General features: G+C 51.8%; 100 protein-coding genes and 1 pseudogene (2 of these 101 cut by a window edge). 79 read left to right on the forward strand and 22 right to left on the reverse strand.

Features of this window, described 5'->3' with window-relative positions; all coding sequences use genetic code 11:
• The 4 genes from ACFQ2I_RS17495 to ACFQ2I_RS17510 all read left to right on the forward strand — a co-directional run.
• A protein-coding gene (locus ACFQ2I_RS17495) for a PspC domain-containing protein (RefSeq protein ID WP_377566436.1) crosses the window boundary here: on the forward strand, positions 1-301 show its 3' portion. The gene continues 191 nt to the left of window position 1, outside the view; the window shows 301 of its 492 coding nt (coding positions 192-492); the start codon falls outside the window, past its left edge; the stop codon is at positions 299-301.
• Between the two features lies 1 nt (position 302).
• Positions 303-995, forward strand: coding sequence for a PspA/IM30 family protein (locus ACFQ2I_RS17500; RefSeq protein WP_377566438.1), 693 nt, complete (start codon positions 303-305; stop codon positions 993-995).
• A gap of 97 nt (positions 996-1,092) precedes the next feature.
• On the forward strand, positions 1,093-2,097 hold the full coding sequence (locus ACFQ2I_RS17505) for a sensor histidine kinase (protein WP_377566440.1): 1,005 nt from the start codon (positions 1,093-1,095) through the stop codon (positions 2,095-2,097).
• Positions 2,098-2,128: 31 nt separating this feature from the next.
• Positions 2,129-2,779 (forward strand): response regulator, encoded by a 651-nt coding sequence (locus tag ACFQ2I_RS17510; protein ID WP_377566442.1) that lies wholly within the window; start codon positions 2,129-2,131, stop codon positions 2,777-2,779.
• Between the two features lie 5 nt (positions 2,780-2,784).
• On the opposite strand, the gene ACFQ2I_RS17515 is transcribed toward ACFQ2I_RS17510, so the two are convergent.
• Entirely contained in the window at positions 2,785-3,429 is a 645-nt protein-coding gene (locus tag ACFQ2I_RS17515) for a hypothetical protein (protein ID WP_377566444.1), read from the reverse strand.
• Positions 3,430-3,695: 266 nt separating this feature from the next.
• On the opposite strand from ACFQ2I_RS17515, the gene ACFQ2I_RS17520 reads away from it, so the two are divergent.
• From ACFQ2I_RS17520 to ACFQ2I_RS17565, 10 genes are all read left to right on the forward strand, one after another.
• A complete protein-coding gene (locus ACFQ2I_RS17520) occupies positions 3,696-4,523 on the forward strand; it encodes a YwmB family TATA-box binding protein (RefSeq protein WP_377566446.1) in 828 nt (275 codons plus the stop codon).
• 133 nt (positions 4,524-4,656) lie between these two features.
• Positions 4,657-6,213 carry a glucose-6-phosphate dehydrogenase gene (zwf, locus tag ACFQ2I_RS17525; protein WP_377566448.1) on the forward strand — a complete coding sequence of 519 codons (1,557 nt, stop codon included), beginning with the start codon at positions 4,657-4,659 and terminating at the stop codon, positions 6,211-6,213.
• A gap of 42 nt (positions 6,214-6,255) precedes the next feature.
• The gene (locus ACFQ2I_RS17530) at positions 6,256-7,842 is read left to right on the forward strand and encodes a peptide chain release factor 3 (protein WP_377566450.1); all 1,587 of its coding nucleotides are present in this window, start codon (positions 6,256-6,258) and stop codon (positions 7,840-7,842) included.
• Between the two features lie 219 nt (positions 7,843-8,061).
• Complete coding sequence (locus tag ACFQ2I_RS17535) at positions 8,062-9,999, forward strand: FAD-dependent oxidoreductase (RefSeq protein ID WP_377566452.1); 1,938 nt, start codon at positions 8,062-8,064, stop codon at positions 9,997-9,999.
• Positions 10,000-10,195: 196 nt separating this feature from the next.
• Complete coding sequence (locus tag ACFQ2I_RS17540) at positions 10,196-12,409, forward strand: serine hydrolase (RefSeq protein WP_377566453.1); 2,214 nt, start codon at positions 10,196-10,198, stop codon at positions 12,407-12,409.
• Positions 12,410-12,539: 130 nt separating this feature from the next.
• A complete protein-coding gene (locus ACFQ2I_RS17545; protein WP_377566455.1) occupies positions 12,540-13,613 on the forward strand; it encodes an undecaprenyldiphospho-muramoylpentapeptide beta-N-acetylglucosaminyltransferase in 1,074 nt (357 codons plus the stop codon).
• A gap of 190 nt (positions 13,614-13,803) precedes the next feature.
• On the forward strand, positions 13,804-14,850 hold the full coding sequence (locus ACFQ2I_RS17550; protein ID WP_377566714.1) for a LacI family DNA-binding transcriptional regulator: 1,047 nt from the start codon (positions 13,804-13,806) through the stop codon (positions 14,848-14,850).
• Between the two features lie 20 nt (positions 14,851-14,870).
• Entirely contained in the window at positions 14,871-16,043 is a 1,173-nt protein-coding gene (locus ACFQ2I_RS17555; protein WP_377566457.1) for a Gfo/Idh/MocA family protein, read from the forward strand.
• Between the two features lie 101 nt (positions 16,044-16,144).
• Positions 16,145-16,891: a ThuA domain-containing protein gene (locus ACFQ2I_RS17560; RefSeq protein WP_377566459.1), complete on the forward strand. Its 747-nt coding sequence runs from the start codon at positions 16,145-16,147 to the stop codon at positions 16,889-16,891.
• Positions 16,892-16,937: 46 nt separating this feature from the next.
• Positions 16,938-18,038, forward strand: a complete 1,101-nt coding sequence (locus ACFQ2I_RS17565; RefSeq protein ID WP_377566461.1) for a Gfo/Idh/MocA family protein — start codon at positions 16,938-16,940, stop codon at positions 18,036-18,038.
• Positions 18,039-18,126: 88 nt separating this feature from the next.
• Here ACFQ2I_RS17565 and ACFQ2I_RS17570 read toward each other — a convergent pair whose 3' ends face one another.
• From ACFQ2I_RS17570 to ACFQ2I_RS17580, 3 genes are all read right to left on the reverse strand, one after another.
• Positions 18,127-19,032 carry a glycine betaine ABC transporter substrate-binding protein gene (locus ACFQ2I_RS17570; protein WP_377566463.1) on the reverse strand — a complete coding sequence of 302 codons (906 nt, stop codon included), beginning with the start codon at positions 19,030-19,032 and terminating at the stop codon, positions 18,127-18,129.
• A gap of 73 nt (positions 19,033-19,105) precedes the next feature.
• Positions 19,106-19,942 (reverse strand): ABC transporter permease, encoded by an 837-nt coding sequence (locus tag ACFQ2I_RS17575; protein ID WP_377566465.1) that lies wholly within the window; start codon positions 19,940-19,942, stop codon positions 19,106-19,108.
• Positions 19,929-21,137 (reverse strand): quaternary amine ABC transporter ATP-binding protein, encoded by a 1,209-nt coding sequence (locus ACFQ2I_RS17580; protein WP_377566467.1) that lies wholly within the window; start codon positions 21,135-21,137, stop codon positions 19,929-19,931. Before ACFQ2I_RS17580 ends, ACFQ2I_RS17575 begins: the two co-directional genes overlap by 14 nt.
• 253 nt (positions 21,138-21,390) lie before the next feature.
• Here ACFQ2I_RS17580 and ACFQ2I_RS17585 point away from each other — a divergent pair, with 253 nt between their 5' ends.
• Both ACFQ2I_RS17585 and ACFQ2I_RS17590 read left to right on the forward strand, forming a co-directional pair.
• Positions 21,391-21,948, forward strand: a complete 558-nt coding sequence (locus ACFQ2I_RS17585; protein ID WP_377566469.1) for a GbsR/MarR family transcriptional regulator — start codon at positions 21,391-21,393, stop codon at positions 21,946-21,948.
• A gap of 102 nt (positions 21,949-22,050) precedes the next feature.
• Positions 22,051-23,274, forward strand: coding sequence for an alpha-D-ribose 1-methylphosphonate 5-triphosphate diphosphatase (locus tag ACFQ2I_RS17590; protein WP_377566471.1), 1,224 nt, complete (start codon positions 22,051-22,053; stop codon positions 23,272-23,274).
• Between the two features lie 5 nt (positions 23,275-23,279).
• Here the strand turns inward: ACFQ2I_RS17590 and sspI are convergent, their stop codons facing one another.
• Positions 23,280-23,525, reverse strand: coding sequence for a small acid-soluble spore protein SspI (sspI, locus tag ACFQ2I_RS17595; RefSeq protein ID WP_377566473.1), 246 nt, complete (start codon positions 23,523-23,525; stop codon positions 23,280-23,282).
• Positions 23,526-23,624: 99 nt separating this feature from the next.
• Positions 23,625-24,023 carry a hypothetical protein gene (locus ACFQ2I_RS17600; RefSeq protein WP_377566475.1) on the reverse strand — a complete coding sequence of 133 codons (399 nt, stop codon included), beginning with the start codon at positions 24,021-24,023 and terminating at the stop codon, positions 23,625-23,627.
• A gap of 160 nt (positions 24,024-24,183) precedes the next feature.
• On the opposite strand from ACFQ2I_RS17600, the gene ACFQ2I_RS17605 reads away from it, so the two are divergent.
• The 4 genes from ACFQ2I_RS17605 to bshB2 all read left to right on the forward strand — a co-directional run bounded on the left by ACFQ2I_RS17605 (position 24,184) and on the right by bshB2 (position 26,913).
• Positions 24,184-24,420 (forward strand): hypothetical protein, encoded by a 237-nt coding sequence (locus ACFQ2I_RS17605; protein WP_377566477.1) that lies wholly within the window; start codon positions 24,184-24,186, stop codon positions 24,418-24,420.
• Positions 24,421-24,508: 88 nt separating this feature from the next.
• A complete protein-coding gene (locus ACFQ2I_RS17610; RefSeq protein WP_377566479.1) occupies positions 24,509-25,330 on the forward strand; it encodes a TrmH family RNA methyltransferase in 822 nt (273 codons plus the stop codon).
• Positions 25,331-25,888: 558 nt separating this feature from the next.
• Entirely contained in the window at positions 25,889-26,233 is a 345-nt protein-coding gene (locus ACFQ2I_RS17615) for a YojF family protein (RefSeq protein ID WP_377566481.1), read from the forward strand.
• Between the two features lie 20 nt (positions 26,234-26,253).
• Complete coding sequence (bshB2, locus tag ACFQ2I_RS17620) at positions 26,254-26,913, forward strand: bacillithiol biosynthesis deacetylase BshB2 (RefSeq protein WP_377566483.1); 660 nt, start codon at positions 26,254-26,256, stop codon at positions 26,911-26,913.
• A 92-nt stretch (positions 26,914-27,005) separates the two neighbouring features.
• Here the strand turns inward: bshB2 and ACFQ2I_RS17625 are convergent, their stop codons facing one another.
• Both ACFQ2I_RS17625 and ACFQ2I_RS17630 read right to left on the reverse strand, forming a co-directional pair.
• Positions 27,006-27,572 (reverse strand): cupin domain-containing protein, encoded by a 567-nt coding sequence (locus ACFQ2I_RS17625; RefSeq protein ID WP_377566485.1) that lies wholly within the window; start codon positions 27,570-27,572, stop codon positions 27,006-27,008.
• 94 nt (positions 27,573-27,666) lie between these two features.
• On the reverse strand, positions 27,667-30,045 hold the full coding sequence (locus ACFQ2I_RS17630) for a hypothetical protein (protein WP_377566487.1): 2,379 nt from the start codon (positions 30,043-30,045) through the stop codon (positions 27,667-27,669).
• Between the two features lie 196 nt (positions 30,046-30,241).
• Between ACFQ2I_RS17630 and ACFQ2I_RS17635 the strand changes: the two genes are divergently transcribed.
• The 3 genes from ACFQ2I_RS17635 (at position 30,242) to ACFQ2I_RS17645 (ending at position 37,602) form a co-directional block, all read left to right on the forward strand.
• Positions 30,242-31,234: a LacI family DNA-binding transcriptional regulator gene (locus ACFQ2I_RS17635; RefSeq protein WP_377566489.1), complete on the forward strand. Its 993-nt coding sequence runs from the start codon at positions 30,242-30,244 to the stop codon at positions 31,232-31,234.
• 66 nt (positions 31,235-31,300) lie between these two features.
• Positions 31,301-32,416, forward strand: coding sequence for a response regulator (locus tag ACFQ2I_RS17640; RefSeq protein ID WP_377566491.1), 1,116 nt, complete (start codon positions 31,301-31,303; stop codon positions 32,414-32,416).
• A gap of 152 nt (positions 32,417-32,568) precedes the next feature.
• Positions 32,569-37,602: an S-layer homology domain-containing protein gene (locus tag ACFQ2I_RS17645; protein ID WP_377566493.1), complete on the forward strand. Its 5,034-nt coding sequence runs from the start codon at positions 32,569-32,571 to the stop codon at positions 37,600-37,602.
• Between the two features lie 124 nt (positions 37,603-37,726).
• On the opposite strand, the gene ACFQ2I_RS17650 is transcribed toward ACFQ2I_RS17645, so the two are convergent.
• Positions 37,727-37,945: a hypothetical protein gene (locus ACFQ2I_RS17650; RefSeq protein ID WP_377566495.1), complete on the reverse strand. Its 219-nt coding sequence runs from the start codon at positions 37,943-37,945 to the stop codon at positions 37,727-37,729.
• Positions 37,946-38,429: 484 nt separating this feature from the next.
• Here ACFQ2I_RS17650 and yunB point away from each other — a divergent pair, with 484 nt between their 5' ends.
• Complete coding sequence (yunB, locus tag ACFQ2I_RS17655; protein WP_377566497.1) at positions 38,430-39,218, forward strand: sporulation protein YunB; 789 nt, start codon at positions 38,430-38,432, stop codon at positions 39,216-39,218.
• 148 nt (positions 39,219-39,366) lie between these two features.
• Here the strand turns inward: yunB and ACFQ2I_RS17660 are convergent, their stop codons facing one another.
• Positions 39,367-40,365, reverse strand: coding sequence for a M23 family metallopeptidase (locus ACFQ2I_RS17660; protein ID WP_377566716.1), 999 nt, complete (start codon positions 40,363-40,365; stop codon positions 39,367-39,369).
• A gap of 356 nt (positions 40,366-40,721) precedes the next feature.
• Between ACFQ2I_RS17660 and lipA the strand changes: the two genes are divergently transcribed.
• Both lipA and ACFQ2I_RS17670 read left to right on the forward strand, forming a co-directional pair.
• A complete protein-coding gene (gene lipA / locus ACFQ2I_RS17665; protein ID WP_377566499.1) occupies positions 40,722-41,681 on the forward strand; it encodes a lipoyl synthase in 960 nt (319 codons plus the stop codon).
• A gap of 20 nt (positions 41,682-41,701) precedes the next feature.
• Entirely contained in the window at positions 41,702-42,394 is a 693-nt protein-coding gene (locus tag ACFQ2I_RS17670) for a YutD family protein (protein ID WP_377566501.1), read from the forward strand.
• 59 nt (positions 42,395-42,453) lie between these two features.
• On the opposite strand, the gene ACFQ2I_RS17675 is transcribed toward ACFQ2I_RS17670, so the two are convergent.
• Positions 42,454-43,251 (reverse strand): NAD kinase, encoded by a 798-nt coding sequence (locus ACFQ2I_RS17675; RefSeq protein ID WP_377566503.1) that lies wholly within the window; start codon positions 43,249-43,251, stop codon positions 42,454-42,456.
• A gap of 106 nt (positions 43,252-43,357) precedes the next feature.
• Positions 43,358-44,431, reverse strand: a complete 1,074-nt coding sequence (gene ylbJ, locus ACFQ2I_RS17680) for a sporulation integral membrane protein YlbJ (RefSeq protein WP_377566505.1) — start codon at positions 44,429-44,431, stop codon at positions 43,358-43,360.
• A 409-nt stretch (positions 44,432-44,840) separates the two neighbouring features.
• Between ylbJ and ACFQ2I_RS17685 the strand changes: the two genes are divergently transcribed.
• Entirely contained in the window at positions 44,841-45,230 is a 390-nt protein-coding gene (locus tag ACFQ2I_RS17685) for a globin domain-containing protein (protein WP_377566507.1), read from the forward strand.
• Positions 45,231-45,235: 5 nt separating this feature from the next.
• Positions 45,236-45,958 (forward strand): DUF2225 domain-containing protein, encoded by a 723-nt coding sequence (locus ACFQ2I_RS17690; RefSeq protein WP_377566509.1) that lies wholly within the window; start codon positions 45,236-45,238, stop codon positions 45,956-45,958.
• Positions 45,959-46,104: 146 nt separating this feature from the next.
• On the opposite strand, the gene ACFQ2I_RS17695 is transcribed toward ACFQ2I_RS17690, so the two are convergent.
• Complete coding sequence (locus tag ACFQ2I_RS17695) at positions 46,105-46,341, reverse strand: hypothetical protein (protein WP_377566511.1); 237 nt, start codon at positions 46,339-46,341, stop codon at positions 46,105-46,107.
• Positions 46,338-46,502, reverse strand: coding sequence for a YycC family protein (locus tag ACFQ2I_RS17700; RefSeq protein ID WP_377566513.1), 165 nt, complete (start codon positions 46,500-46,502; stop codon positions 46,338-46,340). The genes ACFQ2I_RS17695 and ACFQ2I_RS17700 overlap by 4 nt, the downstream gene beginning before the upstream one ends.
• A gap of 382 nt (positions 46,503-46,884) precedes the next feature.
• On the opposite strand from ACFQ2I_RS17700, the gene ACFQ2I_RS17705 reads away from it, so the two are divergent.
• The 13 genes from ACFQ2I_RS17705 to ACFQ2I_RS17765 all read left to right on the forward strand — a co-directional run bounded on the left by ACFQ2I_RS17705 (position 46,885) and on the right by ACFQ2I_RS17765 (position 59,247).
• Entirely contained in the window at positions 46,885-47,502 is a 618-nt protein-coding gene (locus tag ACFQ2I_RS17705; protein ID WP_377566515.1) for a helix-turn-helix transcriptional regulator, read from the forward strand.
• A 14-nt stretch (positions 47,503-47,516) separates the two neighbouring features.
• A complete protein-coding gene (locus ACFQ2I_RS17710; RefSeq protein ID WP_377566517.1) occupies positions 47,517-48,317 on the forward strand; it encodes a pyruvate, water dikinase regulatory protein in 801 nt (266 codons plus the stop codon).
• Between the two features lie 30 nt (positions 48,318-48,347).
• Positions 48,348-48,755, forward strand: a complete 408-nt coding sequence (gene ndk / locus ACFQ2I_RS17715) for a nucleoside-diphosphate kinase (RefSeq protein ID WP_377566519.1) — start codon at positions 48,348-48,350, stop codon at positions 48,753-48,755.
• Between the two features lie 132 nt (positions 48,756-48,887).
• On the forward strand, positions 48,888-49,991 hold the full coding sequence (locus tag ACFQ2I_RS17720; protein ID WP_377566521.1) for a hypothetical protein: 1,104 nt from the start codon (positions 48,888-48,890) through the stop codon (positions 49,989-49,991).
• Entirely contained in the window at positions 49,981-51,216 is a 1,236-nt protein-coding gene (locus ACFQ2I_RS17725) for a CpaF family protein (protein ID WP_377566523.1), read from the forward strand. The genes ACFQ2I_RS17720 and ACFQ2I_RS17725 overlap by 11 nt, the downstream gene beginning before the upstream one ends.
• Positions 51,203-52,048 carry a type II secretion system F family protein gene (locus ACFQ2I_RS17730; RefSeq protein ID WP_377566718.1) on the forward strand — a complete coding sequence of 282 codons (846 nt, stop codon included), beginning with the start codon at positions 51,203-51,205 and terminating at the stop codon, positions 52,046-52,048. The genes ACFQ2I_RS17725 and ACFQ2I_RS17730 overlap by 14 nt, the downstream gene beginning before the upstream one ends.
• A 13-nt stretch (positions 52,049-52,061) precedes the next feature.
• Positions 52,062-52,937 carry a type II secretion system F family protein gene (locus ACFQ2I_RS17735; RefSeq protein ID WP_377566525.1) on the forward strand — a complete coding sequence of 292 codons (876 nt, stop codon included), beginning with the start codon at positions 52,062-52,064 and terminating at the stop codon, positions 52,935-52,937.
• Between the two features lie 22 nt (positions 52,938-52,959).
• A complete protein-coding gene (locus ACFQ2I_RS17740) occupies positions 52,960-53,163 on the forward strand; it encodes a Flp1 family type IVb pilin (RefSeq protein WP_377566527.1) in 204 nt (67 codons plus the stop codon).
• A 19-nt stretch (positions 53,164-53,182) separates the two neighbouring features.
• Complete coding sequence (locus tag ACFQ2I_RS17745; RefSeq protein WP_377566529.1) at positions 53,183-53,878, forward strand: TadE/TadG family type IV pilus assembly protein; 696 nt, start codon at positions 53,183-53,185, stop codon at positions 53,876-53,878.
• Positions 53,875-56,097: a TadE/TadG family type IV pilus assembly protein gene (locus ACFQ2I_RS17750; protein WP_377566531.1), complete on the forward strand. Its 2,223-nt coding sequence runs from the start codon at positions 53,875-53,877 to the stop codon at positions 56,095-56,097. Before ACFQ2I_RS17745 ends, ACFQ2I_RS17750 begins: the two co-directional genes overlap by 4 nt.
• Positions 56,063-57,079, forward strand: a complete 1,017-nt coding sequence (locus ACFQ2I_RS17755; RefSeq protein ID WP_377566533.1) for a TadE family protein — start codon at positions 56,063-56,065, stop codon at positions 57,077-57,079. The genes ACFQ2I_RS17750 and ACFQ2I_RS17755 overlap by 35 nt, the downstream gene beginning before the upstream one ends.
• Positions 57,080-57,096: 17 nt before the next feature.
• Positions 57,097-57,534, forward strand: coding sequence for an A24 family peptidase (locus ACFQ2I_RS17760; protein ID WP_377566535.1), 438 nt, complete (start codon positions 57,097-57,099; stop codon positions 57,532-57,534).
• 27 nt (positions 57,535-57,561) lie between these two features.
• Complete coding sequence (locus ACFQ2I_RS17765; RefSeq protein ID WP_377566537.1) at positions 57,562-59,247, forward strand: DUF6382 domain-containing protein; 1,686 nt, start codon at positions 57,562-57,564, stop codon at positions 59,245-59,247.
• On the opposite strand, the gene ACFQ2I_RS17770 is transcribed toward ACFQ2I_RS17765, so the two are convergent.
• The 3 genes from ACFQ2I_RS17770 to ACFQ2I_RS17780 form a co-directional block, all read right to left on the reverse strand.
• On the reverse strand, positions 59,244-60,173 hold the full coding sequence (locus ACFQ2I_RS17770; RefSeq protein WP_377566539.1) for a TIGR01777 family oxidoreductase: 930 nt from the start codon (positions 60,171-60,173) through the stop codon (positions 59,244-59,246). The two genes, ACFQ2I_RS17765 and ACFQ2I_RS17770, sit on opposite strands and share 4 nt — an antisense overlap.
• 209 nt (positions 60,174-60,382) lie before the next feature.
• Complete coding sequence (locus tag ACFQ2I_RS17775) at positions 60,383-60,904, reverse strand: hypothetical protein (protein ID WP_377566541.1); 522 nt, start codon at positions 60,902-60,904, stop codon at positions 60,383-60,385.
• A 58-nt stretch (positions 60,905-60,962) separates the two neighbouring features.
• Positions 60,963-61,394: a DUF2621 domain-containing protein gene (locus ACFQ2I_RS17780; RefSeq protein WP_377566543.1), complete on the reverse strand. Its 432-nt coding sequence runs from the start codon at positions 61,392-61,394 to the stop codon at positions 60,963-60,965.
• 102 nt (positions 61,395-61,496) lie between these two features.
• On the opposite strand from ACFQ2I_RS17780, the gene ACFQ2I_RS17785 reads away from it, so the two are divergent.
• From ACFQ2I_RS17785 to ACFQ2I_RS17865, 17 genes are all read left to right on the forward strand, one after another.
• Positions 61,497-62,627, forward strand: a complete 1,131-nt coding sequence (locus ACFQ2I_RS17785; RefSeq protein WP_377566545.1) for a deoxyribonuclease IV — start codon at positions 61,497-61,499, stop codon at positions 62,625-62,627.
• A gap of 47 nt (positions 62,628-62,674) precedes the next feature.
• Positions 62,675-63,565 (forward strand): formyltetrahydrofolate deformylase, encoded by an 891-nt coding sequence (purU, locus tag ACFQ2I_RS17790; RefSeq protein WP_377566720.1) that lies wholly within the window; start codon positions 62,675-62,677, stop codon positions 63,563-63,565.
• Positions 63,566-63,651: 86 nt separating this feature from the next.
• Positions 63,652-65,670 (forward strand): transketolase, encoded by a 2,019-nt coding sequence (gene tkt, locus ACFQ2I_RS17795; RefSeq protein ID WP_377566547.1) that lies wholly within the window; start codon positions 63,652-63,654, stop codon positions 65,668-65,670.
• Positions 65,671-65,741: 71 nt separating this feature from the next.
• On the forward strand, positions 65,742-66,059 hold the full coding sequence (ppnP, locus tag ACFQ2I_RS17800; protein ID WP_377566549.1) for a pyrimidine/purine nucleoside phosphorylase: 318 nt from the start codon (positions 65,742-65,744) through the stop codon (positions 66,057-66,059).
• Between the two features lie 178 nt (positions 66,060-66,237).
• Positions 66,238-66,759, forward strand: a complete 522-nt coding sequence (locus tag ACFQ2I_RS17805) for a DUF420 domain-containing protein (protein ID WP_377566551.1) — start codon at positions 66,238-66,240, stop codon at positions 66,757-66,759.
• Between the two features lie 117 nt (positions 66,760-66,876).
• Positions 66,877-68,226 carry a glucose-6-phosphate isomerase gene (locus ACFQ2I_RS17810; RefSeq protein ID WP_377566553.1) on the forward strand — a complete coding sequence of 450 codons (1,350 nt, stop codon included), beginning with the start codon at positions 66,877-66,879 and terminating at the stop codon, positions 68,224-68,226.
• A gap of 27 nt (positions 68,227-68,253) precedes the next feature.
• On the forward strand, positions 68,254-68,886 hold the full coding sequence (locus ACFQ2I_RS17815) for a YigZ family protein (protein WP_377566555.1): 633 nt from the start codon (positions 68,254-68,256) through the stop codon (positions 68,884-68,886).
• A gap of 251 nt (positions 68,887-69,137) precedes the next feature.
• On the forward strand, positions 69,138-69,953 hold the full coding sequence (cysT, locus tag ACFQ2I_RS17820; RefSeq protein ID WP_377566557.1) for a sulfate ABC transporter permease subunit CysT: 816 nt from the start codon (positions 69,138-69,140) through the stop codon (positions 69,951-69,953).
• Positions 69,950-70,747 (forward strand): sulfate ABC transporter permease subunit, encoded by a 798-nt coding sequence (locus ACFQ2I_RS17825; RefSeq protein ID WP_377566559.1) that lies wholly within the window; start codon positions 69,950-69,952, stop codon positions 70,745-70,747. Before cysT ends, ACFQ2I_RS17825 begins: the two co-directional genes overlap by 4 nt.
• 3 nt (positions 70,748-70,750) lie before the next feature.
• Positions 70,751-71,818 (forward strand): sulfate/molybdate ABC transporter ATP-binding protein, encoded by a 1,068-nt coding sequence (locus ACFQ2I_RS17830; RefSeq protein WP_377566561.1) that lies wholly within the window; start codon positions 70,751-70,753, stop codon positions 71,816-71,818.
• 53 nt (positions 71,819-71,871) lie between these two features.
• Positions 71,872-72,924, forward strand: coding sequence for a sulfate ABC transporter substrate-binding protein (locus tag ACFQ2I_RS17835; RefSeq protein WP_377566722.1), 1,053 nt, complete (start codon positions 71,872-71,874; stop codon positions 72,922-72,924).
• A 247-nt stretch (positions 72,925-73,171) separates the two neighbouring features.
• Positions 73,172-73,654: a ferric iron uptake transcriptional regulator gene (gene fur, locus ACFQ2I_RS17840; RefSeq protein WP_377566562.1), complete on the forward strand. Its 483-nt coding sequence runs from the start codon at positions 73,172-73,174 to the stop codon at positions 73,652-73,654.
• A gap of 284 nt (positions 73,655-73,938) precedes the next feature.
• Complete coding sequence (locus tag ACFQ2I_RS17845) at positions 73,939-74,616, forward strand: response regulator transcription factor (protein WP_377566564.1); 678 nt, start codon at positions 73,939-73,941, stop codon at positions 74,614-74,616.
• Positions 74,613-76,046, forward strand: coding sequence for a HAMP domain-containing sensor histidine kinase (locus ACFQ2I_RS17850; RefSeq protein WP_377566566.1), 1,434 nt, complete (start codon positions 74,613-74,615; stop codon positions 76,044-76,046). The genes ACFQ2I_RS17845 and ACFQ2I_RS17850 overlap by 4 nt, the downstream gene beginning before the upstream one ends.
• Before the next feature lie 122 nt (positions 76,047-76,168).
• Positions 76,169-77,275 (forward strand): Fe(3+) ABC transporter substrate-binding protein, encoded by a 1,107-nt coding sequence (locus ACFQ2I_RS17855; RefSeq protein WP_377566568.1) that lies wholly within the window; start codon positions 76,169-76,171, stop codon positions 77,273-77,275.
• Positions 77,275-78,930: an ABC transporter permease gene (locus tag ACFQ2I_RS17860; RefSeq protein WP_377566570.1), complete on the forward strand. Its 1,656-nt coding sequence runs from the start codon at positions 77,275-77,277 to the stop codon at positions 78,928-78,930. The genes ACFQ2I_RS17855 and ACFQ2I_RS17860 overlap by 1 nt, the downstream gene beginning before the upstream one ends.
• Positions 78,927-79,586, forward strand: coding sequence for an ABC transporter ATP-binding protein (locus tag ACFQ2I_RS17865; protein ID WP_377566572.1), 660 nt, complete (start codon positions 78,927-78,929; stop codon positions 79,584-79,586). Before ACFQ2I_RS17860 ends, ACFQ2I_RS17865 begins: the two co-directional genes overlap by 4 nt.
• Before the next feature lie 114 nt (positions 79,587-79,700).
• Here the strand turns inward: ACFQ2I_RS17865 and ACFQ2I_RS17870 are convergent, their stop codons facing one another.
• Complete coding sequence (locus ACFQ2I_RS17870; protein WP_377566724.1) at positions 79,701-80,501, reverse strand: Cof-type HAD-IIB family hydrolase; 801 nt, start codon at positions 80,499-80,501, stop codon at positions 79,701-79,703.
• Positions 80,502-80,596: 95 nt separating this feature from the next.
• Between ACFQ2I_RS17870 and ACFQ2I_RS17875 the strand changes: the two genes are divergently transcribed.
• Positions 80,597-82,057, forward strand: coding sequence for a S41 family peptidase (locus ACFQ2I_RS17875; protein WP_377566574.1), 1,461 nt, complete (start codon positions 80,597-80,599; stop codon positions 82,055-82,057).
• 628 nt (positions 82,058-82,685) lie between these two features.
• Here the strand turns inward: ACFQ2I_RS17875 and ACFQ2I_RS17880 are convergent.
• Complete coding sequence (locus ACFQ2I_RS17880; protein WP_377566576.1) at positions 82,686-83,264, reverse strand: FAD-dependent monooxygenase; 579 nt, start codon at positions 83,262-83,264, stop codon at positions 82,686-82,688.
• Positions 83,265-83,896: 632 nt separating this feature from the next.
• On the opposite strand from ACFQ2I_RS17880, the pseudogene ACFQ2I_RS17885 reads away from it, so the two are divergent.
• Positions 83,897-84,301 (forward strand): annotated as a pseudogene (locus ACFQ2I_RS17885) (PGAP1-like alpha/beta domain-containing protein); the annotation flags it as partial.
• Positions 84,302-84,329: 28 nt separating this feature from the next.
• A complete protein-coding gene (locus tag ACFQ2I_RS17890; protein WP_377566578.1) occupies positions 84,330-84,959 on the forward strand; it encodes a hypothetical protein in 630 nt (209 codons plus the stop codon).
• Between the two features lie 95 nt (positions 84,960-85,054).
• Here ACFQ2I_RS17890 and ACFQ2I_RS17895 read toward each other — a convergent pair whose 3' ends face one another.
• The 3 genes from ACFQ2I_RS17895 to ACFQ2I_RS17905 all read right to left on the reverse strand — a co-directional run bounded on the left by ACFQ2I_RS17895 (position 85,055) and on the right by ACFQ2I_RS17905 (position 87,653).
• Positions 85,055-85,120, reverse strand: a complete 66-nt coding sequence (locus ACFQ2I_RS17895) for a hypothetical protein (RefSeq protein ID WP_377566726.1) — start codon at positions 85,118-85,120, stop codon at positions 85,055-85,057.
• Positions 85,121-85,363: 243 nt separating this feature from the next.
• Complete coding sequence (locus ACFQ2I_RS17900; RefSeq protein ID WP_377566580.1) at positions 85,364-86,086, reverse strand: response regulator; 723 nt, start codon at positions 86,084-86,086, stop codon at positions 85,364-85,366.
• 64 nt (positions 86,087-86,150) lie between these two features.
• Positions 86,151-87,653 carry a sensor histidine kinase gene (locus ACFQ2I_RS17905; protein WP_377566582.1) on the reverse strand — a complete coding sequence of 501 codons (1,503 nt, stop codon included), beginning with the start codon at positions 87,651-87,653 and terminating at the stop codon, positions 86,151-86,153.
• Positions 87,654-87,781: 128 nt separating this feature from the next.
• Here ACFQ2I_RS17905 and ACFQ2I_RS17910 point away from each other — a divergent pair, with 128 nt between their 5' ends.
• The 18 genes from ACFQ2I_RS17910 to ACFQ2I_RS17995 all read left to right on the forward strand — a co-directional run.
• Entirely contained in the window at positions 87,782-89,122 is a 1,341-nt protein-coding gene (locus ACFQ2I_RS17910; protein ID WP_377566584.1) for an ABC transporter substrate-binding protein, read from the forward strand.
• Between the two features lie 100 nt (positions 89,123-89,222).
• Positions 89,223-90,110 carry a carbohydrate ABC transporter permease gene (locus tag ACFQ2I_RS17915; RefSeq protein ID WP_377566586.1) on the forward strand — a complete coding sequence of 296 codons (888 nt, stop codon included), beginning with the start codon at positions 89,223-89,225 and terminating at the stop codon, positions 90,108-90,110.
• Positions 90,111-90,130: 20 nt separating this feature from the next.
• Positions 90,131-91,003 carry a carbohydrate ABC transporter permease gene (locus tag ACFQ2I_RS17920; protein WP_377566588.1) on the forward strand — a complete coding sequence of 291 codons (873 nt, stop codon included), beginning with the start codon at positions 90,131-90,133 and terminating at the stop codon, positions 91,001-91,003.
• Positions 91,004-91,087: 84 nt separating this feature from the next.
• Positions 91,088-91,801 carry a DUF1961 family protein gene (locus ACFQ2I_RS17925; protein WP_377566590.1) on the forward strand — a complete coding sequence of 238 codons (714 nt, stop codon included), beginning with the start codon at positions 91,088-91,090 and terminating at the stop codon, positions 91,799-91,801.
• A gap of 4 nt (positions 91,802-91,805) precedes the next feature.
• The gene (locus ACFQ2I_RS17930; RefSeq protein ID WP_377566592.1) at positions 91,806-94,859 is read left to right on the forward strand and encodes a chondroitinase family polysaccharide lyase; all 3,054 of its coding nucleotides are present in this window, start codon (positions 91,806-91,808) and stop codon (positions 94,857-94,859) included.
• A gap of 360 nt (positions 94,860-95,219) precedes the next feature.
• Entirely contained in the window at positions 95,220-97,499 is a 2,280-nt protein-coding gene (locus ACFQ2I_RS17935; RefSeq protein ID WP_377566594.1) for a helix-turn-helix domain-containing protein, read from the forward strand.
• Between the two features lie 298 nt (positions 97,500-97,797).
• Complete coding sequence (locus tag ACFQ2I_RS17940; protein WP_377566728.1) at positions 97,798-98,679, forward strand: ABC transporter permease; 882 nt, start codon at positions 97,798-97,800, stop codon at positions 98,677-98,679.
• 90 nt (positions 98,680-98,769) lie between these two features.
• Positions 98,770-99,612, forward strand: a complete 843-nt coding sequence (locus ACFQ2I_RS17945) for a carbohydrate ABC transporter permease (RefSeq protein WP_377566730.1) — start codon at positions 98,770-98,772, stop codon at positions 99,610-99,612.
• Positions 99,613-99,693: 81 nt separating this feature from the next.
• Positions 99,694-101,334, forward strand: a complete 1,641-nt coding sequence (locus ACFQ2I_RS17950) for an ABC transporter substrate-binding protein (protein WP_377566596.1) — start codon at positions 99,694-99,696, stop codon at positions 101,332-101,334.
• A 35-nt stretch (positions 101,335-101,369) separates the two neighbouring features.
• Positions 101,370-104,489, forward strand: coding sequence for a chondroitinase family polysaccharide lyase (locus ACFQ2I_RS17955; protein ID WP_377566599.1), 3,120 nt, complete (start codon positions 101,370-101,372; stop codon positions 104,487-104,489).
• A gap of 196 nt (positions 104,490-104,685) precedes the next feature.
• Positions 104,686-106,128 (forward strand): sulfatase family protein, encoded by a 1,443-nt coding sequence (locus ACFQ2I_RS17960; protein ID WP_377566601.1) that lies wholly within the window; start codon positions 104,686-104,688, stop codon positions 106,126-106,128.
• Positions 106,129-106,155: 27 nt separating this feature from the next.
• The gene (locus ACFQ2I_RS17965; protein WP_377566603.1) at positions 106,156-107,283 is read left to right on the forward strand and encodes a glycoside hydrolase family 88 protein; all 1,128 of its coding nucleotides are present in this window, start codon (positions 106,156-106,158) and stop codon (positions 107,281-107,283) included.
• 315 nt (positions 107,284-107,598) lie between these two features.
• Entirely contained in the window at positions 107,599-108,513 is a 915-nt protein-coding gene (locus ACFQ2I_RS17970; RefSeq protein ID WP_377566732.1) for an ABC transporter permease, read from the forward strand.
• 28 nt (positions 108,514-108,541) lie between these two features.
• Positions 108,542-109,423: a carbohydrate ABC transporter permease gene (locus ACFQ2I_RS17975; RefSeq protein ID WP_377566605.1), complete on the forward strand. Its 882-nt coding sequence runs from the start codon at positions 108,542-108,544 to the stop codon at positions 109,421-109,423.
• 60 nt (positions 109,424-109,483) lie between these two features.
• On the forward strand, positions 109,484-111,028 hold the full coding sequence (locus ACFQ2I_RS17980) for an extracellular solute-binding protein (RefSeq protein WP_377566607.1): 1,545 nt from the start codon (positions 109,484-109,486) through the stop codon (positions 111,026-111,028).
• Between the two features lie 59 nt (positions 111,029-111,087).
• Positions 111,088-113,355, forward strand: coding sequence for a helix-turn-helix domain-containing protein (locus ACFQ2I_RS17985; RefSeq protein ID WP_377566608.1), 2,268 nt, complete (start codon positions 111,088-111,090; stop codon positions 113,353-113,355).
• Positions 113,348-114,802 (forward strand): sulfatase family protein, encoded by a 1,455-nt coding sequence (locus tag ACFQ2I_RS17990; RefSeq protein ID WP_377566610.1) that lies wholly within the window; start codon positions 113,348-113,350, stop codon positions 114,800-114,802. Before ACFQ2I_RS17985 ends, ACFQ2I_RS17990 begins: the two co-directional genes overlap by 8 nt.
• A 17-nt stretch (positions 114,803-114,819) precedes the next feature.
• Positions 114,820-115,343: the 5' portion of an enolase C-terminal domain-like protein gene (locus ACFQ2I_RS17995; RefSeq protein WP_377566612.1), read on the forward strand. The gene runs 628 nt beyond the window's last position; only the first 524 of its 1,152 coding nucleotides appear in the window; the start codon lies at positions 114,820-114,822; its stop codon lies off the right edge, out of view.

Below are 115,343 nucleotides of genomic sequence, written 5' to 3' on the forward strand. Positions count from 1 at the left end.
GCCGGTCTATAATGGCTATGGTTCAGGCGGTTACGGCTCACCGGGCGGAGGTTATGGACATTATACGGGTCAAGGCCCGAGTCCAGGCCCAGGTCCAGGACCGCAATATGGTAATGGCGGAGGCTTTCAATACAATGCCCAGCAGGGCGGATGGAAGCAGGGCATGAACAATGCTTATGAAGAACCGGCGGTCAATTCGCAATTCGACAGCATGATGGACGACTTGGAGAAGAAGGCGCTGCGTCGTGAAATTGAAGAACTGAAATCAAAACTGGCTAAATACGAGAAGGGAGAATCATAATATGGGTATTTTCAAAAGAATGAAGGATATGACGAAGGCTTCGATGAACGAAATGCTGGACAAAATGGAGGACCCGATCGTCATGCTGAATCAATACTTGCGTGACATGGAAACGGAAATACATCAAGCGGAAGTGACTGTAGCAAAACAAATGGCGAATGAGCGCCGCATGCAGCAGCGCCTCGACGATGCGATCCGCAATGCAGCCGAGCGTGAATCCAAGGCGGAAGCCGCACTGAGAGCAGGGCAGGAAGAACTGACGCGCAAGCTGCTGGAGGAGAAGCTGTACTTCGATCAGAAGGTTACGGAATATAGCAACCTGCATGCCAGCACGAAGGCGCAAGCCGAGGAATTGATGCAGCAGCTGCATGGTATGAAGGAAGAGTTCTATCAGCTGCGCAACAAGCGCAACGAGCTCGTATCCCGTGCGCAAGTGGCGAAGGCACAGAAGCAGATGGCTCAACTTACGACGAACCATACGATCGACAGCGGCTCGGCATCGCGTGGCTTCCATCGGATGGAAGAGAAGATCATGCAGTTGGAAGCGGAAGCCGACGTTATGCGCGCTCCTTACGCTGTAGGCTCCTCAACTCCGGTCAGCTCCGCAGATATTGAGCGCCGCATGCAGGTGGATGAGCAACTGGAAGCAATGAAGAACAAAATGAACGCTTCCAAAGCTTCCGAATCGAATTAAATTATCTCTATAATGAAAGCAGCGGACCGATCACGGTCTGCTCTTTCATGCGTAAAGCTGTACAGCTACAATAGGCTGCAAGGAGCGGTGAAGAGGAATGCACGAAGGGCAGAATAAAGACGGGCAAGCGCCGGAGAAGGCAGCACGTAAGCGAAATGCGATTGAGATGGTTTTATGGCTGCTCATCATTATCAGCTTCGTCATCATCGTTCTGCAAGGCATCGGCGCAATCGAGCTGTTGACTTTGCAGGGAAAGTGGGCCATTATCGGCTTGAGCGGAGTCGGTATCGCCCTGGCCGCCGCGACGTTGAACGGCTATCTTCAGAACTCCAAGCTTAAAGCGACATTGAAGCGTCTGACAGAGCAACAGGTGAGGCGCAAGTTCGCCGTTACATTGCCTAGCGATGAAGGAGAGGGCGGAGCGGAAGCCACGCAAGCGGACGAGAACCAGGAATGGACAGCGAAGGTCAGATTCACGGCTGTAATAGAAGAGAGACAACGGCTAGCCAGAGAGCTTCACGATGCGGTAAGCCAGCAGTTGTTCGCGATATCCATGACGGCGACTGCTGTTAGCCGAACGATCGAGAAGGACTGGGAGCGCGCTAGACGGCAAGTTCAGTTAATCGAGGAGATGGCTGCCGTCGCCCAATCCGAGATGCGGGCACTGCTGCTCCATCTGCGTCCCGTTCATCTGGATGGGAAGAATCTGGGGCAAGCCTTGACGGTGCTGGTGGACGAGCTCCAGCAAAAAATTCCAATGAACATAACATTGGAAGTGGATAAAACGATCTCGCTCCTGCCGCAAGCGGAGGATCATCTGTTCCGAATTGCGCAGGAAGCGCTGTCCAACACGCTGCGGCATGCGAAGGCGGACAGTATGCATATACGTCTGCTTCGTCTGGACGACAAGGTACATATGACCTTGCAGGATAGCGGAATCGGGTTCGATCTGGAGGAGAAGAAGCAAACCTCTTACGGACTGCTGACGATGGAGGAACGAGTCAATGAACTGGGAGGGGCACTGCAGATGATCTCCCAGCCGGGCGAAGGCACGACCATTCACTTGTGGATACCGATGAACGCCGGTGCGGCCATCGGTTAGCGCAGTGAATCATGGAAGGGGTATGGAGAAGATGGAGGAGGCAATCAAGGTATTGCTGGTAGACGATCATGAGATGGTGCGGATTGGTCTGGCAGCCGTTCTGGATACGGAAGATGGTATTGAGGTCGTCGGCGAAGCAAGCAATGGAGTGGACGGCATTCGAATGGCTCAGCTCTATAAGCCCGATGTGGTGCTGATGGATCTCGTCATGGAAGGCATGGACGGTGTCGAGACGACGGAGAAGCTGCTTGCGCAGCATCCCGACTGCAAGGTAATTGTTCTGACCAGCTTTATCGACGACAGCAAGCTATATCCCGTTATCGAAGCGGGAGCGTTCAGCTACTTGCTGAAGACATCCAGAGCGCATGAAATTGCGGAAGCGATTCGGGCTGCTTCCAGAGGGCAGTCCGTTCTGGAATCGCAGGTAGCCGTGAAGATGATGAATCGCTTCAGGCAGCCGAAGCAGCAAGAGCAGGCTGCATTGCATGAGGATCTGACGGAGCGCGAGATGGAGGTGCTCATGCGAGTAGCGCAAGGCTTGTCCAATCAAGAGATTGCCGATCAGCTCTACATCGGCGTGAAGACAGTGAAATTTCATATTACCAATATATTCAATAAGCTGCATGTGGAAGACCGGACCCAGGCGGCCATATACGCGCATAAGCACGGGATTGCGGAATAATGGAATTAACCGTATTTATTGACCAGCAATCCCCTTACCGGCAGCGGCCAGTACGTGTACATCGCTCCATAATACATGGCGTACGGATAAGCAGAGGGGAATGGAAGCTTGAGCAGATCGATTCCCCTGCGCTGCTCGGCATAGCCCAGCGCGCGGTTCAATTCCGTCAGTAGTCCGTCAGTTCCCCCCAGCAGCCGTTTGACATGAGAGGCATCAAGCGGTTTTTCCAACTGTTCGCTGCCTTCAGGTCCCATATCCAGCGCCTCGATTGCCGGATGCCTTAGGGCGATTGCAATGACGCTCCAAACTTCCTCACGAAGATAATCCCCATGCCGCTTGTAGCTGTAGCGCAGTGAAGCGATCAACCGCGACACACAATTCCGTATGTCCAGACAATTCTCCTCCCACCCGGATATCCCCAATTGCCGATGAAGCCGGTCAAGCTCCGCCTGGGCATCTCTTGCCAGCTTCAACCACTCTGCTGCGCTGTCAGCAGCTTGAAAGTACTGCTTGCTCCATTCACTTTGGGATTCCCTCGTTATACTCTCTGCGAATCGCTGGGGTATAATCGCGTAGCGATGTAAGGAGCGGATAGGCGTATAATCAGAAGTGTGTTCAATTCTTCTAATACTGGACATGTCATTTGCCATGCTGAACCCTCCTATTCTGTCTCTTATTTGCTTCGTTATTCTCGGATATGGCAAGTGTACAAGAGATGAAGCGAGAAGACTGGCGAACGGTGAAGTCGAATATTGCGGTTAGGTGAAAGGGATAACTTAACGGCCGCCAGGCAGGAATATCTTGTGTCAAGGTCAAAATAATAGGAAGGTCCGGCAATCTATGTATACAGGCATCTTATTCATGCCAAGGCGTAAGTGTGCGAACACGGGCCCTTGGGCGCAGGGGGATGTTGCATATGTATATACCGAAGGATAAGGCTCTTCCGCTCGGTTATGATGAACAAGCTCAGAGGCATGGAAGACGGGGAACGAGCAAGCGCAAGGTTATGTCTTCATGGCTGCTGCCGATGTTGCTGCTTGTAATGCTGTGTATCGCGGCATTCGTGCAATCCATGATGGGAAGCAGTCAGGAGCAAACGCAGGATATGACTCTTCATGATCTGGAACAACTATGGAATTGGAGCGATGAACTCTACCTAGGCGGTGCCCGTACCGCACAATGGACGCTGCGATGGGATGTCACCCTTGCTGCAGAAGAAGCGGAGCGACTGGCGTCAGCCATATTCCGTCACGAAGATGGCACTCCGCTGGACAAGATCGTCACGGGGGACGGTGAAGTCATTTCCGCTCGCATGCCGGCAGGAGGGGAAACGGTCCGTTGGTACAGGGTAGAGCGGCATGACGACTACGATCGCTATATGCTGCTGTTGGAGGCGAATGGAGAGGTATCCTTAACCTTGCAGAGACTGCTGGGAGCGGTGAACCGCTTGTCGACGCTGATGGGGGAGCAATCGGCGTCTTATGCGGTCAGCATGAAGGCAAGTGGTTATACGAGGCATGGGAATGCTGCGGATACACTGCAACGGCTTGCTCTGGCCGAGGAGAGGGAGAAGTATGAAGATGCGGGAACCGTCAGCCGCACCTTATATTCCGCACAGCTTCGGAGCGGAATTACGATTGCGCAGGGACGAATGGCCAATCTTCAGCTTTCGCTGCATGAAGATACGGAATCGGATGGCAGTAAGCTAACGATTGGCGTTCCGCTTATTTCCGGAGAGTTCTAGCGAATTGATGATTAGAACAATTTAAGATGCTTATCAGTATTTTTTATGACCAATACAATGGCGTACAAGTGTTGAATATGTTACACTACATAACATGCGAAATGTCTAAAAAATAACAGAAAGAATGAGGCAAATGACCCATAACACATCATTTGAAGCTGTCACCTCGACAGGTGCGGTTTATTATTTGTTCGGAGCTACGGGCGATTTGGCGCGCCGCAAGTTGTTTCCTGCACTATACAGTTTATATAAAGAAGGCAAGCTTTCGAACAATTTTGCTGTTGTAGGACTGGCGCGTCGACCGCGTTCCAATGAACAGTTTCGCTCCGACTTGTACGAATCCATAAATGAATTTTGTCGCTACAAAGCGGATGACGAAGAGCTATGGAATGCGTTCGCACAGCATTTTGTGTATATGTCGCTTGACATCAACAATGTTGACGGCTTCCGGGAGTTGAACACGCTGTCTTGCGAACTGGAGGAGCGCTTCGATATTCCGGGCAACCGCTTGTTCTATCTGGCTCTTGCTCCGTCGTTATTCGGCCCTGTATCGTTCAATCTGAGAGATGGCGGAATGTTGGAGACGAAGGGGTGGCACCGGCTTGTCATCGAGAAGCCGTTCGGCTACGATCTACCTTCCGCTCAACAGTTGAACGAACAGTTGAATCAGGTGTTCAAGGAAGAAGAAATATTCCGAATTGATCATTACTTGGGCAAGGAAATGGTACAAAATATCGAAGTCATCCGGTTCGCCAACGGATTCTTCGAGCCATTGTGGAATAATAATCATATCGCTAACGTCCAGATCACCTTGTCCGAGACGGTAGGGGTAGAAGAGCGAGGCGGCTACTACGACAAATCCGGCGCGCTGCGCGATATGGGACAGAACCATATGCTGCAAATGCTTACGATGATTGCAATGGAGCCGCCTAGCCGTCTGCACGGCGAGGATATTCGCGACGAGAAGGTGAAGGTGCTTCGATCACTACGCGGATATTCTTCTAGTGAGGAAGTTCGCAGCAATGTTGTACGCGGTCAATATACGTCAGGTCAAGTAGGAGAGAAGGAGCTGCCCGGTTACCGCCAGGAGGATTCCGTCGATGAGCAATCGACGACGGAGACGTACTTCGCTGCGAAAGTATTCGTGGACAACTTCCGCTGGGCTGGCGTGCCGTTCTATATTCGTACGGGCAAGCGGCTTCCGGTGAAGACGACAGAGGTTGTGGTGGAATTCAAGTCCGAAGCGCAGAACGTCTTGTTCGCGCAACGTCAGAAGCTCGCACCCAACTTGCTTGTCATTCGCGTCAATCCGATGGAAGGCATCTACATTAAGATTAATGCCAAGAAGCCGGGTTCTGACAACGAGGTTCAGCCGGTGTCGATGGAGTTCTGCCAGAGCTGCCAGATCGGCATTAACACGCCGGAAGCTTATGAGCGGCTCATTCACGATGCAGCGCGCGGCGACTCCACCTACTTCACACGCTGGGACGAAGTGTCCCATGCCTGGGCATTCGTAGACGGGATCGCGAAGGCTTGGCAGGAAGACAGCAGTGATCTGGAATTCTACTCTGCAGGTTCGTGGGGGCCGGAAGCGGCTGTGAAGCTGCTGGACAACGACGGATTCCACTGGTGGCCGGTCAACGGCCAAGATGAAGATAATGTCATATGGATAACGAATAGCGGTATATAATCGCAGTTATCCGATACGGAGATTGGTGAAGGGAAGGCAAGCATGAGCGATACATTAAGTAATGAAATAAAAAAGGAAGTCGATAAACGGCGCACGTTCGCCATTATCTCCCATCCCGACGCAGGGAAGACGACCCTGACCGAGAAGCTCCTCCTGTTCGGAGGAGCCATTCGGCTTGCAGGGTCGGTCAAGGCCAGGAAGGCGAGTAAGCATGCGACGTCTGACTGGATGGAAATCGAGAAGCAGCGGGGGATCTCCGTTACTTCGTCCGTGATGCAATTCGATTATTTGGGCCACCGCGTGAACATATTGGATACGCCGGGTCACCAGGACTTCAGTGAGGATACGTATCGCACGCTGACGGCGGCGGACAGCGCGGTCATGCTGATCGACGTCGCGAAGGGCGTGGAAGTACAGACGATCAAGCTGTTCCAAGTGTGCCGTAAGAGAGGCATTCCGATCTTCACCTTTATCAACAAGCTGGACCGTGAAGGGAAGAGCCCGTTCGAGCTGATGGAGGAGCTGGAGCAGGTGCTGGGTATCCGCTCGGTGCCAATGAATTGGCCGATCGGCATGGGCCGCGAGCTGTCCGGCGTCTATGACCGTATGAAAAATCAAGTCGAGCTGTTCAATGGCGACGATCATTCCAAAATCGAAGTGCGTCCCGTCAGCGACTATCGCGATTCCGTCATTCGCGAGATGGCAGGCGACTTCATGGCGGATCAGTTAATTGAGGAGTTGGAGCTGTTGGACGTCGCGGGCGATCCCTTCGACATCGATAAGGTGCAGGCAGGCGAGCTGACACCGATCTTCTTCGGCAGCGCCGTGAACAACTTCGGCGTTCAGACTTTCCTGGAGAACTTCCTGCAGCTTGCGCCGAAGCCGACGCCTCGCGTCAGCACGGAGGGTGAGATCGCGCCGACGGACGAGAACTTCAGCGGCTACGTATTCAAGATTCAAGCCAATATGAATCCTGCGCATCGCGATCGCATCGCGTTCCTGCGTATATGCTCCGGCCGATTCGAGCGGGGAATGGCCGTGCGTCATGTCCGCAACGGGAAGCAGATTAAGCTGTCCCAACCGCAGCAGTTCCTTGCGCAGGATCGGGATATCGTCGACGTTGCTTATCCTGGCGATATTATCGGTCTGTTCGATCCTGGTATCTTCCGGATCGGCGATTCGCTGTCGCAGAAGTCGGATATTATCTTCGATGAGTTGCCAACGTTCTCTCCCGAGATATTCGCGAAGGTGACTGTGAAGAACGCGCTGAAGCACAAGCAGTATCAGAAGGGTCTAGATCAGCTGACAGAGGAAGGCACGATTCAAGTTTTCTATTCTACCGGCAATTTCGACGAGACGATACTTGGCGTCGTCGGTCAGCTACAGTTCGAAGTGTTCGAGCATCGAATGCGGATGGAGTACGGCGTAGAGGTGCAACTGCACCGCATGAGCTTCCAATTCGCCAGATGGATCGTTGATGAGCGGATCGACCCGTCCAAGTTCCGAATTAACTCAACGCTTGTGAAGGATAAGAAGGGCAACTTTGTCGCTCTGTTCGAGAACGAGTATGCCATGCGCACGGCGATGGACAAAAATCCGAATTCCAAGTTTTTGGAGACGGCTCCTTAATAATGAGCAACCCCTCAAGACAGCACTTAACCTGCTGTGAGGGGTTGTTTTTTAATTTGCTGTTGTGCAACTTTTTGCCGCATTGCGTCGTTTGATAGAGGAGTATTAAGGCGTCAACTTGTGGTTAATAGTGGAGGAGGCAACTCTTTCATTGTCTCGGCTAGCATACTAGACTATAATGATTGGATGGACTTCAGAAAAGGGGTTTGAGAGAATCAGATGAATAACAAGAAGCTGCTAGTCTTCGCATTGGTGGGCACAATTATTGTCATTATGGCCTCATTATTCTATGTTGTGTTATCACAAAGCAAGGGCTCTGGCCAGGTGAATCCGGTCGATCAAGGGAAGGTTGAACCTGTCGCTGCAGAGCTGCAGGAGGTCAAGCAAACTGACGTACTGGAGGAACAATATGATGTCGTCGTCGTCGGAACGGATCCCGAAGGGGTGATGGCTGCAATATCCGCTTCCAGAAATGGACTGAAAACGCTGCTGGTAGACGGCAAAGACAGAGAAGTGCTGGGCGGCCTATTCACAGTGGGCTGGCTGAACAGCCTGGATATGAACTATACACCTGATAACAAAGGCTATTATAATGAAGGATTGTTCAAGGAATGGTACGAGAAGGTCGAAGGGGATTCATTCGACATTACAACCGCCGCCAATGCGTTCCAAGAGATGGTCGAAGCGGAAGAGAATTTAGATGTACGCTTGGGCGTGGAATCCATTGAGCCGGTGACCGAGCAAGCTAGCGATGCGAAGAAGGTGAAAGGCGTAAAGCTGGTCACAGGTGCTGGGGATGAATTGATTATTGCCGCGAGTGTTGTCATCGATGCGACGCAGGATGCCGATATTGCCGCTGCCGCCGGCGCTAAGTTCACTTTCGGTCGCGAGGATATCGGGGACAGCGAATCTCTTATGGCTGTGACGCCGGTCTATACGCTGACCAATGTGACGCCGGAGGTATGGAAAGCGATCAATGATAGCCTGAACGGCGATGACGATCCCAATACTGGCGCCAACAAGTATAGCGCTTGGGGATACGTCGGCATGTGGAAATATGAATCGACCAATCCGGAGCGAATACGCACTCGCGGTCCCAATCTCGGTCGACTTAATAACGAGACGATGCTTGTCAATGCGGTGCAAATCTTCGGCGTGGACCCATTCGATCCGAAGTCCGTGGAAGAAGCGTATGAAATTGCGCGCAAAGAGCTGCCGCTCATGCTGGATTATATGAAGAAGCTGTATCCAGAAGTTGAACCGGTAGAAGTAGGAGAGATGGCTCAGGAGCTGTACGTCCGCGAGACGCGCCATCTGGTCGGCGAATATCGCTTGACCACAGTTGATCTGCTGGAACAGCGCAGACATTGGGATGAGATTGCATTCGGCTCATACCCCGTAGATATTCAGAGCACGTCCCCGCACAATTCAGGGGCTGTGCTGATGAAGCCGGAGCAATACGGCGTTCCGTTCCGAACGCTTGTACCGAAGGGACTGGACGGCTTGCTCGTCGTTGGCCGTTCCGCCAGCTTCGACAGCTTGCCGCACGGCAGCGCGCGCGTCGTGCCATTAGGCATGGCAACGGCGCAAGCAGCGGGAGCAGCCGCCAAGCTGGCCATTGACAATGATGTCTCGCTCCGCGAGCTGTCAGCCTCGAAGTCGCTTATTAGCGAGCTGCAGAAGCTGCTGACGGATCAGGGGATGAAGTTGAATCCCGCCAAGGTAGAGCCTTTCCCGTATATGAGCCACCCCGCTTATGAAGGGCTAAAAGCTGCAGCGAGCATGGGCATTGCTAACGGCGGGTACGATAATGATTTTAAATTGGATGAGCTATCCAATCCCAAGCGTCTCGTGAACAATCTGCTTAATGCGGCGAAGCCGTACCCGGACATCTTCAAGGGGCCGTTCGGGGATGCGATTAAGGATATGGATAGCCCTGATAAATCGCCGTTGACGTTGGAGCAAGCCGCGTATACATTTGCGCTGGCTATCTTCGGCGAGAGCGAGCGGGCGGCAGGCCTGAATCAGTTGAAGTCCAAAGAGTTGATCTCCGTGGCAACATTGGATACTATCAAGGATCATGAAAATCTGACCAACGGTGATGTCTATATGCTGTTGAAGGATGTTATCGCAGTGAAAGCAGGCGTAACTTACTAAACAATCATAAAGCCGACTGCAAGGTATTGGAGCTGAACCTACAGTATCCGATCTGTTGCAGTCGGCTTTTTTTATATAGAATCAGAGCCCTACTTGGAGACGTAATAGGCGGAAAGAGATAATATGGCTTGAGATATAGTGTTTTATTTGTTATATTTAATGTATAACAGATGAAGCCATTAAAAGGAATTGGAGGATGAGAGAATTGACGATTGCAGCTTACTTGACGAAGGAGTCCAGACTGGCCAAAGCGATGGTAGCAGGATTGTTGTCACTCAGTCTACTAGCTCCCGCCGTACATGCCAGTCCGGAGGAAGAAGCGACGCAGCCGAAGGCGGCGGTATTGAATGCCGAAACGGCATCCGCATTTCTAGATGAATTTTTTAATTCGGACGTTGCAAAGCCGCATTATGTCGGCGCCTCGGTCGTCATTGTGAAGGACGGGGAGGTCGTCGCGCAGAAGGGATACGGCTATGCGGACAAAGAAGCCGAGATCGAGGCAGATCCGGTCGAGTCTGTGTTCCGGATGGCTTCGGTATCGAAGACATTCAACGCTGTCGCGGCCATGCAACTGGTAGAGCAAGGAAAGATCGGCTTGCAGGACGATATCTCCTCCTACTTGGACGGCATGACGTATGACAATCCATTCGATACCCCTGTCACTGTTGAACATCTGTTAACGCATACGACAGGCTTCCGGATTCAAGACCCGACCCCGGAGGATATCCACTTCGATCTGGATCAGCGCGTAGAGATCGAGGAGTATGTGCGCCAGCATATGCCCCCTGTGGAGCGGGAGCCGGGAAGTTCCTATATGTATGACAATTTTGCTTCCATGCTGCTCGGACTTATCGTTCAGAACGTAAGCGGAATGCCCTATGAGTCGTATATGCAAGAGCGTGTGTTCGAGCCGCTGCAGATGAATAACAGCAGCTTCGAGCTTCAAGGGGAGTTGATTGAGAAGTTGGCGGAAGAGTATGATGCTGCCTTTAATCCGATCGGCGTATACGCTGTGACTCCAACTGTCATGCCGCAAGGGGGCATGCTGTCTACAGCTGAAGATATTGGCAAATTCATGATTGCTTTCCTGAATGGTGGGGCAGCTGGCGATCATCGCATCCTGTCCGAATCGACAGTAGAAATGATGGAGGAGTATCGCTCATCCGTTCATCCCCTGCTGCCTGATACGACTTACGGCTTCGAGGCGCCGTTCCAATTGCCGGGAGCGGGCAGCAGCTCCGCCATTATTACCAAAGCAGGTGATATAGTCGGCACAAGTACTTATATGTTCCTTATTCCAGAGCAGAACACAGGCGTATTCGTGGCCTACAATAAAACAGGAGCTTTACGCAATTTGCTCTATACGCAATTGATGACGAAGTTTTTCCCAGCCTATGCTGAGCCGGCAGATCTTGGGAATTTCAAGCCGCAACCGGCTGAGCAGCTTGCCGCATTCGAAGGCTATTATTCGGATCTCAGGATGAAATCGCTCGTGTCCGTGCTGGAGGTGCAAGGTGAGCATGGACTAGTCGTATCGGATGCAATTATCGGTCCCCGACCGCTTAAGCAAGTGGACCGCAATCTGTTCGTTGACAGCTTGACGAATCAGTTCACGGCGTTCCAAATGGATGAAGACGGTGAAGTGGCCTATATGAAGGAGCCTTATCTGAATCCGCTCGGATATGCCGGCAAAGGCGCCAAAGCAGAGGGCTATCGGGATGTGGCGACAGACAGCCCTTATGCGGAGCCGATTCATATGCTGCAATCGCTCGGGTATTATACGAACAACGGCGATGAAAGCTTCTATCCCGAGAAAGGTGCCACACGGGCACAATTTGTTGAACATATATTGCGAATAAGCGGCTTGAAAGGCAGCAAAACGAAGGAGCTCGCTTTCGCCGATCTAGAAGGGCATCCGTCCGCAGCCTACGTTCAACTGGCTTACGAGAGCGGAATGGTCAAAGGAACGACATCGGGCAAGTTCGCCCCAGATCGCACGATTACCCGGCAAGAAGCTGCAGTTATTCTATGGAGAGCATTAAGCTTGAAGTATCCGGCCAATCTGTTCGATGAAGTGTCGTTGAGCGGAGAGGTAGACGAGTGGGCGAAGCAAGCCGTTCAGATGATAGTTGGCCTAGGCGTTATCGGACCGGAGATTGGGATCAGCGACGATGGAGCAACCGACTTTCTGGCGAAGGAGCAGCTAACTCGCGAGCAGGAGGCGGCTATTCTGTTCAAGCTGCTAACCCAGCAGACGGATCAGATCGTAGCTTCCTTGATGGCGAAGCAGAATGCGGAAGCTGCTCCTGAGGCGGCTATGCAGGATGAGGAGGTCGAAGCTGAAGCTGGCGTGAATACCGAAGCTGAAGCAGCAGCCGCCACAGATGAAGAGAGCGCCGACGCGGCATAATGAACACCTGTTATTGGAAGAGGTTGCCCCATATCGGCTATCTCTTCTTTTTTTACCCAATTCAAGTGATATAAGCGGCGAAGCATCGTATAATAGGGATAATACATACATGAGGATGGGCGGATATAGAATGCGAACGATTATGTTTACCGGGGGAGGATCAGCCGGACATGTAACGGTGAATCTGGCGCTTATACCGGAGTTTCTGAAGGATGGATGGCAGGTGGAGTATATTGGCTCCACCAACGGCATAGAACGAACATTGCTGGAGAGCAAGCCGGAGGTGCGTTATTGGCCGATTGAGACGGGCAAGCTGCGCAGATATCTGGATTTGCAAAATGTAAAAGATCCCTTCAAAGTGCTGAAAGGCATGACGCAAGCTTACCGAATAATTCGAAAGCAAAAACCGGCAGTGTTATTCTCCAAAGGGGGATTCGTATCCGTGCCTGTTGTGTTTGCCGCTTGGCTGAATCGCGTCCCGGTTATTATTCACGAATCGGATATGACTCCGGGCCTTGCCAATCGGATTGCGATTCCGTTCGCGACAGGCGTGTGTACAACTTTCCCGGAGACGGCAAGGTCGCAAGCGGGCGGGAAATACCGGCACATCGGTCCCATTATCCGGGAGGAGATGCGCCAGGGGCGCAAGGAGCGGGGCAGAGCGCTGTGCGACTTCCATTCCGGCAAGCCCGTCTTAATGATGATGGGAGGCAGCCTCGGAGCACGAAGGCTGAACGAAGTGCTTAGGGAGTCGCTGGACGAATTGTTGGAGAGGTTCCAGATTGTTCATCTGTGCGGCAAGAACGGGGTGGACGGCACATACCGCCAGAGAGGCTACAAGCAGTTCGAATATGTGAACGAGGAGCTTCCCCATCTGCTTGCGATGTCGGATATCGTCGTGTCCAGGGCAGGCTCCAATTCGATATTCGAATTTCTGGCGTTGGAGAAGCCGATGCTGCTCGTTCCGCTGCCGAAGGGACAGAGTCGGGGGGATCAGCTGCAAAATGCGGAATCATTCCGCCGGCTGGGTTATTGCGATGTGCTGCAAGAAGAGAATCTGACGGCCGAGCGCTTCATGGAGCGTGTTCTGCATCTCTATGCCAATCGCCAATCGTACAGGGAAGCGATGAGAGAAGGCAATGAAAACCAGGGTGACGGCTTGGCCGCCGTGCGTCAATGGTTGTTGAGCGCCGCTCGCAAGTAAGCGGACGGAGAAGATAGTTGATCATATGTAAATGAGGGAATTCTGTTGACAACAGAATTCCCTCATGCCATAATGTACGCGTGTACATTATAGCTTGAGACATCAGGTTACATATAGCGGGATCAGGACATAGGCGCAAGACATCTCGTTATGAGGTGTCTGACGAGCGGGAGGAAAGGAGGCAGTCGCAATTACCAGGAAAGAGGTCGCGAAGCTGGCGGGCGTGTCAGAGGCGACAGTATCGAGAGTGCTGAACAATGTAGGTCCGATGCGCGAGGAGACAAGAGTGCGCGTCATGAAGGCGGCAGCGGAGCTTGGCTATGAGCCGAACGCGCTGGCGCAGCAATTCGCAAGGCGAAGAAGCGGCAATATTGGGGTCATTTTGCCATTTGTTCCGAAGGTGCATTTATTCTCGACCTATTATTTCTCGGAGATATTGAGCGGGATTGGCGAGGCGGCGCAACGATTGGGCTATGACTTGCTTCTCATATTCCGGGACCCGGAGCAGTCACCCGATTACGCCAAGCTGTTCCGCACGCAGAAGGTAGATGCATGCATCTTGCTGGGCTCGCGGGATGTACCGGAGGAACGTACGGCTCTTGCGGAGATGAAGCGGGAAGGGCATCCCTTCTGTCTGGTCAATCAGCGCTTCCCCGAGGAGTCGTTCTTGTCCGTCGATGCGAACCATGTCGCGGGCAGCCGGATGGCGACGCGCCATCTGCTGGATCGGGGATATACGCGAATCGCCTTCTTGAACGGCCCGCTTCATTACTCCAACAGCCGGGATCGGCTAGAAGGGTATGCTGCGGAGCTGGCGGCAGCAGGGATCCGTCACGCGGACGATTGGCTGCTGGAGGGGAATTACAGCCGCAAGAGTGGTTACGAGCTTGCGGAGCGCGTAGCGGAGGGGATTGCAAGTCGTTCCGTAGACGCCGTGTTCGCGGCGAACGACCGGATGGCGATCGGCCTTATGCAGGGCTTGAAGGAGCTGGGTCTGGAGGCGGGAAGAGATTATGCCATTGTCGGCTATGACGATTCTGACGGCTCGCGACTGACAAGTCCCGGCCTGACCAGTGTAGCGGTTCCGTTCTATGAGATGGGGACGATGGCTGCGGAACGGGTGCTGGAGGAGCTGGCCGATGGGGGAGTGCGCAAGGCAGCGGAAGTAGAGGGAATAGCTAGAGACGGTCATACATACATACTTCCAGTCAGTCTGAAGGTAAGGGAATCATCCTAATGGAGAAGGGGGAACCCGACATGAACAATGTGAGAATCGGTATGATAGGCTACAAATTTATGGGGAAGGCGCACAGCAACGCTTACCGGGCGACGCCAATGTTCTTCCCGGACGCCTGGAAGCCGGAGATGAAGGTGATCTGCGGACGCGATGCCGCCTTGCTGGAGCAGGCGCGAGCGCAATTTGGCTGGGAGGAAGCCGTAACGGACTGGCGGGAGCTGGTGCAGCGTGACGATGTCGATCTGATCGATATTAATGCGCCGAGCAATGTGCACAAAGCAATTGCGATCGCAGCGGCAGAAGCGGGTAAGCATGTGTTCTGTGAGAAGCCGCTTGCGCTGACATTAGCTGATGCCAAGGAAATGCTGACAGCGGCGGAGCAAGCGGGCGTAAAGCATATGATCGGCTTCAATTACCGCTTCGCGCCGGCTGTGCAGCTTGCTCGCAAGCTGATTCAGCAGGGCAGGCTGGGCCGTATCCACCACTTTCGAGCGGTCTTCCTGCAGGACTGGATAATGGATCCCAGCTTCCCGCTCGTATGGCGGCTTGACAAGGAGGTTGCCGGCTCCGGCTCGCATGGCGATCTGGGAGCGCATCTGATCGATATGGCCCGCTACCTGGTCGGAGAGTTCCGAGAAGTCGTGGGAATGAGCGAGACCTTCGTCAAGCAGCGCCCAGCCGCAGCCGCGATGACGGGACTCAGTGCGAAAGGAGACGTTGCGTCTGAGCTGGGAGAAGTGACTGTGGATGATGCGACGCTGTTCATGGCCCGCTTCGCATGCGGTGCGCTTGGCAGCTTCGAAGCGACCAGGTTCGCGGGCGGGCATCGCTGCACGAATGCGTTCGAGGTGAACGGGAGCAAAGGCAGCATCAAATTCGACTTCGAGAGGATGAATGAGCTTCAGGTGTTCTTCACCGATGATGCGGAGGATGTGCAAGGATTCCGTCGCGTGCTGGCGACGGACCCGGCGCATGCTTACATGGATGCGTGGTGGCCGCCGGGCCATACGATCGGTTACGAGCATACGTTCACGCACGAGGTTCTGGAGTTGATGAAGGCATTGGAAGAGAATCGGCAGCCGTCGCCAAGCTTCGCCGATGGCGTGAAGTGTCAAGAGGTGCTGGAAGCGGTGGAACGTTCAGTGTCGGAACGCAGGTGGGTAGCGTTGCAGGAATTGCAAGATGGGAATTAGCAGAAGAATAGACAGGAGTAGTATTGTGGCTGTGCTTGCAGAAGCGATAGGAGATGCACGCAAGAATGAGAACAGTTATGAGATCAAGGGGGATTGGAAGAATGAAGAAGAAAGCGCTTATCGTATGGGGTGGTTGGGATGGCCATGAACCGGAGCAAGTAGCTGAACTATTCCGAACTACGCTGGAGGCGGAAGGCTTCGAGGTGGAGGTGTCGGATACGCAGGAGGCGTTCGCCGATGTCGAGAGACTGAAGTCGCTGGATCTGATCATTCCACACTGGACAATGGGACGCATCGAGCAGCAATTGGTCGATCATGTATCGGCGGCGGTACAGAGCGGCGTCGGTCTGGCGGGCTGTCACGGCGGGCTGTGCGATGCATTCCGTGACAATGTAGATTGGCAGTTCATGACTGGCGGGCAATGGGTGTCGCATCCCGGCGGCGACAATGTGAACTATACCGTCAATATGCGTCATAGCTCCAGTCCTCTCATCTCGGGCATTGAAGATTTCGAGATTTGCTCGGAGCAATACTATCTTCATATCGATCCTGCTGTGGAAGTGCTGGCCACGACTCGCTTTCCCATCACGCCGGGTCCCTACTCTGCTAATGGAGAAGTGGATATGCCTGTAATCTGGACGAAGCGCTGGGGACGTGGCCGCGTCTATTATAATTCTCTCGGACATAAAGCGAATATCATGGAGATTCCGGTCGTGAAGGAATTGATGCGCCGCGGATTTCTCTGGTGCGCGGACGGCAAGCGGGACACTGACGGCAAGCGGAACACCGACGGCAATGGGTATGACAGCATGACGCCATATACGGGAATGGAAGACAATCAACTGTAGCTTAGTCATGAGGAACGATCACTTGGAGAGAAGAGGTGTATGGGGCATGAGGAAACTGAAAGCCGGCATTATCGGTACCGGCAATATTAGCGGCATTTACTTTCAGAATGGCCGTTCATTCGAAGCGATGGAGATCGTGGCTTGCGCGGACCTCGACGTCGAGCGGGCGAAGGAGAAAGGGGAAAAGCATGGTGTTCGCGGCTGCTCCGTAGAAGCAATGCTGGCGGATCCCGAGATCGAGATGGTCATTAACCTAACGATCCCGGCAGCGCATGCGGCTGTCAACAAGCAAGCGCTGGAAGCGGGCAAGCACGTCTATGTCGAGAAGCCGTTCGCAGTTACCCGCGAGGAAGCGCAGGAGGTGCTGCAGCTGGCGAAGACGAAAGGACTGTACGTCGGCAGCGCGCCGGACACCTTCCTCGGCGGCGGGATACAGACATGCATCAAGCTGATTGAAGACGGCTGGATCGGTACGCCGATCGGCGCGACAGCATTCATGGTATGCGGCGGTCATGAATCGTGGCATCCGTCACCGGCCTTCTATTATGAGAAGGGCGGCGGACCGATGTATGACATGGGCCCTTATTATCTGACGGCGCTTGTCGCCATGCTCGGTCCGATTACGCGTGTGACGGGCTCTGCAGCTATCTCATATCCGGAGCGGACGATTACGAGCCAGCCGCTGCACGGACAGAAGGTGAGTGTGGACACACCGACACATATTGCCGGCATCATGGACTTCACATCCGGCGCCATCGGTACGCTGCTGACGAGCTTCGACGTGAAGGGCGGCTCCACCTTGCCGCGTATAGAAGTGTACGGCAGTGGCGGAACATTGCTTGTGCCTGATCCCAATGGATTCGGCGGAGAGGTGAAGGTATGGCGGGCTGGCTCCAACGAGTGGAGCACGATACCGCTCGCATTCGGCTACGAAAGTAATGCTAGAGGTATAGGCGCGGCAGATATGGCGAAAGCGATACTGACGGGCCGCAAGCACCGGGCGAGCGGCGAGCTGGGCTATCATGTGCTGGAGGCGATGCATGGCTTCCATGACGCTTCGGAGCAAGGCGTGCATTACCGAATGAAGAGCAGCTGCGAGCGTCCGGAACCGCTTCCGATGGGGCTTGCTCCCAATAGGCTGGATTAAGTAGACCATGTCAATGCCTAGGTGTGTGAAATAGAAACGGGCTATCCCCTGTCTCCAACAGACAGATGGGATAGCCCTATTAAGCGTATTACTTCAGCCAAGCGTCGACTTTGTCAGCGTTCGCTTCTACCCATGCCTTAGCGGCTTCCTCAGGTGATTGGCCCTCTACGATGTCGACCATGACAGTCGCCATGTCGTCCGGGGACCAGTTGAAGGCGTCCAGGAATGCGTAAGCTTCGGCATCGTCTTCCTTCAGACCGTCACGGACAATCGTGTGAATTTGTTCATCGGCGCCATAGATGCCCTTAGGATCTTCCAAATATTTCAGATCCATCTTGGCGAATTTCCAGTGCGGCGTCCAGCCTGTGACGATGATCGGCTCTTCGTCTTCGTATGCTTTCTCCAATGCTTGGGCCATGGCGGCGGAAGAGCTGTCTAGCAGATTCCAGTCGCTGAGGCCGTAATCCTCGATGACTTTCTCCGTCTTCATCATCAGTCCGGCACCCGGCTCGATGCCAGTAATCGTATAATCAAGGGATTTGCCTACTTCGTCATTCAAATCTTCGATGCTGTTAATGTCCATGTAGGATGGAACAACCAGGCCCAGCTTCGTACCGTTCAGGTTAGGACCGAGATCCTCAAGCTTGCCTTCGTTCTCGCTCAAATACGTCTCATGCGTGGTAGGCAGCCAAGCCGCTACCATGGCGTCTGCACTGCCGTCGGCAATGCCTGTCCACATTGGACCTGCGTCAACTTGCAGCATTTCTACCGTGTAACCCATTTTGGACTCCAGTACTTCCTTCACAACATTGGTGCTGGCAATTTCAGAATCCCATGCCACGTAAGCGAGCGTAATTTCTTTTTTCTCTTTGTCGCCGCCCTTATTGCCCCCGTTGCTTGCTCCGCCATTGTCAGTACCGCCGTTGTTCCCACCACAACCGGACAGAAGTCCGGCCACCAATGCGACAGATAGTACCCATGCTGCTTTCTTCATTCGTAAGACCACTCCTCTTGAAATAATATAGATTTATTGCAACTCGGCACGAATGCCGAACTGTAACCTAAACTTATTGCGCCTTGGAACGCTTCGTAATCTGCTGAGTCATGCGATCCAGGATGATGGCGATTATAACGATCGCCAGGCCAGCTTCAAAACCTATGCCTGTCTTAACTTGCGTGACGGCGCGATATACGATTGAACCGACGCCTTGCGCGCCGACCATCGACGCAATTACGACCATCGACAGGGAGAGCATGATTGTCTGATTAACGCCAGCCATAATCGTCGGCATAGCAATCGGCAGCTGCAGCTTGACCAGCTTCTGTCCCGGTGTGGAGCCGAATGCGTCAGCTGCTTCTACCAGTTCCTCCGGCACCTGCCGGATGCCCAGATTCGTCAGTCTAATCGTAGGCGGTATAGCGAATACAATAGATGAGATTACGCCGGGCACTACGCCAAGGCTGAAGAATGCAACTGCCGGAAGCAGATAGACGAAGGCTGGCATCGTCTGCATGAAGTCCAGAACCGGCGTAATAATCTTCTGCATCTTATTCGATCTCGCGCTTAGAATGCCGAGCGGAATGCCCAGCACGATAGAGATGAATGCGGCGGTAAGCACCAAGGCAAGGGTCTCCATAGTAGGCCCCCACAAGCCCAGATTGTCGATGAGCAGCAAGCCGACTGCAGTGAATACGCCCATGCGCCACTTGCCCAAATACCAAGCCAATGCAGTGAACAGTATAATGATTACGAACGGATGCGGGGTATCCAGCGCCCAGTTCAATCCTTCCACAATGCCCCTAATTACAACCTTGACCAGATCGAAGACAGGCTCTAAGTTGTCCTCCAGCCAGTCCTCTGTGGATTCGACCCAATCCGCGAGCGGAATTTTAGGCAGATTCATGCTGTGCACCTGCTTCCATGTCGGAATTCCCTGCCAATGCGGCGAGCACCGCGCCTTTAATGACGACGCCCTTCAGCCGCCCGCTCTCATTGATCACGGCAACGGGAAGTCTGATATTGCCCATCAATTCGAATAATTCGTTCAATAAGGAGTCCGGCGATGTCGTTGGTACATCGGTGACCATAATGTCCTGAAGCGTGCTGCCATCCTTCACCGCGCCAGATGCGTCTTCCGCTGTCACCAGGCCGAGCAGCTTCATCGACTTGTCGACAACGTAAAGGCTGGATACGCCGTGTTCCTTCATGAATTGCAACGCGACGCGCGGCCCCTTGTCCAGCGTAATCGTCTCCGCTTTCTCCATGACATGAGAGGCGGTCAGCACCTTGGACAAGTCGACGTCCTCGACGAACCGCTCTACATATTTGTTAGCCGGCTGCATCAGTATTTCTTCCGGCGTGCCGATCTGTACGATGCTGCCGTCCTTCATCAGAGCGATCTGATCGCCGATCCGCAGCGCCTCGTCAAGATCATGGGTAATGAAGACGATCGTCTTCTTCATCTTAGACTGCAGCTCCAGCAGCTCGTCCTGCATATCCTTGCGGATGAGCGGGTCCAGCGCGCTGAACGCTTCGTCCATCAGCAGCACGTCGGGATCGTTCGCAAGCCCTCTGGCCAGTCCGACACGCTGCTGCATGCCCCCGCTCAGCTGATCGGGATAGCTGTTCTCCCAGCCCTTCAGACCGACAAGCTCCAGCGACTGCATCGCCATCTCGCGCCGTTTTTTCTTATTGATGCCTTGCACCTCAAGTCCGTATTCCACATTTTGAATGACGGTTCGGTGCGGGAATAGCGCGAATTTTTGGAATACCATGCCGACGTTGCGTCTTCTGAACGTTCTAAGCTCCTCAGCCGACATCTTCATGACATCCTTGCCCTCGAATAGCAGCTGGCCGCTCGTAGGCTCAATCAATCGATTCAGCAAGCGGACGAGCGTAGACTTCCCGCTTCCCGATAACCCCATAATGACAAAGATTTGTCCAGCTTCTATGGTGAACTCGGCTTGATTGACGCCGACGGTCAGTTTCGTTTCCGCCAGAATCTTCTCTTTTGACCATCCTTGATCCATTAGCGGAATCGCCCGTTTCGGATCATTTCCGAATATTTTAGTTAATTTCTTCGCTTCGATAATGGCCATGCTGTGCCCCCTTTCGTGTTAGTCCCCGTGGACAACAAGTACTATATAAGTGTAGATGGATATTGTTGCTATGGTCAAAGCGGCTGAGCCTCCGTATACTTTGTACAGAAAGAACTTTACAAACTTTATAGATTGTATACTCTGGATAACGCCTTTTTCCTCCAAGATCGTAGTCTTTACAGTCTATTCCACTATTGATTACAATAAATTTAGTAATTATGATTGGTGCAAGCCACTCCTCAGGAGGGACAAAATGAATGAACTTGCTGGGTTGACGGAGGAGCAGCGTGTTAAACTGCTTCAGACGAGAAGACGCGTAATTGAATCGATCGGCAAAAATATGGACTTGTACGGCATCACGCTATCGATCGGCCATCTCTACGGCAATATGTACTTTAATCAGCATCCTGTTACGCTGGATGAAATGAGCCAGACGATGGGGATGAGCAAGACGTCCATGAGCACAGGCATGCGCACGCTTCATGACCTGAAGATGATTGAGAAAGTATGGGGCAAGGGAACGCGCAAGGACTTGTACGAAGTCGTTCCCGATTGGCATCAGAATTTCGCGGATTTCTTCACTATTAAGTGGAGGAAAGCCGTGGAGCAGAATATGAGCGTGATGAACCGCAGTCTAAAGGAAATTCACACGCTAATGGGGCAATATACCGACGATGCGGCATTCATGGAAGTGCTGGAGCGGGATAAGGAGAAAATATCGGAAGGCTTGAAATATTACCGCTGGTTGGATCGGCTGATCGATTCCTTCGAGACTGGGGAAATCTATCAATATATTGAAAAAGAAGAATAACCCTCACATTTTGTGCTGCAGACTCGCCGCAAGGTTTCCTTGCGGTTTTTTTCTATGATAAAATAACGTAAACAAATGAATAATATGCAAAGGGTGTTCGGTATGGAAGCAGCAATAAATGTTCAGCCATATGACGATATAACAGTCCCTATTCTTATTGAGAACGGCACAGTCGTGCTTCAAAATGAAGTGGTGCAAGGGGTCGCAGTGGCTGTTGAAGGTGCGATAGTTTCGGCGCTGTTAAACGATGATGAGGAAATAAAGGCATGGAAAATGAAGCGCCCGAATGCCCTCCTAGTGGACGCCTCAGAAAAATATGTGCTGCCAGGCTTGATTGACATTCACTGCGATGCCATCGAAAAGGAGGTTCAGCCAAGGCCGGGCACGCTATTCCCGACACCGTTGGCGCTTATGGAATTCGAACGCAAGCTGCCGCTCCATGGCATAACGACGATGTACCATTCGCTGTCACTTGGAACAGGCTTTAGCCTGAGGGGCGTACATCTGCTGACGGACATGGTGAATCAAATTCAGCGACATCGCCGTGGAAGTGTCTATGTCAGAAACCGGATTCATCTTCGATATGAGATATCCTTCCATGATGGACGTGACATCCTAGAGAAGCTGCTTGATGAAGAGAACGTTCATTATTTGTCCTTCATGGATCATTCGCCGGGACAAGGGCAGTACAGGAAGCCGGGCTCGTTCCAGCGGTATGTCATGAAGAATCAAGGTGTTACTGTCGATGAAGTAGCCGTAATCGTAGACGAGTTGATGGAACGGCGGAAGCGAGTCGACTATACTTGGCTGAAGTCAATCGTACAAAAAGCGGCCTCCCAAGGCATTGCTATCGCTTCCCATGATGATGACTCCCCCGAGCTGGTTGCGCGTCAGCAGGACTTGGGCGTTACGGTCAGTGAATTCCCTATCAATCTGGAGACGGCCAGGTATGCTGCGGAAAGCGGGATGTATGTATGCGTCGGAGCACCGAATGTTGTCAGAGGCTCTTCGCACGATGACAATCTGCGGGCTGTGGACGCGATCAAGGCCGGGGCGGCCCATATTCTTTGTTCCGACTATCATCCATCCTCGCTCCTCGCAGCCATATTCAAATTAGCGAATGAAGGAACGGCCGAGCTGCCTGCCGCCGTGGCAATGGCTTCATTGCGTCCGGCGGAAGCGATGGGACTTCAACAGAAGCTGGGTTCCATCGCAACAGGCAAAGCGGCCGATCTGATTCTTGTGGAATTATTCCAAGGAATGCCTCGGGTTACGAATACGATTGTAGGCGGTTCATTGGTGTATTCGGCCTGTACACGACACTGACAGCGTTAGGAAGGGGACGGATTGGCAGTCGTATTGTTCCCGGTTGCGGTTAAGTGCTGATGCAGCACTTGCACCATCTGGCCTTGAGATGATGGCGTCGATTGTTTCCAGATCATCTCGAACAGAACGCCGAGGCCGGGCAAGGCCCGCTCGTCATGATCAATGGAGCTCTCAATGACTTCCTTCAGCTGGTCTGCGGAGCTGTTCTGTACGCGTTGGATGATTGCTTGCCGAAGATCGATGTTGTTCAAGGGTCATAACCTCCTGCGGCATGAGATTTGCAATCTTACTATGCCCAACAATCGGATTGCCCATCCTTCCTCATGCCGTGCTTGATCGTTGGATCGTTGTCAGTAACCGTACCCGCCGCCGTAACCACCGCAGCCTCCGCCCCATCCGCAGCCTCCGCCATATCCGCCACCATATCCGCCACCGTATCCTCCGCCGTATCCGCCGAAGGCGAACGGTACAATGAATAGGGCCGCAATCAAGGCGACTGCAATGGCAATGCCGCCGAAGAAGAAGAAGGAAACCGTCGCCTTTTTCGAGTTTTTACGACTACGCTTAGACCGTTTTTTCGCTTTGTTGAATGCGGCGCCTGATCCCTTCGTATCTTGCGAGAAATAGACTTTCCCGTTGCTGCAGGCTTTGATGGTTCCACATACGCGAGAGCCGTCAACCAGGCGAGCGCATACTCTTCTTCCAATATAAGGGCGCAATGCGGCTTCTGTTGGTGAGAATAGTTTCATGTTAACACCTCGCTTTCCTAAGGACTATATTTAATATATTCTCGCAATCTGTTAATAGATTGGACAAATAGCGGGGTGGAAAAGCCATTACCTCATAATGGATATCTTCATAGAATATAAAGATAAGCTATCGATTGCATATGTTATGAGGGGGAAAAGCATGAAATTCAGGAAACCGTACTGCGGCTGCCGCGTGAAAATCATTCGTAATGAGGGGACAATTATTATAGGCAATATCGGCAAAATTATCTATTCCAGCAACTCTGTCACAAATGGTCCATCGGGATCCGGCAACAACGGTGAAGTGCAGCTGGAGAACTTGAAGCTCAAAAAAATAAAGGGCTGGAAGACGATTAAAGGCGAGAAAAGAAGAAAGGGACCGACAAGAAGCGGCTGAAGGAGAGTTAGTCCTCATGCTTCCATTACGTTAATGTCATGGTATACTGGGAATACAGGGAACAAGAATGGAAGAAGGTTAAGGATGCATGGACAAGAGTGAACTCGGGAAACATCATAAATACATAGCCTCTGTTCAGAATGAGCGGTCCAAGCTGTGGTCTTCCCTGCTTGAGAAGAAGCATCGCGATCGGCAAAGGCGATTTCTGGTGGAAGGAATTCACCTGATCACAGAGGCGGCGAAAAATGGCGCGGCTGTTGAAACGGTCGTCTATGATGAGGAACGAGGCGTCCCGGAGGAGCTGGCGAAGGTACGGGACCGTCTGAACGGAAAAACGGAATGGATAAGCGCTTCGCGCGCTGTGATGAAGAAGTGCACGGGAACGGAATCACCGCCGCCAATATTCGCCGTCGTCGTTAAGCCGAATTGGAGCGGGGAGACGCTCTATCGCAGCGACGGCCTCGTCGTCGTGCTGGATAATGTGCGCGATCCCGGCAACGTGGGGACGATTATTCGAAGCGCCGATGCGGTCGGCGCTGATGCCGTTATTCTGGGAAAGGGCTGCGCCGATCTCTATAATCCGAAGACGGTTCGCTCTACGATGGGCTCACTGTTCCATCTGCCTGTTATGGAAGGCGATCTTCTGCAGCTTATGCCGGAGGCTAGAGCACGAGGATTGCGGCTTGTCGGAACCAGTCTGCAGGCTTCGCATAATTGCTATCAATACGATTGGAAGCAGGGGATCTGGCTGGTCATGGGCAATGAAGCGGACGGAGTGTCGGAAACGGTGGAAGCCATGCTGGACGACCGTCTTATCATCCCGATGAAGGGGAAGGCGGAATCGCTGAACGTGGCGATGGCGACCACGGTGCTGCTTTATGAAGCGCTGCGGCAGCGGACATTTAACTAACTAACAATTCCTGTCCACCAACCCAAATATCTGCCTTCACCCAAAATTACTGTCCTCAAACTCACCAAAGACTGGAAGCTGGTTGACGATTGCCCAACCACAGTTCCAGTCTTTTTGTCGTTTTCGTTCACAATTGCCCCGGTTGGCTCACAATTTTTGTAGGTCAAATAAGTCTATCTAACTGGATTTCATGTCATTATTCTCATTGAAATGCTCCAACTAGTCGCAACGAACTGGATTTCATGCTACTATTTCGTCCGATGTTAGTGATTTTGCATCATATTGCCTAATTTAACTGTACGAATTCCATTTGTAACGTGTGAGACATCCGATATAGCTGTAGTAATAGCATAGAATCCAGTTAGCAGTCTGATCCGATATAGCTATACTACTAATTGCACAAAATCCAGTTACTTGTCTGCTCAGCAGTCTCCTCTGCGCTCACCGGCATGTGAAATGGGATTGTAATTAGCTAACTATAAGGAGCTGCGGACTTGCAGAACGAACGGGAAAGGATTATTCTGAAAGTCCATATAACTTAAGAAGCGGAGGATCTTCATGCAACTCATCATCCCAACAGAAGTGCAGCGACGAATCGAATACCTGAAAAATCAGGATCTCTATATTCATCTGGAGCAGACAACGGGCGCTTATGCCGCTCATCTCGACAGCTCGAAGCATCCTGCCGCAACATTTATAACAAATGCGATCGTTCGTTATGCCCACGGATCCATCTCCGGCAACGGACCTTATCGGATCGGCCTCAAGATGCCGCATGGCTGGATCTATTCGAAAGGCCTGACCCATTATGAGGAAAGCGAGACGGACACGCTTATATTGGCGGGACATGACAGTCAAGGCAAGCTTACCGTGGCGTTGCAATTGAGCAGACAGCCCTTCTAGGGAAAGGAGAAGATGATCTAATGGGACACCGTATACTTGTCGTGCTGCCGCATCCCGATGACGAAGCTTTCGGATTGGCAGGAACTTTGACCGCTCATATCCAGAATGGCGAACAGGTGACTTACGCTTGTCTGACCTTGGGGGAGATGGGGCGGAACATGGGCAATCCTCCCTTTGCCAGCAGGGTGACGCTTCCATCCATAAGGAAGCTGGAGCTGGAGTCCTCTTGCCGGGCCATCGGCATACAGGACTTGAGATTGCTGGGATTCTATGATAAAACGATCGAATTCGAGGATCAGTCGCTGCTGGATGAATCGATCGGCAAGCTTATAGAGGAACTCCGCCCGTCGCTTGTCTACACCTTCTATCCGGGTTATAGCGTTCATCCCGACCATGACGCGACCGGAGCGGCAGTTGTTCGTACGGTCGGCAAGCTGCCGGAAGCGGAGAGACCGCTCGTTCGCTGTATCGCCTTCGCCAAAAATATGAAGCAGGCTATCGGCGAGCCGGATTGCGTCTACGATGTTCGGGATTTCCTGGAGCAGAAGATGGCTTCCATTCAGTCACACCGGTCCCAGTTCCAGGCTGCCGAGTTGCTGGGTAAAGGCGAATTGACGAAGGAGCAAATCGAAGAGCGCTTCGGAACGGAGCGCTTCTGGACATTCCCATTTGCAACTTAGGCAGTCACGGGGTGACCATATGAGATGACAAGAAGAAAGAGCCCGGAACGTATCCAGGCTCTTCTTCATGCTCATGTTTCGTCAGCAGACAGCTATTCAGCCGCCATCGCTATCGCTTTCGTCTCGTGAACGGTTCCGAATGGATGCTCGGGCGGTGCATAGATCACGTAAATTTTGAGCGGCTCATGGCCTGTATTGGTCACATTGTGCCACTTCCCGGCAGGAATCATAATGGCATCGTCATCGCCCACTTCTGCTGTGAAATCCAGTCTGTCCTTGCTGTCGCCCATCTGAACAAACGCTTGCCCTTCTTCAATTCGGATAAACTGGTCGGTATGAGGGTGAACCTCCAAGCCGATGTCCTCCCCCTTATTGATACTCATTAAGGTAACTTGCAGATGCCCACCCGTCCATAGAGCAGTGCGGTAGGTGTTATTCTGCTTGGCAGCCTCTTCGATATTGATAACAAGCGGGTAGGGGCCATAGTCTCTTAACTCCAATTGCCGGTAATACGGGTTCCAATCATGCCGCTGGCTCTGGGCGTTCCAGTTATAATAAAGGTTCCAGGGATAATGCCAGCCATGATCGTACCAGTTGTACAAGTTGCCAGGAATATTTTGCTGCTTAACATGATGATGGCTGTAGCAATCGTGATTCATTGATCTTACTCCTCTCGCAGTTCATCTACTCCGATTATCCTATGCAGCAGCCCAGCTACAGGTCATCAACAGAAGTGAAATCGCGAGGAATTGTTCATGAATTGTAATAAAAGGTTGCCGTAGCTACGGTGTTGCGATTGGAAGCAAGACGCACCCATTGCGCCGCATACCCCGCCGGGAACTCGTGTTCCAGCGTCTCTCCAGGCACAGCGGTCAGCGTGCCATATACGGCCCAGGTGTCATTCCCTTGAAAGTCTACTTCTACTGTAAACTCTACCGCTTCTGTGCTGCTGTGTGACAATTCCAGCCGCTTATGACGATACCCTCTCATGAGATAAGGGTCGGACGGGATGCCCGCCGCCGCTTCAGATTGCAGCCACGGCCCGCCAGTGCCGCACGGCGCACCGAATGAGCGCAGATCGTCCACATTGCCCAGCCATAACGCAGCCGTTCCATCATCAGATCGAACGATATGCTCACTGGAGTCGTACGAAGCATCGGTCTCGGCTGCAATGCCGGACAGCACCAGCATCCCCCGCCAGGAGCAGAAGTCGTGGATCAGCTTGTTATGCGTGCATATCGGCTGGATTCGGTGAAGCCCGCCAGAGTGTTCGTCAGGCAGCTCGTAGAAGGTGCCGTGCACATTCATCAAGGAGCGTTCCGTCACGACTTCGCGTATCATTCTGCGATAGCCGCTAGCAGGCTCCCCATCATAGGCGGAGTGCCCCTTGGGCAACCTGTAGCGTCTGCCCTCCCCGTTCGTGACAATGACGGATGCGTCGTCCAGTTCATATTGGGGAGCTGGCGCCAGTTCTTCGCGCAATCGTGCATGCAGCGCGTCATCGTCCAGCTGCGTGAAGCGGATATTCTCCTGCAGCTCATACAGCGTCTCGGCGACGACTTCGCCTTCGTCATTATACTGTGTAGCCGCGAGATGAAGCGGCAAGCGCATATCGTCGGAAGCGTACAGAATGGCGTCGCTGTGCGGTCCTGTATCCCCTGCATCCGTCAATCCGGCGATCAGCCCCTCCTGACGAGGGTTGTCGGTGGCTTGATGGTAGCTGAATGCTGCGGTGGCGCCCCCTATATCCTCCAAGGGTACGAGTCTGACCCATTCGGCCTCCATGCCTTCCGGGAATATATAGTAGCGATAACCGCCAGCTGGCACAAGCAATTGATGCTGTTCCGTCCACTTGCCGTTGCCTTCGAGGTCAAGCTGGATACGGAAGGTAGCATCCTGCGGCTCCGTATGGCTGACATGGAGCACGCGCTGCTCGAAGCCCGCGAAGTGGAACGGTTCCGACGGTATGCCGGCTTCTACCGCTTCCTGGCTCCAGACACAGCCCCAGCCGGAAGGCTGGCCGAATGTCTTCAGCTTATCGAAGGAAGTGAACAGCAGATTGGACTGGCATCTGCCCGTGAGCGGATTGTACTGAACGGACGCATCATTGCAGCCCAGCACCAGCTGACCGTCCCATTGCTCGTAATCGACGATCATGCCATGGTGTACAGACAGGGGGCGAATGCCGGCTGTATGATCATGCGAGAATGCGGGCGGGAACTCGTACAGCATACCGAACATGTCCATCAGCCACTTCTCTGCTCCGATATCGCGAATGCGAGGCCATTCCGTGAACCAGCCGTTATCGGCTATATGCGTAAAGCTCGCCATCGGCAGCCGGTATCGCTTCCATTCCCGCCGGTGACAGACCTGCAGGAGAACGGATTTGTCATCCCAGCCGAGAGCCCATATGGGGGCATCTTGATCCGGAGCGCCATATAAGCCTCCCGGTCCCGTCACCTCGGTATATTTGTTGGCGTCAATGATTCTCCAGCTGTCCTTATCGCCCGGGCTTCCTACGCCGAGCCATTCAGCCAACGCCCCGCCTTCTCCGTTATTAGACACGACTAGCCGCTCTTGTCCCGTGTATGCTCCTTTGCCATGCACGCCGGGAAGCAGGTAATTCCCGTGCAGCCGTTCCAACGCGTTAGGGTCGCGATATAGCGTATTAACCTCCAAGGTGTGCACGTCAACCTCGTACAGTCCTGACTCCATCGTATAGAAGATCACTTTATTGGCTGGATCGGTGAGATGGCGGGCGACGCCGGTAAGCCGTCCTTCCATTGCCGAAGGCGGTATGGCTCGAACGTGGTCTTGCCTGTCTATGAAGTACGGTCCGATGATGAGCTGCCCGCTCTCGCAATGGATCATTCTGCTGGCATGCGTGCCGCCGACGCTCTTCGGATGGACGGTCGCCCTCATCTCTTTATCCAGCGAGTAGAGCTTATCTTCGCTCCCGAACGGGCAGTGGGCCGGGTATGTCATGTACCATAGCTTGTCATTCCAGGCGGCAACGGCTCCGATACCGCATTCCCATTCCGGCTGGTCAGCCGTGCCGTTCGTACAAGCGAGATGGGGGTACACGCCGCTGAACGAGTGCAAGGTTTCACTTTTTGGTCTGGAAGGCATCATCTTATTCACTCTCCTAAAGTTGGAATACTTACTCGAGTAAGTTATTGTATAGCATATATTCCATGGGAGTATTTTGCAATACCTTGAGTCGATTTTGGGGATATTTTAATTACACGAGTAAGGTAGGGTGTTCAAGGGTGAGCCGGAAATGCTATGATGTCAGGATAGGTGTTGAATGTGAAGTGGAGGAATGAGGATGGTTTCTCGCAAGGAAGTGGCGGAACGCGCGGGCGTCTCGGTTGCAACAGTATCGTATGTACTCAACGGGAAACCGGGGGTGAGCGAGCAGACGAGACAAAAGGTGCATGCGGTAATGAGCGAACTTGGATATAAGCCGAGTTATGCCGCCCGTGCCCTGAAAATAAAAAAGACAAATCATTTTGCGGTGCTGGTGCATTATTTGGGCGATCCGTTCGAAGCGGGCATCCTCAGCCATATCGAGCATCAAGCGCGCAGGCACGGGTATTTCGTCAGCTTCCAGACGTATCATCCCGAGGATGAGGAACGCTTCCTCCAGGAGGTGTCCGGAAGAATTGACGGTGTAATATTGCTGGGACAGAGCCTCATGCCAGAGACCTTAAACGGACTTCGTTCGGCTGGCATCCCCGTTCTCTCGATCATGGAGCCGATGCAGCAGTCTGAATGGATCACTACCGTGGATATGGACTGGGAAGCGGGCATGACGCAGCTTATCCGGCATTTGGCTGAGCAAGGCCATCGTCGAATCGGATTCATGGCAACAGGCATTCCCCGCCATCCGCATGAACAGCGAAGACAAGCATTCAGATCGGCCATGCTCGCCGAAGGATTGCCTTGCGAGGAAGAAGATGTGCTGAGCGGCGGCGGTCGCTTGGAGGAGGCGAAGTCGGCCATGAAGCACTATTTGGCAAGCGAAGCTGCGCGAACATGCACGGCATGGATCGCTGCGAACGACTTAATGGCCGTCGGTATGCTGTCGGCGTGTCGCGAAGCAGGATTGAAGGTGCCTGGAGATTTGAGTATAGCGGGCAGCGAGAACATCCTGATGTCGGAGCAGACGGAGCCCCGGATTACCGTATTGGACTATCCTAGAAAACATATTGCCCACATAGCTGTAGATATGCTGGTTGCCATTATTGAGAATAAGCAGCCCCGCGGCTGCAAGATGGAAAGCCGGCTATTGATTCGTGGCTCAAGTATGCATGAATGATGATTAAATGATAGAATGAAGAGAGAATGAGAGACTGATGATGAGCGATGACAGGGTGGAATGCGGATGTACAAGGCGATAATCGTTGAAGACGAGATACCGAATTTGGAACTGATGCATGTCATGCTGCAGCAGTTTTCGAGCATTGACATTATGGGCTCTTTCGACAGTCCACTGCAAGCATTCGTCAGCATAAAGGAATCAACAGATGCTCCTCATGTGGCATTTATCGATATTGAAATGCCGGAGATGAACGGTATAGCACTTGCACGAAAGCTGCTAGAGCATTGTCCCCGGACAGCAATTGTGTTTACGACAGCCTACCGGGAATATGCGCTTGAAGCGTTCGATGTGCAAGCGGTTGATTATATTTTGAAGCCTGTAACGCCGGCTGCTATTGAAAGAGTGCTGTCGCGTCTCAATCAGCATGCGGGGATGACGGAAGATACGAATTCATCGCCAGCCGGCTCTGCAGAAATTCGCTGCTTCGGCGGATTCGAAGTGCGCAGCGGCGATGGCGGGCTTATACGATTTCCATCGCGGAAGGCAGAGGAGCTATGCGCCTATTTGTTATGCCATCCCGGAAGAGATGTAAGCAAATGGCAGCTCGTCGAATTGCTATGGCCGAATATGGAGGCTGAGCGGGCATCCCATAATTTGCACAATGCGGTGTACTTATTGAAGAAGCTCATGAAAGATAATCGTCTCCATATGGAGTTGAAAAAAACGAACGATGGTTATGTGCTTGAATCGACCGGGCCGCCTTATGATTACCTGCTATTCCAATCGCAAGCCAGGTTGGCAGGACTTGAACCCGGCAGCCGATCTCAGGCAGAGCAACTCTGCTTGCAATATCGCGGAGTTCTGCTGGAGGGCAAGCCGTATCTATGGAAGCTGGCACTGGAAGAGGAGAGCTCCAAGCAATATGAAGCCTTGATCCGGACGATTGTCCGATACGATATGTCCCTCGGTAATTGGTCCTCCGCAGAAGAATGGCTGCTCCGTCTATTGGCCATCTATCCGCTTCATGATGAAATGAACGGCCTGCTGCTCGAGCTGTATGGCCGAAGCGGCAAGTGGGAGAAATCCATGGCCCACTATAACAAACTCAGGCAGGCTTATATCCGGGAAATGGGGATGGAGCCTCCATGGGAACTGAAGGAGAAAGCGACAACCAAATAGGGAATGGTGTGCGACCGTTATTGTCCTGTATTCAGGATGACAACGGTTTTTTGCCATTGGTGAGGGATTTGTGAGAATTTTGTGAGGCGTGGCTTGTAGAATTAATAGAAGTTAATGTGAATTGATAGATTTTCAATCAAGGTAATCAAGGAGTGGTTAAAATTAGTAATTATCAATCCGTTCAAAAAATAATCGTTCTTGCACTTACGGTCTGTATTTTTATAGGGATGATGCCTGGGCAATCGACACAAGTTATCGCAGCGACGGACACATGGAATGGGACTGTGGCTTCCTCCTATGACGGAGGAGCTGGGACATCTGTCGATCCGTATCGAATCGCTACTGGAGCACAGCTTGCGTATTTAGCCAGTCAGGTGAATACCGGGACAGATTATAGCGGAAAGCACTTTAAACTTACAGCAGATATCGACCTCAACAATAATGAGTGGACGCCTATCGGCGGCAAATACAGCGCAACAAATAGGAGTTTTACTGGCATGTTTGATGGTGATGGACATGTTATACGCAACATGACGATTACTACTGCAGAGACGCATTGGGTCGGTTTATTCGGAATTGTGGGCGACGCAACGATCAAAAATCTTGGTGTGGAATATGTTCAGATCTCCAATCCTGCGACCAACGGAAGAACGGGGGGGTTGGTAGGATATAACTGGGGCTATCCAGTTACCATTATTAACTCTTATACGACCGGAAGCATCACAGCCGGACAAATGGGGCAATCGATTATAACTCTCCGAGTCGGCGGGCTAGTTGGCTATTCTACTGTAAATAATGCCAGCGTTACCAACAGTTATTCCACCGTAAATGTGACAGTGAACGGCAATGGAGGCAGAGCCGGCGGCTTAGTGGGTCGAACGGGAGGCAACGGATTAGAAGCAGTAAAAATATCAAACAGTTACGCAACGGGCACGGTTACAGCCAATGGGACAGGCAACTATACTGGCGGGCTTGTCGGATTCCAAAACGAAGGAGTGATTGACAACAGTTATTGGAACAGTGACAAGGCTTCGACAGGTGTAGGCTATGTAACCGATTATAGCGGAACTTCCAAAACGGATGCGGAGATGAAGGCAGCAGCATTCGTCACACTGTTGAATCAAAACAGAGGTCCGGATGCGGAGTGGATTAGTGATAGCGGCTCGGTAAACGGCGGGTATCCCACATTATCTAATATCGGAGCAGGCAGAATCACTGTGCAGGACAGTACGGTCAACCCAACGATAGCGACGTTCGACAAGTATGACCAGGCGGCGACCTACTCAGATATGACGATCGCGATCACGCCGAACGGGAATACGTTCATCGATGTGCTACGAAGTGGGACGGGCATCGGTGCCGGCAACTATAGCTTTAACGATCCGAGCCATGTACTGACTATCAAGAAAGAGTACTTAGCAACGCTGGGAACAGGAGCGCAAGTATTCACCATTGACATGAGTGCGGGAATGGATCCTACCTGGACGGTTACGATTAGCGATTCGACACCTTTACAAGCGAGTGGGCTGACGGTGTCGGCCAATGATGTAACGGGATCCGAAGCAGATGGCAAAACAGTCATCGACGTTGCGGAGACGGCAGGAGCCGAACATAAATTTGTCTATAAAAATTTCGAGGAAAGCTCCGTTTCAGTGCCGAATGTCGGTGACACTTTAACTGGATATGTCGACTTGCCGGCTGATGGCATCATCGAAGCGGCCAATGGGGATATCATTGCGATAGCGGAGATTGACGCAGATGGCAAGGTGGTGAAGTTCGGAACAACGGTAGCGGCTGTGGTAATCGAACATGCAGTCATCTATGCAGAGGGTGCTCACGGAAGCGCTAGTTCAGCAAGTGAAGTTGTTGTTGATGGACAAAGTCCCTCTCATGTGCCAACGATTATACCGGACAGTGGCTATACATTTGCCGGATGGAGTTCAGATGGCGGAACTACATTGCTCCATACAGCAAATGTGGAAGCATCAACGGTAACTGCCGACATCTTGTATACGGCGTACTATTCAGCGAATGCTTACACGGCAAGCAACAGCTTGAGCGCAAATTCAACGACCATACCTCTAGGAGTTGGTATTGCATTATCGGCGACGGGTGACCGTCAATCAGCAATCGGCGCAGTCGTTGGAGATGAGCAGTATATCCCGATCAGCTGGGTATCAACAGAGACAGGAAAGCAGGGATTATTCACTGAAAGCACGGGCAGTTATACTTCAACCTACGCGCCTTCTGAGGTCGGAACATATACAGTTACGGCGACCTTTCAAAAGAAAGTGTGGGACGGCGATTCATGGGGCAATGCCACCGGGGAGACAGATACTAAAACCATTCAAGTAATAGTGGAGAATGTACCCATAACCGTAACGCCAGAAGCAGCAATCACGTTACCGACGCAGTTATATATGGCCTATAATAATACAACTGTCTATGAACAGATTACCATCTCCAAACCTAATGGAACAACGATTTCAAATGTGACTGCCTTACTTGGCGATGGAGAGCAATCAAAATTTATTGTTGGAACTTTGAACAAGGACTCTTTCATGCATGCAACATCAAATAGTATTACTCTATTAGTGAAACCCAAAAACGCTCTGCCCATTGGTACGTATACCGAAACATTAACAATTGCAGGAGATGATGCCATCAGTGACATGATTGATTTGTCGTTCACGGTTGATCCTCATCCTGACGGAACGATCCTCTTACTTCCAGCTGACAGTTATAACTTTGATACAGCTGGAACCTATTATGAAGGATACAGCGCGATTCCAAAACTTCAGCTATCTTTACAAAAGGTAGGGCATACTTTTTCGAATGTACCCAATGTACAGGTGAGCTTCGGTAAAGGAATTGAATCGCCATTTACAATTGGGAGCGTTCCTTCAGGCACATTGGCGCCGGGAGTAGCCTCTTCTACCGCTCTGATTGGTGTGAAATTGAATCTGCCTGCCGGCGTTTATCATGACACCTTGACCGTAACAGCTGATGGAGGGGTTTCCGAGTCTATCGATCTTTCAGTAACCATTCACGAATTAGTACAGGCAGATGCTCCGACTGCTGACATTGCCGATGGCATGATCATATCCAACAACAGCAAAGTAACACTGAGCTCTAGTACCGCTGGAGCGACGATATATTACACGTTGGATGGAAGTATTCCTACTACCGGCAGCTTGAGTGGTACGAACGTTACAGTTTCAGCTGCTCCAGGTCATTCGGTAACGATAATGGCCATTGCGGTGAAGGACGGCATGGCAGATAGCGAGATTGCGACCTTTACTTATACAATTGTGAACTTGCCAGATGCCCCTGCGAATCCACAGAATCTGGTTGCCGCATCAGGAAATCGCCAGATTGACTTAGGATGGAACACGGTTACAGGCGCAACATACTACAATTTATATATGTCAACTACACCGGGGCAATTTGATGTTATGCCCATGGCGACTGTAACCGAAGCCACCTATCAGGTTGACAATCTGACCAATGGCACTGTGTATTACTTTGTTGTGAAAGCTGGTAACGATGGAGGGTTAAGCGGTAACTCCAACCAAGTGGGCGCTACGCCCGCAACGATTCCATTCCCAATCACTCATGTATCGGCAGTAGCTGGCAACGGCAGCGCAATCATCACCTTCACTGCTCCGGCCGATAATGGAGGAAGTGCAATAACAGAGTATGAAGTGACCGCATCTTCTGGAAATATCGTCGTTACAGGGATGTCAAGTCCGATTACAATAACCGGTTTAACGAATGGGACGACCTACACGTTCACCGTGAAATCGATCAATTCCCAAGGGAAGAGTGCACAATCGGCGGTGTCGAACGAGGTCATACCAAGTGCGCCGTCAAGCCATGAAGACGATACCAGCGATTCGCCATCACAGCCAACCTTGCCTGCCGGGCCGGAACTGACAGCAGTGGATGTTCTGGTCAATGGTAAAAGAGAGAATGCGGGAACGGCAATGAAAGAAAAAGTGAACGGGCAAGAAGTAATGACAATTGTCGTAGATGAAGAAAAGCTTCATCAGCGTCTTGAAGCAGAGGGCAAAGGCGCTGTAATTGCGATATTCGATTCAAGCGGCAGCGATGTGGTGATCGGTCAATTAAATGGACGTATCATCAAAAAAATGGAAATGAAGCAAGCGGTAGTAGAAATTCGTACCGATCAAGCTACTTATACTTTACCTGCTGACCAAATAAATATTGATGCCATCTCGAAACAGTTTGGTACAGCTATTCAATTACAGGACATTAAAGTGAAAATTGAGATCGCAACACCGCTTAGCAACACCATTCAAATGGTAGAAGATACGACAAATCGTGAAGGGTTTACGCTTGTAGCGCCTCCAATACAGTTTAAAATAACTGTTGTCTACGGCGACCGAACAGCAGAAGTTACGAAGTTTAATGCGTATGTGAAGCGCACGGTTGTCATTCCTGAAGGGGTTGATCCGAGCAGAATAACAACTGGTGTAGTGATAGAGCCGGATGGAACGGTTCGCCATGTACCTACGAAAATCATCGAGATGGATGGCGTCTTCTACGCACAAATAAATAGTTTGACCAACAGTATTTACTCGGTCGTATGGCATCCGCGAGAATTCCATGATATGAAGAACCATTGGGCGAAGGATGCAGTCAACAATATGGCCTCTCGGCTAATCGTTAGTGGCATCGGCAATGAGATGTTCAGTCCAAATCGTGAAATTACTCGCGCTGAATTTGCAGCCATCATCGTTCGAGGTTTGGGATTGGGATTAGAAAGTGGAGAGAGCGTTTTTACAGACGTTAAAGTTACCGATTGGTATAGCAGTGCCATTCAAACCGCATACGAGTACGAATTAATAAGTGGATATGATGACGGTACGTTCCGTCCGAATGAAAAGATTACCCGCGAACAGGCGATGCTCATCATTGCCAATGCAATGAAGATAACGGGGCTGAAAGATAATCTTGCAAAGGAATCAAAGGATGCTGCTCTGCAAGCTTTCGAAGATAAGGCACAGATCTCTGCATGGTCAATAGCGGGAGTTGTTGATACTATACTAGCAGGTGTCGTGTCTGGAAGAAGTCCTAATCATTTGGCTCCGCAAGACTTCATTACACGCGCAGAAGTGGCAACGATCATGGAGAGAATATTGGAAAAATCTGATCTGATTTAGTTAGTTAAAAAAACAGTTCCTTGGCTTTCAACCGAGGAACTGTTTTTAGTGTGGTTCGCCGCTATTATCCCCGTCTGATGTTCTTCTTGCCGCTGAGTCATATCAGTAGGAGAACCGGTTCCGGTTAGGTACGCTTTCTCAGCTCGAAGAATTCACATGCCGATCTGCGATGATACATGAGATCGCCTACACCGGACTGGGTCACAACGGTATCGTCATCGAATCGGACAATGCTGGAGGACATATCGATAATGGCATTGTTTTGAAAGACGCGTATTCGCTTCTCCCGCTCCATCGCTTCTTGGAAATCGGCATCCCTTAACAGCTTGCGGTTCATGGACATGGTCAATCTCTCTCCTATCTATATGAACTGAAATGGCATGAATGCACCTATGCAAAAAGCTTTGCTTTAGTGTAGCTCATTAAAGTCGCTTGTACAACCAAACGCAATAATATAGATCGTGATGCGCGCGTGTATAGGGAGACAGCTTTTTCGTTGGAAGAGGCGGCTGTAGAGGAAGGAAGCAGCGGATGTACAGGTCCCTTCTTTTTTGAGACGCGGCTGCATATGCATGGAAGGTAGACATGCATTTCATCGCAAAGGAGGGAGCGGAGTGGCAAGATGGGGAAGACGAGGTTGGAGGATGCGGCCGCCTGGCTCGTTTCGATTCAATTTGCGGCTGTTTTCTCCTTATCAACGCATAAAGCCCGTGAGATGGGGATCCTCCCGTACGAAAATGGGATGGGCGCACCGGACGCAACCGGCAAAGCGAAGCCAAAGCAAACGATTGTTTGGCGGTACACCTAAAAAGTGGGGTCGACGCCCATTGGTCACCGCGTTCTCGCTTGGCCGGGGAACGAGCGAATCAGGACCGGTCCGCCGCCGACCGCGCATGCGGAAGCGAAAGCTGTTTTTGCTCATTTTGTTCGTCATGATGCTATTGTCGATTCCGGCCTTCATCTTCATCGAGAGTAATCTGCGCGAGCCGCTTATGAATATCGCGAAGGTGCGGATCAAGCAAGTGGCGACGCAAGCGATCAATCGGGCGATTACGGAGCGGGTGGCGAGGGATGCGGAGTCGGAGAAGCTGATCGACTGGAAGATGAATGCCGACGGCAAAATATCCGGGTTCATGCTCAATTACGCGGAGCATATGAGCATTACCTCGGACACGATCAATACGGTGCAAACGACGTTGAATCATATTAAACATATTCCCGAGCATATCCCCGTCGGCCATGCGCTGGACAGCGCCGTGTTATCCTCCTTCGGTCCGCGGGTGCCCGTGCGCTTCGAGCCGGTAGGCGCGGTGAAGGTGGAGCTGAGCACACGGGAAAGAAATGCGGCGATCAATATGGTATTAGTGGAGGTATACATTAATGTTATTGCCGAAGTGTCTATTATTATTCCGTTCGATACTGAGCCTGAGCTGGTAGAGACGGACATTCCGATCTCCTATCTGCTGGTGGTCGGAGATGTGCCGATGTACTATTACGACAGCAGCGGGAAGGCGATCGGTGAGAATGCGCCGCAGGCTCCCAATATCTCGGTTCCCCTGCCGCCTGGCGCCGGAGTGTCCACGAATCAGGAGGAACGGGATGCGGAGTTGCCTTAATTACCGAACCGATCAGGTATGGAATCGTGGAAGCGGCAACGGCTGCATGGCCACAGGCTGCCCTTCAGAAGCAGGCAAGTGCCATTCCTATCATCTCTTGTCGCAAGTCAACAAGCGGCTCGACCATACGGTTGAGCCGCTTGTTGACTTAACGGTTGGCACGAAGCCGCTTGCGCTCGGCTTGCTCCCAGCGTTTCAGGCTGGGATAGGGATCGAACGCCCACTCCAGCAATCCTCTATCGCTATATATGCCATAGTGAAGGTGAGGCGGGAACTTGCCTTGCGTGCCGGGCTTGCCGTAGCCGGAGCTCCCTACCCAGCCAATTACCTGCGCAGGCTCGACAATATCCCCTATTGCGATGTTCTTGTCGAAGCCGGACAGATGGGCATAGTAATGGTAATGATTGTTCAGATCCCGAATGCCGATGCGCCAGCCGCCATAGCGGTTCCATCCTTTTATCTCCACAATGCCGTAGCAAGTAGAGCGGACAGGGGTGCCATGACCTGCGAATATGTCGGTGCCCTCATGAATACGCCTGCCTCCCCATCCTCTTCGATCTCCCCATGTATCGCGATAGGAATAGGAGTTGCCAAGCGGAAGCGGGAACGCATGCATGAACAGATCCAGCTTGCCGTAATGCCGGTAGATGGATGCGAACTGCTCGACCCGTTGAACCGCTCTGCTGTTCTGGTAATATTCCCATACCCCTACGGGCACATCCTCGTCCGTTACGCCGTAGGGCGTGATCTGATGAAGGAGAGAATACAGAAGATCGGCATCGCTGTTCCTCTCGGCAAGCCCGTTGCCGTCGCCGTCTCTTCCAATGCCTCGGAACCACTGGATAGACGCCGGCAGCGTATCCTCGTAATCGGGGTTCATGGCGCCTGCCCATCGTTCAGGCTCGATATAAATACCGGTATGCTGCCCCAATAATGGACGCGCTTTTGGGCGAGCTTTGGACAATGTTCGTTCATACTGGTCGATCGCCGCGATCCAATACCATGGAAGCCCAGTGACAGCGGCAAGGTTAGTGTACATTTCTTGTCTGACCGCAAAGGGATCTTCTGCAGCTCCTTTCTCTGCCGGCTCAGCTGCTGTCGCACTGTCGCCGGGTTGCTTCTCAGTCTTGTTGATGATGCGGAACAAATGTAGTTCGCTGCTAAGAGAAGCAGCCTCCGAAGCGAGCTGAATACCCGGAGTGCCAAGCAATGCTGAAGCAATCAGTATCGATGTGACAGATATGATGATCTTCAAGTGGTCTCACCCTTTCCCGGATCACATAGTTCTACAGGTATGTTTTGCAGTTGTTAGATTTTTATCCGGGACAATTACCGATCTCATTATGAGATGAGTTGCATTCGTATAAACTATCGTTCCTGTTATCCGAGTACGCGGTTTTTTTACTTTTTTCATCCAAGTCATGTTATAATGATGGCATTGCCGGCAACATTGCAGGTGAGGCGATGCTTAAATTTAACTGATCTTGAAAGCAGGTAATGGGAATGACGCAACGCAACAAACGTGAAAAACTTCAAAAGCCGGACTGGCTTCGGATAAAATTAACGACAAACGGTAACTATGCGGAAATTAAAGATATGATGCGCTCCAAGACACTTCATACGGTGTGCGAGGAAGCACGCTGCCCGAACATATACGAATGCTGGGCGAATCGCACGGCCACCTTCATGATTCTGGGAGACATCTGCACGCGGGCCTGCCGCTTCTGTGCGGTTAAGACGGGTATGCCTACAGAGCTGGATCTGCAGGAGCCGGAGCGCGTAGCGGAAGCTGCGGAGCAGATGGGCCTTCAACATTGCGTCGTCACGTCGGTTGCGCGTGATGATCTCGCTGATGGCGGGGCATCGATCTTCGCTGCGACGGTCAGAGCGATCCGCAAGCGGTTGCCCTTCTGCCGCGTCGAGGTGCTTATTCCCGACTTCATGGGCAACTGGGATGCGCTTCAGGTCGTCATGGATGCGAATCCGGATATACTCAATCATAATATCGAGACGGTGGAGCGCTTGTCTGATCGGGTACGGGCTAAAGCCAAGTATAGACGTTCGATTGAATTGTTGAAGCGCGCCAAGGAGATGAAGCCTAAGATTCCAACAAAATCCAGCATTATGCTAGGAGTCGGAGAGCAATGGGATGAGATTGTTCAGGCCATGGACGATCTGCGCGCAGTGGACTGCAACATACTAACACTTGGACAATACTTGCAGCCTACACCGAAGCATATGCCGATCGAACGGTATGTGCATCCCGACGAATTCGCCAAGCTGAAGGAAGAAGGCAAGCGCCGCGGCTTCCGCCATGTGGAGTCCGGTCCGCTCGTTCGATCCTCTTATCATGCGCATGAGCAGACAGACTCTGCCCAACGCGCGTTTGAAGCGGAATCCGCCACGATCGGTGACAATATGGAGAAAATAACTGGCGGCTGTTCGACAACTGCGCTGTCATGATGCTGGAATGAGGTGAAGCAATGGCTTTGATTCATATCGGTGGCAAATCGTATGAGCTGGTGCACGAGAATCGGGACGGCTGGAACGCCGAAGCGTTCCGCAACCGCTATAGCGAAGTGCTGGAGAAATACGATTACATTATCGGTGACTGGGGATACAATCAATTGCGCTTGAAAGGATTCTTCCAGGATGGCAACGGGAAGGCGACGAAGGATTCAACTTTCTCTTACGCCTCGGATTACATCAACGAATACTGCAATTTCGGTTGCGCTTACTTCGTATTGGAGAAGAAGAGCGGCGGACGCATCGAACCGGGAGACGAGAATCTGGATCTGCTGGAAGAGCCTGTGAGACATAGCGGAGCTGCTTCGAGAGAAGCGGTGGTGGATGTGAAAGCGCAATCCGGCGGACAAACCGTTGCGCAGTCCGGCGCTCAGCAGGCTCAGGCAACATCAACTCCGGCTGGGAAACGCTCCGGCGAGCAGCCGGGAGACGAAGCGCCCCCGACGAGGGATAATCACGGTGGAGGCAGGCGGCAGCGTCAACGTTCGGACGGTCAGGAGAAGCGTCAGGAAGGACAAGCCCGTCGTCGCGACAACCGCAGAGGCGGCAAATACCACGATCAGAAGAACAAAAAGTCGGTAAAAACGGCCGCCAATGAAGCAGCGGCGACTTCGGAAAACGGACGCAATAAAAACAGCGGTCGCTCTTAGGAGTAGCCGCTGTTTTTATTGCTTTATAAGAATTTATGTGATCGTGCTTGGGAGACGAGCTACTTCACGTCATAGCCTAGGAAAGCTTCGCGGACCCGGTTCCAGAATGGGAACGGTCGGTAGCGCGCGAAGCTGACTACATTCGAGGCGACCGAGCAGCGAATGGAACGAATGTCGGTATGCATCTGATTGATATGATCGATCGCCAGCTGGATGCGCTGCTCCTTCCTGGAAATGATGTCGCAATGATGATGCTTCGGGAGCAGTACGGATGATCCCAGCGTTCGGAATACTCGATTGTTGATGGAGGCGATCTCCGCGATCTGCAGCGATTGAATCGACGGGTGCACGATGGCCCCTCCCAGGCTCTTGTTGTATGCGGTGCTTCCTGATGGCGTGGAGATGACGATGCCATCGCCGCGGAACATCTCGAACAGCTCATCGTTAATGTCGATTTGGGCGACTAGCGTGCCGTCTACGCCCTTCAATGTAAATTCATTCAACGCCAGATAAGTGAGGGTAGCATCGCTTGTCTCCACCTCGATCTGGGCGAGTGGATACTTCACGATCTGAGGCGGCTTCTCCGCCATATGAGCGACAAGCTCCTCCAGCTCGTCCGCCTTCCAGTCCGCGTAGAAGCCGAGGTGCCCCGTATGAATGCCGACGAATGCGACATTGGCGATTCGGTGTACATAGGTGTGGAAGGCCTCCAACAACGTACCGTCTCCTCCGATGGAGATGACGATGTCCGGCTGGTCGCTATGGCGAACGAATCCTCGCTTCTCCGCTAAGGTATGGAATTGCTGGGCGAGCGACTTCGACAATTCGTCTCCCCGGTCTATTACTGCGTATCTCAATGATGCTTCTCCTTCCGTGCAGTACAATACTACTTAGATCATATCGTACAACCGCTCTGAATTCAATGTGCGGATTGCTTAAGGCATATCCTTCGTATACCCGCTACTATGGCCCCAGAGTACCCCAGAGCAGATAGACGATCAGCATTGAAATGAAGCCGTGCAGCAGGCGAGAGAACAATAGAGGCTTGTAGCGAATAGCTGTCCGGCTTAACAAGCTGACGATCTGAGCATGGACCGACAATCCACCCCATGACAATATCCATGCCGCAATAGCCGCCTGGTGCATCAGGCCGGTTCCCGCCGTACCGGCTGAGCGGGCGCCTAATGTCACTTCGAAGATGCCGAAGATGCCGGCATCGGCAAGCGGCTCCGGCAGTCCGATGAGTCCGAACAATAGCCGGAGTAGTTCTGTCAGGCCTTCCACGAGCCCCGCATGGGTAAGCGTCTCCATCACGACGGAGAAGACGACGACGAGGCCGCCTACGACGATCATCAGTCGAAGGGCCGACTCGACGGCATCCTGCAGCAGCTTGCCCAGTTCCCTGCCATCCAGCAGGCGCGCTTCGTGCATGGCCCGGAGCGCCGCATACAATCCGCTGCGACGTCGCTGAGGGGCAGACGACTTCGGCGTGCTGGATGCCTGTTCATACCGCTCATGACTTCGACCGTGATAACGCATCAGCAAGCCGATGATCAGTCCGCCGCCATAATGAGCCACAGCAAGCAATGGAGCGAGGGCAGCATTTTGGAAGAAGCCAATGCAGACAGCTCCGATCAGAAAGACCGGATCGGAAGTTGTGGTGAACGCTACGAGCCGCTCGCCTTCAATCCGATTAATATGCCGTTGTTCCCATAGCTGCGCCGTCAACCTTGCCCCTACAGGATAGCCGGACATATAACCCATGGCAACGACAAAGCCGCCAATGCCGGGCAGCCGGAATAAGGGACGCATATAGGGGTCAAGCAGCTTGCCGAAAAAGTGTACGATGCCGAAGCCTAGCAATAGCTCGGATATGACAAAGAACGGAAACAATGCGGGAAACAAAACATCCCACCATATGGCCAGCCCTCGAAGCGAGGCATGCAATGTCTCCGTAGGGTAATAAGCCATCAGCCACGAGATGAACAGTGCGATTATTGCCGTGATTGATAGCGGGTGAGCAAGCGTGCGGAGCATATGCCGTTCCCCTTTTCCAAGGAAATTTGTACAACCCTCTCTATACATATATGAGTGAAGAACGGCTCCCATCACTGCAAGCGGTCAACAGAAGGAACAGGTTTACGCAATTGTCGGTAAGCGTTTGCAGAAAAGGGTGCCTTTTTGCTTCCATTCATGGTACAATAGTAACAGCATACAACGCTTGGAGTGATGAACATGAGTATTATCGCCGGCCTAATTGCTTGCGCTTTTGTCTATGTCATCAAGGAATCAATCACTCACCCCCATGACGATAACTATAAATTCTGATTATAGAGGAAAATATACCTAGCCCGCGTCCAGTTATGCGGGTGTTTCTTTTTATTTCCTTCTAACAAAGTTCAAAAAGATAATGCAAAATACCTAAAAAACGGAGATGGAATTGACGATGAATAGGAATATAAGCCTTTACGAGGCGATCGGCGGAGAGAATACAGTACGTGAAATAGTTGAGTCTTTTTACCCAAAGGTGCAAGCTGACCCTTTAATTGGTCATTTGTTCCCCGCTGATATCGAACCGGTAATGGAAAAACAGTATCAGTTTCTTACTCAGTTTTTTGGTGGTCCTTCGCTTTATTCGGATCAGTACGGGCATCCTATGATGCGTGGCAGGCATTTGCCATTCCCAATCACACCCCAGAGGGCGGAAGCCTGGCTGAATTGCATGAGAAGAGCGCTTGAAGAGATTGCGCTTGAGCCTGAGCTTCGGGAGATTGTATTGCAACGTTTGTCTGGGCCGGCACACCACTTTGTGAATACTTCAGAAGAGGAGACATGAATGATATGGAACCGCTGTACGAAACAACCATTCCCTGCATCTGCTGCGAGACGCCTTTTACTACTTCCAAGGTTAGACCCAGCTTTAAGAAAGCAACCCATGTCGATTCCGATTTTTGTGGACATTACAGCAATGGCATCAATCCCGACTTCTATGTGGTACGAGTATGTCCGAGTTGTGGATATGCCTTTACGGAGAACGGATTCGAGTCGCTGACTCAGGAACAGAAGGAACGATATTTCGAAAAGATAGGGACTCATTGGAACGGGAAAGGGCTGGATTTCAGCGGAGAGCGTACAGCGGAGCAAGCTATGGTTTCTTATAAATTGGCGCTTATGGCAGGACAGGCTACTGGAGTCAAGGACCGTGTTATTGCGGGCATACTTCACCATATTGCCTGGCTTTACCGCTATGAGGACAATCAAGAGCAGGAACGCAGATTTTTGAAATATGCGCTCGAGGCTTATATATCCGTCTATGAGACGGAGGGCGTCTCGCTGAACAATACGAAGCTGATGTATCTCATCGGGGAGCTGAATCGCAGGATTGGGGAGAATAATGAAGCGATAAAATGGTACTCCCGCATCGTGAATGATAAGCGGATCACGGATGCCGCCATGATTCGGGCGAGCCGGGAGCAGTGGCAATTAATTCGTGAGGAGATGGAGGAGGAGCGGCTTGGCAAACGCAAGGATCAATCCTCATCCCACACGATGAACAGCGCGTAGCGGCTCGGACAGCGAATCAGGTGACGATGAGGAAAATCGCTGCTTAAGCGATGAACTGCGAGAGGGACAGCATTGCGGCATATGAGTATGACGCCGTACATAGCAGAAGGCGTCGGAAACAGCGCATGGCGCCGTCTCCTCCGCGCTTACAAGTCGCGCAGAGGAGCGTCAGCCAGCAAGTAATCGCTGTCCGCATCGACGATCGTTGCCTTATTGTGGCAGCACGGGAATACGAGCAAGTGTTTCTTGCCATCCCGGATGTCGGGGAGCTGCTTGGGCTTTAGAGGGAGAAGCACGTTATCCTCTTGACAGTAGGGACAGCTGGTTACATAGAGATCATTCATGATTCGTTCATAAGGCCAGGTATGCCGGAATGGTATCATGGTTCCTCCGTGCTCTTCTTCTCTGCACCGCTATTCGCCAGTTCGGCAAGCTTCTGCATCAGAATATGGCGTGGCATGTGCATGAGCTGCTCGATTGGCACCCCAAGCTGCTCGGCCAGCTTGACGGCGGTATCCGCGGAGATTTGCAATGGCTTTGACATATTATTATACCTCCCATCTGTCTATACTAAAGTTATACACTGCCTGGACTCTTAGTGCAAATGATAGCGGCAATAGGGCGGAATGGAAGTGAAGAAATTCGCGAAGCGGCATCTGGATGTGAGTTTACGGACAAGATACAACGGTCATTGGCCGTTGTATTTTTTATCACGAATTTATAAAATTTTGGAGCTGAACTTATTTTGGATTCATTGATAAGTGAGACAAAAATCACTATTGATATTATGAAATAAATGCGAAACTAAATATTTATTGTGCAACAAATGTCATTGTGATATGTTATATAAGTCGGTGTATAATACACGATATGATATATGAGTCATATAGGGAGGGGGGAGAACAATTCAGTTAACATCTCGACAATTGGAACTCCTGGAGCTAGTGAAAAAGCATTCGCCGGTTACAGGCGAGCAATTAGCTGAATATTTGGGAGTCAGTCGGCCGACGTTGCGTTCGGACCTTTCCCTACTTGTAATGCTTGGCATGCTAGATGCGAAGCCGAAAGTGGGTTATTTCCTAGGAAATGCATATAAGCCGAATAGTGAATCCATGCAGCGCCTGAGCAGCTTGAAGGTAGGCGAAGTCCAAGGTGTACCCGTTAATATTCCGGATTCCTTGTCAGTCCATGACGCGGTGATTACCTTGTTCACCGAGAATGCGGATACGCTTATCGTGGTGAATGAGAATAAGCGGTTCGCCGGCATCGTTACACCCAAGGATCTGTTGAAAATTACACTGGGTAATCCAAGCTCGGCATCCATACCTGTCAGTATGGTGATGACCCGATATCCCAACATCGTTACTTTGCTTCCTAGCGATTCCGTTCATGACGCAATTATGAAGATGGCGGCGCATCAAGTGGATTGCCTCCCTGTCATTGCGCAGCGCGAGGAATCTGGACAAGATCCGGAAGTGGTAGGATGGGTGTCGAAGTCCGGTATTATTACATTATTGTCGGACATCGCGTCAGTCGGGGAATAGGAGGAGCCATATAGATGACAGAGCAAATCATATATGTATGCTCGGATGCAGTAGGAGAGACGGCGGAGGCGGTTGTGAAGGCGACTTTGCGTCAGTTTTCATCGGAGAATGTAAAAATTAAACGTTTCGGACACTTGCGTTCTGAGGATGAGATCTCACGTATAGTAGCTAATGCGGCTAGGTATGGCGGGTTTATCAGCTACACATTGGTACAACCAGAATTAAGAGCGCTTATGAAAGAGGAATCGATGAAGCATGGCGTTACCGCGGTCGATGTAATGGGACCGATGATGCAGGCGTTCGTGGATACGTTCGGCAGCTTTCCAAAGCGCGAGCCGGGGCTGCTTCATTCTATCGATGAAGCGTATCATAAGCGAATGGAAGCGATCGAGTTCGCAGTCAAGTACGATGACGGCAAGGATGTTCGAGGATTATTGCAGGCACAAGTCATTCTAATCGGTGTGTCGCGTACCTCGAAGACTCCTGTAAGCGTTTATTTATCTCATAAAGGGATAAAAACGGCCAACCTACCGCTTATGCCCGAAGTGAATCCGCCAGCGGAGCTTAAGAGTGGACCAGGCAGATTAATTGTTGGGTTGACGATGAATCCGGAACACTTGCTGCAAATTCGTACCGAAAGATTGAAGGCGCTGGGACTGCCCGCATCCGCTCAATACGCTTCGGCTGATCGCATTCAAGAGGAGCTCAACTACGCTTCTTCTATTATGAAAAGCCTGAATTGTCCCGTTATCGATGTTACGAATCGGGCAGTCGAGGAGACTGCTGGTATCATTAACGAATGGCTTAACCAATAAATGGATATACCATATAATGGAGGGGTAATCATGAACAAAACATTTGTAATGGTAAAACCTGATGGGGTGGCAAGAGGCTTGGTAGGTCGTATTGTAGCGAGATTTGAAGAAAAGGGCTTCAAATTAGCTCAAGCCCAATTGATGCAATTGAACAGACAGCAAGCCGAGGTTCATTATGAGCATTTGAATGAAAAACCGTTTTTTGGTGAGTTGGTCGACTTTATTACATCTGGTCCTGTATTCGCGATGGAGCTCCATGGAACTAATGCTGTCAAAAACGCACGCTCGGTCATCGGGGCAACAAATCCCGTTGAAGCGGCGGCGGGAACTATCCGCGGCGATTACGCTACTGACGTAGCCAGCAATATCGTACATGGCTCTGATTCGGATGAAAGCGCGGAAAGAGAAATACGTAATTTTTTCAACATCAATAGTTGACGAATTGACCATCATATGGTAAATTTTATGGCAAGTTGATTTTTATGAGACATGACGGAAGCACCGTTAAGGGCAGCAGCCAGCTGCGCCCTTTGCGGTGCTTTTTTTGTTATGGAGGAAAGGAGAGAGGGGATGCGCTATCTATTGGCGGTAGTGATGCAAGACGGAGAATATATGAAACGGCTGGCTGATTATGTGCGGGACAGTCCTTATAGCGAATCATGGAGTGTAACGGCGTTCACAAGCGCGGACGCTTGCAGGCGGTATATCGACAAGGGCTATGACGTGCACCTAGTGGCAGCAGAGCCGGAACTTCTGAAGGAACTGGAACATCTCATTGCGGCTATTCCTGCCGTGGCTTTAGTAGACAAGCTGGGCGAGAGCGGCGCGCTTCGCGAACTGCTGAAGTATCAGTCTCTCCCGATGCTGCTGAAAGGATTAACGGAATGGCACAGCCGCAGCATCGGGAAGCCGGCCCGATCTGCGACAGCTGCTTCAGGCCAAGCTAGCGGCTGCGGCGTTATAACGGTATCCTCAAGCGCTGGCGGAGTAGGCAAGACGGCATTGGCGCTTCATTTGGCGCATGCAGCAGGCACTAGAGGACTTCGAACTTTCTATTTGAATCTGGAACGTTGGAACACATCAATGTTATGGCTGGGAACGGATGGGACAGGAGGGGAAGGGATGTCTGAGCTGCTGTATGAGATCAAGGCCAAGTTCAGCACAGCCAGGCAGTGGCTTGTTCGTCATCGCCAATACCATCCGCTGCTAAAATCGGATTACGTGTCGGCCTTCAATAATGTTGAGGACAGGCTGACTCTGACGCCAGAGGACGCTTCCGCCCTGTTGGAGCTGATTGCTGAGACAGAGGAATACGATGTGATCCTTGTGGATGGCGATGACACCTGTGATGATATGCGTGCAGCGTTAATGGAACGATCCCGCTATATGCTTATGGTTTTGACGGAAGATCCTGTTATAGTGGGCAAGCATGAACTGGCTATGGCCTATGCCCGCCAACGCTGGGGGGAGGAATTTCAAGCGGCGCAAGACAAGATGAAGCTGGTTTACAACAAGTCAAGCGGTATGCAACTTAGGGTGAGACATCCCTATGGGCTTCCCTTCGTACACGAATGGCAGACTGGCGGAACATTGTTGTCATCGCCGCAATTCAGAGCTGCTGTCGATAAGCTGCTGGAGCGGCTGTTGGAGGGTGAGTGTGCCCATGTCCGCTAATGAAGCTATGATAGCGCTGCGGGAGCAAGTGCGGTCCCGATTGGATTTCAGCGTAGCTCTAAGCGACGAAGAGCTGATGACGACCGCTGAGAGTGTGGTGATGGAGTGGAGCCATCAGCATCCACTAACAGCTTCCGAGAAGGTCGGGTACGTGCGGAGACTGTTCCATTCCTTCAGAGGACTGGACATTCTCCAACCGTTGATGGAAGACCCCGAAGTGAATGAGATTATGATCAACAATCATGAGGAGATTTTCGTTGAACGGGCGAGAGAGATAAGCAGGCTGGCAGCCTCGTTCGAAAGTCGGGAGAAACTGGAGGATCTCATTCAATCTATCGTCGCTGGCGTGAATCGCATTGTGAATGAATCGACACCGATCGTAGATGCACGCCTGAAGGATGGCTCCCGCGTGCATGTCGTGCTTCCGCCGGTTGCCTTGAAGGGCCCTTGCATGACGATTCGCAAATTTCCAGAGCAGCCGATGACGATGGATCAACTGGTAATGAGGGGAACGTTGACGGAGACTGCGGCAAATTTTCTTAAGACGCTGGTTGAATCCAAATACAATATTTTCATAAGCGGGGGTACAGGTACGGGAAAGACGACATTCTTGAACGCTCTGTCCCAATTCATCCCAACTGACGAACGTATCGTGACCATCGAAGATTCGGCAGAGCTACAGCTCGCCACGATTGCTAATCTTGTCTCCCTGGAGACGAGAAATGCTAATACGGAAGGGAAGGGCGAGGTGACCATTCGCGATCTTATACGAGCCTCTCTCAGAATGCGTCCCAATCGGATTATCATCGGCGAAGTACGCGGTGGGGAAGCGCTGGACATGCTTCAAGCGCTGAATACCGGCCATGAGGGCTCCATATCGACCGGACACGGCAATAGCGTGAAGGATATGCTGGGTCGTCTGGAGACGATGGTGATCGGAGCGTCAGAGTTGCCGCTGCCCGTCATCCGGGGACAGATGGCGTCGGCCATAGACATTATGCTTCATCTGGCCAGGTTCCGGGACGGCTCCCGTAAAGTGGTGGAGATTAGCGAGATTACAGGCGTTAATAATGGAGAGATCAGCCATCGTCCATTATTCTTGTATCGGGAGGCGGACAGAGGAAGCGTGGAGGGAAGATTGATCCGTTCAGATCATCGTCTGCAGAGAACAGCAAAGCTGGATATGGCGGGAAAGGGGCTGGAGATCATTGGTGCAGAGAGCTGAGCTTCTGAAAAAGAAAAGATTGAATCGGTTGCTTCGATGGTCAGGCTGGGACTCGTTATTGGAGAAGAAGTCGCAGAGAAGGGGAGATCAGCCATTAAGTTATTGTTCGTACCGATTGGCGGAACGAGAACTCCTTCTATCTATAATATTTGGCGGGACGCTACTCTTCTTCGGGGCTTACCTGTTCTACCAATCCGTTGCGGTCGCCATATTCGCTTCATTAGGAGGACTTCTGGCACCAAGATACAGACGGGCAGCCATGCTGGAGAGAAGACGCAATATGCTTAAGCTGCAATTCAAAGAAGCGCTGTACGCGTTGGCCTCTTCACTCGCGGCTGGCCGTTCACTGGAGGTGGCTTTCAGGACGACGCTGGAAGATTTGCGATTGCTGTACCCTGATGCCTCTACGTTCATCCTGCTGGAATTCCAGAGAATCTGTCATTTGCTTGACTCCGGAGAACCGCTAGAGCGCGGTCTTAAGTCGCTGGCCGTGCGAGCAGGCATTGAAGAAATTGTCGACTTCTCGGAAGCAGTATCCACCTGCAAGCGCTCAGGAGGGGACATGCTAGTTGTGATGAGACGAACTTCCTCTATTATCGGCGAGAAGCTGGGCGTTGAATCGGAAATCAAGGTGCTGATTGCCCAGAAGCGATTCGAGGCGCGCATTATGATGGCTGTCCCGTTCGTATTCATGCTCTTCTTGAGCTTGGCTGCGCCCGATTATATGAAGCCGCTGTACAGCTCGCCCGGGTATGTCTTGCTGACGGCCGCCCTTCTGATCCTGGCGTTGTGCTTCTGGATGATGCATCGGATGATGTCTATAACGCTGTGAAGGAGGCCATAAGATGGCTGCTGTTGCTGCGGTGCTGCTCACTGCTTGCTGGCTATATGGACTTGGCGGCGAGGCATTACGCCGATTCGGGAAGGGGCTGTTATCGGGAAGAGGGGGAATGCGGGGCAAGGCGCATGCCAAGGAGATGCTGTTGGAAGAGCCATTCCTCAAGCTGTTGGAGCAGTTTGGTCTGTATGACAAGCTGGCTATGCAGTTCAATGCGTTCCATATGAAGCTGGCTGTGCTGAAGGGTCGGTCGTGGACGATTGAGCGGAGCAGGCGAGAAGCGGCGACAGCAGTGGGAGGGAGCTATGCCGCATTAACGGGAGGGGCGTGGTTGGCTTGGATTGGGAAGGAGAACTTGCTGCTCCTGGTCGGGTTGCTGCTTGGTATCGTTCTGCTGTGCAGACCGTATGTGGAAGCAAGACGCGAGCTGGAGAGAAGGAAGAGGATGATGGTGGCCGCGCTTCCAGGTGCCATTAGCAGACTTATGCTTTTAGTAGGAGCAGGCGATACGGTAGCGAATTCGTTTCAACGCTGTCTGGAGGGACGGGAAGGGAGCGACCATCCGCTGTATAAGGAATGGGAAGCGGCAGCGGAGGCTCTGCGCAATGGTCAGTCGTTCAGCTCGGTCATGGAACGGTTCAACCGCAGCTGCGCGATTCAGGAGGTTGCTGTGTTCACCACCGCAATTTTGCTGAATTACCGAAGAGGAGGCGATCAATTTGTGCTAGCACTGCGTGAGCTAACCTACTCGTTATGGGAGAAGCGGAAGGAGATTGCCCGCACTAGCGGGGAGGAAGCCTCGTCCAAGCTGGTTTTTCCGCTGGTGGCAATATTGCTAGTGATGATGGTGCTTGTCGCAGCGCCCGCTGTTATGGTGCTGTGAAGAATTTGATAAGAAGGGATGAATGAATATGTTATTTGGTGCATGGAGAAATTGGTCGGAGAAGGCGCGGCGTTTCTTTCGGAATGATAGCGGGCTGGGCACGCTTGAGGTCATTCTGATTATAGCGGTCGTCATTATTATCGCCCTTCTATTCAAAGATTGGATTATTGCATTGGTGAGTGATTTGATGGACAAAGCGGATGATCAGGCGAACAAGATATTTTAGGCTGCCAAGACGATGGCGTATGTGGTTGTCAGGGGATTGCGGGAGCTATACGCTGGAATCCGCTATCGTATTCCCTCTTTTGTTTGCAGTCGTGCTGCTGTTTTTGGCGCTAGGACTGTATCTGAATCAAAAGGTCGTTGCGGTGTATGCAGCAGCCATTACATCGGAAAGGGCGGCGTTCGCTTGGGACAACAGCCATCGTGATCCTGCTAGCGGGATATTATTGCGGCCGAATTATGACGGACTGTATCGGCGATTGGGAACGGACGGTACGATCGCCAGCTTGTTCGGTCTTGCTGGGGATAACGGACGCACGGTGATACCGTTGCCCGTAGACAAAGCGAATAGTTCGGATGACAACGGCTTGACTACGCGAAAGCTTCTGAACGCAGCGTGGTGGATGAATGGAAGCGAGCTGGCGTATAAGGGCGAAATCAGCTACGGTGTAAGCGGATTGACGGGCGCTGTGGAGAGCAGGCTGGTGCAGACTGTCGTATCGAAGCTGTCATGGAAGTCGGGAGAGATGTCAGAAGGGCGGGAGGTCGTCTATTCCGGCAGTGTAGTGGACCCAGTAGAATTTATGCGTAGTGTAGAGCTCGTTAGATATTATACAACCAAGTTCGCCAATCGGGCAGACGCCCGAAGAGCCAAGGCAGACGCCGGCGAAGTATTGGCTTCTTACGGAGGCGGAAGCGGCATAGGAGGGAAGCGATGAGGCGGCTGGACGGAGTGAATCGTCTACTATGGCGGGATGACGGAGCGGTTACGATATTTGCTGTCGTTGTATTGTCTTCGTTGCTGCTGTTCTTCGCGGTGTTGATTGATTATGCCAGAATTGCCGCTCTGCACAAGCTTGCGGAGGATACGGCCCGATCCGGCGTACGTTCCGTCTTGTCGGCTTATGACACATGGCTATACGAGCGTTATGGTTTGTTCGGCAGGGGCGGAACGGATGGGAAGGAGATTTTTCGGCAAGTGTTGGAAGGGAATCTGGAGAAGAGCTCGTCATCCACCTTCACGATTATGGAAGCACGGGTCGAGGGGGCGGAGGTGCACACATTGCTTACGCTAGGGGAGCATGAGGTGTTCGCAAGAAGCGTGCTGGAGGAGATGAAGTACAAAGCGCCGATAGACTTCACGCTGGAGATCGCAGCTCGGCTGGCTCCACTGGCTGGTGCAATGAAAGAAGCCTCTCATGCGGTAGACACCTTGACGCAGCTGCGACATTTATATGAGAAGAGAGAAGGACACATAGAGGCAGTCTTCAAGTTCCAGCAGCAGGCGGCGGACGAGCTGCGAGGAAGCGCTGTTCATTCGCTAATACCGATTGGTGTGGGCGGAGGATTCGCAGGTACAGCAGCCGCGGCAGTTCAAGGTTATAGCGCTTATGCGGAGATGAAGCTGTATGACCTATCCTTGCCGGAGGATGGGGAGCCGTTGTATAAGAGTGAGACTGCCAAGTATGAGCAGGAAGTATGGAGCTTGAACGATGCCATCAGAAGGGCAGGGGACAGCCTGCATTTTCGGCATATGGAGTTCATAGGGAAAGCTGAGGAGGAGCTTGAGAAGGCGGGAGCGCTAAATGAGGAGATGCGTCGGACAGCAGAACGGGCGAATCGTGATGCGAATGCGGCGTACGATGCAATATCCGGGAGTAAGGTGCCTGGCTCTACCGGCAGCGGGATGCTCGGCAGCGAGGAGGCTGAGCTGGCGGAGGTGCGTAAGGCAGGCAAGGAGCTGGTGCTAGGAGCGGAATGGTTCGCCAATTATAAGCAGGAGCTGTTGCAGCAAGGAGCGGACGGAACAGGCTATATTCACGCAGGCAGTCAATGGATGTCGAACTTGCAGACAGCCATGTCCAATCCGGGAGCTCAGCATGTTCACTCAGCAACACTTTCGAATAGTCTCACTGCCATTCATACGGCTTACCGGCTTTATCACGAACGGTATGTTGTGCCGGGCAGCGTATTGCGGAATCGCCAGCAAATACTGGCAGGCGGCGAGCTGAAGAAAAAGCTAAAGGAACAGGAAAGCAAGGCTGAAGCACGATGGAGGCAAGCGCGTAATCTGCTGAACGGTATTGCATCCATGCCGTCGAACGATGAGCATACGCGCCAATTCCGAGAGGTCGAGAAGCGATATCGGGAAAGTCTTCTATTCAATACGCAGAGTGACGACGGATCATCACAGCTGCAGCAACCTGCGGGTGAAGCCTATGAAGCCGCCCGCCAATCGTCTGCTACGATGGATAATATGTTCGCCGGCTTGTCGGATATGCTGCGGCACACCAGAGACAACTTTTATTTCGGCGAGTATGTAGTGGCCAGATACTCTCGCTTCGAGCCGCAGCATTTGTTTGGTTTGATGAGCAACGGAGATATCTCCGGCTTGGCGGGCCTGAGTTCCTTCCATAATCAGGAGGCAGAATATGTGCTCTACGGCTTTCACACTCCGACGGGCAATCTGATTGCCGCCTACGGGGAACTGTTCTCGGTGCGTCTGGCCATACGAACAATGGAAGGACTAATTGCGAGCAGGTCGTTGGGGCATCCACTGTTGATTCTCTCTGCAGCTATCGTGTACGGATTGGAAGGCGCGACGGCAGATATGCTGTCTTTGGCGGAGAGGGGGGCTGCGCCATTGTCGAAATACGCAAAGATCGATCTGGGCTACAAGGACTATCTGCGTATGTTCATGCTGCTGCATGGCGGGCAACGGGAAGAGAGGCTCGCTCGTATGATCGCTGTTATTGAACAGAACGGGAATTTAAAACTCTCCTCCGTGCCGGCTGGAGTGACGGGAGAAGCAAGGCTGTCCATAAAGCTGCTGTTCCTGCCCGGTGTAATGAAGCTATTGGGAAAATGGGGGATGCTGGACGGGAAGGTGGCAGGCAACCGCTATGAAAGCCGTAAAATTGTTGGCTGGTCCTATTAATACGATTAAAAGAGTAATGAACCTTCCAAGAATGGGGCGCTCGAAGGAGCAAAAAGGACTGAAAGAGGAGCAGCTCGGCTCCATTGTACTGGAAGCGGCAATTGTGACGCCATTCCTGCTAATTGTGCTTATGGTCTTCATTATGCTGATCTCGTTATGCGCAGCGCAAATGGCGCTGCACTCCGCAGCATCCAATACCGCACGGCAGCTGGCGGCGCATATGCGGCCCGTCGCTCTTGCAGCGGCACACCTGCCTACGCTGCCTGGAGGCCCAGCTGGCTTATCCGGCTGGGAAGAGATCGCGGCCTCTGGAGCGGAATGGCTGCCAGAGCCCGCAGGCGAGCTGGTTGCCTCCGCACTGCGCGGTGACTGGCAGCCGCTCGTCAATTTGGCCGCTTCGGAATTGGGACGACATGCGGTGGAGCCTTATATCCGGAAGGCAATGAAGGATGATGCCGTATTGGACTCCGATCGCATCGCGCTTGCCAAGCTGACTCTTCCCGATTTGCAGAGAAGAGATCCCGCATATTTGTCCATTGTCTTGGAGTATCAATATCCCCTTAAGCTTCCCTTCTTCGGAAAGCCACTAGTGCTGCGCGAGCGAGCTTCGGAAAGGGTATGGCTAAGCGATGCGAAGGCTGCTCAATACGGCTCGGAAAATGGAGTTGAAGGAGAAGTCTTGACGCTGCAGGTCGTAGCTGTTCATCCCTCGCCCTTACGTCCGGGACGCAAGGCAACAGTAACGGCTAGAACGAATCCGGGAGCGAGGGTCTCGTTAGGCGTATTGTACAAGAGCGGAAGCAGCAAGGCGAAGCACCTTGGAGAGGCTGTAGCTGACGAGAATGGCTTCGTACAGTGGACTTGGCATGTCTCGGGCAATACGACGCCAGGGATATGGCAGTTGACTATTTCAACCTCAGATGGCGAGCGTCAGGTGTCCCGTCATTTTATCGTAGAGAAGCAAGAACAGGAACTGGAATAGTGGAAGGAAGGGAATGGATGATGTTATCCGGCTTGGCGACAGCTATTTTGCTTGCTGCAGCGTTTTTGACGGATGTTCGGTGGCAGCGGATTCCCAATGCTCTCACTGGAGGTTTTTTCTTGGGAGGCTGCCTGTATGGGCTCTTGTCCGGTGGCTGGCAACAGTTGATGGATTCAATGCTGGGAGCTGCCGCAGGTTTCGTGCCTTTATTGTTGCTGTATGGGCTGAAGAGTATAGGAGCCGGAGACGTGAAGCTGTTCGGGGCTGCGGGCGCCTGGCTTGGCATCGGGAATGTGCTGCAGTTAATGCTTTTTTCGATGCTGTTCGGCGGATTGATCGGCTTGGCGCTGCTTGCGCTGCGCAGGACGCTGCCGGGGAGCAGGAGGACATACCACAGCAGTTTTCCATTCATGTTAGCTGTTGCTCCTGCCGCCATAGTGCTATGGGTGATGTAGGATTAACTTGAAAGGGTGGGGGATGTGATGGCGATGCATGGTTTCCGCATTGATTTTGCCATGAATCGGGGACACGTAATGATTGTAGATCGGAAGAAGGGGATATACCGCGACGAGTTGGATGATATAGAGATGAACATGCTCTGTGCCGAGTCTGTTCCGCATCTGCTCCCGGTCGATTGGTTCGAGCTGGACGGGAAGCTGACGTTTCGCTATGCGCTCTCGGGAATGAAAATGCTGGTTCATCGCTTACAGCAGCAGCCGCTTACGATGAGTCAATACTATAGTTTGCTGTTGAGTGTTACCGATGCTTTGGCGGAATGCAGAGACTATATGCTTCGTCCCGAAGGGTGCTTGCTTGGCGATTCGTTCATATTTATGGGCGAACGGTTCGGAGATATTCGTCTTCCGTATATTCCACTGAAAACGGATGTGGAAGAGCAAGCGCCAGGCGCAAGCGAGCTCTTGTCTCTCGCCGTCCGATGGACGTCTTATGTTGATCATATCGACGGGGAGGGCTTGAAGCGAATTTTTCAGCTGCTAAGCGCAAGCAGGTGGCCATTGGCAGAGCTGCAAAAAACGTTGCTGGACATGCTTGGTGATGTGAAGGAGCAATCATCAATACCCGCCGATATAGGCTCTTTGCCACAGGAGATGGAGTCCGTTAACCGGGAATTCGACGTTAAGACAGACACTTCTCAGCACTCGGAAAGATCTACTGTCGGTGGTAGGGCGATAGCAGGGGGAGAACGCGCGAAAGCTGCAACATTAAGTTCACCTGCCTCTTCGGAGATGCAATTGAAGCCTGTTCAAACAAGCTCTTGGAGTCATTCCGACAGTGAGATCATGGAGAATGTGGATGATGAGTGGGAGGAAGAGAATGTGTCATCGAAAGCGAGCAAGGGTAAATGGCTGATTTATGCAGTTGCTCTGCTTGCTACAGCTTGCGTATGGCGTTTCATCTATTTGCCTGCCCCATCTATGCCCGGTCTTCTCTCCAGTGCAGGCCTTACACTTATGATACTGGCTGTCTCGGTGTATATGGGCAGAAGAGGAAGCGGACTATTGTCAACTGTCAAGGATAGCGAGGAAGACGACGGGTTGTTCGAACCCAGTACAGATATGCTGCGCAAGAAAATATTCTGGGAGCCTAATCCGATTCATAAGGAAGGCACTACGCACTCCCTGGGCAGTTATTCCGTAGCCGGAAGCGTCAGACCGCCTAAGCCTGAGATGTCCTCAGAGTCAAGGCAGACTGGCAATATCGACAGGCATCATGGAAATGCTGAACCCGTTCACTCTGCCGTACTGTCTCCGGCAATGACAATTGCACCAACGACCGTGCTGGAAAGGGAAGATAGTGGTGAGTTGAATGTCCCGCCCGATGAACACGCCGCGGCTCCTGTGTTATGGTTGAAGCGAAAGTGGGACGGGCGGGAAGAGACAATTGAATTGGCGGGAACGGAACCGTTCAAAATAGGAAGAGCGGCGGAAGGGGTGCACTATTCCGAATTGGCGGAAGGCGTATCCCGCGTTCATCTGGAGATTGAGAGCAAAGATGACGAGCATCAGGCGAAGGACTTGGGCTCCCGCAACGGGAGCCTTCTGAACGGCAAGCTCATGATCCCATACAAAACTTACAGCTTAACGCAAGGGGACGTTATTCATTTGGCGGGAGAGAAGGGACCAAGCTATGAGATCAATTTACGCTAATCACTTCGTTGATTGGGCTGATGTTTGCCAACCAATTGCTCCATTGCATTGTCTATATTCGGATACAGAAATTGGAAGCCGTAGTCCAGCGATTTCTTCGGCACAGCGCGTTGACCGTCTAGCAACAGCGTCGACATTTCGCCGAAGAGGAGGCGCATGAGGAAGGCCGGCACAGGAAACCAGTGTGGTCGGCCCATGGCTCTGGCTAGCGCTCTTCCGAATTCATCGTTGCAGACCGGTTGCGGCGCGGAGGCGTTGACAGGGCCGCTTATTCTGTCATTGTCCAGGCAGAACAAGATGAGCCTCACTATATCGTGCAGGTGTATCCATGACAAGCCTTGGTCCCCGCTTCCGACAGGGCCACCTCCAAATAATCGATAAGGCAAGGCCATTAGCGGAAAAGCTCCACCCTTATCTGCCAGCACGACCCCGACTCGGAGCTTCACAAGTCTTGCTGTCGGTATTTGATCGGCGGCTTGTTCCCATTGCTTGACGACCTCTGATAGAAAATCCGTCACGGCTGTCGGGCTGCTTTCGTCGAACACCTCATCTTGCGATATGCCGTAAGCGGATATACCCGAAGCATTGACGACTACCTGTGGTAACTGCTCCAGCGACTTCGCAAGCTGAGCTACTTGTTCCGCAGCCCATATTCGTGAGTTCAGTATGCGTGATTTTGCGGAATCGGTCCACCGCTGGTTAATGCTTTCTCCAGCAAGATTGACGATTGCGTCCAGCCCATTCAGACTGGCTGAATTATGCTGCAAGGAATCCCAAGTCACAATGCGCGGAGACTTGCCGCTTCGGCTGCGGTCGGCCCCGGAATTCTGTCTGGATATGACAATTACCTCATCCCCCCGCGTAAGCAATGCTTGCGTCAAAGCTTTCCCGATAAAGCCCGTTCCTCCGGTTACAGCGACCTTCATCCGACGTTCCTCCTTCTACAGATGCTCAATTGCTATCTCCATTCTACCATGAATACTCCGCCACTTGCGAAGCGATCACTTCCATTGTGAAAATCGCCGATTCACCTCATGGCTTGTAGAAGCGGGAGTCCTCTTAAGCTGCCATGGATAAAAAAAGAGCACGAGACGATTAAGTCAAGTGCTCTTTGGATTTGACATCACAGCAGCAGTTATTTGATTTCTTCAATGGACTGAAGCCATAACTGCTTCACGTTGTTCTCGCTGTCAATGACTTTCTCCGTATATTCGAATTTGACCTTAGCTTCGGCGGGCAATTCTTCAATAATCGAAGTCAATTCGCTCGTTAGACGGTAAGCGTTGGCCCCTTCGTCTGTCCTGATCTCCACGGAATTGGAATCAATTGCGCCCGTATAGGTACCTTCCCCGTGAAGGATTGCTTCTGTAGAACCGTCATCACCGGTGCTTCCCTTATCTTCGTCGTCACCACCGCTGTCGCCCGTCTCGGATGCGGTATCGTTCCCGCTTCCGCCTTCAGACGGCGTATCTGGATCCATCACGCCGTCATTATCCGGGAGATTATTCGATCCGACCGATTCATTGTTGCCTTGGCTGTTCCCCGAATTGTTGGGGTCCTGGCTTGCATTGCTGCAGGCGGACATCGATAGAGCTAAGGCAAGCAAGAGAACTGCTGCCGTAGTGGCTTTCTTCTTCATCGTATTCGTGTTGTTCATGATAGAACCACCTCCTGTACATTAAGACGAAGCGAATGCAGAAGAGGTTGCGAAAATCTTATTTGTTCAGCAAATGCTCGTAGGCGGAATAGTCGATTCCCTTACGGTCCAGGAAGCTGACGAGACTACGATAGTCGCGCTTGGGAGTCGCTCTTATGTAACCTTCAATACAATGATCCCTCGTCACCGTGGAGGCGCCTTGCTCGATCGCGACTTGACCGATCTTGGCCGCGATGGAATGCTTGGCGATGTCGCGGAATGCCGTCGGAACAGGCGATACCAGCTCGTTCAGGAGTGCTTTGGATTCCTCGTTCCACATGCTGCGGCTTCTCTCGACCCAGTAGTTTTGCCAATCCAGCTTGGACTTGCCGTCCCGCATCGGCAGCACCTTCAGAAATTTGCGGAACATGAAAAAGCCGCCGATGGCCATTGAGCCCACCATGACGATCGCCCAAAACAAAATAAAGTAAAACCAAATCCCTTGGTCCATGTTGCTTGTCACCTCTCAAATTGAATTATAGCGTATTCCTAGATTTATTTCGACATTACCTGTAAAATAAGGGTTGATTAACGATAAAGGGGCGGTTGAGTAATGTTGAAGATAGGTTCCCACGTGTCATTTTCGGACAAGGGGTTGCTCACGGCAACCAAAGAAGCCATTACTTATGGCTCCAACACGTTCATGATCTATACGGGAGCGCCGCAAAATACGAGACGCAAACCGATTGAATCGCTATATATTGAGGAAGGGAAGGCGCTGATGGAGGAGTCGGGGTTCGGCGAGATCGTCGTGCACGCTCCTTACATTATTAATCTGGGCTCCTACAAGGAAGATACGTTCGAGCTGGCCGTCCGCTTCTTGCAGGAGGAAATCCGTAGAACGGATCATATCGGCGTGCGCAACATTGTACTTCATCCCGGCGCTTACACGGATAAAGACGCGGATTATGGCATTAACCGCATTGCAGAGGGACTGAACGAGGTGCTGTCCGGCACGAACGGCACCAATGTGAATATTGCGCTGGAGACGATGGCGGGCAAAGGCACGGAGATCGGCCGCAGCTTCGAGGAAATCGCTTCTATCATCGATAAAGTGCAGGACAACAGCCGACTGACGGTGTGCATGGATACTTGCCATATGCATGATTCCGGCTACGATCTGAACAATGATCTGGACGGTGTGCTGGAGCAGTTCGACCGTATCGTCGGTCTGGACCGCGTGGCGGTCGTTCATATTAACGACAGCAAAAATCCGAAAGGGGCGGGCAAGGACCGACATGCGCCGCTCGGCGCCGGCTATCTGGGCTTCAAGACGATCTGCAATATCGTCCATCATGAGGCGCTGAAAGGTCGTCCGTTCATTCTGGAGACGCCATGGATCGGCAAGGATGCGAAGAAGCAGCGTCCGATGTACGAAGCGGAGATCGCCTTGCTGCGCGGCAATGTCAGAGGCCGTCTGGGCGAGAGCTTCCTGGAGGATGTGGAGCGTCTGCACGGCTTCTTCGGCAAGCAAGAACTGGATCCGCGCGGTTATCTGCTGGAGACGTGGGATGTGCTGAAGGGCGACGCCAAGGCGAGGAAAGCGGACCCGCGCGAGCCGATGGAGCGGCTGTACGATCTTGTGCTGGCCGAAGGCGCACTGTCTGCGGAGCTCTCCGAAGAAGAGGTTAATCAGCGGCTGACCGCTTGTCTCGCCGGCAAGGAACTGCTCGTCCAATCATAGAATAAATTTCATACCATACGAGAAAAGGAAGATTAATGCATATGTCAATGAATAGCAATGGAACGCAAACGGGTGCAAGCAAGACGGCAGGACGCGCCCGCATGCTAATATCATGTCCGGACAGTTCCGGCATCGTGGCGACTGTATCACACTTCCTGCATGAGCATGGCGCGAATATCGTGCAATCCGACCAGTATACGATGGACCCGGAAGGGGGCATGTTCTTCATCCGATTCGAATTCGATCTGAATGATCTGGAGAAGGAATTGCCGGTCATCGTGGAAGACTTCACGCGAGTCGCCGACCGCTTCGATATGAAGTGGAGCACATTCCGCGCATCCCGCAAGAAGCGCCTTGCCATCTTCGTATCGAAAGAGGACCATTGCCTGCTGGAACTACTGTGGCAGTGGAGATCCGGCGATCTGGATGCGGATATCGCCATGGTCATCAGCAACCATCCCGATATGCGCGAGCAGGTGGAATCGTTCGGCATCCCGTACCATCACGTTCCCGTTACGCCGGAGACGAAGGCAGAAGCGGAGCGCGAGCAGATGGAGCTGATATCCGGCAAGGCCGATCTGATCGTACTGGCACGGTATATGCAGATTATCTCACCGAAGTTCATCGAGCAATTCCCGAACCGCATTATTAATATTCATCATTCATTCCTCCCGGCGTTCGTCGGCGGCAAGCCTTATCAGCAAGCCTACAAGCGCGGGGTGAAGATTATCGGCGCTACGGCTCACTACGTAACGGAGGAGCTGGACGGCGGTCCGATCATTGAGCAGGACGTGCAGCGGGTGACCCATCGTGATAACGTGGACAGCTTGAAGCGAATCGGACGTACGATTGAACGCGTCGTATTGGCCCGCGCAGTGAAGTGGCATATCGAGGACAGAGTGCTCGTGCATCAAAATAAGACAGTTGTATTCAATTAATAGTGAATGATACAATATGCAAAACAATTCTATAGCTTTAATACGTTCAAGTATTGAAGCTGTAATGACTCTAGGAGGAAATGGAAATGACAGTCACTCAAAAATCGATAGAACAGCTCTCTATTGACACAATTCGCACATTAGCCATCGATGCGATCGAGAAGGCGAAGTCTGGACATCCCGGCATGCCGATGGGCGCAGCGCCGATGGGCTACCAGTTATTCGCCAAAAATATGAATCATAATCCGGCGAATCCGGAGTGGATTAATCGCGACCGCTTCGTGCTGTCCGCTGGTCACGGTTCTATGCTGCTATATAGCCTGCTTCATTTGTCCGGGTACGATCTGCCGCTGGACGAGTTGAAAAACTTCCGCCAGTGGGGCTCTCTCACGCCAGGCCATCCGGAATTCGGACATACGGCGGGTGTAGATGCGACAACGGGTCCGCTGGGACAAGGCGTAGCGATGGCTGTCGGAATGGCGATGGCGGAAGCGCAGCTTGCCGCTACTTACAATAAGAGCGGCTTCGACATTATTAATCATTTTACTTATTCGATCTGCGGCGACGGCGATCTGATGGAAGGTATCTCTCATGAAGCGGCTTCTCTCGCAGGCCACCTGCAGCTTGGCAAGCTGGTCGTGCTGTATGATTCCAATGACATCTCCCTGGACGGCGAGCTTAGCTTGTCTTATTCCGAGACCGTGCAAAGCCGCTTCGAAGGCTACGGCTGGCAAGTGCTTCGCGTAGCGGACGGCAACGATCTGGAAGCCATGTCCGCAGCGATGGCTGAGGCGCAAGCGGTGCTGGACAAGCCAACTCTGATTGAAGTGAAGACGGTAATCGGCTACGGAAGTCCGAATAAAGGCGGTAAGGGAGGCCATGCAGGACCTCACGGTTCGCCATTAGGCGAAGAAGAGACGAAGCTGACGAAGCAATTCTACGGCTGGTCCGAGGAGCAGCCATTCCACGTACCTGACGAGGTGCGCGCTCACTTCGCGGAAGTGAAAGCAAAGGGCGAGCAGGCCAATGCGCAGTGGAATGCGATGTTCGCTTCTTACAAGGAAGCTCATCCGGCGCTTGCAGCGGCATTCGAACAGGCTATTGCAGGAGAGCTGCCAGAAGGCTGGGATAGAGATCTTCCGGTATACTCTATGGAAGATAAGCCGGTATCCACACGTGTCGCATCCGGCAACGCGCTGAATGCGCTGGCGAAGAACGTTCCTAATCTCGTTGGCGGTTCCGCCGATCTGGAGAGCTCCACGATGACGAATCTGAAGGGCTTGCCGCAATTTAAGCCGGGCAGCTACGACGGTCGCAATATTTACTTCGGCGTGCGTGAGTTCGGCATGGCAGCTGCGATGAACGGCATCAGCCTGCATCGTGGATTGAAAATCTACGGCGGCACCTTCTTCGTATTCACAGATTACTTGCGTCCAGCCGTACGCTTGTCTGCGCTTATGAAGCAGCCGGTCGTCTATGTTCTGACGCACGACAGCATCGCGGTCGGCGAAGACGGTCCGACACACGAGCCGATTGAACAGCTGGCTTCGATCCGCGTCATTCCGGGCCTTACGGTCATTCGTCCTGCCGATGGCAACGAGACGTCCGCCGCATGGGCTTATGCGCTGGAGAACAAGGACAATCCGGTAGCGCTCGTGCTGACGCGTCAGAACCTGCCGATTCTGGCAGGCGCTGTCTCCGGCGCGCGAGACAATGTGCGCAAGGGGGCATATGTCGTCTCCGATGCGGCAGACGGTCAGCCGCAAGCGCAAATTATCGCGACCGGTTCCGAGGTTCAGCTGGCGGTAGCGGCACAGCAGGAGCTGGCGAAGCAAGGTATCTCCGTTCGCGTTATCAGCATGCCTAGCTGGGATCTGTTCGAGAAGCAGCCCAAGGCATACAGGGACTCTGTCATTCTTCCGGATGTGAAGGCGCGCCTTGCTGTGGAGATGGCATCTCCGTTCGGCTGGGAACGTTACACGGGCGATCAAGGAGATATTCTCGGCATTGACACCTTCGGCGCCTCCGCACCAGGCGGCCGTGTTATTGAGGAGTACGGCTTTACGGTTGAGAACGTTGTGAACAAAGTAAAGGCCTTGCTGTAACGCCTGTAACGCATCACGCAACACAATGCCGTTTGAAGACACATTTCATCGAAATAGAGGGGATCTTCGCCATGTCGCAATTTGAAAATGTAGCAGTCGTTAAGAAAGCCAATGTTTACTTTGAAGGCAAAGTGACGAGTCGGGTCGTGCTGTTCCCGGATGGAACGAAAAAGACACTGGGTATTATGCTACCCGGCGAATATGAATTCGGCACCGATTGCCATGAAGTTATGGAGATTCAAGGCGGAGACCTGCTTGTACTGCTGCCTGGGGAAGAGGAATGGCTGCATATTCAAGGCGAAGGTGAATTCCAAGTTCCTGCAAACACGAGATTCAAGCTGCAAGTAAAGCAAGTGACGGATTATTGCTGTTCTTATATGACGGAGTAGAACGTGCTGATAGGGGGCTGTGCCGAGAAATGCGGCGCAGCCTCCTATTGCGCTTCCGCCTTTCAGCGCTCATCAATTGTTCCTTTTTTTGTGACAAAAGAGACAAGTTGAGGATGGTTTCCTCTACGCAAATTAGGATAAAGTAAAAGTGTGAGCCAATGTGATGGGAGGATGCAAGATGAAGGAGAAAAATTATACGCCGCTTGTGGCGGTGTTGACGGTGTTGCTCGTCGGCATTATTGCAGTGCTCTTCTTTTTGCCTGGGTATGAAGGGGAGATCGGCTTCGATGTGAAGCTGCTGCCGCTGCTGAATGCCATATTCAACAGCTTTACGTTTCTAGCGCTAGTAGTAGCCCTTGTAGCGATCAAGAAGAAAAATATCCGCATGCACCGGTCATTTATCGGCATGGCCTTTACGACGACAACGCTGTTCCTGGTGTCTTATGTGACGTATCACTATTTGACGGAATCGACGCCATATGGAGGCGAGGGCTTCCTCAGGGGCTTGTATTTCTTTGTACTGCTTACCCATATTGTATTGGCGATTGTAGTCGTGCCGCTCGCGTTGCTGTCTGCGATCCGAGGACTGACCAATCAGGTGGAGAAGCATCGCCGTATTTCACGCTGGACGATGCCGGTATGGCTATATGTCAGCTTCACCGGCGTAGTCGTTTATTTGATGATTTCCCCCTATTATTAGAGCTTATTGCGGGCGGAATAGCGTTCAGACACTTGTGTTCGAGCGTTAAATCCGCTATCCTTATGTACAATGTTGAAAGTGGTTTTCATATATATATCCGGGAGGTCTGAAGTTACGATGAGCAAAACAGTACAGTTCGATTACAGTAAGGCGCTGTCCTTCGTGGGCCAGCATGAGGTTGACAATCTGACGGAGCAAGTGCGCCTGGCGCATGAGCAATTACATAATGGAACGGGTGCTGGCTCCGATTACTTGGGCTGGATCGATCTTCCCAACAACTATGATAAAGAAGAATTCGCCCGTATAAAGGAAGCGGCGGCACGTATTCAGTCCGATTCTGAGGTGCTGATCGTCATCGGCATCGGTGGATCGTATCTTGGCGCTCGCGCGGCAATCGAGATGCTGTCCAACTCGTTCTATAATCTGCAGGACAAAGCGCAGCGCGGCACGCCGCAAGTGCTGTTCGCGGGCAATAATATCAGCTCCACCTATGTGAAGCATCTGCTTCAGCTGCTGGAGGGCAAGGATTGGTCGATCAACGTCATCTCCAAATCCGGTACGACGACGGAGCCTGCGATCGCATTCCGCGTATTCCGCGCCGAGCTGGAGAAGAAATACGGCAAGGAAGCTGCCCGCAAGCGGATCTATGCGACAACGGATAGAGAAAAAGGCGCACTGAAGAAGCTGGCTACCGAGGAAGGCTACGAATCCTTCATTATTCCGGATGATGTCGGCGGCCGCTATTCCGTGCTGACGGCAGTAGGCTTGCTGCCAATCGCGGCTGCGGGCATCGATATCGACGCGATGATGAACGGCGCTGCCGATGCTGCCGCCGAATATGCGAACCCGAACTTGGCGGAGAACGAAGCATATCAATACGCCGCAGTGCGCAACGCATTATACCGCAAGGGCAAAGTAACGGAGATTCTGGTGAACTATGAGCCGTCCCTTCACTTTGTATCGGAATGGTGGAAGCAATTGTACGGCGAGAGCGAAGGCAAGGATTATAAAGGCATCTATCCCGCTTCCGTAGACTTCTCTACCGATCTGCATTCCATGGGACAATTCATTCAGGAAGGCAACCGTAATATCTTCGAGACGGTCATTCAGGTAGAAGAGGTAGCGGAGCATATTACGATTCAGCATGATGCCGACGATCTGGATGGATTGAACTTCCTGGAGGGCAAGACGATGGACTTCGTCAACAAGAAGGCGTTCCAAGGTACGCTGCTGGCGCACACGGACGGAGAAGTGCCGAATCTGATCGTGAACATCGCGGACATGACGCCTTACACCTTCGGCTATCTGGTCTACTTCTTCGAGAAGGCTTGCGGCATTAGCGGCTACCTGCTCGGCGTTAATCCGTTCGATCAGCCTGGCGTGGAAGCTTACAAGCGCAATATGTTCGCGTTGCTGGGCAAGCCTGGCTTCGAGAAAGAGAAGGCAGAGCTGGAAGCGCGCTTGTAAGATAAGCGGAATAGGGGAACAGATACGATGTTGAATCGATATCGCACGGTCAGGACTGTAGGGGAGAAAGAGATCATCATCAAGCGATCCCGCTTTATCGGTTATGCGAAGCCCGTGCAGACGGAGGAAGAAGCAGTCGCTTATATCGATGAGATCAAGCGGCTGCACCGCCAGGCAACGCACAATTGCTCTGCTTATGTCGTCGGCGAGCGGGATCAGTTCCAGAAGGCCTCTGACGACGGTGAACCCAGCGGAACGGCTGGCAAGCCGATTCTGGAAGTGATCAAGAACAAGAAGCTGAAAAATGTCGTCGTTGTCGTCACGCGATATTTCGGCGGCATTATGCTTGGCGCCGGCGGCCTTGTTCGCGCATATACGGATGGAGCTGTAGCGGGCATTGAAGCGGCGGAAGAGATCGAGCTGGTGCTTCACCGGGAAGTGCTCGTGGATGTCGACTACACCTGGTACGGCAAGCTGGAGAACGAATTGCACTCCAGGGGTACCCGAGTCGGCGGTACGGACTTTACGGACCGCGTGACGGTTCGCTGTCTGCCGGAGACGACGGAGGCTGACGCCTTCATTGCCTGGATGACGGATTTGACTGGCGGCCAAGCTGTTATTACTGCAGGGGAAGACTCGTATTTCGTAGATGGTGAATAGTGATTTATTTGAGAGCTCGGCGAATGCCGGGCTCTTTTTTTGACGCGGCGTGATCACCATGGGCTTCTATGCGGGAAGGCTGCAGCGATTTTAACTTGCATATATGATTCGCATTGCACATATGTAAGCATAGGAGAACTAACTCATTTTTGCGAATTAGCCATTGACTTCCTGTTCCGCGAGATGCTACATTATTAATACCTAGTAAGTTAATTGGAATTGTGTGAATATGGTTTGGGGGTAAGGGCAACTTGAATGCAATGTTTCGCGGGAAAGCTTGGAGTTTTGGCTTCCGAACGGCCGTTATACTCTATTTTGTATGTCTGATCATCCTGCCTGTTACCGGCATATATGTACAATCGTTCTCGGAAGGCATCGCGTCATTCCTGGCGAGTGTGTTCGATCCATTGGCATGGAAGGCAGTCTTCCTGACTGCCAAGCTGGCTATGATTGCAACGATAGTTAATGTTATATTCGGCACGATTACGGGATGGGTGCTCGTTCGTTATACGTTTCCGGGAAGGCGATTGCTCAACAGTGTGGTCGATCTCCCCTTCGCGCTTCCTACTGCAGTCGGCGGATTGCTCATATTGCTTCTGCTAGGCCCGGGCAGCCTTGTCGGCGGATGGGCGGAGAAGCTTGGCTCCCCGCTGGTCTTCCATGAACCTGCAATTGTACTCGCGATGGTGTTCGTCACCTTTCCATTCGTTATCCGTGGGGTACAGCCTTTGTTAGAGGAGATGGATCAGTCTCAGGAGGAAGCGGCTTACACGATGGGAACTTCACGCGCGCGAACGTTCCTGACCGTTATCTTCCCGTCGATGCTGCCCGGCATTGTCAGCGGCGCCATGCTGGCGTTCTCTCGCGGACTGGCGGAATTCGGAGCTGTTGTACTCGTAGCAGGCAACATTCCTGGCAAGACACTGGTCGCATCCGTCTATATATTCGGAGAGATCGAGAGCAACAATCAGCAAGGGGCGGCGGCTGTATCCGTTATACTGCTCACAATGTCCTTCCTGATCCTATGGACGGTGAATAACGTAGCTGCAAGGAGATTCCAGCGATGAGAACTTTATGGATTATAGTCACTTATACGTTGATGACCTTGCTGCTTATTATCCCGTTGTTGAGAATCGTAACGGGCGCATGGGAGCGGGGAGCTGAAGGATTCATGGATGCACTCGTTCGACCGGAATCGCTTCATGCTTTTCTAATGACAGGTATTATCGTCGTTGCGGTGACAGCGATCAATACCTTGTTCGGAGTTATGACGGCGCTCTACATCGTTAGAGCGGAGTGGATCGGACCGCGACTGAAGCGGCTGTTGAACAGCATTGTCGATCTGCCGTTCGCGGTGTCTCCCGTCATCGGGGGTCTGATGATCGTGCTCCTGCTAGGGCCGGATACAATTATGGGCGCTCTGTTCCGGGATATGGGTTTTCCAATCGTCTATGCGCTGCCCGGTATGATACTTGCGACCCTCTTCGTTACATTCCCAATCATGGTACGCGAGGTCATTCCGGTACTGCAAGAGGTCGGCTCACAGCAGGAGGAAGCGGCTTCGACGCTTGGCGCCTACTCTTGGTATACATTCTGGAAGGTGACTTGGCCTTCCATTCGCTGGGGCGTCGTCTACGGTGTCGTGCTGACGGTAGCTCGTTCGATTGGCGAGTTCGGCGCCGTGCTCGTCGTATCCGGTAATATTATGAATAAGACGCAGACCGCTACGACGCTTGTGTATCAGGATGTGGAGAATTTTAATGTGGTAGCCGCCAATGCTATCGCATTGGTACTGGCAGCATTCTCGGTGAGCTTGCTTCTAATCATGGATTGGGTGAAACAACGAAAGGAAGTGCATTAAGCGATGCAGCATATCGAAGTGAGGGCTCTGAATAAAGTATTTGGAGAGTTCCACGCAGTCAAGGATATCAGCTTCCAGATCGAGAGAGGCAAATTAATCGGACTTCTGGGTCCTAGCGGAGGCGGGAAGACCTCTATCCTTCGTATGTTGGCGGGCCTCGAGACCCCCACGTCCGGCGATATTCGATTTCACGGCGCCAGAGTGAACGAACTCCCACCACAGGAACGAGGCATCGGATTCGTATTCCAAAGCTATGCGCTATTCAAGCATATGACAGTCTATGATAATATAGCGTTCGGATTGAAGGTGAAGAAGCAGCCCAGGAATGTGATTAAAGAACGGGTCATGTACTTGGTGGAGCTGACAGGGCTAAAAGGATTCCAGCATCGCTACCCGCATCAGTTATCGGGTGGTCAGCGGCAGCGCGTCGCTTTCGCTCGGGCGCTTGCGCCGGAGCCGCAGCTGCTTTTGCTGGATGAGCCGTTCGCTGCGATCGACGCCAAAATCCGGGCCGAGCTCCGTACTTGGTTAAAGGAAATGATCGAACAACTCGGCATTACTTCCATATTCGTTACCCATGATCAGGAGGAAGCCATTGAGGTGGCGGACGAGATCATGATTATTAGCGGCGGGAGGCTGGAGCAGAAGGGAAGTCCTTGGGACATATACAGACATCCCGCGACACCGTTCGTAGCGAGCTTTATCGGGGAGTCATCGATTGTCGAGAATGTGGGTGTGCTTCGCGGCTTTGAGCTCGGGGTTCTCGCTCGGGACTGTAAAGCGCTTATCAGACCGGAATATATTGAGGTAGGGAAGCCTGGCGAGATCAAGCTGGCTTCAGCAACGATGCCTGCGCGGGTGAAGCGGCTGCACTTCCGGGGCAATGAGTGGATGGTGGAGCTTGATGCCGCCGGAACGACGCTGATGACTTATCGGTCGCTGGAGAAGGAATTGCTTGTGCCGGAGGAGGAAGTATGCATTCTCGTCCATCGTGCTTATCTGTTCAACGACGAGAGCAGCTGGATTATGGAAAACCCATTAAAAGTTGATCCAATGCCTATTCATATCTAACCATTGTAGAGAAAGAGTTGTTGCATGTGAGAATAACCATTCGTTGGGCGCGTATGCAAGCAAGGGCATGGTTGTTGATCATCCTGTTCTTCACTTGTGTCATCGCAGGATGCAAAGAACCCGGGGGCACGTTATCCTCCAACTCCGTCGATGGGAAGAAGGAGACGGGAATAACATTGGTAATCGGAGCCTATTCCGTCGTCAAGGACGCCTTCCACGAGTTGTTGCCGCAATTCGCTGATGATTGGTATGAGAGGACGGGGCAGCGGGTAAGCTTCCAGCAATCGTATGAAGCATCCGGCACGCAAGCAAGGTCGATCGCTGGTGGCTTCGAGGCGGATGTGGCAGTGTTGGCGATGGAGAGTGATCTCGATCTTATTGAAGCTGCTGGGTATCTGACCCACGATTGGAGAGCGGGAAGCCATGGCGGTATGATTACGAACTCCATTGTCGTGCTTGGAACGAGGCCCGGCAATCCGCTTGGCATTGAAGACTGGCATGATCTGGCACGAGAAGGGGTGAAAGTGATGTATCCCAATCCCAAGACATCCGGTGGAGCACAGTGGGATATCAATGCGATCTACGGTGCGGGGCTGAAGCGTTCGGAAGAAGTAACGGGAGAACAATCACATGAAGCCGCCAAAAAGTTGCTTGCATCTATTCATCGCAATGTGGAGTCGCTGGACAAGAGCGGGAGGGCGTCGATGGCGGCATTCGAATACGGGGTAGGCGATGTGATCGTCACGTATGAGAACGAATTGCTTGCCAGGATGGCCCAAGGGACGCTGTACGAGATGGTCATACCGAAACATACCATTCTGATTGAAAATCCTGCTGCCGTCATAGACCGCAATGTGGACAAAAGAGGGACGCGGAGGGTGGCGGAGGCATTCGTCGCCTATCTCCATAGTGAGGACGCTCAGCGTCTCCTGATGCGGCATGGCTTCCGTCCGGTGCACGACGGAGTGAGGGACGAAGCGGAGAGACGATTCGAGACGCCTAGCGGCCTATTCGACATTGCCTATATGGGCGGTTGGACGCAGGTACAGGAGAAGCTGTATGCGAGGAGAGGCATATGGTATCAGGTATTGGCGGGAATAGAGTAATGCGGAGAGAGAGCTTGCTGCACAGCGATGCAGCGGCTCTTTTTCATATTGGCAGGAATGAAGGGGAGAGAAGGCGAATATAGAAGGGGTGAAGAGACAAGGTGATTCTTTCAATTGCTAGTTGCTTTCTTGCCAAAAATGAACTACGATTACATTAGAATTATTCTAATGAAAAAACATCTATAGAGGCTGAAATAAAATAAATGAAAACAATGATAGTCAACGTTCAACAAGGAGGGAACATGATATGCTGAATGTATCGGCCGAAATTGACAAAATCAAGCGCAGTCTGATGGAGAACGGCTATAAGCTGACCACGCAGCGGGAAATTATTGTACGGGTGTTGCTGGAAAATGAACGTGATCATCTGAGCGCCGAGGATGTATATATGCTGGTGAAGGAGAAGTTTCCGGAGATTGGGCTTGCGACTGTATACCGGACACTGGAGCTGCTCGCTGAACTGCAAATTGTGGCCAAGATGAACTTTGGCGACGGCGTGGCTCGCTTCGACTTGCGCGGTCATGATCATGAGCATATGCACCATCATCTTATCTGCCAGCATTGCGGAGCGCTAGACGAGATTAAGGAAGACTGGCTGACGGAGCTGGAAGAGAGAGTAGAGCGGGAATTCGGCTTCAAGGTGCTGGACCATCGGCTGGACTTCATAGGCACGTATAAGGAATGCAGCAACGAAGAGTGCAAGCGGAAGAAGGATAAAGTAGTGTCCTAATCGATTTTCGATTTGTAAGGCGCGCAAGCAAGCGAAGAGCCATCCTATTGGGATGGCTCTTTTTAGCTTGTACGTATACTGTACTCGTCTCTATAATCATGGTCTCGTCTTTGCCATTGTAGATGCCGATATTATACGTATGATCTTTCTTATATATGGTATTATGGCATGTGGGATGCGGTATGTGGTATAACTGTAGAAACTAATGTCGATTGATCTTGAGAACAATTATCATATTAGATGGACGTGCACAAGCAACGTTATAGCAAAAAGGGTGATTCGCTTTGAAGCGAGTATTGTTGATAGAAGATGAGAAAAATATGTCAAGGTTCATCGAACTGGAGCTTCGCAGAGAGGGATTCGCCGTCACGACTGCGGAAGACGGCGAGGCCGGGCTGCTGCTGGCGCTGCATGAGGGCTGGGACGTTGTGCTGCTGGATGTGATGCTGCCGAGGGTCGGCGGCTTCGAGGTGTGTCGCCGCATCCGAGACGCCAAGCGGGTTCCGATCATTATGATTACGGCGAGAGACCGCTTATCGGATCGGGTCGAGGGACTGGACAGCGGAGCGGACGATTATATCGCCAAGCCGTTCGCCATTGATGAATTGCTGGCCCGCATGCGGGCTGTGCTGCGCAGAGAAGGGGATAACCGCAAGGGGGATACGTCTGCTCTCTACTACGGCGAGCTTATGCTTCATGCAGATACGCGCACTATAATGCGAGGAAGCGAATCGATTGAACTGACGAAGCGGGAATTCGCACTGCTAGAAGCATTCATGAAAAACCCCGGCCGAGTCTTGTCCCGAGAAGTGCTGCTGGATACGGTATGGGGGTTCGATGCCGTCGTTGACAAAAATGTCGTCGATGTGTATGTGCGTTACTTGCGCGGCAAGATTGATAGGGGCGGAGAGGATAGCTATATCCAGTCAGTGCGCGGAGTCGGCTATGTGATGAGGCGATGAAGCGCCTTGCAGCCTTGTTCAGCCGCATGCCGTTCCATTGGCGGATGACGCTTCTGTCCTCGCTGCTGCTCTGTGCCTTGTTCGCAGTCAGCAATATCGTGCAATTCGCATTCGTAGAGAGCTGGATGCTGAAGCAGGAAGAGCGTTCGGCCAGGCAGGATATGCGGGAGCTGCTTAATGTTCTCTTGGCCAATGAGATGCGTATTCAGCCGGACAATGAAGAGCGAATACGGTACTATCTGGAGAAGGCGAATGTGAACAACGGCATGATACGCATTCTGAATGCGGAAGGAGTGCCAGTCGTCACTGCAGCCAACAATATGCCCATTCACTGGGTGGAGCGGAGAGGAACGGCGGAAGCGGCCGGAATGGGAAGGGGGCAAGGCGTGCTGGCCATGTCCAGTCCGCTTACGATCTTTCAATTTACAGGGACGGTGGAGGTCGTGCGCAGTCTCTCCCATGTAGAGCGTCTCATTGCTTCCTTCAATCGCATCATGCTGATCTGCTTCGCAGTTGCTGTCATCATTAGCGGCTACGGCGGGCGGCTGTTGTCGAGAAGGTTAGTGAAACCGCTTCGAGCGATGCATCGGACAATGCGCAGCGTGAAGCAGAACGGTCTGCAAGAGAGGATGGCGGTCGGCGAAGCCAGAGATGATATGACGGCGCTGACGATCATGTTCAACGATATGATGGATGAGGTGGAAGGAGCGTTCCTTAAGCAGAAGCAATTTGTAGAAGACGCTTCGCACGAGCTTCGGACGCCCATTGCCATAATTGAGGGGCATCTGGCGATGCTGCAGCGCTGGGGCAAGCATGATCCGGAGGTGCTGGAGGAGTCGCTGCGCATCTCGATGGAGGAGCTGGAGCGGTTAAGAGGGCTCGTCGAGGAGCTGCTGACCTTGTCGCGCATAGAGCGATCTGAGCAAGAGTATAAGCATGCGGCGGTAGACGAAGTATGCATGCAGCCAACTACCGTTATTCATTCTGCCGTTGAGAAAATTAGATCGCTGCATCCAGCCTTTCAGTTAACCGTCGACGTATCGCAGCTAGAAGGAATGGCGCTTGGCATAAACGACGGTCATCTGCTGCAGCTCATGCTCATTCTGCTGGACAATGCGGTGAAATACTCCGGTTCCAGCACCGAAGTGCGAATAGATGCCGTTAGGGCCGGAGCAGCCGGCCATATGGTCATTGCTGTTCAGGATGCGGGTATTGGAATGGTCGAGGATGAGTTGGCTCATGCCTGGGATCGCTTCTACCGGGCGGATAAAGCGAGAAGCGGTGCTGGGGGCTATGGGCTTGGCTTGCCGATCGCGCGGCAGATCGCACAACGATATAACGGGACGATTGAATTATACAGCAAGCCTGGAAAGGGTACGACAGCTGCTTTGACACTGCCCTTTCGCGATGCTTGTGAATCGATTTTATGATAAAAAAATGATTTTTTCTGTTTTCACATCGTTTTCTCATTATTCTCAGTTACAATATAGCAAGTGTAAATGATATTCATTATCATCAATAATCAATTGCGTAGATGAGAGGGAGTTTGACCATGAGACAAAAGGCTGTAGGCAAGATAGCGGTGCTTGCGATTGCCGTGATGATGGTTCTGGCAGGCTGCGGTTCCAACAACGGAGCTTCTAATAATCAAACAGGAGCGAACAACGGTACTGATGTAGTCGGCGACAAGGAACAGTCTAAAGGAGAAGGCGTTGTCAACGTCTTTACGGCAAGACACTACGACATCGACTTCCAGCTGTTCGACGAATTCGAGAAGAAAACTGGTATTCAAGTGAACGAAATTAAAGGTACGGCCGAAGAGCTGGTGGAACGTATGAAGCGCGAGGGCGAAAGCTCTGAAGCGGATCTGTTCATCACTGTGGACGGCGGCGTACTGAATTACGCGAAGGAGAGCGATGTGCTGCAGCCGATCGAATCCGAGACGGTGAACGGCACTGTTGCTCCTGAGCTGCGTGACGCAGACAACCACTGGGTGGCGATGGCATCCAGAGCGCGCGTTATCGCTTATGCGAAGGATCGCGTCACGCCGGATCAGCTGTCGACTTACGAGGATCTCGCCGATCCGAAGTGGAAGGGCAAGGTGCTGATCCGTTCTTCCTCCAATCTGTACAATCAATCATTAGTAGCGTCTATGATCGAGCTGAACGGCGAGGAAGCGGCAGCTAAGTGGGCTGAAGGCATCGTAGCCAATATGGCGCGCGATCCGGAAGGCGGAGACCGCGATCAGGCGAAAGCCGTCGTTGCCGGTATCGGTGATGTGGCAGTCATGAACACCTACTATGTCGGCCAATTGCTTCATTCCAAGGATGCGGAGGAAGTGAAAGTCGGCGAGAGCATCGGCATCTTCTTCCCGAACCAAGATACAACGGGCACGCATCTCAATATTAGCGGCATCGGTCTGGCCAAGCATGCGAAGAACAAGGACAATGCGATCAAGCTGATCGAATATATGGTGAGCAAGGAAGCGCAAGAGATGCTGATCAACGGGAGCTTCGAATTCCCGGTCAACAAGGAAGCCGAGCTTCCGGCGATTCATAAGGAGTGGGGCGAGTTCAAGACGCAGCAGATCGACTACTCCGTACTTGGCGCGAACAACAAGGCGGCTACTGAGCTGATGAATAAGGTTGGCTGGAAGTAATGAGAAGAACCTCCACCTGGCGAAGACAGCTTGGACAAAGATGCAACGGGTGGTATGTAATTAGCGGAATCGGGGCTTTAGCAGCCCTGCTTCCGTCTCTTTACATTTTGGCGGGGCTGTTGGAAAAGCCGAATGAGAACTGGGCGCATATTCGGGAATACATGCTGCTGGATTATGCGAAGGAATCATTGCTGCTGATGGGAGGCACCGTTATCTTCACGGTTCTGATCGGCGTGACCTTGGCTTGGCTGACAACTGCGTACGATTTCCCGTTCAGGCGCCTGTTCTCGTTTTTATTCGTTCTGCCGCTGGCCATTCCTCCCTATATTGCAGCCTATACGTATGCATCTATGCTCAGCTATACGGGAAGTGTGCAGACTTTTTTGCGTAATACGCTTGGAATGACCGTCAATCAGAGCTACTTTGACATTATGTCCATGAAGGGCGCCATCTTCATTTTTACGATGTTCCTCTATCCTTACGTTTACTTGATTACGAAGTCATTCCTGGAGAGGAACAGCGCCGTCTTCATCGAAAATGCAAGGCTGCTGGGGCAACGCCCACTGGCGATCTTCTTCAAGGTGGTGTTGCCATTGTCGCAGGGCGCCATCGTCGGAGGAGCAAGCCTCGTCGCCTTCGAAGTGCTGAACGATTATGGAGTATCCAAGCATTACGGCATTCAGACGTTCACCGTCGCGATCTTTAAAACATGGTTCGGCATGTATGATGTGGATTCTGCAATACGCTTGTCCGCCATGCTTATGACCGTCATTATCGGCGTGTTCGTGCTGGAGCGGCTGCTGCGGCGGAGGAAGCGCTACAACGGCTCCACGAAGCGTACATTGCCGCTGCAGAGGAGACGTCTGCAAGGAGCGCCGGCATTGCTGGCGGTTGTATTCTCGCTGGCGGTAGCGATGCTCTCGTTCCTTATCCCGGTTGCGCAACTGATCGTCTGGGCAACATGGACCTTCGAGGCGGTATGGGATGAGCGCTTCGCAGATATGATCCGCAATACGCTGACGATGGCGTTCGGAGCGGTATCGATTCTGATGGTGCTGGCCGTTATTGCCGCTAATGCGAACCGAACCTGGCGCTCCAACGCCACTCTCGTCATGAGCAAGCTGCTTAGCATGGGTTACTCCATTCCCGGCGCCGTCCTCTCGATCGGCGTGCTGGCCGTCTTCCTGTCCATCGACGAGAGGCTGGCGAGCTTGTATGAAGCGATGGGACTGGGGGCGAACAAGCTGGTACTAAGCATGTCACTGGCGATGCTCATCGTCGCGCTAGTCATTCGGTTCCTGGCTGTCGGCTTCAATGCGGTCGATGCCGGGTTCGACAAGATCGGCACCAGATATTCGGAGGCGTCCCGCATGCTGGGCTACGGGGTTACCCGCACTTTCTTCAAGGTGGATCTGCCTATGCTTAAGGGAGCAGTGATGACAGGATTTATTCTGGCGTTCCTGGAGGTGGTGAAGGAGCTTCCGCTCACGCTGCTGCTCAGGCCATTCAACTTCGATACGCTGGCGACGAAGGCTTATCAGTATGCCAGTGACGAGATGATACATGAAGCGTCCACGCCATCGTTAATCATTATCGGATTCGGCATCATATCTGTTTGTTTGTATCAATGGCTGGGAAGGAGAGAGTCCGTATGACTTATGTGCAGCTAAGCGAGCTTTGCTACGCTTATGAGAGAGGGTCAGGCGATGTGCTGCATCGCTTCACGTTACATATGGAAGAGGGGGAAGTGGTCGGCCTGCTGGGCGAGAGCGGCAGCGGCAAGAGCACGGTGCTTCGGCTGATCGCGGGACTGGAGACGCCGCAGGAAGGCGCCATTGTCGTCGGGAATACCATTATGGTCGATCGGACTACCTTCGTTCAGCCGGAGCGTCGCGGCATCGGTATGGTGTTCCAGGACTATGCTTTATTTCCTCATATGACGGTAGAGAGCAACATCGCCTTCGGGCTGGGGGCGCTGGCGCGCGGGCAACGCCGCGACCGGATCGGGGAGATGCTGGAGCTGGTGAAGATGGAGGACTATCGGAAGCGTTATCCCCATGAGCTGAGCGGCGGACAGCAGCAGCGTGTCGCATTCGCACGGGCGCTGGCGCCGCGGCCGAGGCTGCTGCTCATGGACGAACCGTTCAGCAGTCTGGACGCCGGTCTGAAGGCGAGCATTCGGGAAGAGCTGAGGGAGCTGCTCCGGCTGTCGCGCATGACCTCCATTCTGGTCACACACGACCGCGAGGATGCGGATGCGCTATGCGACCGCATAGTGGAGATGCGCGCCCCGGCGCTCAGCATGGCATAAGAGGATGAGAAGAAAGAAGCCTCCAACTTCACTGGTATGTGGAGTTGGAGGCTTGCTGTATTCTACTATGCATCTGACATGACAGGCAAGCAGGGGATCGCTGCCGTCCATTGCTTAAGAGCGCTTCAGCACAAATTTCTCAATGACATGCCGCACGCCTTCCTCGTTGTTCGTAGCCGTCACGTAATCCGCCAGCTCCTTCAAGGAATCAATCGCATTGCCCATCGCCACGCCAAGCCCGGCGACCTGCAACAGCTCGCGGTCGTTCCAGGCATCGCCCATGCCGATTGTCTGCTCCATCGCGCAGCCGATATGCTGTGCCATGAATGCCAGCGCATGCCCTTTCGTTCCTTCCTTGTGCATGAATTCCAAGTAATGCGCCTTCGACTTGGTCATATGAACTTCATTGCCGATAAGCGGCCGAAGCTCTTCGATCAATTCGTCGAGCACTTCCGGCTCGTCGATGATGAGCATTTTGTGCAGCGGCTTGTCAATTAATTGATCGAAGTCAGGTTCTATTTTGTAAGGAATATTGGAAAGCTTAGAATAGGCCTTAATTCGTTCGTTGTCTTCGGTGCCGTACAGCTCGTCATCAACGTAAAGCTGAAGATGAAGACCTCGGGATTGGCAGAATTGCTGCAGTTTCTTGGCAGCTTCGGTAGGCACATTTCGCTCGTAGAGAACCTCTCCCTCCAGCAAGGTTTTGACGAGGGCGCCCTGATACGTGATAATAGGAACATTGAGGTTAACTTGCTCGGCAATCTTTCGAGCGGATGCGTACATCCGGCCGGTGGCGAGCGTCACCGTCACGCCTTGCGCAATCGCTGCCTCCATCGCTTCAATCGTGCCGGGGGTCACGAGCAGGTCGTCGGTCAACAGCGTATCGTCGACATCAATGGCAATCAGTTTATACATCATAGCCGGAATCTTCCTTTCTATTGGGACTGCAGGATAACAACAATAAGGATGATTGTAACGAAAAATCGATAGGTGTACAAGGAGAAATCAGGATGAATGACAGCATGCAGCAACGCCCGACAGACGAAATGACACAGACTCCTCGCAAAGGGAGCGGTCCGCGATCGCCCTTGTATTATTCCGTTGGAGCTGTGCTTCTTTTAATTATTGGCTTTGGGCTCGGGGTGATATGGACAGGCGTCCGATATCCCATGATGAAGGCAGATAATTTCCCGTATTTGAACGCTTCTTATATGCGAATTATGAACGATTATCTGGAAGGAGCGGAATCCGAAGCGCTTGTCAACGGTGCGGCGCAAGGGATGGTAGCTTCGCTGGGCGATCCGTATTCGCAATACTTGGTCGGCGAGCAAGGCGAGGAATACGCTCAGTCATACGAGGGCGAGATTTATGGTATCGGCGTTACGCTGCGCCAGGAGGACGGCCAGTATATTATCAATGAAGTCACCAAGGACGCTCCGGCGGAGCGGGGCGGCTTATTGCCCGGCGATATTCTCAAGGAAGTAGACGGGATTTCCCTGGAGGATGTAAGCTATCACGAGCTGATCGGCATGGTACGGGGGAAGGAAGGCGAGCCGGTGTCGCTTGTCCTGCAACGTCCGGGGGATAGCGCTCCGCTGGAGGTCACACTGAAGCGCGAAGCCATTGCCGTACACACGGTTACTTATGAACTGCTGGATGGCGGCGTCGGCCATGTGACGATTAGCCGGTTCGGCTATGAGACGGATGAGGAGTTCAAGCAGGCGATCAAGGAGCTGGAGAAGGATGGACCGCTGCAAGGCTTGCTGCTGGATCTGCGCTCCAATCCCGGCGGACTGCTGGAATCGACGGTGGAGATTGCGAGCATGCTGATCCCGAAGGGGGAGAAGATATTGGATGTCGTCTCCAAGGAGGAGAGACAGACCGTCTCCTATCGCTCTCATCAGAAGGAGAAGTGGGGCATACCGATCGTCGTACTTGTGAACGGCAAGTCGGCGAGCGCCAGTGAAGTGATGGCGGCGGCCTTGAAGGAATCGGCGGGAGCGACCGTGGTCGGTGAGCAAACCTTCGGCAAAGGCGTTGTGCAGATGTTCAAGTCATTCCCTGACGGCTCAGTGCTCAGCTTGACCGAGGCACAGTGGAAGACGCCGAGGGGAACGTGGATTAACAAGCAGGGAGTAGCGCCCGATTACGAGGTGTCCTTGCCGGATTACGCCTACCTACGCCCGTTGGCGATCGGCTCTGAGATGAAGCTGGGCAGCTACGGCGAAGATGTGAAGACGCTGCAGGAAATGCTGAAGGCGCTGGGATACGGACCAGTCGGCGAGGAAGGCATCTTCGGCGGGGAGACGGAAGCGGCGCTGCGAGAGTATCAGCAGGACAGCGGGCTGGAAGCGACAGGGGAGTTCAATGACCGCACAGGCTACAACCTCGTAGAGTCGCTTCGCGGCAAGCTGGATGCGGAGGACCCGCAGCTGCTCGAGGGCGTGAAGCAGCTGAAGGGGAAGAAGTAACGCGCGTCGCAGGTGGGATCTGATCGGCATGGACGGGAATGTTCATGCCCTTTGACAGCAATGGTGGAGGAGTGAGTGGAGAGCGGAGTGTTCCTGATGGGTTCGCTTCTGCCGGGCTCGCTCCTTCGTTGCGCTTCTAGGATGCCTGGACGAACTCGCCTCTCTATTGTACTTACGCGCTACCCTGACAAATTAGCTCCACCTTTACTTTGCGTTTGCCCCGACCAATTCGATTTTTATTCTTTAGTTTATACGCGGTGCACTGACGAACTGATTTTTATTTGTTTGTTTTTTTGTGATGCACCGACTAAATGGATTCTGTGCATTTCATTTTCCAATATGACCCAATTTTAAGAAATTAGATGGATTTCTTGTCATTATATTCATCATATATTTCCTTTCTCGCAAATATCCCCCGATTTAACTGCAGGATTTCCATTTAGATGAGCGATCAGCCTCTCCTGTCTCAAAAGTAACTGTAGAAAATACATGTGGAATAGGATAGTGTGACACAGAAAGCCAAAGAGCGCCGCATTAACAATGAATCCCTGAGGCATGTTATAGATGCTTCAGGGATTCATTTGGTGATGAAACGAACCTTTGAACGTGTTTGCTCATCTTTGAAGTGCTAATGCCTCGATAAAGCTTTTCTCTTCTCATAGCGATAATCATAGATAAATTGATTTTGTTTTCGGTAAGCGGCTTGAGGAGTCATTTTCATCATAAAATTTCGGATGCGACAAAGAAAAGGGTATTCAAGCTGCGCCATTGCTCCCACTCGTCTGGACATGTTGACGAAGGTATTGGCTCTATGCAATCTCTTTTTCTCATATTCCTGTAATCCATGATCCGGGTGGCGGGATAGAGACAGCCCTAAAATGTAGGCATCCTCAATGCCTTGACACGCCCCTTGCCCCAAGTTGGGCGTCATAGCATGCGCAGCGTCTCCGACAAGAGCGATATGGTCAAACACATATTGGTCAATGGCAGGTATATCATAAATATCATGCTTAAGAATATGGTGGTTTTCAGTAAGCTCTATTATGTCGGTTACCGGCTGAGGATAGTTTTTCAAGCGTTCGATCAAATCTGATACATTGTATTTGGCTATGAGGGGATCATTGGGATGAGCGTTAATCAACAAGTACCAGTATGCCTTTGTATTAGATATCGGCAAGTAACCGAAGCGTCCGTTCGGCCCCCACATTTCATGCAGTTCCTGTGCTTTAACAAATCGATTGAAGTATACGATAAGTTCGGTCGCTCAATACGGACCGAGGAACTACGTACGGATGAGAATAGATATGTGCTGTCGAAACGAACTTATAATCCGATAAGTGGATTATTACAGCAGCGAGTATCAGCTAACCAAGCTGAAACAACATATAACTACTTTAAATGAATTATTATCACAAATTGTAGATACTTCACTACACAATTTTTTATCTTTAATCGAGCAGGGTGATATTGAAGTAAATATTGCTAAATCGAAAGAAAACATTAACACATTAAGTGATGGGCTATCCGGCGAATTATATACTGAAGATGGATGGATTTCTAAGTATAGTTCAAAGAAATATTTTCCTCCAGAATAATGAGTTACAAATATTTTGAGAAAATCTTTTAAATGTAATTTAAGAAATTAAGCTATAAATGTGCCACATGCGAGTGTAACAACTCCATGTGGTTTTTCGTGCGCTTGGCAGCGCATCGACTAAGGTGCCCCCTTGGACAGATGATTTTGTCGACTAGGTTAAAGACTTATTTAATGAAACAAGTGATAGACTAAACTGGTCAGGCAGTAATACTAAAGGTGCTCGTTCAGATGCGGCTAAAGATTTTGTTGAACAGGTTTATGAATGGCACGAGGAAAATCCTGATGAACCTATTAGATTGGTCGGTCATAGTCACGGAGGAAACGTAGCAATTATGTTGACTAATCTGTTGGCTGAAAAAGGAATGGAAGTGGAGACATTGATTACTGTCGCAACCCCTGTGAGGGAATACAAACTCAAAAAAGAGGTCGGGCAACAAATTCAGATGTATAATGGAAAAGATGCAGTTCAAGGAGATTTGGGTGGGCGTTGGTTTTTTGCAGGACAAACCTTTACAAGAAAATTTAAAGGTGCAGACAATGTTAATGCGAAGGATGGTAATACAGGGAATAGCATCTCTTCACACTCATCCATGCACAGTAATGTAGATATATGGAAAAAATATATTGAACCAATATTAAAATTGTAATATGGTGATATACTCAAGGGGGGAGAATATGCAGGTAATGTTTAGGCTCTTGCTAATAGTAGTAATACTTTTTAGTGCTTCATCATTTATTTGGTTTATATTAGGTTCGACAGCGTACTTCCAACGTGGAATGGATATTTTAGGGACAACTTATTTTTGGGGTGCAGGTATTCCAGTTCTGTTATTTGCAATATTATTCATTACACTACTCATTAAGGGATGGACTCCAACGAGTGGAGGACAATATACTGCGCTTTTCATTGGGCTGTTAGTATCTGTACTACTGTCAGTCGCATTAATTCAAAGTGTAAACACACACGGTTGGGCGAACGAAAAGATTGAAAGCGATACAGTCAAAATTACAGCAGATAACAAGTATGAATATCGAATCAATTTAATCAATTTATTTCAAAGGAACAGTCATGCACGGCTCTACCTGAGGGATGTGGGTTCGGGAAAAGTAATCTACATTCCTGTCGGTATTCAGACAAACAAAATTAAAGGTCTTGGAGTTGGCAAGGTTAATCATTGGGTGAAAATTGAACCATCGGACATTGAATCCCAATATATTTTGTCCACGACAAAAGACCTTGGTCGCTTGCCTGAAGAGAAATTCAAAATAGACATCTTAGCAGGAACATCAAGTAGAGTTAAATAAATTCATCAACCACAATGCGACTATTTCTCGAGTTGGATTGTCAACAGTAATTCAAACAACTTTTTTGAGGGCTGCCTGGCGGTACTGAACAGACGTCATGTCCCCAGTGTTCCATGAATCCGATGCTTGTTAAACCAGTTGACGTAGTCGTACAGTTCCAACTACAGATGATGAAGGCTCTGGATATCTACTTCCATCTTCAGGCGTTAATTCTCTTTTCGTAGCGACATCAGTTCCTTTTCACCTGACGAGCGATTATGCTTCTCCTTGAAGGAGCTTGGAGGATCCAGCGGTCTAACGCCGAGGCTGTGAGATCATATTCCTCCACAAGGTAGCCGATCGGCGCTTCCGGACTCTTTCCCCGATACCAATTCACGTGCTTTCCAAGGTTCGTGTCACCTGCATCAAATTTTCTTAAGCATTTCAAAAATATGCAGATCGTTAATCATATGCACAACCTCGGAGGTGGAAGGCAATCCGAATTTCTTCAGAATGCTCGTTATCTGCTTTTTGATGGTATCCTGTTCCACGCTTCTCTCACGGGCAATCTCCTTGCGCGTCTTGTTCTCGCATAGTAGCTTCAGCACCTGCAGCTCACTGGGGGTCAGCTCCGATACGATCTGCAGCGTGTGCAGCAGACTGCTCTCCGTCTTCTTAATCCTCATGAATTCAGTGCGAATCTTCTCTGCGATGATAGGTCTGATCGGGGACATGTTGGCATGGGCAAGCCGGATTGCCTCCACAATCTCCGCGGGACCGGCCGTCTTCAGCACATAATCGACGATGCCGCTCTGGAAGGCGGCGAATACGATGCTGTCGTCCTTATGGACTGTCAGCATAATCATCTTTACCTCAGGCAGCTTCTCGTGAATTTGCTTGGCCGCCTCAATGCCGGCATGACGACTCTCCATCTCGATGTCAAGCAGGACGATATCCGGCTGATGCAGAGCGGCCGCCATGACCGCTTCATACCCCGACTTCGCCGAGGCGGTGAGCAGCATGTCGTCCTGTGCGCCAAGTATGCGCTCCAGTCTGCGGCGGTGCGCCTCCATATCGTCGGAGATAATGATTTTAATCGGTCCGCTTGTCATGATGACATCCCCTTTCAAGATGCTAATGTCCTGCATCACTTATGATCCTGGACACGAGGGGGAATCATTTATTCCCCCTCCCTAAGCGTTCTATTTTGTTCTATCCATTAATCAATGGCAGGAGGATGCGGAATACAGCCCCTTCCCCCGGCTTGCTGTCTACTTCGATTTTGCCATCGTGTCCGCTGACGATCTGATGACAGAAGGACAAGCCGATGCCCCAGTTGTTGACGGACGATTTGGTCGTATAGAACGGGGAGAACACCCGCTCCAGCTCCTCATCGGACATGCCGGGACCGTTGTCGGCTATCTTGATGACGCCCCAATGATTGTGCCGCTCCGTACTGAGGCGCAGCGTACCTTTGCGGTCCGACCGACGCAATGACTCCACAGCGTTCTCGATCATGTTCGCGACCGTCTCCTCCATATGAACCGTGTCCATATACACAAGTAATTCCTCCGGGTGATAACGCGCGATAATCTGCGGTTCGTATTGCAGATGCCGGAATCTCTCCATCGCCTGCGCCACCGGCAGCGACAGCGGCTGCGGCTGCAGATTCAACTGAATATGGCCCAGCTTGTTGGCTGCATCGTCGATGCTGCGGAACGAACGCTCGCATGAGTCAAGCATGAGACGGAGGCTGTAGGCCGTATCCTCGTCCGACGCATGCTTGTCCTGCAAATATTCCGCTTCGGAGCGGATCGCAAGCAGGTGATTCTTCAGCGCATGCGTGAAAGCGCGTACGCCGAGATTCGCGGTGTCGATGCTATTGTCAACGCGCATGTCCCGGGAACGATGATAGGCTTCGATCGAGCGGTAACGGAAGAGCAAGTAAAAGATAAAGGCAAACGCAAGCACGACGACGTAGGGAAATACGGTAAACAACAGCTTGGCGTCGATAATCTGCGGATGCGCATAATTGATATAACCGTCCAGATAAGTCGCCCTGACCAGATTCCTGGGTGCCCAGGAGAACATCATGTAGTGAATCGCAATAATCGGCATGACGGATAACGTCTGCACCAAGGCGTAGCGCTTCAAAAACTTGATGCGGGGAAATCGGATATAATAAATGGCGAACAGGCTCAATGCGATGACCGGCATACACCAGTTCATCCATTGCATCACATGCTCGATCCATTGCATCGTATCCCTCCAAAGGAATGCCGAGGAAGAAGCGTGGGCCTGATTCTGCAGCGCCAGCTGTACCCAGGGATCGAAGAAGCTGACCTGAAGCAGAAGCAGCGCGGTTAGCAGCCCATATACCGGCTTGCGATGAAGCACGCGGAAGCGGGTAAATGACAGCGCAAAGCATAAGATGGCGTAATTGTACAGAATGACTCCGCCGTTCAGCATGCGAATCAGCAGCTCAGGATGAAGATTGGCCAAGACGAGGTAGTTCCATGTGCCTGGACTGAAGTCGAAGAACGCCTGCTGAATCTGATAATAATAATTGAACTTGCCGATGTACAGGACAAGGGCCACGAACGACAGCGTCCACCCGGCAATGACTCCGAACAGGAAGCGGGTCGACAAGCTGTCCCGGTTCCGAATAATAAGAAGGACGAAGAAAACGAGACAAAGAAGCATGACATAGATCATATCGTTCACTCCGAATGGCGAGATTGAGTCCCGGGGGGGAATAAAACTTTCCACTTACCGGGCTTGTGTAAGCGCTTATACAATAAAACCGTAAACTCATCTTAATCGAAACTGAGGGGGAAAGCAAAATGAAAAAAATATGGACCGCCGGTATGGCGATCATTTTGACAATGGGATTGCTGGCAGGATGCAGCGGTGACAACGGTAACTCGCAGGGCACAACGGGCGGCTCGCAAGGAAAGACTTCATCGGAAGGCGGCGGGGAAGGCGGTGCGGAGCAGGTCACATTGAAAATGCCGGTGCTACCCGACGATCTGGAAGCGTTCAAGGCAGCTTACACGGAATTCCAAAAAGAGAATCCTAATATTGCGATTGAATTCGAAACGTATCCCCAGAAGCAATATTATGAAAAACTGAGACTGCAATTGTCCGGTGGAGCAGATTATGATCTGTTCGCGGGCAATCTGGACGTCATGCTGGACACAGGCATTCTGGAGCCGCTTGACGGGTACTTGAAGGATAATAATACGGACATGTCGGGTTATGGCGTGCTGCTGGACAGCATGAAGATCAATGGCCATACGTACGGCTTGCCGTATCGCAAGTCGAATTGGATGCTGTATTACAACAAGACGCTGTTCGACCAGTACAACGTTCCGTATCCAAGCGACGATATGACGTGGGAGGAATTCCGCGAGCTGGCGAAGGCGATGACGCACGGGAGTGGAGCGGACAAGGTATACGGCGCGTATATGCAGCAGTGGCCGCAGACCTGGTATATGCAAGCGGTGCAGAAGGGCAGCACGATTATTGACAAAGATCTGAGCGAATTCAAGAACGCGCTGCAGTTGCGTATGGATATGGAGCAGGAAGGCTCCATCATGAGCTGGTCCGAGCAGAAGTCGACAGGCGCGCATTACAACGCCGCTTTCCAGAAGGGGAATGTGGCCATGAATCTGATCGGCGACTGGCATGTCGCGCAGCTTCGTCAAGCCGAAGATGAAGGCAAGATCGACTTCGACTGGGACGTCGTGCCGATCCCGCATCCCGATGGTGTATCCGCCAACACGAGTCTTGCGCTTCCCGTCACGTTGATGATGAACAAAAACTCGAAGCATAAGGAAGAGGCGTTCAAGGCTGTTGCCTTCATGACCGGCGCGCAAGGCGCGGAGGTATTCGCCTCCAGAGGCTACTTGACCGGCTTTACGAACGATGAGATCAAGAAGGCGTACATCGGCGAAGGCAGCCGAAAGCCGGCCAATCTGCATTACTTCCTGGAACAGAGGGAGTACCCGGAATATCCGATGCTGCCTGGTGTCAAGAACATTATTGTCGGTCAGATCTACACCCAGGAGGGTGAGCTGGCGCTGGCGGGCGAGCAGACGGCAGAGCAGGCGATCAAGCGGATCGAAGAGCGCATTCAAGCGGAATGGGCCAACAAATACGGCGAGGATTTCCAGACGAAATAAACATGACGGCCGTTAAGCTGAAAGCGAAGGGGAAAGCTTCGAATGGCTGAAGCTTTTCCCTTCTGTCTTTCCAATCTGATGTTGAAGGAGGATGACAATCATGAGAAAGCCGCTATCCATAAACGCGAGAAACCGGTTGGTTGGCTACTCTTTTTTGCTGCCCAATATAATAGGTTTTATGGCATTTATTCTACTGCCGGTGCTGGCGTCGTTCGTAATGAGTTTCACCGAATGGAACGGATTCGGCACGATTCAATTTGTCGGAGTGGACAATTATATCCGTCTAATGGGAGATACCAACTTCCGCACTTCACTAGTGAATAGCATGCTATTCACAGTCGTATCCGTTCCGGTTACCTTGCTATTGTCCATTCTAATCGCCATCGCGCTGAACAAGGGGCTGCGTTGGATTCCGCTATTCCGCACAGCGATCTTCTTGCCGCATATTACTGCTACAATAGCGGTGGCTATCATCTGGCAGCTGTTGTTCAATCCGTCGATGGGACCGATCAACGAATTTCTCCGCGCCGTTGGCGTAGATTCGCCTCCGGGATGGCTGTCGTCCACCGATTGGTCGCTGCTGTCCGTTATGATTGTCTACGTATGGCATTCTGTCGGCTATTATATGATTTTATATTTGGCGGGCTTGCAAGGCATACCTTCCCATCTGTATGAGGCTGCAGAGATTGACGGAGCGGGAGCTGTGAGGAAGTTCTTCAATGTGACGCTGCCGATGCTGTCGCCGGTTATCTTCTTCACGACGATTATTGGGGTCATCAATTCGTTCAAAGTGTTCGACTTGATCTTCATCCTGACCCAAGGCGGCCCCGGACGCTCGACGCACGTGCTTGTATACGACATCTACAATACGGCATTCAAATCTTTCGATTACGGCTATGCCTCGGCGATGGCTTATGTGCTGTTCATCATTATTCTGCTTATCGCGGCTTTGCAGTTTGTCGGACAGAAGAAATGGGTCAACTACTAATGGGGAGAGGAGGCAATGCCATGAATAGCTATCTAGAGCAAAAAAGTCAAAATTCGCTTGTAAGCCGCAGGGCAGGGACAACGCTGAAAAAAGCATTTTTGTATATCATCGTGTCTGCCGTCGCGTTGTCTATGATTATTCCGTTCGTCTGGATGCTCTCCGCATCGTTGAAGAAGGAATCGGAAATCTTCGGATTTCCCATTCAATGGATTCCGGAGACGTTCTACTGGAGCAATTACGTAGAAGTATGGACGCGTGTGCCATTTCTCACGTATTACATGAATACGGTGAAGCTGGCAGTGCTCATTACGCTCTTCCAGATTGTCACTTGCTCGCTGGCTGCTTACGCATTCGCCAGAGTGCGCTTTCCTGAGCGGGACAAATTGTTTTTCTTGTACATTGCCACGATGATGATTCCTTATCAGGTGATGATGATTCCGCAGTTTATGCTGATGAAGCAGTTCGGATTGGTGGACTCGCATTGGGCTCTCATTTTGCTTGGCGCCTTCAATCCGTTCGGCGTCTTCCTGTTCAGACAATTCTATATGACGATACCGGAAGAGCTGTCGGAGGCGGCTCGAATTGACGGGCTGACTGAATTCGGCATTTATTGGCGTATCATCATGCCGCTGACGAAGCCAGCTATTGCCAGCCTGGTCATTTTCACCTTTATGCATTCCTGGAATGACTTTCTTGGTCCACTCATTTACCTGACCTCCGACAGCTTATACACGCTCCAGCTCGGGATGCAGCATTTCCAGACGGAGTACAACACCGAATATGCGCTGCTCATGGCGGCGGCGGTATCCGCGGTCATTCCTACCGTGCTCGTCTATGTGTTCGCGCAGAAGTACTTTGTGGAAGGCATGGCGAGCGCCGGCATTAAGGGCTGATGAGCGCTGCTGGGGAAAGGGTTCATATTTGACACATGGGGTGCGGAATCGGCTTATCGCCTGTCTGAGGTGAGATTCATTATAATGGATGGAGCTTGGAGAGGGGGGATTGCGGTGCTGCCGCAAACAGCTCAATTAATATATAGCAACCCGCTGCGCTCGGCGTTGGATACGGCCGACTTCCGAATGGAAGGGGAGGCGCGCGTCTCGTTCCCCGATGGTGTCATGAGATTGGAGAATGTGCTTGATCCGTCGCTTGGACAGCAGTCCAACTTCGTCTATTGGTGTCCGGAGACGTTCCCGTCCGACATCGCCATATCGTGGGAATTCCGTCCATTGCGGGAACCGGGCCTGGCGATGATGTTCCTGGCGGCGTCAGGACGGCAAGGCGAGGACTTGTTCGATGCCGCTCTTGCGGAGCGCAGAGGAGAGTATGGCCAATATCATAGCGGAGATATCAATGCGTTCCACGTCTCCTATTTCCGCCGAAGATATCCAGAGGAACGGGCGTTCCATACGTGCAACTTGCGCAAGAGCTACGGGGCTCATCTCGTCTGCCAAGGCGCCGATCCCATTCCTTATGCCGTCGATGCCTCAGCTCCGTACAGGATGCTGATCGTCAAGAGCAAGGAGAAGCTGCAGTTGTTCATTCAGGAATTGAAAATATTCGAATGGCGCGATGACGGAGCTTCCTGGGGCCCTCTGCTTGGAGGGGGCAAGATTGGCTTTCGGCAAATGGCGCCTCTCGTGGCGGAATACGCCAATCTGCAAGTGTACGATCTTGGGAAAGGAAGGTAGACCAATGGATATCATTGACCAGAATGGTTATATATTCTCCTTTGAAAACGACGTTCCGGAGCAGATTAGCGCAAGTCTGGGCTCCCGGCTTAGTGTCAGCTGCCGGCATTACCGGGACGGAGCGCAATCGCTGCGCTGGGACTATCGCCCGGGGGATCGGCTGACGGTTCGTGCCCTGATCGGCTATCGCCCTTACGTATCCAACAACAGGAATCAGGCGATATCGACGTTCGGCCTATGGATATATTCAGAACAACCGAAGAGCGGACAGCTGAGGTTCGTGTTCGGCAGAGGAGAACGGGAGGACTGTGCATTCTCCTGCGGCTTGCAATTCCACGGATGGCGAACGGCCAGAGTCGCCTATGCCCGGGATATGGAGGGTGTTCCTGCGGAGGATATGGACACGCTTACGATAATCGCTCCCGAAGAAGAGGAAGGGACGCTGTACTTCGATCAGCTGATCTCCTGTGCGTCAGTCGACCCCAGACATCATACGCGCGATGAGCAAGTGCCTTTCGTCAATAGGGGAGCCGACGAAGCGGCGAATAGTCACTGGCTTGCATTGCTGCGTATGGATCAAGCGTTGCGAAGCCGATTGGCGGAAGAGACGGCGCAACTGGGCGGGTCTTCCGTCTCCGCAGAAGAGAGGGAAGGACTGCGGCTGATGGAGCGGCGTTGGGATGACTGGCTGATGGAACAACATCGCGCGAAGTCGTATTCTCTGGAACAATTGGAAGCGTTCTATCTAGCCTTGCGCATTAAGCGTCAAGATGATCGAGTTGTTGGAAGAACGATTGATGTGGTGCATATCAAAGGTTTCTACCCGGCGTCCCAGTCGGAGCGACTGCTGTCTCTGAACGATGCGGCGGATCTTCGCAAGGTGACGGATTTCCTGTTAGAGCTGGCCGTTGCTTGTCGGCAAAGCAATGATGCGGCGCAGAAGACTCAACTGGAGCATTGGTTCATCGACACGATCGTACATCTGGAAGATCAAGGGTGGGCTTGGGGCAGCAGTCAAGGGACAGCGCATCATCTGGGCTACAATATGACCGGCTTATACCCTGCGGCCTATCTGATGCGGAAGGTGCTGAGGGAAGCGGGACAGCTTGACCGCACGCAGCGCATGCTGAGCTGGTATAGCGGTCTGGGACGGATCTGCCTGCCTGATGAGGAGACGGAAGGCAATGCCGACGTCTTCAATACGACATTAACAGGCATGATGTGCGCTCTGCTGCTGATCGATAAGAGAGATGAGGCCGTCGTTCTTATGCAACGGATGAAGCGGTGGCTGGATCAATGCTGTCTGCCTGCGCGCGGATTGCGGGCCATGTTCAAGCCCGATGGCGCGGCCTACCATCATGTCAATCATTATCCAGCTTATGCGCTGGGCGGATTGCGAGGATTGACGCCGGTCGTGCGTCTGCTGGCTGGAACGCCGTTCTGCTTGTCCATCGCGGCGTATGAGACCATCCGCAAGTCTCTGCTTGCCATGCGCTTCTACAGCAACAAGAGAGAATGGCTGCTGTCCATCTCCGGAAGGCATCCGACAGGGAAGTGGACGCTCGAACCGGAAGTGTATGGGGATATGGCGATGGCGGCGTTGCCGAACGACAGTAGCGATATCGACAGTGAGATGGCAGCGGCTTATCTGCGTCTGCTGCAGCCTGGCGAAGAGACAGAGACAAGCCGTTATCTCCGTGCCCGTGGCGCGGAAGCTGAGTCCGATCCATCCGGACACTGGACGATGAATTATGCTTGTGCCGCTTATCACCGGAGAGATAACTGGCTTGTCGGCGTGAGAGGATTCAGCCGCTACATATGGGGCAACGAGACTTACTTGAATTGCAATCTGTACGGCCGATATATCGCCTACGGTCACCTGCAAATACTGGGCGGCGGCGATCCCGTCAATCACCGGGACAGCGGCTTCGTGCCGGAAGGGTGGAACTGGAACCGGTGGCCAGGGACGACCGCCAAGCACCTGCCCTATGAAGAGCTGCGTGCGGATGTGCGCAACGTCGACCGCTTCAGCGGATTCGAAGAGATGACGTTGTCTGACGAGAGCTTCGCCGGGGGGACAAGCCTGGACGGCGCCGACGGCGTATTCGCGATGAAGCTGCATGAGCACGGGAAGTACGACGGCAGCCACCGGGCGCGAAAATCCTACTTTTTCTTCGACCGTCTTATCGTCGCGCTCGGCTCGGATATCGAGAATAACGATCGTGCGCATGAGACGGAGACGACGTTATTCCAGCAAGCGTTGAAGCGGCAGGACGTTCCCACTGTCGTCGGAGGAGAAGGAGCAGTGACTGCATTCCCGATGCAGACGATGAGTCGGACGGGGGATGTGCGCTGGTTAATGGATCAGAGCGGGAACGGCTACTACGTGCCGGCCGGACAGACGATCGGCTTGTTGCGAGCCCGCCAGACATCCCCGCATCAGAAGGACGATTCGCCGACTGTAGGCGATTTCGCCACGGCATGGCTCTGCCATGGCGCGGCGCCGAGCGGCGGCCGATATGAATATGCGGTAGTCGTCCAATCTGATCCGGCGGAGATGTCGCGTATGGCGGAAGCCATGCGCTCTGAAGCAGATGCGGCGTACAGGGTGCTTCGACATGACAGAGAAGCACACGTCGTCACAGAATGCAGCGGCGGGACAACCGGCTATGTCCTGTTCGAAAGTACGGATAACCTGGGAGCAGGCTTGCTGCTGGGAGCAGATACGCCATGCATCATTATGCTGCGAGAATGCGACGGCAGCAAGTTGAAGTTAAGCGTCACCGATCCTGATCTGAGACTATATGAAGGCGTGGAACAGGATCAGCTGGATGAGGATGGTCGTCAGAGAGAAGTCAGTCTGTACTCCCGCGAATGGGTGCACCATGACGGAGCTGTACATGAACTGCAGCTCTACTTGCAGGGCATATGGCTGCTGGAGCGCGATGACGGGCGTATTCGTCTGGAGCATGCAGCAGCAGAGAATGCAACGAAAGTGTACGTCAGTTGCAAAGATGCCATTCCTGTCGAGACGCTGTTGCGCAGAAGCGATGCCTAACTGCAAGCGCAGTGCGGCAGGAGGGGCAAAGACGGCCCTGTTCAGTCGTTGCCCTTGATTCGTTGGATTCGCGGTATCGCATTCGTAGCAGGCATACAAGTCGTATACTTAACGAATAGACGCCGTCCGAGCCGCTCCAGTGCAGGATTCCTATACTGGAGCGGCGGAAAGGGGCGGATGCAAGAAAAGAGTCTCATCAGGGCTACCGACTGCGCTAGATGAATCGGTTGCAGGAATGATGGTTTTGATCCAAAAGAGAGAAGCTTTATGCCTTTTATTCTGTAAGCGCTTACCCATTGCAAGGGTTGAAACTTCGGGATATAAGTCGTGAGAGCTCGTAGAGTAAGGGGGATGATCAAAATGGAAACCGGCAAAGCAAATGTAGAGATCGGCCAATCGAAGTCGATGTCGGTGTTCTACAAATACTTGCTTTCTTATACAATTGTGCTCGTTGTCCCGCTGCTTGTGCTGGGCGTATTTGGTTATCATCAGCTGGAGGAGGCGTTGAATCGTCAAGTACGGGACAATCAGTTGCAATTGCTGGAGAAGCTGGAGGAGGATATGGACGGCATGTGGACCCAGATGAACGAGATGGCAGGCAGAATGTCCGTTCATCCTATGCTGACGCCCTATTCCATTCCCGATTATTTTTCATCCGCATTCACGTCCAATCCCTTCCTCGATTATCTCATATCGAGCAAGTACTTGAAGGAAATTGTTTACTACATCCGGGGAGAGGACTATTTGTACTCTTCGGCAAGCACATATCCATTATCCATGTTCCTGAACGAGATGTATCCCTACCGCGAGTGGGAACAGAGTCGGTTCATGGAGGCGATCAATGGATCGATGAGGCCATTCCTGCAGCCCGCCGAGCCGGCCGCTGCATCCCAAGCGACTAATGATCGCTATATCACTTATATGGTTCCTATACCGGTGGGCAGCGCCAATCCTTACGGTACAGTTGCATTCCTCATCAAAGAGAAGGCGTTGCTGGACGCTGACCGTTATCTGTCGGAATACGGGCAGGGAAGTATTCTCGTATTCGATGCGAAGCGTCGTCTTATTGCCGGTCATGGGCAATCCGATATTGCCATGAGCGACGGGATGGAGCGGTTCCTTCAAGGGGAGTACGGCCAATTCGCTATTCGCGAGGTGGACGGCGCGGCTTATTATTGGTCGCGGCAGACGTCCGCAAGCACGGGCTGGACTTATGTGATAACGATACCGGTCGGCAACGTCATGAAGCCGATTGACGATACGGTTCGCTCCTGGTTCAAGGCGACGGCACTCATCCTCGCGTTAGGCGGATTCCTTACGTTCGGGGCGCTCTATTACAATTATTATCCTATCAAAAAGCTGGTCAGACTTGCCGAGAAATATTGGGAACGTCCTGAAGGAAGCGGCAATGAGCTGGAAGCGGTCGGCTCCTTCCTCTCACGCGCCGCGGAATCGAACAGGGCGCTGGGCTGGAAGATGGAGCAGAGCCGGGATGCCGTAAGGGAGCATATGCTGTCGGAGCTGCTCAAGGGGCAGATAATCAGCGTCAAGGAATGGAACAGGCATGGCGAATTGTCCGGCATTCGATTGAATTGGGAGCGAGTACGCGTTATCGTGCTGGAGGGCGAATGGTTAGACAGGACAAGCAAGCAGAAGCTGGTCGAAGAACTGAATAGTCAGCTTAATGAGCACATTCAAGGCTTCTGCAAGGATACGCTGGAGGAGCATCGGCTCATAATTGTCCTTACGCTCGCCTGCAGTGATGCGGCGCTGGAGCAATGGATCGGCCGGCTGCACCGTCATCTTCAGACCGCGTTCGCCAAGTCGATCGTGCTGGGTGTCGGGAACGTCTACGATAGCTTGCAGCATGCCGGACGTTCCTGGATTGAAGCCAGTACGGCAGCGGACTATAAGCTCGTCAAGGGGGGCGACAGAGTTATTTTTTTCCGTGAACTGGGACTTCTTGAAGAGGGGGAGTCTCCTTACGCCAGACAGGAGCTCGACCGGCTCAGTCTGCTGATCAAGCAAGGGGAGACGGCAAGCGCGACCGATACGGTACGGGCGATGATGGAACAGATCCGGCTGGCGAATACGACGCTCGTGATGGCTCGATGTCTATGTTACGACATGATTACGACAGTCATGAATGTCGTCCATGAGCTGAAGCTGGAGTATCCGCGAGCGCAGCTGCAATTCCCCGAAGTATGGACGCTGATGAACTTCGATACGATAGAGGAATTGACTGAATTGATGACGCAGGCATGCATGAGCCTCTCGGAGACGGTCAGACTTGGCGCTCCTGACGAATCTGCTGGAATGATCGACAAGATGGTAGGTTATATTCAAGCGAATGGGAAGAGCTTTCACTTCTCTGTGCAGCAGATGGCAGATGATTTCTCCGTGTCGACTTCCTACTTGAGCCGCTACTTCAAGGAGAAGACTGGCAGTACGCTAAGCGAATATGTGCATCAATACCGAATTGAGCAGGCGAAGCTTCTGCTGGTGCAAGACGATCGTCCCGTGAAGGAGCTGATTCAGCATATCGGCTACGCTGATCCGTCCAGCTTCACAAGGAAGTTCAAGCTGGCTGTAGGCATGACGCCTGCGGAATATCGGAAGTGGAAAGGGGCGAACAAGTAAGCGATAGGTTCACATTTCACCAATAGCGCCCCATCTCGCACACGCTATCCGCATTTCGCTTATAGCCGATTGCAGTTCGTATGCATTACATTCGAGAAGAACCATTCGCTGCGGCGGATATCGGCTTGACGAGGCTGGCGCTGAACGATAGGCGTTAACCTGCAGGCCATACATAAGCTTGAAGCTGGAGGAGGTGAACCATGTGGAAAATGAAACCGTTATCAAAGACGGGGGAGCAGCAGTGGCCGATCGGCAAACGCAGAAGAAATCCGGCGTGACGGCGGTGGCTAAGAGAATAATGGCGTCTTATCAGCTTTACTTGCTGGTGCTACCTACGATCGCTTATTTTATCATTTTTCATTACATTCCGATATACGGGGCGCAGATAGCCTTCAAAGATTTCATAGCGATTAAAGGCATCGAAGGAAGTCCATGGATCGGCTTCGAACATTTCGAACGATTTTTTGACTCCTATCAGTTCTGGCTGGTATTGAAAAATACGCTCGGTATCAACATATACGAGTTGCTTGTCGCTTTCCCCGCGCCGATTGTACTGGCGTTGCTGTTGAATGCTTTAAGCAATGCCCGCTTCAAGAAGTTTGTTCAAACGGTGACATATGCGCCCCATTTTATCTCGGTAGTTGTTATCGTCGGCATGCTGAATATCTTTCTGTCGCCGCATAACGGCATTGCGAACGAACTGATGAAGATGTTCGGAGCAGAGCCGATCTTCTTTATGGGCAGTCCGGAGTGGTTTAAGACCATCTTCGTCTTCTCGGGTATCTGGCAAAACATTGGATGGTCGACCATTATATACTTGGCTGCGCTTACATCGGTCAGTCCAAGTCTGCACGAAGCAGCTGTCGTGGACGGCGCAAGCAAGCTGCAGCGCATCGCGTACATCGATCTTCCGTCCATTCTTCCGACCATTGTCATTCTACTCATTTTGAATATCGGTAACTTTATGTCCGTCGGCTTCGAGAAGGTGTATCTGATGCAAAATTCGCTGAACGTGGATGCGTCGGAAATTATTCAAACCTATGTATATAAAGTCGGTCTACTCAATGCGCAATACGGTTACTCGTCGGCGATCGGATTGTTCAACTCCGTCATTAACTTTATTCTGCTCCTGTCGGTGAACCGGCTGGCCAAGCGATTGAAGCAAAACAGTCTGTGGTAGCAGAGGTCGATGCATGTACATAATTCAAGACGAAGGAGGTGAACGAAGTTGAATTATTCGAACTCGAGGTCGGACAGAGTATTCGACTGGATGAATTACGCTGTGCTGTCGCTGCTGTCGCTGTCGGTTATTTACCCGCTGTACTACGTTGCCGTATCTTCATTCAGTGAACCCAATATGGCCGGTGGGAGCCTGCTGTTCTTGCCGAAGGAGTTCACACTGGAGGGGTACCAACGCATCTTCTCGGACGCATCGATATGGATGGGCTACCGGAACACATTGCTGTATACCGTACTGGGCACCTCCCTTAACATTGTGCTGACATTGACGGCGGGCTACGCGCTATCCAGGCGAGATATGTATGGCAAAAATGTGTTCATGTTCCTGATCGTGTTCACGATGTTCTTCGGAGGCGGACTTATTCCGACTTACTTGCTCGTCAAGGATCTGAGCATGGTCAATACAATCTGGGCGATGATTATCCCCAATGCCGCTTCGGCGTTTAACATCATCATTACTCGCACCTTCTTCCAGACGACGCTGCCCGGCGAACTGCTGGAGTCGGCGCAGATTGACGGCTGCTCGGATCTCCGCTTCTTCCTGCGGATCGCGCTCCCGTTGTCATTGCCGATCGTGGCCGTCGTCACCTTATTCTATGCGGTTAACCATTGGAACTCTTACTTCAACGCATTGATATACCTGAAGGATTACGAACTGCAGCCGCTCCAGATTATTCTCCGCAACATTCTAATCAGCAACGAGATATCGGAGATGTTCGTGGAGGAGGTGCATGATCTGGCGGAGCAGCAGCGGGTGCTGGAGTTAATGAAGTTCGGCGTTATTGTCGTGGCCAGCTTGCCGGTGCTCGTGTTGTACCCATTCCTTCAGAAATACTTCGTCAAAGGCGTGATGATCGGATCGCTCAAGGAGTAGGGGAAGCAGGTACTGAGGCGAAAGGCTAGGATGCAAGGGCTAGGATGCAAGGGCTACTATTATAATGGGAGGTTATTGTTCATGAAAACTCGAAAGCCGTGGTTAAAAGGTACAGCCGGTACAATTATGCTGGCACTGCTGCTCTCTGCTTGCAGCAGCGGCAATGCCGTGAACGAGCCGGCGGGCAATGGACAGAATAGCGATGGGAATGCGGGCGAGCAGCAAAGCAGCAACTTCAATGCCGAAGGCTACCCGATCGTGAACGAGAAGGTGACATTGAAGCTGGCAGCGTTCCAATCGCCGTCCGGCAAGCATATGAACGATTATTTGTTCTATAAGGAAGCGGAAGAGAAGACGAATGTGCGTATCGAGTGGGAGCTGAACCCCGGCGGCAGCGCATGGCAGGAGAAGAAAAATCTGCTGTTCGCGAGCGGGGAGCTGCCGGAAGGCTTCTATGGCCACGGCATCTTGAATGAAGCGACCGATGTGGTGAAGTACGGCTCGCAGGGGGTACTGATTCCGCTGGAGGAGCTGATAGAGCTGCACGCGCCCAACATCAAGGCGTTGTTCGACGCCAGACCGGATTACCGCAAGGCGCTGACCGCTCCCGACGGGCACATCTACGCGCTGCCGACGATTAATGAAGTGTACGCGGTATCGAAGCCGGCGCTGTTCATCAACAAGAAGTGGCTTGACGCGGTGAATATGCCGCTTCCGGAGACGACGGACGAATTCTATCAGGCGTTGAAAGCGTTCAAGGAGCAGGATGCGAACGGCAACGGCAAGGCGGATGAGATTCCGCTGACGTTCCGCGCGGAGGATTGGAATTCCGATCTCGCTTCCTTCTTCGGCTCGTTCGGTCGGGTAGACCGTCGCAACCATATCGTCGTGGAAGAAGATAACGTCATCTATACGGCGGCTCAGCCGGAGTACAAGCAGGCGATCGAATACTTCCACACGCTGTTCAAGGACGGAATTGCCGATCCGGAGAGCTTCACGCAGGACCGGAAGGTATTCTCCGCCAAGATCAGCCAGAATGATCAGGTCGGTGCCTTCATCGCCTGGAATTACAATAGTGTCGGTCTGCCTGAGGACAACGACTTCGTGCCGCTTGCGCCATTGAAGGGACCAGAAGGCCATCAGCAATGGGCGGGCTTTATGCCGGGCATCTTGTTCAAGGGGTCATTCTCGCTGACTAGCGCAGCGGAACAGCCCGAGGTGGCGATCCGCTGGATTGACTACATGTACGATCCCGAGGTCAGCATGCAGGCTGTGCATGGCGTAATCGGACCGAATCTGGAGGAGCAGGCTGACGGAACGTACAGGGTAATTCCGGTACCGGAAGGGAAGACATCCGACGAGTTCAAGGAAGTGCCGAAGACGGCGATGAGCGTATGGGCACAGACGAAGGAGATGCAAGAGAAGATCGTCAGCGAGAATCAGCAGAAGCTGCCGAAGACGGAACTGGATGCGCTCTATGAGCCGTATCTTGTCTACAACGAATTCCCGAAGGCGTACTTCACTGCTGAGGAGGACAGCGAACTCTCTCGCTATATGACGGACATCGGAACCTACACCGATAAAATGTACGCTTCGTGGATGCTGAACGGCGGCATCGACAAGGATTGGGACGGCTATCTCAAGAAGCTGGAGGATATGGGGCTTAGCAAGCTGATCGGGGTCTATCAACAAGCCTATGATCGCTACCAGGCCGGAGAGTAGCAAGCAGTTAAAAAATAGGAAGGGGATGTTTTCGCATGATCATTCAACGTATCGGCAAGTCCCTACTTCTAAGTGCTGCGACAATAATGGCAATAACGCTTGGCCTTGTCCATCCGCTGCCAGCCACGGCAGCGTGGGATGAGGAAGAAACAGCGGTGTTCGTATTCGAGGAGGGAATACCGGAATCGATCTCTGCCGGGGAAGGCTCGTCGATCGATATCAGCTACTCTCGGTATAAAGATGGCGCGGCTTCCTTACGTTGGAGCTTTCAATCGGCTTCGGAGCTCATCATTAACCAGCCGATCGGCTTCAGCAATATCAATAAGGATACCTTCGGCATCTGGATTTATAATGAACAGTCTGTGGACGATGACTTGACGTTCCAGTTTACCCGTGACGGGCAACCGGCCTCATCGTTCCGCTTCGGTCTTAATTATGAAGGCTGGCGTACGGCCTGGGTGCCCTTCGGCGATATGGAGGGCAATCCGGTGAAGGAGATGAACAAGCTGGTCATTACTGCGCCGGAGTCCATAGAGGAAGGGACACTGTATCTGGATCAGATCGTCTTGTCCAATCCGGTGGACGTTCGGCATCCTACACGAGACGCCCAGGTTCCGTTCGTTAATCCGGAGGCGGACACAAGACCCAGCGCCCACTGGCAAGCCTTGTATCTGTTCGACGGGCTGCTGCCTTCCGATGATGATGACAATGACGAAGAAGCGACAGAAGAAGAAATAGCGGCTGTTGACGACATAGAGGCGAAGTATCTGGACTTCGTCTTCCAGCCCGAACCATTATCAGAAGAGGCAATGCATGCGCTGCGAGCGACATTCCAGTCCTATGCTGTCATCCGGGACGAAGAGTATGTACAGGGAAGACCGGTCAATCTTGTTCACATCAAGGATATCTATCCGAAGGCAATAAAAGGAGAGCTGACATCCCTTGTGAACCAAGTGGAGGTAAGGGCATACACGGACTTCATGTTGAAGGTTGCCAAGGGTTATCATTCCGCGAATAATGCGGCTGATCGAGAAGAATTGCAGAACATGTTCATCGACTTGTCTTACCATCTTCGCGACCAGGGATGGGCGTGGGGGAGCAGTCTAGGCACCGTGCATCATCTGGGCTATAACTTCCGAGGCTTCTATCCCGCTATACTGCTGATGAAGGAGGAGCTAGAGGAAGCCGGGTTGTTGCCATGGGCGCAAGAGACTATGAGCTGGTACAGCGGAATTGGTCGCATATACGAGCCGCTGGAGGAGAGCTATGCCAACATTGACATCTTGAATACGACGCTACAGGGCATGCTGGCCAGTATTCTAATGCTAGACGATGAAGACGAGCGAGTTCGACTGCTTCGGCGGCTTAGCGCATGGTTGAGCGACGGGCTGCTACCGGCGCCGGGACTGATGCCCGCTCTGAAGCCTGACGGCTCGGGATTCCATCATATGGGCTTCTATCCCGCTTACACGAAGGGAGCGTTCAACGGTCTTACACCTGTCGTCTATATGCTGGGCAATACGCCTTATCGCATTAGCGAACAAGCACATACAACGTTGAAGCAAGCGATTATGGCCATGCGGCTGTATGCCAACAAGTATGAATGGCTGTTAAGCGTATCCGGTCGCCATCCGACAGGCACAGAGCGAGTGACAAGTTATGCGTTCAAGTATCTGGCCTTGAGCGGAACGCCGGACGGTTCAAGCAGCATTGATCCCGAAGCAGCGGGGGCTTATCTCCGGCTGGTGGAGCCGGATCGGGTCGATGCGACGACAGATTGGCTGTTGACGAATGGGTATGAAGCGGAAGATGACCCCAGCGGGCACTGGACGATGAACTATGGCACGCTGTCGCTGCATCGCCGTGACCATTGGCTAGTCGGCGTCAGAGGGCACAACCGTTACTTCTGGTCGAATGAGCTGTACAGCAACGCGAACTGGTACGGCAGGTATACGACTTACGGGCAGATTGAGATCAAGAGTCAGGGCGATCCCGTCAACAACCTGGACAGCGGTTATTCCCATGACGGCTGGAATTGGAATCGCTGGCCGGGAACGACAACGATCCATCTTCCATTGGATGAGCTGAAGGCGACTTCATTCACGGAGATGCTGCTGACCGACGAGACCTATGCTGGTGGCTTGAACATAGAGGGTAAGAACGGCATGTTCGCCATGAAGCTGCACGAGCATCCGAAGTATGATGAGAGTCATCGTGCCCGCAAGTCCGTCTTCATGTTCGACAACCGTATCATTGCGCTTGGCTCGGACATTGAGAATACGGATGCGGATCATCGAACGGAGACGACGCTGTTCCAGAATGCGCTGAGCAGCGAAGCCGGCAGCGATCCGCTATGGATTGGAGAGCAAGCGGCGATTACAGCGTTCCCGTATGAACGGAACATGACGCTGCAGGAGCCGACATGGCTTGTAGACAATAAGGGGAACGGCTATTATGTACCCGCGGGACAGTCCGTCACGGTTCAGAAGTCAACGCAAATGTCCAAAAACCAAAAGAACGGTGCGGATACTTCGGGCGACTTCGCCACAGCATGGCTTGATCATGGCAAGGCGCCGACCGGCGAGAGTTACGAATATGCGATCGTTGTCAACGCAACTCCCGGGAAGATGCATGCATTCGCAAGAAGGATGAGCCAACCGGCCGCTGCGCCTTATCGTGTGCTGCGGAAGGATACGATGGCGCATATCGTGAACGATCGTGCCGCGAAGACAACGGGATACGCCTTGTTCGAAGCAATCGGCAATGGGGAAGGGGACGATCCCATTGTCGCGCCGGGAGATGGACATCTGGCAGCTGTCGATACGCCGTCGATGGTCATGATCAAGGAGAAAGGCTCTCATCTCGTCCTGTCAGCGGTGGACCCCGATCTTCGCTTATATGAAGGCATCGATGAGGAGCAGTACGACGAGAACGGCAACTTCGTGGGAGGCCAGGGACCATATGACCGTCCATGGAGGGAGAACGCCAGCATCATGCGCCCGCTCCGGATTACGCTGCACGGCGAATGGGAGCTGGAGTCAGAAGCAGATAATTATCGGCTTGTATCCGTAGAGGCTGGACAGACCGTCATTGAATTGGATTGCCGGGACGCTATGCCGATCGAGTTAGAACTTAAGCGGGCAAGACGGGGCTGATCCGCTCTTCTCAACGGGACTTGAAACGTTATTGGTGTTGAGTTCCTTCCTCTCATAGAGAACTTGAGACGGCATGCGCCCGACGATGAGCGCATGCCGTCTCTTCAGATGCCCGGCGGGTGGAATGATTCTTTCCCCTTATAAGGGAGGGAGCGGGACATTATAATGAACATATTGGAATGGAGGGGGAATGGCAATGAGCAGTGGAAGGCCGAATATCATCTATGTATTCGCCGATCAATGGCGAAGAGGGGCAATCGGTTGTATGAAGCAAGACCCCGTCATTACGCCGGTTATGGATCGCTTCGCGCTGGAAAGCCGGGTGTTCACTCAGGCGGTGAGCTGTACGCCGCTATGCTCGCCGCACCGGGCATCCCTGATGTCTGGACGATACGCCATGTCTACGGGCGTCTATACGAATTGCAAACTTGGCGAAGGGATTATGCTGTCACCTGACGAGGTGTGCATCGGCGACGTGCTGAAGCGGGAAGGATATGCGACCGGCTACATCGGCAAGTGGCATCTTGATCTGCCGGAGCAGAATGTCGAGCAGGAGCCCGCTTCCGGAGCGCGACATTGGGACGCCTACACGCCGCCGGGACCGAAGCGGCACGGATTCGACTTCTGGTACTCGTACGGTGCTTATGATCAGCATCTGGAGCCGCACTATTGGACAGACTCGCCGGATATGATCAAGGTGCGCCAATGGTCGCCGGAGCACGAGACGGATGTGGCTCTGCAATTCCTGGAGGAGCGCAGCCGTAGCAAGGAGCAGCCGTTCGCCCTGTTCGTCTCCTGGAATCCGCCTCATTCGCCGTATGAGCTGGTGCCGGAGCGTTATCGCGAATTATACGAGGAGCTGCCGCTGCAGCTTCGCCCCAATGTATCGGCGATTGACCCGCTGCAAGTGCATACGGGAGAGACTGTGCCTGGCGGCGCTGACCGTCTGCATCGGATGACGAAGGATTATTACGCGGCTGTAAGCGGACTGGACGAGCAGTTCGGAAGGCTGCTGGAAGGATTGCGCCGTCACGGCTTCGACGACAATACAATCGTGGTGTTGACTTCCGACCACGGAGAGCTGCTCGGATCGCATGGCCTGATGGCGAAGCATTCGTGGCACGAGGAATCGATCGGTATCCCGTTCCTGATTCGCTGGCCGGAGCGGATTGCCCCGGGGACGACCGACGAGCTGCTGAACACGGTGGATATTATGCCGACGCTGCTGTCGCTATGCGGGCTGGATGTGCCGGATACAGTGCAAGGTGAGGATCTGTCGGCGGCAATTCGCAGGAATGCCGAGAGCAGCGGAATTGTCCATGACGAACGATGTGAACGTTATGCTTATATTAGCGCCTTCCCGGGCAGGAAAGAAGCGATTGACGCCTATCGCGCGGCCGGGCTGGACAACCGGCGTTACGGTTGGCGGGGAATGCGCTCGCAGCGCTATACTTATGTGGTGAACAAGGGCTATGCCCCCGGCGAGGCGACGGAGCGATTACTGTACGATCTGGAGAGAGATCCTCACCAGCTTAAGCCGTTGAAGCTGGATAAGGCGGAAGCGCATCCCGTTGCCGAGCGGATGGAGCGGGAGCTGGCGCGGCGACTGAAGGAGACGAACGACGAATTTACATTATGATGCGATGGAGAGAGGGAGGATACAGAGATGTGGAAGCAAGCTATTGAGGACGCAGTCGCGAAGACGCAACGGAACATGTCGGTACATGGAATGACTTTTCCGCACATTGATAACGATCAGAGGTATGCATGGGGAGAGAACAACGATTGGATAGAGGGCTTCTATACCGGCATGCTCTGGCTCTGCTATCGGTATACTGGAGATGATGCGTTCAAGAAGGCTGCTATGGAGCAGGGGAGCGACTACCGCAGGCGGCTCGACAACGATATCGCGCTGGAGCATCATGATATCGGATTCCTGTATATGCCGTCGGCATTCGCGCAGTGGAGATTAACAGGTGACGAGTCGGCGAAGCGGCTAGCGCTGGATGCCGCCGACAAGCTGCTGGGACGGTGGCGTCCGAAGGGGAACTATATACAAGCCTGGGGCCCTGCCGGTGATGAGAAGAACGGCGGACGCATTATTATCGACTGTCTGATGAATCTCCCTCTCCTCTATTGGGCATCCGAGACGACAGGCGAAGCCAAATACAAGGACATCGCCTGTATCCATGCGGAGCAGAGCCTTCGCTATCTGGTTCGGGGGGACGATTCCTCCTATCATACGTTCTACTTCGATCAGGAGAGCGGCATTCCGGTGGGCGGCGGTACGCATCAGGGCTATCACGACGGTTCGACGTGGACACGCGGCCAGGCTTGGGGCGTATACGGCTTCGCCTTATCCTATCGCTACACGCGTGACCCGCGATTCCTGGAGGCATCGCGTCGGCTGGCCCGTTACTTCATCGCGCATCTGCCGAAGGATCATGTCGCGTATTGGGATTTCGACGCGCCGATCGAAGCGGGAACGCCGCGGGACAGCTCTGCATCGGCGATTACCGCTTGCGGCCTGCTAGAGCTTATCGAGCATCTGGAAGAGGGCGATGCGGAACGGGCATACTTCCAGGAGCATGCCCGGCGCATGATGGAATCGCTAGTGAAGCATTATGCGACTATCGGCGATGAGACTGCGGAAGGGCTGATTCGGCACGGTTCCTATAGTGTGCGCACGGGCAATGCGCCAGACAGCTACATGATCTGGGGCGACTATTATTATCTTGAAGCGCTGATGCGAATGGAGCAGGGGTTTGCAGGCTTCTGGTATGAGAGCGAGTAGCATAGCGCTTTGAAAGGCGAGGAATCCCTGAAGCATCATCATATGCTTCAGGGATTTTTTTTGAAATTTTCGCGGTCGTTCAGAGGCATGCATGGCGTTGCAGACAGTTGGATTCGGAACGTTTGGACAACTCAAAATAATGTATGGCATGTTTCTGGCTTATGGGAAGTGAAATTGCGCTGAACGGCCACAAAGTCGTCTGCGGAATGTATACGGAAATGGCTGAAACCCCCTATAATACGGGCTAACTACATTCTATGAGAGGTTGATGAGATGAATTCGAACCAAGCCAATCCTGACCATGCAGCAGCCGCTATGACCTTGCAAAACAGGATTACACGTTCCATTATAAAAAACCGTCTGCTTTATATTATGCTTTTGCCGGGATTGATCTATTTTGTTCTATTTAAGTATGTGCCGTTATGGGGGATACTGATCTCCTTTCAGGATTTTCAACCGATAAAAGGAGTGGCAGGAAGCGAATGGGTGGGGTTCAAACATTACGCTCACTTGTTCGGAAGCAAGGATTTCTTCATGCTGTTGAAGAACACGCTGCTGCTTTCCTTTTACAATATTGTGTTCAGCTTTCCGCTGCCGATTATGATTGCATTAATGCTTAACGAACTCAGACATGTGGTGATGAAGCGTTTCGTTCAAACGATGATTTATGTGCCGCATTTTATGTCATGGGTTATCGTAGTCGGTTTTTTCTTCATCATCTTTGAATCGTCCGATGGTTTGTTTCAAGGGATATTACAATCGCTCGGATTAAACGAATTTTCGTTTATGCTTGATCCGGATTGGTTCCGTCCTATGTACATCTTGCAGATATTATGGCGAGACACGGGGTGGAACAGCATTATATACTTGGCTGCTTTAACCAGCGTTGATCCCCAATTGTACGAAGCTGCGCGAATGGATGGGGCTGGACGCTGGAGACAATTGTGGCACATTACGCTGCCGGCAATTAGGAGCACGATCGTCATTATGCTTATTTTACGGATGGGCGATATTATGGAGCTTGGATTTGAACATATCTATTTATTGCTGAATCCCTTGAATCGCTTTGTTGCGGAAATATTTGATACCTATGTCTATACGGCAGGCATTCTGCAAGGCCAGTTCAGCTATAGCACCGCTGTTGGCATGTTCAAGGCCATTGTAGGGCTCATACTTGTCGTTGGAGCGAATAAGCTGGCGAAGAAGATGGGCGAGGAAGGCATATATTGATGAAGTTTGCTGAAAGGAAGTGGACAATATGATTATGGAACGGACATGGGGAAGTCGGATTTTTGATGCAGTCAATATAACGATTCTGCTAGTGGTGGCCCTTGTATGCTTTCTTCCGTTTGTTCATGTGATCGCTGGTTCGTTCGCAACAAGCGAAGAACTGCTTAGTAAACCTTTTTTGCTCTTTCCTACACAGTTTTCGCTTGATGCTTTCCGCTATATTTTTTCGACGGATTCTCTTATGCGCAGTATGTTCGTCACTGTGACTATTACGGTCGGCGGCACGCTTATCAATATTGTGCTGTCTTCTATGACGGCATACCCGCTTTCGCGAAGCGATCTGCTAGGCAGGCGTCCGCTTATGCTCATGATCGTGTTCACGCTTATGTTTCATGGAGGGATGATTCCACAGTTTTTGCTAATTAAGCAGCTTGGATTGCTGGATTCGCTATGGGCGCTCATGCTGCCAACAGCGATCAACGCTTTTTACCTCATTATTCTCAGGAACTTTTTTCAGCAGCTCCCGGCTGGTTTGGAGGAGTCGGCGAAGATCGACGGATGCAATGATTTTGGCATTTTGCTGCGTATCGTGTTCCCTTTGTCGTTGCCTGCGATCGCCACACTGACTTTATTTTATTCTGTCATGCACTGGAATACCTTCATGAATGCCATTCTGTATATTAATGATGCCAATAAATGGCCCATTCAAGTATTACTTCGCTCGATTGTGTTGCTGTCCGAAGGTGGAATAGGCGATTCTACGGCAATGAGTGCCGATATTATGCAAATCCCGCCTGAATCCGTCAAAATGGCTGTCATTACAGTCGCAACGTTACCGGTATTAATGGTATATCCATTTTTACAGAAGTATTTCGCGAAAGGGATTTTGCTTGGTTCGGTTAAAGGATAAGATCATTTGCTGACTTGTCTTTAACATAGTGCAACCATAAAAAGATTGGGAGGATGTAATATGAACTTGTTTAGGCAAAAAAGAGAACCGATGAAATTAGTTATTCTTTTCGGAGTACTGCTAAGTCTAATAGCCATAATCAGTGGATGCGGAGACAGGAATCAGCCCGGGAATAATCATTCTGATGCGACGAACCAACAAGAAAGCGAAAGCGGGCAGCAAAGCGCTAAACCTTTCCAGATGTCCATCATGCTGAGCCCTGCGGGAGAAGCGCCTAAAAACGACAGCGAAGTGAAAAGCGCATTGGAGCAGCTAACAGACACAAAGCTTGCTATTACATTTGTACCTCGTCCCGCCTATGCGGATAAATTCAACGTTACGCTAGCGTCCGGCGATATGCCGAAAGCACTTCTGGCATTGGATCCCAAGAATGCCAATGTGGTTAATTCCATACAATCAGGTGTGTTCTGGGAAATAGGGCCGTATTTGAAGGATTACCCGAATCTAAGCAAGCTGGATCCGCAAGCGCTGGAAAACTCCAAGTTCAATGGCAAAATATATGGATTGATTCGTTCCCGCGGTCTTGGTCTGCATGGTATTTCATTCCGAAAAGATTGGCTGGACAACGTCGGTCTTGACGAGCCGAAAACAATCGACGAGTTGTATGAGGTGTTGAAAGCCTTCACATTAAACGACCCCGATCAAAATGGCAAGCATGACACTTATGGGCTTGTGGAGAGCAAGGATTTGATTAGCTTTGAAGACGTTTCCATATTTTTTGGCGCGCCAAAAGGTTGGGGCATTCAAGATGGCAAGATGGTTCCCGCATTCGCGACGAAAGAATATATGGATACCCTCTTGTTTTTCAAGAAGCTATATGATGAGAAATTGATGAATACTAATTTTGCTCTGCTGAACTCACAGCAGAAGAAGGAAGAAATAAAAAAAGGAAAAGCCGGATTGTTCGTCGGCCCCCTGAATCTGATGACAGCTGAATTTGTATCGGGTACCGTACAGAAAGAAGCGGTATACGATGCGGTTAATGCGGTAGACGGACCGTTCGGAATGAGAGCGATTTCAACGCCCGGCTTTTACGGCATGTATCTATTCCCGAAATCGTCGAATAAGACGGAAGAAGATTTAAGACAAGCCTTGCAGTTTTTTGACAAAATTTCGGGACAGGAAGGAATGGATTTGCTGCATTATGGCATCAGGGACGATTACTATAAGGTAGTGGATGACAGAGTCGTTATGAATCCTGAGAAGTCTAAAATCGCACAAATCGAAAGTCAGTTTAATCATCTGGCCATCTCACCGAAGTCAGTGGCAACGCCTCTAGCGATGTCGCCGCTGGAAGAAAAGGTCAAGCGTTTGGAGGATGCTAATCAATCTATTGCTGTTGCTGACAAAGCCTATAATTTGCTATCCAAGACCTTTACGGAGAAAGGCGCCGAATTAACGCAAATTGTCAATGATGCATCGATTAAATTTATTATGGGGCAAATCGATAACAAGGACTGGGACAATATGATAGCGGAGTGGAAAGAAATGGGCGGCAATCAAGTCATTCAGGAATATACGGAGCAACTGGAAGCCAATCGTTAATTTGTAATCATCGCTTATCTTATTATGACTCGAGGAAATAAGGAGAGGATCGGAAAACCATGCGCAATTCGTCATACTTAAAAAAACTGGTGCTGTTCAGCCTGCTGCTTGGTGCCATTCCGATCCTGGTCCTGGGTGTCTACTCCCACTCACAGGCATCGAAGACAATACGTCAAAATGCGGAAGTGGGCAGCGGGCAATTGTTGTTGCAAAGCAAGCTGAAGGTAGAGCAAAACTTGAAAAATATTGATACAACACTTACCTCGTTTCTGCACTCTACTTTCGTAGACAAAGCGTTGAACGAGCCATACTCTCCCGAGCGATTTGACTTATTCGATCAACTTGGGAAAAGCATGTACCGTCTGCAAATATTCGAAGTGAATGTGGAAAATATATTGTTGTTCAACTTGAAGCAACAATGGTCGATTAGCAATGACGGCGTGCAGGTATTCGAAGACAATTCGCTTCTGGATGAGGAGCTTCAAGTATTGAAAGACCCGGGTGTGAATACGTTATGGCTTCATCAAGCCGGCGGGCATTTGCTGCTTGTAAAGAAATATCCACTTCATGTGAGCAATCCTGACGCTGTATTGGTGGCCCGTATATCCGGCGCAGAAGTGGAACGGATATTAATGGGAGAGACGGCTACGAGCGGCTTGGCGATATTGGGATCGAACGGGGAATTAATCGCTGGATCTAATCCTATTGATCAAGGTGAAAGCATCGCTCGGTTATACCAAACATCAGTTGATCAGCAGATGAATACTGGCTTTAGGATGATAAAGGCAGATGGAGAGGAATACGGCGTTTCCTATATCCATTCGGAATATAACGGCTGGATTTATGCCAATACGTATTCCATTTCTGCGTTGACGGTAAATATGGTTTCGATTGCGATGTTTACCATTTTCCTTTGTCTGTTGATCCTTTGCGTTATAGCCGTCGTATCCTTTATGGGCTTTTATAAAATGCACAGTCCGATCCGTAAAATTGTGCAGTTGCTGTCAGGACAGTTGAAAGGAACTGCCGGCAATAAAAATGACGAAGTGCAATATATTCGAGATCAAGTCTTTCATATGATAGAGGAACGAACGCGGTTAAATGATGAAAATCAGATTCAAGTTCAACATTTAGAAGAGTTTTTCATTCATAAATTGATTCACGGCAATGTGTCGGAAAAAGAAATGATCGATAAGTCCGAACAATATAAATTCCCTTCAAATTGGAGGCAATATTGCATTCTGGTCATTCAAATCGACGCTTTGGGAGAAACGAGATATTCAGAGCTTGACGCTGAGCTGCTCTTGTTCGCTATAGGCAATATGGCTGCTGAATTGATTTCTCCTGCACGCAGATTAAGACCAATTGGCACCGGTGAGTCTCTGGTTGTCATCTACGGTACAGTTGAAGACGATTACCCATCGTTCAAGAAAGAAATATACCAGACGACCGAACATTTACAGAATACCGTGCGTCGTTATCTGGAATTGGCTATTAGTATTGGGGTAAGCCGGCCGTTCATCGACTTAAAAGATTGTCCTCGTGCCTATACGCAAGGCGTCGATGCGTTGAAATATCGTATTGGCCTTGGCGGCAACGCGATTTTATTTATGGATGAAGTATTGCCGGAACAGTTCGAGGAATGGTTCTATCCAAAGCATCTGGAGCTTGAGTTAATGGAAGCTATTAAACTTTTCGACGAAAACCGAGTAGAGGAGATTCTTCATGTGCTCATCCAGGAATTGCTTGGTGAGAATTTGAACCATCTGGAGTATCCGTTGTCGCTGGCCAGACTGATGCTGGAGTTGCTTCGTCTGTTACAGGATACCGGCATTTCACATCAAGCGCTATATACGGAGGAAAAGACGCTATTTGAGCATTTATTCCGACTAAAGACTTCCATGGAAATCGAAGAGTGGTTCAAAGATAAGGTTATATGGCCTATTATCTCTCTAATGAAGGACAATCGGCATAATCATCATCGTCAAATAGCCAATGAACTATTCAAGTGCATCCAGGAAAAGTACAATACCAATCTGACGTTAGAGCAATGCGCGGCAGAGCTCAATTATCATCCCGATTACGCTGGCCGCATATTCCGCGACCAGGTAGGCATCAGCTTTAGTGAATGCTTGCAGAAGCATAGACTTACGGTAGCGAAAACCTGGCTTAAGGAAACAGACATGAAAATTAATGATATGGCACAGCATTTGTGTTATGCCAGCTCAGCTAACTTTATCCGTTATTTCCGAAAATCAGAAAATATGACGCCCGGTCAATACCGTGAAAGCATGCGTCATACAAAAAAGGAGCAAGTCAATGAATAATAAACCTCATGTTGTCGTGATAATGGCAGACCAACTGCGAACGGATGCATTGGGGCCGCACACACCAAATTTGAATGCATTGTTGGGGGAAAGTGTCTCTTTTCAACGGGCATATTGCGCTTCACCGTTATGCGTTCCTGCACGGGGAGCTTTCTTTACAGGGAAATATCCCAATGTGACGAAATCGTTGAACAATGCAAAGCTTAATAGAGAGAAAGAATTGGGCAATGTCGGCAAGGAACATACACATATGTACCGTCTGATGGAAGAAGAATGGGATAGCTGGCATACGGGGAAAATGGATTTTTACACGGAAGAACGGATTGAGCGGTCCCCGCATTCCGCAACGCACTGGTTGCCGTTGGAGCCCAGATATTATGATTATCTGAATCAGCATGGAAAACGTCGTCCCGGCGGGCCGGATTTTAAAGGCATCGTACCGGAGTTAGCCTACGGAGAAGTAACACATATAGGGACTTGCTCCAATCCGACAACAGGTTGTTACGAAGAAGGAATCCAGTATCATTATGACGGCTTTATTCTTAAAGATACGATGCATGCTCTATGTAATCGCGACAAAAACAAACCGCTGCTTCTCAATGCCATGTTTTTTGCTCCTCACCCTCCAATTGATATACCAGAACCTTGGTATTCTTCGATTCGAGAGGAGGATGTAACGCTGCCTGATAACGTCGGAGTGTGGAGTCCCAATCAGTCGCCGCTGCAATTGTACAACTTGCCGGGCGTAATAGGAGCACAGCGTACCCGTGAACAGTGGCGGGAAGTGTGGCGGGCTTATCTTGGTTTTGTATCGCTTCTGGATGACTGTGTAGGACAGGTGATATCCGAATTGAAGCGACAGGGAATATATGATCAGACGCTCTTGGTATTTACAAGCGATCACGGGGAGATGCTGGGATCACACCGGTTATGGCAAAAAATGTGCATGTACGAGGAATCCGTCAAAATACCGTTGTGGATGAAGTTTCCTCAAGGCGAGTCATTTGAAAATCAAGAGATCGATCACATTGTTAGCAGTGTCGATGTATTGCCGACGCTGTGCGAATATTTGGAGATAGAAGCGCCAGAGAATATGTGCGGCCAATCATTAATGCCTGTCATACGGGGAGAAGCGTCCCGGCGGGAATCGATTTTCATCCAATTTGATGGCAATGGCTCCAGAAGTAATTACCAGAGATGCGTCATTGAGGGGCGCTACAAGCTGATTGTCGATTTATTCAAAGACGAAATCTTCTTAGAGCTGTATGACGTTATTGGGGATTCGCAGGAACAAATGAATTTGGCCTTTGAACCAAAGCACAGCGCACAGGTGGATAAAATGCTTCAGTCGCTCCGATTGCATATGAGCCGCACGAATGATTATTTGACGCTGCCGTCTGATGTCTACGAACAATTTACTCGCAATTATTCTGAATTCAAGAAGTGAACCGGAGGACGAACAACATGCGGAGCTTTGATTCATTGTTTGAAATAAGCGGCGTAATCGATGCAGTGACCTTGTACAGGATGGACGTCTCGGTGGAACGACATTTCAGCTTCGGAAGTTGGTCGAGCCGTCAGCATGGCCTGTTGAAGATTGCTTCAGGCGAGGAATATGGCTGGGGAGAAGAAGTGATGGCCGTCAATACCGAGGATCTGGAGCTCGCCCAATGGTCAGTCGGTCTTGAGAGACTCAGCGGCATGACGGTCGGCAACGCGCTGCTGTTCGTACAGAGCATGTTAGAAGATTGGGGAACGCGCAAGTGCGAGATGGTGGAGATGGCATTGATCGATCTGGCAGGGAAGCTTCTACGGAAGTCGTCTATCGAATTGTTGGGATTGACGGGGACGAAGCCGGTACCTGGACTCTATTGTGTACTGGAGAAAGACGAGGAATCCGTCGAGGCGAGGGCGAAGGAAGCGGTGGCACAGGGATACCGACGCTATTTAAAGGTTAAATTGTTCGGCGATCCGCTTGTCGATGAAAG

The sequence above is a fragment of the Paenibacillus chungangensis genome (genome assembly GCF_042675905.1).
GTDB lineage: Bacteria > Bacillota > Bacilli > Paenibacillales > Paenibacillaceae > Pristimantibacillus > Pristimantibacillus chungangensis.

What these genes read in the sequence shown, in the direction of transcription:
- ACFQ2I_RS17500 (WP_377566438.1), top strand. Translation starts at nt 303, where the DNA reads ATGGGTATTTTCAAAAGAATGAAGGATATGACGAAGGCTTCGATGAAC.
- ACFQ2I_RS17505 (WP_377566440.1), top strand. Translation starts at nt 1,093, where the DNA reads ATGCACGAAGGGCAGAATAAAGACGGGCAAGCGCCGGAGAAGGCAGCA.
- ACFQ2I_RS17510 (WP_377566442.1), top strand. Translation starts at nt 2,129, where the DNA reads ATGGAGGAGGCAATCAAGGTATTGCTGGTAGACGATCATGAGATGGTG.
- ACFQ2I_RS17515 (WP_377566444.1), bottom strand. Translation starts at nt 3,429, where the DNA reads ATGGCAAATGACATGTCCAGTATTAGAAGAATTGAACACACTTCTGAT.
- ACFQ2I_RS17520 (WP_377566446.1), top strand. Translation starts at nt 3,696, where the DNA reads ATGTATATACCGAAGGATAAGGCTCTTCCGCTCGGTTATGATGAACAA.
- zwf (WP_377566448.1), top strand. Translation starts at nt 4,657, where the DNA reads ATGACCCATAACACATCATTTGAAGCTGTCACCTCGACAGGTGCGGTT.
- ACFQ2I_RS17530 (WP_377566450.1), top strand. Translation starts at nt 6,256, where the DNA reads ATGAGCGATACATTAAGTAATGAAATAAAAAAGGAAGTCGATAAACGG.
- ACFQ2I_RS17535 (WP_377566452.1), top strand. Translation starts at nt 8,062, where the DNA reads ATGAATAACAAGAAGCTGCTAGTCTTCGCATTGGTGGGCACAATTATT.
- ACFQ2I_RS17540 (WP_377566453.1), top strand. Translation starts at nt 10,196, where the DNA reads ATGAGAGAATTGACGATTGCAGCTTACTTGACGAAGGAGTCCAGACTG.
- ACFQ2I_RS17545 (WP_377566455.1), top strand. Translation starts at nt 12,540, where the DNA reads ATGCGAACGATTATGTTTACCGGGGGAGGATCAGCCGGACATGTAACG.
- ACFQ2I_RS17555 (WP_377566457.1), top strand. Translation starts at nt 14,871, where the DNA reads ATGAACAATGTGAGAATCGGTATGATAGGCTACAAATTTATGGGGAAG.
- ACFQ2I_RS17560 (WP_377566459.1), top strand. Translation starts at nt 16,145, where the DNA reads ATGAAGAAGAAAGCGCTTATCGTATGGGGTGGTTGGGATGGCCATGAA.
- ACFQ2I_RS17565 (WP_377566461.1), top strand. Translation starts at nt 16,938, where the DNA reads ATGAGGAAACTGAAAGCCGGCATTATCGGTACCGGCAATATTAGCGGC.
- ACFQ2I_RS17570 (WP_377566463.1), bottom strand. Translation starts at nt 19,032, where the DNA reads ATGAAGAAAGCAGCATGGGTACTATCTGTCGCATTGGTGGCCGGACTT.
- ACFQ2I_RS17575 (WP_377566465.1), bottom strand. Translation starts at nt 19,942, where the DNA reads ATGAATCTGCCTAAAATTCCGCTCGCGGATTGGGTCGAATCCACAGAG.
- ACFQ2I_RS17580 (WP_377566467.1), bottom strand. Translation starts at nt 21,137, where the DNA reads ATGGCCATTATCGAAGCGAAGAAATTAACTAAAATATTCGGAAATGAT.
- ACFQ2I_RS17585 (WP_377566469.1), top strand. Translation starts at nt 21,391, where the DNA reads ATGAATGAACTTGCTGGGTTGACGGAGGAGCAGCGTGTTAAACTGCTT.
- ACFQ2I_RS17590 (WP_377566471.1), top strand. Translation starts at nt 22,051, where the DNA reads ATGGAAGCAGCAATAAATGTTCAGCCATATGACGATATAACAGTCCCT.
- ACFQ2I_RS17600 (WP_377566475.1), bottom strand. Translation starts at nt 24,023, where the DNA reads ATGAAACTATTCTCACCAACAGAAGCCGCATTGCGCCCTTATATTGGA.
- ACFQ2I_RS17605 (WP_377566477.1), top strand. Translation starts at nt 24,184, where the DNA reads ATGAAATTCAGGAAACCGTACTGCGGCTGCCGCGTGAAAATCATTCGT.
- ACFQ2I_RS17610 (WP_377566479.1), top strand. Translation starts at nt 24,509, where the DNA reads ATGGACAAGAGTGAACTCGGGAAACATCATAAATACATAGCCTCTGTT.
- ACFQ2I_RS17615 (WP_377566481.1), top strand. Translation starts at nt 25,889, where the DNA reads ATGCAACTCATCATCCCAACAGAAGTGCAGCGACGAATCGAATACCTG.
- bshB2 (WP_377566483.1), top strand. Translation starts at nt 26,254, where the DNA reads ATGGGACACCGTATACTTGTCGTGCTGCCGCATCCCGATGACGAAGCT.
- ACFQ2I_RS17625 (WP_377566485.1), bottom strand. Translation starts at nt 27,572, where the DNA reads ATGAATCACGATTGCTACAGCCATCATCATGTTAAGCAGCAAAATATT.
- ACFQ2I_RS17630 (WP_377566487.1), bottom strand. Translation starts at nt 30,045, where the DNA reads ATGATGCCTTCCAGACCAAAAAGTGAAACCTTGCACTCGTTCAGCGGC.
- ACFQ2I_RS17635 (WP_377566489.1), top strand. Translation starts at nt 30,242, where the DNA reads ATGGTTTCTCGCAAGGAAGTGGCGGAACGCGCGGGCGTCTCGGTTGCA.
- ACFQ2I_RS17640 (WP_377566491.1), top strand. Translation starts at nt 31,301, where the DNA reads ATGTACAAGGCGATAATCGTTGAAGACGAGATACCGAATTTGGAACTG.
- ACFQ2I_RS17650 (WP_377566495.1), bottom strand. Translation starts at nt 37,945, where the DNA reads ATGTCCATGAACCGCAAGCTGTTAAGGGATGCCGATTTCCAAGAAGCG.
- lipA (WP_377566499.1), top strand. Translation starts at nt 40,722, where the DNA reads ATGACGCAACGCAACAAACGTGAAAAACTTCAAAAGCCGGACTGGCTT.
- ACFQ2I_RS17670 (WP_377566501.1), top strand. Translation starts at nt 41,702, where the DNA reads ATGGCTTTGATTCATATCGGTGGCAAATCGTATGAGCTGGTGCACGAG.
- ylbJ (WP_377566505.1), bottom strand. Translation starts at nt 44,431, where the DNA reads ATGCTCCGCACGCTTGCTCACCCGCTATCAATCACGGCAATAATCGCA.
- ACFQ2I_RS17685 (WP_377566507.1), top strand. Translation starts at nt 44,841, where the DNA reads ATGAATAGGAATATAAGCCTTTACGAGGCGATCGGCGGAGAGAATACA.
- ACFQ2I_RS17690 (WP_377566509.1), top strand. Translation starts at nt 45,236, where the DNA reads ATGGAACCGCTGTACGAAACAACCATTCCCTGCATCTGCTGCGAGACG.
- ACFQ2I_RS17695 (WP_377566511.1), bottom strand. Translation starts at nt 46,341, where the DNA reads ATGATACCATTCCGGCATACCTGGCCTTATGAACGAATCATGAATGAT.
- ACFQ2I_RS17700 (WP_377566513.1), bottom strand. Translation starts at nt 46,502, where the DNA reads ATGTCAAAGCCATTGCAAATCTCCGCGGATACCGCCGTCAAGCTGGCC.
- ACFQ2I_RS17710 (WP_377566517.1), top strand. Translation starts at nt 47,517, where the DNA reads ATGACAGAGCAAATCATATATGTATGCTCGGATGCAGTAGGAGAGACG.
- ndk (WP_377566519.1), top strand. Translation starts at nt 48,348, where the DNA reads ATGAACAAAACATTTGTAATGGTAAAACCTGATGGGGTGGCAAGAGGC.
- ACFQ2I_RS17720 (WP_377566521.1), top strand. Translation starts at nt 48,888, where the DNA reads ATGCGCTATCTATTGGCGGTAGTGATGCAAGACGGAGAATATATGAAA.
- ACFQ2I_RS17725 (WP_377566523.1), top strand. Translation starts at nt 49,981, where the DNA reads ATGTCCGCTAATGAAGCTATGATAGCGCTGCGGGAGCAAGTGCGGTCC.
- ACFQ2I_RS17735 (WP_377566525.1), top strand. Translation starts at nt 52,062, where the DNA reads ATGGCTGCTGTTGCTGCGGTGCTGCTCACTGCTTGCTGGCTATATGGA.
- ACFQ2I_RS17740 (WP_377566527.1), top strand. Translation starts at nt 52,960, where the DNA reads ATGAATATGTTATTTGGTGCATGGAGAAATTGGTCGGAGAAGGCGCGG.
- ACFQ2I_RS17745 (WP_377566529.1), top strand. Translation starts at nt 53,183, where the DNA reads ATGTGGTTGTCAGGGGATTGCGGGAGCTATACGCTGGAATCCGCTATC.
- ACFQ2I_RS17750 (WP_377566531.1), top strand. Translation starts at nt 53,875, where the DNA reads ATGAGGCGGCTGGACGGAGTGAATCGTCTACTATGGCGGGATGACGGA.
- ACFQ2I_RS17755 (WP_377566533.1), top strand. Translation starts at nt 56,063, where the DNA reads ATGAAAGCCGTAAAATTGTTGGCTGGTCCTATTAATACGATTAAAAGA.
- ACFQ2I_RS17760 (WP_377566535.1), top strand. Translation starts at nt 57,097, where the DNA reads ATGATGTTATCCGGCTTGGCGACAGCTATTTTGCTTGCTGCAGCGTTT.
- ACFQ2I_RS17765 (WP_377566537.1), top strand. Translation starts at nt 57,562, where the DNA reads ATGGCGATGCATGGTTTCCGCATTGATTTTGCCATGAATCGGGGACAC.
- ACFQ2I_RS17770 (WP_377566539.1), bottom strand. Translation starts at nt 60,173, where the DNA reads ATGAAGGTCGCTGTAACCGGAGGAACGGGCTTTATCGGGAAAGCTTTG.
- ACFQ2I_RS17775 (WP_377566541.1), bottom strand. Translation starts at nt 60,904, where the DNA reads ATGAACAACACGAATACGATGAAGAAGAAAGCCACTACGGCAGCAGTT.
- ACFQ2I_RS17780 (WP_377566543.1), bottom strand. Translation starts at nt 61,394, where the DNA reads ATGGACCAAGGGATTTGGTTTTACTTTATTTTGTTTTGGGCGATCGTC.
- ACFQ2I_RS17785 (WP_377566545.1), top strand. Translation starts at nt 61,497, where the DNA reads ATGTTGAAGATAGGTTCCCACGTGTCATTTTCGGACAAGGGGTTGCTC.
- purU (WP_377566720.1), top strand. Translation starts at nt 62,675, where the DNA reads ATGAATAGCAATGGAACGCAAACGGGTGCAAGCAAGACGGCAGGACGC.
- tkt (WP_377566547.1), top strand. Translation starts at nt 63,652, where the DNA reads ATGACAGTCACTCAAAAATCGATAGAACAGCTCTCTATTGACACAATT.
- ppnP (WP_377566549.1), top strand. Translation starts at nt 65,742, where the DNA reads ATGTCGCAATTTGAAAATGTAGCAGTCGTTAAGAAAGCCAATGTTTAC.
- ACFQ2I_RS17805 (WP_377566551.1), top strand. Translation starts at nt 66,238, where the DNA reads ATGAAGGAGAAAAATTATACGCCGCTTGTGGCGGTGTTGACGGTGTTG.
- ACFQ2I_RS17810 (WP_377566553.1), top strand. Translation starts at nt 66,877, where the DNA reads ATGAGCAAAACAGTACAGTTCGATTACAGTAAGGCGCTGTCCTTCGTG.
- ACFQ2I_RS17815 (WP_377566555.1), top strand. Translation starts at nt 68,254, where the DNA reads ATGTTGAATCGATATCGCACGGTCAGGACTGTAGGGGAGAAAGAGATC.
- ACFQ2I_RS17825 (WP_377566559.1), top strand. Translation starts at nt 69,950, where the DNA reads ATGAGAACTTTATGGATTATAGTCACTTATACGTTGATGACCTTGCTG.
- ACFQ2I_RS17830 (WP_377566561.1), top strand. Translation starts at nt 70,751, where the DNA reads ATGCAGCATATCGAAGTGAGGGCTCTGAATAAAGTATTTGGAGAGTTC.
- ACFQ2I_RS17835 (WP_377566722.1), top strand. Translation starts at nt 71,872, where the DNA reads ATGCAAGCAAGGGCATGGTTGTTGATCATCCTGTTCTTCACTTGTGTC.
- fur (WP_377566562.1), top strand. Translation starts at nt 73,172, where the DNA reads ATGCTGAATGTATCGGCCGAAATTGACAAAATCAAGCGCAGTCTGATG.
- ACFQ2I_RS17850 (WP_377566566.1), top strand. Translation starts at nt 74,613, where the DNA reads ATGAAGCGCCTTGCAGCCTTGTTCAGCCGCATGCCGTTCCATTGGCGG.
- ACFQ2I_RS17855 (WP_377566568.1), top strand. Translation starts at nt 76,169, where the DNA reads ATGAGACAAAAGGCTGTAGGCAAGATAGCGGTGCTTGCGATTGCCGTG.
- ACFQ2I_RS17860 (WP_377566570.1), top strand. Translation starts at nt 77,275, where the DNA reads ATGAGAAGAACCTCCACCTGGCGAAGACAGCTTGGACAAAGATGCAAC.
- ACFQ2I_RS17865 (WP_377566572.1), top strand. Translation starts at nt 78,927, where the DNA reads ATGACTTATGTGCAGCTAAGCGAGCTTTGCTACGCTTATGAGAGAGGG.
- ACFQ2I_RS17870 (WP_377566724.1), bottom strand. Translation starts at nt 80,501, where the DNA reads ATGTATAAACTGATTGCCATTGATGTCGACGATACGCTGTTGACCGAC.
- ACFQ2I_RS17875 (WP_377566574.1), top strand. Translation starts at nt 80,597, where the DNA reads ATGAATGACAGCATGCAGCAACGCCCGACAGACGAAATGACACAGACT.
- ACFQ2I_RS17880 (WP_377566576.1), bottom strand. Translation starts at nt 83,264, where the DNA reads ATGTGGGGGCCGAACGGACGCTTCGGTTACTTGCCGATATCTAATACA.
- ACFQ2I_RS17890 (WP_377566578.1), top strand. Translation starts at nt 84,330, where the DNA reads ATGCAGGTAATGTTTAGGCTCTTGCTAATAGTAGTAATACTTTTTAGT.
- ACFQ2I_RS17900 (WP_377566580.1), bottom strand. Translation starts at nt 86,086, where the DNA reads ATGCAGGACATTAGCATCTTGAAAGGGGATGTCATCATGACAAGCGGA.
- ACFQ2I_RS17905 (WP_377566582.1), bottom strand. Translation starts at nt 87,653, where the DNA reads ATGATCTATGTCATGCTTCTTTGTCTCGTTTTCTTCGTCCTTCTTATT.
- ACFQ2I_RS17910 (WP_377566584.1), top strand. Translation starts at nt 87,782, where the DNA reads ATGAAAAAAATATGGACCGCCGGTATGGCGATCATTTTGACAATGGGA.
- ACFQ2I_RS17915 (WP_377566586.1), top strand. Translation starts at nt 89,223, where the DNA reads ATGAGAAAGCCGCTATCCATAAACGCGAGAAACCGGTTGGTTGGCTAC.
- ACFQ2I_RS17920 (WP_377566588.1), top strand. Translation starts at nt 90,131, where the DNA reads ATGAATAGCTATCTAGAGCAAAAAAGTCAAAATTCGCTTGTAAGCCGC.
- ACFQ2I_RS17925 (WP_377566590.1), top strand. Translation starts at nt 91,088, where the DNA reads ATGGATGGAGCTTGGAGAGGGGGGATTGCGGTGCTGCCGCAAACAGCT.
- ACFQ2I_RS17930 (WP_377566592.1), top strand. Translation starts at nt 91,806, where the DNA reads ATGGATATCATTGACCAGAATGGTTATATATTCTCCTTTGAAAACGAC.
- ACFQ2I_RS17935 (WP_377566594.1), top strand. Translation starts at nt 95,220, where the DNA reads ATGGAAACCGGCAAAGCAAATGTAGAGATCGGCCAATCGAAGTCGATG.
- ACFQ2I_RS17940 (WP_377566728.1), top strand. Translation starts at nt 97,798, where the DNA reads ATGGCGTCTTATCAGCTTTACTTGCTGGTGCTACCTACGATCGCTTAT.
- ACFQ2I_RS17945 (WP_377566730.1), top strand. Translation starts at nt 98,770, where the DNA reads ATGAATTACGCTGTGCTGTCGCTGCTGTCGCTGTCGGTTATTTACCCG.
- ACFQ2I_RS17950 (WP_377566596.1), top strand. Translation starts at nt 99,694, where the DNA reads ATGAAAACTCGAAAGCCGTGGTTAAAAGGTACAGCCGGTACAATTATG.
- ACFQ2I_RS17955 (WP_377566599.1), top strand. Translation starts at nt 101,370, where the DNA reads ATGATCATTCAACGTATCGGCAAGTCCCTACTTCTAAGTGCTGCGACA.
- ACFQ2I_RS17960 (WP_377566601.1), top strand. Translation starts at nt 104,686, where the DNA reads ATGAGCAGTGGAAGGCCGAATATCATCTATGTATTCGCCGATCAATGG.
- ACFQ2I_RS17965 (WP_377566603.1), top strand. Translation starts at nt 106,156, where the DNA reads ATGTGGAAGCAAGCTATTGAGGACGCAGTCGCGAAGACGCAACGGAAC.
- ACFQ2I_RS17970 (WP_377566732.1), top strand. Translation starts at nt 107,599, where the DNA reads ATGACCTTGCAAAACAGGATTACACGTTCCATTATAAAAAACCGTCTG.
- ACFQ2I_RS17975 (WP_377566605.1), top strand. Translation starts at nt 108,542, where the DNA reads ATGATTATGGAACGGACATGGGGAAGTCGGATTTTTGATGCAGTCAAT.
- ACFQ2I_RS17980 (WP_377566607.1), top strand. Translation starts at nt 109,484, where the DNA reads ATGAACTTGTTTAGGCAAAAAAGAGAACCGATGAAATTAGTTATTCTT.
- ACFQ2I_RS17985 (WP_377566608.1), top strand. Translation starts at nt 111,088, where the DNA reads ATGCGCAATTCGTCATACTTAAAAAAACTGGTGCTGTTCAGCCTGCTG.
- ACFQ2I_RS17990 (WP_377566610.1), top strand. Translation starts at nt 113,348, where the DNA reads ATGAATAATAAACCTCATGTTGTCGTGATAATGGCAGACCAACTGCGA.